The organism is Burkholderia crassaminum (assembly GCF_964265005.1).
Lineage (GTDB): Bacteria > Pseudomonadota > Gammaproteobacteria > Burkholderiales > Burkholderiaceae > Burkholderia.
In genome coordinates this window covers 1036141-1149645 of the sequence record NZ_OZ183799.1, presented here as the reverse complement: position 1 = coordinate 1149645, position 113505 = coordinate 1036141, and the positions used below count along the sequence as shown (strand labels likewise).

The window sequence follows — 113505 nt, the reverse complement described above, 5'->3', positions numbered from 1 at the left end:
GCCTCGACGCCGCTCGACTCGCGACCGGCAATCGGATGCCCCGGCACGAACTGCGCGATGCGCGCGCCGAGCGCTTCGTGCGCGGCCGCGACGACATCGGACTTGGTGCTGCCGGCATCGGTGACGATCGTCGCCTCTTCAAGCCACGGCGCGATGCGCGCGAGCAACGGGCCCGTCTGCGCGACGGGTGCCGCCAGCAGCACGAGATCGGCACCGGCCAGCGCGTCGCGCAATTGTGCGTCATCGTCGAGCGCCGCCGCGCGATCGATCACACCGAGCGCGAGCGCGCGCTCGACCGACGCACGCGAACGGCCCACGCCGACGACCTCGCCCGCGCCGCCCGGCGCGCGCTCGCGCAGCGCGCGGGCCAGCGATCCGCCGATCAGGCCGACGCCGAAGATGACCAGTTTGTTGAATGCAAAGCCTGACACGACAAGAGCCAAGTTACGCGCGCGGGACGACGCCCCGCACGCGGAATTCCAGATTCCGGGCAACGGGCCCGCATCCGGCACAACCTGCGCCGGATACCGCCCGAACCCGCCTTCGGCAGTGCCGACCGGCCTGCCCTGCCCGCCTGGCCGCAATGCCTGCTCGAACAAGCGATGGGCCGCCGCGCATCAGCGCGCGCGCGGATACGAACCGAGTATCTTCAGGAACGCAGCCTTCTGGCCGAGTTCCGCGAGCGCGGCCGCAACCGCCGCATCGTCCCGGTGCCCTTCGATGTCGATGTAGAAGTAATACTCCCACGTACCGACACGCGCCGGGCGCGACTCGAAACGCGTCATCGACACGCCGTGCCGCGCGAGCGGCTCGAGCAGCTTGAACACTGCGCCCGGCTCGTTCTTCACCGACACGATCAGTGACGTCTGGTCGTGACCGCTTTGCCCGGCCGGATGCTTGCCGACGATGACGAAGCGCGTGCGGTTGTGCGGATCGTCCTGGATCAGCGAGAACGCGATCTGCAATCCGTAGTGCGCGGCCGCACGGTCGCCCGCGATCGCCGCAACGGTCGGATCGGCCGCCGCGAGACGCGCCGCCTCCGCGTTGCTTGCCACGGCCTGCCGTTCGAGCTGCGGCGCATTCGCCGCGAGCCACTGCTGGCATTGTGCAAGCGCCTGAGCATGCGCGCAGACGCGCTTCACGCCATCGAGCGTGCCGCTCTGCGTGAGCAGATTGTGATGGATCGGCAGCGCGAGCTCACCGCTGATCAGCAGTTGCGTCTGCAGCAGCAGGTCGAGCGTGCGCGACACAGCGCCTTCGGTCGAATTCTCGACCGGCGCGATGCCGAATGCGGACGCGCCGGCCTCGACCGAGCGGAACACCTCGTCGATCGACGGGCATGGCAGCCCTTCGATCGACTGGCCGAAATACTCGAGCATCGCCTGTTCACTGTACGTGCCGACCGGCCCGAGGAACGCGACGTGGATCGTCTGCTCGAGCGCACGGCTCGCAGCCATGATCTCGCGCCAGATGGCACTGATGTGCTCGCTCGCGAGCGGCCCCGCGCTCATGTCCTGCAGCCGCGCGATCACCTGCAGCTCGCGCTCGGGCCGGAACACCGGCGCGTTGAAATGCTTCTTGACCTCGCCCACCTCCAGCGCCACCGCGGCGCGCTGGTTCAGGAGCGCGATCAGCTGCGCGTCGATCGCGTCGATGCGATCGCGCAACGGTTTCAGGCGGGAATTCAGTTCGTCGTCCATGCGTTTTGCCGTGCTGTTTGAACAGCGCCGCCGTCAGGCGCCGCGCTGCTCGAAGTCCTTCATGTACTCGACGAGCGCTTTCACGCCCTCGAGCGGCACCGCGTTGTAGATCGACGCCCGCATGCCGCCGACGGACTTGTGGCCCTTCAGCTGCAGCAGCCCGCGCGCCTTTGCGCCGGCAAGGAAGTCTTCGTTGCGCGTTTCGTCGGCCAGGAAAAACGGCACGTTCATCCGCGAACGTGCTGCCGGCTCGACCTTGTTCAGATAGAAACTGCTCGCATCGATTGTGTCGTAGAGCAGCTTCGCCTTTTCGATATTGCGGGCCTCGATCGCTTCGAGACCGCCCTGCCGCTTCAGCCACTGGAATACCAGACCCGCGATGTAGATCGCGTAGGTGGGCGGCGTGTTGTACAGAGAGTTGTTCGCGGCGATGGTCTTCCATTCGAACGCGGACGGGCAGATCGACAGCGCACGGTCGAGCAGATCCTCGCGCACGATCACGAGCGTCACGCCGGCCATCCCGATGTTCTTCTGCGCGCCGCCGAACAGCACACCGTACTTCGCGACGTCCATCGGACGCGACAGAATGTGCGACGAGACATCCGCAACCAGCGGCACGTTACCGAGATCGGGAATCTCGAACGTCTCGACGCCGTCGATCGTCTCGTTGGTGCACAGATGCACGTAGGCCGGATCGTCCGACAGTTGCCATTCGGCGCGCGTGGGCGCACGCGTGAAGCCGTCTTCCGTCTTGCCGGTTGCGGCGAGATGCGGCGTACCGTATTTCTTCGCTTCGCTGAACGATTTCTGCGACCACGAGCCCGTCACGACGAAGTCGGCCGTCTTGCGCGACCCGAGCAGGTTCATCGGCACGATCGCGTTTTCCGCGATGCCGCCGCCCTGCAGGAACAGGATCCGGTGACTGGCCGGCACGCCGAGCAGGTCGCGCAGGTCGGTTAGCGCGGCCTCGTGGATCGACATGAATTCCTTGCCGCGATGGCTCATCTCCATCACGCTCATGCCGCTGCCGTGCCAGTCGAGCATTTCGTCGGCGGCCTGCCGCAGCACTTCCTCGGGCATCGCCGCAGGGCCGGCGGAGAAATTAAACACGCGCATCGTGAAAACCTCGGGAGGGACGCGACCGGCTTGCCGCCGGCAGAACGCGCCAGAAAGGAAAAAGGCCGCTTGCGCTCGCGCGCAAACGGCCATTATCGCACTGTCGTCAGGCTCCCGCCAAACCCGGCCGAACGGCCGGGGGCGTGCCTGACCGGCTTACTTGCCCGGCTTGACTGCTGCGACTTCCTTGTCAGCCTGCGTGCGCGTTGCCTGGATCGCTTGCGGCATGTACTTCTGCATCAGGCCGTTGACCACGTCGCGACCGACCTGATCCTGAACCTGGATGAACTTGCGGCCCGTCGGGCTCTTGTAGAACGTCGTCAGATCCTTGATCTCCGACGTGCTGTAGTACTTCGCATAGGCGTCGTACTGAGCCGACATCGCGTCGTTCTGGAATTGCTGCGTGCCGAACACCTTGCCCGCGCCGTCGACCAGCTTCGGCACCGCGTTCTTCTGCAGCGTCGGAACGGCAGCTTGCTTCTGCTTGTCGTTCAGCGTCTTGTTTTCCGACAGCGCATCCGACAGGATCGCCGGCACGAGTTGCTTGGCCTGCATTTCGGCGCTGTTGCCGATAGCCGACACGAGCTTCGGCGCGTCGATCGCGTCGAGCAGATCCTTGATCGCAGCCTTCTTGTCGGCGTCGATCGGCGCAGCTGCCGCGGCAGGCGCCGGTGCGGAATTCGACAGCGCTTGCGCCATCGCGAACGTCGGCACCAGTGCAGCCAGCAGGACCAGTTGCTTGAATTGCTTTTGCATCATCACTCCCTTTTGGAAATATGAATGGTTGCTCGCCGGCCGCGGCGCTTCGCGCCCGCGGCGGCTAGAGTCTCATCCGTTCTTCAGGCTTCGCCGTCCGACGCCTCGTCGGCCTCGCCTTCGCCCTCTTCGGCCTCCGCGACCTGCTGCAGACCGGAGAGCTTGGTACCCTCATCGAGACTGATGAGTGTAACACCTTGCGTGGCACGCCCCATCTCGCGAATCTCGGATACACGGGTGCGAATCAACACGCCGGCCGTCGTGATCAGCATGATCTGATCTTCGGCGTCGACGAGCGTTGCAGCCACGACCTTGCCGTTGCGCTCGGACGTCTGGATCGCGATCATACCCTTCGTGCCGCGGCCGTGACGCGTGTACTCGGTGATCGGCGTGCGCTTGCCGTAGCCGTTCTCGGTCGCGGTGAGCACCGTCTGCTCCTCGCTGCCGGCGACCAGCAGCGCGATGACCTGCTGCCCGTCCTCGAGCTGCATGCCGCGCACGCCTCGCGCCTCGCGCCCCATCGGACGCACGTCGTTCTCGTCGAACCGCACGGCCTTGCCGGAATCGGAGAACAGCATCACGTCGTGTGCGCCGTCGGTGATCGATGCGCCGATCAGGTAGTCGCCCTCATCAAGGCCGACCGCGATGATGCCCTTCTTCATCGGACGGCTGAATGCCTCGAGCGGGGTCTTCTTCACGGTGCCGAGCGACGTCGCCATGAAGACGAACTTGTCGGCCGAGAATTCCTTGACCGGCAGCACGACGTTGATCTTCTCGCCATCCTGCAGCGGGAACATGTTGACGATCGGACGGCCGCGCGAGTTGCGCGAACCCTGCGGCACTTCATAGACCTTGACCCAGTACACGCGGCCGCGGTTCGAGAAGCACAGGATGTAATCGTGCGTGTTCGCAATGAACAGCGTCTCGATCCAGTCGTCTTCCTTCATCTGCGTCGCCTGCTTGCCGCGACCGCCGCGCTTCTGCGCACGGTACTCGGACAGCGGCTGCGACTTCACGTAGCCCGCATGCGACATCGTGACGACCATGTCCTGCGGCGTGATCAGATCTTCGGTGTTCAGCTCGGTCGCGTTCAGCTCGATCTTCGAGCGGCGCGCGTCGCCGAACTCGGCCTTCACCGAGGTCAGCTCCTCGCCGATCATCGTCGTGATCCGCTCGGGGCGTGCGAGGATGTCCAGCAAATCGGCGATCTGAGCCATCACTTCGCGGTACTCGCCGATGATCTTGTCCTGCTCGAGGCCGGTCAGGCGCTGCAGACGCATCTGCAGGATTTCCTGGGCCTGCGTGTCGGACAGGCGGTACAGCCCGTCGACCTGCATGCCGAACGCCGGGTTCAGGCCTTCCGGGCGGTACGCGGAACGGCCGCCGGCCGCCGCGTTCTCGCTTTCGGCGCGCGTCAGCATCTCGCGCACGAGCGACGAATCCCACGGCTTCGCCATCAACTCCGCTTTCGCGATCGGCGGCGTCGGCGCTGCCTTGATGATCGCGATGAAATCGTCGATGTTGGCAAGCGCGACCGCGAGACCTTCGAGCACATGGCCGCGTTCGCGGGCCTTGCGCAGTTCGTAGATCGTGCGGCGCGTCAGCACTTCGCGTCGATGCGACAGGAAGCACTGCAGGATTTCCTTCAGGTTCAGCAGCTTCGGCTGGCCGTCGACGAGCGCGACCATGTTCATGCCGAACGTGTCTTGCAGCTGCGTCGCCTTGTACAGGTTGTTCAGCACCACTTCCGGCACTTCACCGCGCTTGAGTTCGATCACGACACGCATGCCGCTCTTGTCGGACTCGTCGCGGATGTCGGAGATGCCTTCGAGCTTCTTTTCGTTGACGAGCTCGGCGATCCGCTCGAGCAGCGAGCGCTTGTTCACCTGGTACGGCAGCTCGTCGACGATGATCGCCATCCGCTGGCCGCGATCGATCTCCTCGAAGTGCGTGGCCGCACGCATCACGACGCGACCGCGCCCGGTGCGGTAGCCGTCGCGCACGCCGGCGACGCCGTAGATGATGCCGGCCGTCGGGAAATCCGGCGCCGGGATGATCTCGATCAGCTCGTCGATCGTCGCTTCCGGGTTACCCAGCAGGTGCTGGCACGCGTCGACGACTTCGTTCAGGTTGTGCGGCGGGATGTTGGTCGCCATGCCGACCGCAATGCCCGACGAGCCGTTGATCAGCAGGTTCGGGATGCGCGACGGCAGGACCGACGGCTGCGTTTCGTTACCGTCGTAGTTCGGCTCGAAATCGACCGTTTCCTTGTCGATGTCGGCGAGCAGCTCGTGACCGATCTTCGCCATGCGAATTTCGGTGTAACGCATCGCCGCGGCATTGTCGCCGTCGATCGAGCCGAAGTTGCCCTGTCCGTCGATCAGCATGTAGCGCAGCGAGAAGTCCTGCGCCATCCGCACGATCGTGTCGTAGACCGCCGTGTCGCCGTGAGGGTGGTACTTACCGATCACGTCACCGACGATACGCGCCGATTTCTTGTACGCGCGGTTCCAGTCGTTGTTCAGTTCGTGCATCGCGAACAACACGCGCCGGTGCACGGGCTTCAGGCCATCGCGGACATCCGGGAGGGCACGTCCGACGATCACGCTCATCGCGTAATCGAGATACGAACGGCGCATTTCCTCCTCTAGGGAGGTGGGCAGGGTCTCTTTGGCGAATTGATCCATGTATCCGTATCGTTTCGGAGCGAAGACGGCGAACGCCTTTCGCGTGGGCGCTGCATGCGCAACGCAACGCGAGATTCTAACATGCGGCCATCAGCCGCCAATTCGCCTCCCCCTCTATATATAAATAGCGAAAATCGCAGCAGCAGCGAACCGGCCGGAATTGCATGCCGCAATTGCACTCGACTCGGCACCACAGGCGATCGCGTCGCACTTGTTTTCCGCGCACGAGTAAACAAATGCCTCCACCGGCGCAATTTCGCCGACACACTCTTGACAATCTCTGAAAGTTACGGCAGGTCGGTGTTGCGCATGCACCACAAACGTTGAGGCGATCTTAGGGTGGGGAGGATTTTTTTTCGTAGGAAGGGAACGATATGGCAAAATGCCAACGCACTGAAGGTTAGACGCTGCTCGAAGTCTAAAGTCTACACAGAGCGGTGCCGCGTTTTTTGTACCGCACCAATGTTATACTTCGAGCAATGTATGACTTGTCACCGTCAACAGGCTCGCAGTAAACCTGCGGTAATCTCAATTTCGAGAGGAGAAATATGAATAAACTTTCAAAGCTCGCGTTCATTGCAGCTACCGCAGTTATGGCTGCATCCGCTTCGGCACAGTCGGTGCCGGCGTCGCGTCAAGCCGTCAATGACAACTGGGTGAACGGCACGGGCGAATGGGTGTGGATGAACGGTACGAACGAGCTCTGCTGGCGCGATGCCTTCTGGACGCCGGCCACCGCCAACGCGAAGTGCGATGGCGCACTGGTCGCCCAGGCACCGCAGCCGCCGGTCGCTCCGGTCGCTCCGGCTATCTCGAGCCAGAAGATCACGTATCAAGCTGACGCACTGTTCGACTTCGACAAGGCAACGCTCAAGCCGCTGGGCAAGCAAAAGCTGGACGAACTGGCTTCGAAGATCGAAGGCATGAACACGGAAGTGGTCGTCGCAACGGGCTACACGGACCGCATCGGTTCGGACAAGTACAACGACCGTCTGTCGCTGCGCCGTGCGCAAGCCGTGAAGTCGTACCTGGTCAGCAAGGGTGTGCCGGCCAACAAGATCTACACGGAAGGCAAGGGCAAGCGCAACCCGGTTACGACTGGCTGCAACCAGAAGAACCGCAAGCAACTCATCGCCTGCCTCGCACCGGACCGCCGCGTGGAAGTCGAAGTGGTTGGTACGCAAGAAGTCCAGAAGACGACCGTTCCGGCAAACTAAGCCGCGGTTTTCGACTGCTTCAAAGCCCCGCTCCGGCGGGGCTTTTTCTTTGACGCCCGTCCATGCGGCCGCCGCTTCGCCGCTCGTCCGCTTCTTATATACTCGGGGCTGACGAATCGCAGTACCGCCCTCCTCCCGTAGCCCGTTTGCCGACATGACCAACGCCGATCCGCACGAACTCCAGAAATTCAGCGACCTCGCCCATCGGTGGTGGGATCCGAATGCCGAATTCAAGCCGCTGCACGACCTGAACCCGGTCCGGCTCGGCTGGATCGATGCGCATGCGCACCTCGCCGGCAAGCGCGCACTCGACGTCGGCTGCGGCGGCGGCATCTTGTCCGAATCGATGGCCGGACTCGGCGCCCAGGTGAAGGGCATCGACCTGTCGACCGAGGCACTTGGCGTCGCCGACCTGCACAGCCTCGAAAGCGGCATCACGGTCGACTACGAGGCCATCGCCGCCGAAGCGATCGCCGCGCGCGAACCGGGCACCTACGACGTCGTCACGTGCATGGAGATGCTCGAGCACGTGCCGTCGCCCGGCGATGTCGTCGCCGCATGCGCGACGCTCGTAAAACCAGGCGGCTGGGTGTTCTTCTCGACGCTGAATCGCAACCTGAAGTCCTACCTGTTCGCGGTGATCGGCGCGGAGTACATCGCGCAGATGCTGCCGAAGGGCACGCACGACTACGCGCGCTTCATCCGCCCGTCGGAACTGGCCGGCTTCGTGCGCGCAACGGATCTGCACATCGTTGAGATCAAGGGCATCACGTACCACCCGATCGGCAAGCGCTTCGCGCTGTCGAACGACACCGACATCAACTACCTCATCGCGTGCCGCCGCGCCGCGTGACCTTCCGACCGGCATGACGACTCCCCTTTCGACCGCGCGGGCTGCAGACGAACCGCGCCTGCTGCACTGCGATGCCGTGCTGTTCGATCTCGACGGCACGCTTGCCGATACGGCGCCCGATCTCGCGGCGGCCGTCAACAAGATGCAGCGCGAGCGCGGCCTGCCCGAAACGTCGCTCGACGTGTTGCGGCCGCTGGCCTCGGCCGGCGCGCGCGGCCTGCTCGGCGGCGCGTTCGGCATCGATCCGCACACACCCGGCTACGAAGCGATGCGCGACGAGTTCTTGGCCAACTACGCAACGGATCTCTGCGTACATACGGCGCTGTTCCCCGGCATCGGCGATGTACTCGACGAACTCGATGCGCGCGGCGTGCGCTGGGGCATCGTCACGAACAAGGCGATGCGGCTCACGGCACCGCTCGTCGACCAGCTCGGTCTCGCACCGCGCGCCGCCTGCGTCGTCGGGGGCGACACCACGCCGCACCCGAAGCCGCACCCGGCCCCGCTGCTGCATGCGGCCGACCAGTTGACGCTCGCGCCCGCACGCATCGTCTACGTCGGCGACGACCTGCGCGACATTCAGGCCGGCAGCGCCGCCGGCATGGCGACGATCGCGGCCGCGTACGGCTACTGCGGCGACGGCGCCGCACCGGCCGACTGGCAAGCGCAGCATCTCGTCGACACGACGCAGCAACTGCGCGAACTGCTGCGCGATGTTGGGCTATAATGCTTGATCTTATCCGCGGGGGCGACCTGGTTTCGACAGGGGTTGTGAAGCGGCTAGGGCATGTCGAGGACCCGTCACCTCGTTAATCAATGGGAAAATCGTAACTGCAAACGACGATACGTTCGCACTGGCAGCCTAACGGCCGCCGTCCTCTGCCTAGTTCACTGACGGGCTAGTGTCGCAAGACCGGTAGCAATACCGCCAGAGGTCATTTACGTCAGTTAAGCCCTGTCGGCGTCGCGACGCCAGGGTCGAAAATCTAGCGAATCGCCGTAGTGCAGCGTGTTCGTCCGCGTCGCTGCGGTTAAATCAAATGACTGAACTAAACATGTAGAACTAGTCGTAGAGCGCTTCTGGACGCGGGTTCGATTCCCGCCGCCTCCACCAAATTCCGCGCTCGTCGCACGAACCCCGCATGACGCAAGTCTGCGGGGGTTTTTGTTGCCGACGAAACGCATGCCCCGCTCCTCTCCCGAAAAAGCGCCCAGCCACGGGTGGGCCGGGCGGAATGCCACCGGTATTCCGGCGGCAGGAGGTGACGGATGTCCTGCCGCGCCCGCACAATCATCGATCGCGCCAGGCAGCGGCCGGCCCGGGTGCCACGGTGCCGGGCGCGACGCGTCGTCGCACCCGGCACTCACGCACACCGGGCAATGCGCGGCTTAGCTGCCGCGATACAGCGACTTCATTTCTTCGGCGGAGGCCGGACGCACGCCCATTGCACGCGAACCCGATGCCGACGCACCCTGCGCCTGTGCGCCGTAACCGCTGGTATCGGCGCCTTGCGCTTGCGCCAGCGCGCTGCGCTGCTGCTCTGCAACACGCGCCGTTGCAGCCTGGATCGCTTCCGGATAGTGCGGATCTTCGCCGCGAGCGGAGTTGTAACCTGCCTGCTGCAACCGGACCAGTTCGGCGCGAACCTGCGCGCGGGTGATCGTCGAACCCGACTGGGCAAACGACACGACCGGGGCGACGAGAGCGGCAGCAACGACAACAGCTTGAACGAGCGACTTCATGATGACCTACCTCCAGATTTGTCTGTGTTTGCGGTGAACACCTTGTTCATCGCCGACAACCCGAAGTTTATGTAGGCGGATGCTTAAGAATAAGGCAGGTTTCTGGAAGTCATCCTTCCTGATTTGCGGGTTAACCCTAAATCATTGACCAGACCGGTGATGCGCACACGCGGGCATTGCCCGGCATCCAATCGCGTGAAGATTCGCCAGAAAGCAAAAGCCCCGCGAAGCGGCAACGCTTCGCGGGGCTCGGACCTAATCGGAATCGCACGGGACTCCGGCAGTTGCCGGTCAGCCGGCTAGGCCGGTGCGCGGACGCAACGCGCGCCAAACAACCCAGCGCCGCATGACCTCGTGCGGACGCACCCGTCCACCCGGTTACTGGCTATCCTGCGGACACTTCAGGTTGCAGCCGTTCGGATCGCCCATGTCGCCCTTGCGACGCAAGGCCGACTTCTTGCCGCTCTGGTATTTCTGCGACGGCGTCGACGCTGCGAACGGCATCTGCGGATGCTCGTTCAGGCGAAACTGTTCGCTCAGGATACCGCCGGGCACACCCGGGGAATTCTGCGCGAACGCAAACGGCGAAACTGCGGCCAGCAGCCCCGCGGTCAACGCTGCCGCGGCGAGGGGAACGGAAAATTTCATGGCGGGATGACGCTTGAACGGCGTGCTTGTTGGAACGTTGGTCAAGCGGCAAGCGTAGCGCAAATCCCTCGCTGCTGCATCGCGGTGCGATCGCGCCCGCGTTACCGGGAATTGCCTTCCGGCACGCTCGCGCCGTCGCCGCCGGCCAGCCCCGTCGCAATGCTCGTCAGCGTTCCGCACGCGGCCGGATCGTAGCCGTCGAGATGCGCGACGCGCTCGACGAAGCGCGCGTCGCGCAGCAGCGTCAGCACGCCGGCAAGCGGCCGCGCGTCGAGCCGCGCGCGTTCGCACGCGAAGTAATAGTCTTCGTCGACGACCGGGATGAAATCGAGCCCGAAATGATGGGCGGCAGGCTCGACGCCGAAGCCGAGATCGGCCATACCGCTCGCGACGAACGCCGCGATCGCCGAATGCGTGAGCTCCGCCGACGCGTAGCCGTCGATGCGCTCGGGATCGATGCCGATCGCGCGCAGCGCAAGATCCAGCAGCATGCGCGTGCCCGACCCCGGCTGGCGGTTGACGAAGCGGATGTCATTGCGTGCGAGATCCGCGAGCCCACGAACCTGCTTCGGGTTGCCGCGCGGGACGAACAGCCCCTGCTGGCGCCGTGTCAGGTGAATCAGCACATGGCGCGTATCGTCGAGCCACGGCCGGTAGATCTGTGCGCACTGCGCGCGAAACGCACCGCGCGGCAGATGGAAGCCGGCCAGGTCGCATTCGCCGCGGGCAAGCGCCTGCACGGCCTCGACGCTCTCGCGATACTTGATGTCGACAGCCGCCTGCGCATCGACGAGCGCCGATACGAGCGTCGCGACCGCGTAGCCGTGCGACGCGTGGATGCGCACAGCGCCGTCGCGCTGCGCGAGCCGCCGGTTCAGGTCGCTCGCCACTTCAGCCGCCAGCGTTCGCAAGTTCCCGTCGAGCCGGCTGCGCGCGAGGCGCTGCGCGTCGACGACCGCCTGCCCAAGTGCGGACAGCGTCGAGCCCTTGCCTCGCGCCGTTTCGATCAGTTCCCCGCCGATGCACGCCTCCAGCGCGCGCAGCATGCCCCACGCGTGCCGGTAGGACAGCCCTTTCGCTTGGGCAGCCTGCGCAATGCTGCCCGTGTCGGCCACGAGTTCCAGCAAGGGCGCGACATCCGACAGGCTGGCCGCACGGCCTTCCGTGTCGCGTACGGTCAGATACGCGTCGCATTCGATTCGAATCAATTATGCACTCCGATTTCCTATTGCGACGGCCAGATCTTCCGCTTATCGTTGGTCGAAATCAATCAGAACGAAGTCGCGATGCGCACTATATGAATTGCGAGCGCATATGAGACTTTGGAGGAGCACAAGCGATGTCCCCGAATTCCCAAGCGCCCGACGCGCTCGTCGAGCGCCATGCACGCGCCGGCCAGTCGCTCGTGGCGATCCTGCACGCGATCCAGGACGACGCGGGTTACGTACCGCCGGGCTGCGTCGCGCCGCTCGCCAGGGCGCTCAACCTGTCGCGCGCGGAAGTGCACGGCGTACTGACTTACTACCACCACTTCCGCACCGCGCCGCCCGCGCGCGTGACGATCCAGATGTGCCGTGCCGAAGCGTGCCGCAGCATGGGCTGCGAAGCGCTGGCCGCGCATGCGGAAGCCCGCACGGGTTGCCGGTTCGACGCGGCGCACGGCGATGTCGCGAATGCGCATGCGCCCGGTGACGTCGCGCTCGAATCGGTCTACTGCCTCGGACTGTGTGCGCAGTCGCCGTCGCTGACGGTCAACGGCGTGCTGCACGCCAGGGTCACGCCGGAGAAATTCGACGCGCTGCTCGCCGAGGCGGTCGCCCACACTCCGGAGGCCGCATGACGACCCGCATCTACGTTCCGCGCGATTCGTCCGCGCTCGCACTCGGCGCCGACGTGCTCGCCGCCGCGATCGCGGCGGAAGCCCAGCGGCGCGGCGTCGCCGTCGAGCTGGTCCGCAACGGTTCGCGCGGGCTGCTGTGGCTCGAGCCGCTCGTCGAGGTCGGCACGGCCACCGGCCGCGTCGGCTATGCGAACCTGTCGGCCGCCGACGTGCCGGCCCTGTTCGACGCAAACTGGCTAGAAGGCGGCACGCATCCGAGCGGTGTCGGCCTCGTCGACGCATTGCCCTATCTCGCGCGCCAGCAGCGCCTCACCTTCGCGCGCATCGGCCTGACCGATCCGCTGTCGATCGACGACTACCTGCAATACGAAGGCCTCGCCGGCCTGAAGAACGCACTGGCGCTCGACGGCGATACCGCGTGCGAGACGCTGCTCGAATCGGGGTTGCGCGGCCGCGGTGGTGCTGCGTTCCCGGCAGGCATCAAGTGGCGTACGGTCCGGCATGCAAGCGCCACGCAGAAATACATCGTCTGCAATGCAGACGAAGGTGATTCGGGCACCTTCTCCGACCGCCTGATCATGGAGTGCGATCCGTACTGCCTGATCGAAGGGATGATCATTGCGGGCGTCGCTACCGGCGCGACGGTCGGCTACATCTACGTGCGCAGCGAATACCCGCACGCGATCGCCACGCTCGAAGCCGCGATCGTCCGCGCACGTGAAGCCGGCTGGCTCGGCGAGCACGTGCTCGGTTCCGCGCATGCGTTCGAGCTGCACGTCGCGAAAGGCGCGGGCTCGTACGTGTGCGGCGAGGAAACGGCGCTGCTCGAATCGCTCGAAGGCAAGCGCGGCGTCGTGCGGGCGAAACCGCCGCTGCCCGCGCTCGCCGGCCTGCACGGTCAGCCGACCGTCATCAACAACGTGATCACGCTCGCAACGGCACCCGTGATCTTCGCGCGCGGCGCCGCGTTCTATCGCGACTACGGGATGGGCCGCTCACGCGGGACGCTGCCGTTCCAGCTCGCGGGCAACATCCGCCACGGCGGCCTCGTCGAGCTCGCGTTCGGCGTCACGCTGCGCGAGTTGCTGTTCGATTTCGGCGGCGGCACGGCAAGCGGCCGGCCCGCACGCGCCGCACAGGTCGGCGGCCCGCTCGGCACCTACCTGCCCGACCACCAGTGGGACGTGCCGCTCGACTACGAAGCGTATACGGCGATCGGCGCGGTAGTCGGCCACGGCGGCATCGTGCTCCACGACGATACGTCGAACCTCGCCGAGCTGGCCGAATACGCGATGAAGTTCTGCGCGATCGAGTCGTGCGGCAAGTGCACGCCGTGCCGGATCGGTTCGACACGCGGCGTCGAGACAATCGCGCGCATCCGCCACGGCGATACGTCGGAGCGGCAGGTCACGCTGCTGCGCGACCTGTGCGACACGATGCTGGCCGGTTCGCTGTGCGCGATGGGCGGCATGACACCCTACCCGGTGCTGTCCGCGCTCGACCATTTCCCCGAAGATTTCGGGCTCGCTGCCGGCAAGAATGCCACGTCGGGCCCGGTCAAGGCTGCGGCCTGACCCAGAAGGAGCCCTGCATGTCCCTCGACACGAACAACGTCCGCCAAGGTGGCTGCGGCTCGGGCCAATGCGCGTGCAAGAGCGCCGCACAGGCGCGTGCCCGCGACCCGTTCGACGATACCGACTACGGCACGCCGCAACGGCATGCCGATACCGACGTCACGCTCGAAATCGACGGCCAGCCCGTCACGGTGCCGGCCGGCACGTCGGTGATGCGCGCGGCGATCGAAGCCGGCGTCAACGTCCCGAAGCTCTGTGCGACCGACTCGCTCGAACCGTTCGGCTCATGCCGGCTGTGCCTCGTCGAGATCGAAGGCCGGCGCGGTTATCCCGCCTCGTGCACGACGCCTGCCGAAGCGGGCATGAAGGTGCGCACGCAGTCGGACCGGCTGCAGTCGCTGCGTCGCAACGTGATGGAACTGTACATCTCCGACCATCCGCTCGACTGCCTCACCTGCCCCGCCAACGGCGACTGCGAGCTGCAGGACATGGCGGGTGTCGTCGGGCTGCGCGAAGTGCGCTACGGCGTCGACGGCGCGAATCACCTGAAAGACCGCAAGGACGAATCGAATCCGTACTTCACGTACGACCCGTCGAAGTGCATCGTCTGCAACCGCTGCGTGCGCGCCTGCGAGGAAACGCAGGGCACGTTCGCGCTGACGATCGCCGCACGCGGCTTCGAATCGCGCGTCGCCGCGGGCGAAAGCGAATCGTTCATGGCGTCGGAATGTGTATCGTGCGGCGCGTGCGTCGCCGCATGCCCGACCGCTACGCTGCAGGAAAAGTCGGTCGTGCAACTCGGGCAGGCTGAACACTCCGTCGTCACGACCTGCGCGTACTGCGGCGTCGGCTGCTCGTTCAAGGCCGAGATGAAGGGCACGCAGGTCGTGCGCATGACGCCGCACAAGAACGGCCTCGCGAACGAAGGCCACGCGTGCGTGAAGGGACGCTTCGCCTGGGGTTATGCCACGCACAAGGATCGCATCACGAAGCCGATGATCCGCGAGAAGATCACCGACCCGTGGCGCGAAGTCAGCTGGGACGAAGCGCTCACCTACGCGGCAACGCAATTCCGCAAGCTGCAGCAGAAGTACGGCCGCGACTCGATCGGCGGCATCACGTCGTCGCGCTGCACGAACGAGGAAACCTACCTCGTGCAGAAACTGGTGCGCGCCGCGTTCGGCAACAACAACGTCGACACCTGCGCACGCGTATGCCACTCGCCGACGGGCTATGGCCTCAAGACGACGCTCGGCGAATCGGCCGGCACGCAGACGTTCGCGTCGGTCGGCCAGGCCGACGTGATCGTCGTGATGGGCGCGAACCCGACCGACGGCCACCCGGTGTTCGGCTCGCGGATGAAGCGGCGCGTGCGCGAGGGTGCGAAACTGATCGTGATCGACCCGCGCCGCATCGACGTCGTAGACGGCCCGCACGTGAAGGCCACCCACCATCTGCAGCTGCGCCCCGGCACCAACGTCGCGATCGTCAATGCGCTCGCGCACGTGATCGTCACCGAAGGGCTCGTCGCCGACGCGTTCGTCGCCGAACGCTGCGAGACGCGCGCATTCGAGCAGTGGCGCGACTTCGTATCGCGTGCCGACAATTCGCCCGAGGCGACCGCCGACGTGACGGGCGTGCCGGCCGAGCTTGTCCGTGAAGCCGCGCGCCTCTATGCGACGGGCGGCAATGCCGCGATCTACTACGGGCTGGGCGTGACCGAGCACGCGCAGGGCTCGACGACGGTGATGGGCATCGCCAACCTCGCGATGGCGACCGGCAACGTCGGCCGCGAAGGTGTCGGCGTCAATCCGCTGCGCGGCCAGAACAACGTGCAAGGCTCGTGCGACATGGGCTCGTTCCCGCACGAGCTGCCCGGCTACCGGCACATCAGCGACACGATCGTGCGCACGCAATTCGAACAGGCGTGGTCGGCCACGCTGCAACCGGAACCGGGGCTGCGCATCCCGAACATGTTCGACGCGGCGCTCGACGGCAGCTTCAAGGGGCTCTACTGCCAGGGCGAGGACATCGTCCAGTCGGACCCGAATACGCAGCACGTCGCGGCCGCGCTGTCGGCCATGGAATGCATCGTCGTGCAGGACATCTTCCTGAACGAGACCGCGAAATACGCGCACGTGCTGCTGCCCGGCTCGTCGTTCCTCGAGAAGGACGGCACGTTCACGAACGCGGAACGCCGCATCTCGCGCGTGCGCAAGGTGATGCCGCCGCTCGCGGGCTACGCGGACTGGGAAGTCACGTTGATGCTGTCACGCGCGCTCGGCTACGAGATGGACTATGCGCATCCGTCGGAAATCATGGACGAGATCGCACGACTCACGCCGACCTTCTCGGGCGTGTCGTACGCGAAGCTCGACGCGCTCGGCAGCATCCAGTGGCCGTGCAACGAGCACGCCCCGGAAGGCACGCCGACGATGCATATCGACGCATTCGTGCGCGGCAAGGGCAAGTTCGTGATCACGCAGTTCATTGCGTCGCCGGAGAAGGTCACACAACGTTATCCGCTGATCCTGACGACGGGTCGCATCCTGTCGCAATACAACGTCGGCGCGCAGACACGCCGCACCGAGAACGTCCGCTGGCATGAAGAGGATCGCCTCGAAATCCATCCGCACGACGCTCAGGATCGCGGTATCCGCAGCGGCGACTGGGTCGGCATCGAGTCGCGTGCGGGGCAGACGGTGCTGCGCGCGCTCGTGACCGAACGCATGCAGCCAGGCGTCGTCTATACGACGTTCCACTTCCCCGAATCGGGTGCGAACGTGATCACGACGGACAGCTCGGACTGGGCGACGAACTGCCCCGAGTACAAGGTGACGGCCGTGCAGGTGCTACCCGTCGCGCAGCCGTCCGACTGGCAGCAAGCCTACGCGCGCTTCAACGCAGAGCAGCTCGATCTGCTCGAGCGCCGTGCAGCCGCGACCGCCGGCGTGACGACAGGCAAGTGAGGAAGCGATGGACAACGGACACCTGATCGACATGGCCAACCAGATCGGCGCATTCTTCGAATCGATGCCCGATCGCGACGAAGCGCTGGCCGGCATTGCCGACCATATCCGGCGCTTCTGGGAGCCGCGGATGCGCCGCGCGTTTCTCGCGGCGTTCGACGATCCGTCGGGCGAGGCCGCGCAACGCGCGGCGCCGATCGTGCGCGACGCGATCGCCGTGCATCGAGCGTCGCTCGTGCCCGCTGCGGCGAGCGCCTGACCGCGCCGCTACGCGGGCCGCGACATGCCCGCGAACCAGCTTTCGCAGTGGCGCAGCAACGCGTTCACGTCGGTCGCCGTGCGCCCGCGCGCGGCCACATAACCGTCGGGCCGCAGCAGGTAAAACGACGGCCGCGAGCGGCCATACTCCTGTGCCAGCCCGGCATCGCCGCCTTCGGCATCGGTGACGCGCCAGGCGCGCACCGCATCCGGCATGATCCGTTCGAGCCCCTGAACGAGCGCCTGCGCGTCGGCCGGCATCGGCAGCACCGCGCCGGCGTCGGCATTCGCCGGCTCTTCGAGCAGCAGCAGCGTGAAGCTCGCCGGATCGTGCAGGTCGTATAGCCGCGCCGATCCGGGGGCCTGACCGAGCGGCCCGTCGAGCACGCGCACGTGCGCATCGGGTGCCCGCTCGCCAGCGCGCGGCCCACCATCGAGCAAGCGCTCCAGCGTGAGCGGACTCTTCCGGTACTGCACGCCGAGCTCGCTCACCGTACGCCGCACCGCGTCGCGCATCGGCCCGAACGACGCCAGCAGCGGTACGACATGATCGCGCAGCAGCTTCATCGCGCCGCGCTCGGCTTCGACGATCTGCGTGACGAAACCGGTCTGCCGCAACACGTCGCGTTCGATCGGATGGCGTTCCGCGTGATACGTGTCGAGTAGCCGCTCGGGCGTGCCCGCGCCGAGCACGCGCGCGAGCTTCCAGCCAAGATTGAACGCCTCCTGGATGCCGGTGTTCATGCCCTGCGCACCGGCCGGGCTGTGGACGTGCGCGGCGTCGCCCGCGAAGAATACGCGGCCGTGACGGAGCCGGTCGACCATCCGGCTGTGCAAGTGGAAATAGGACGACCACGCGAGATCGCTCGGCGAGATCGACGCACCGGCGCGGGCACGCACGATCGCGTCGCAATCCGCGAGCGACGGGGTCGGCGCATCGGGCGACGCGTCGCTGCCGGGCGGCCGGTCGGCCACGAGCCGGTAACGGCCGCCGCCCATCGGAAACAGGCCGGCGATGCCTTCAGGCGTCGTGAACAGGTGAATCTCTTCGTCCGGCCAGTCGGGTATTGCCGCGAAATCGGCAAGCAGGAAAGTCTGCTCGAACGCCTGCCCGGTGAAGCCCAGGCCGAGCAGATGCCTGACCGTGCTGTGCGCGCCGTCGGCAGCGATCAGGTATGACGGCGCGAACGATTCGTCACGACCGTCGGCGCAGCGGATCGACACGTCGAGCGACGCACCACCCGCATCGCATGCGGTCAGCGTCGCGCCGCGCTCGACCGTCACGCCGAGCCGGGCCAAATGCTCGGCGAGCAGGCGCTCGGTGACGGTCTGGTCGAGAAACAGCAGGTACGGATAGCGCGTGTGCAACGGATCGAAATCGAGCCGCGCGATCACGCGGCCGTCGGCGTGCAGCTCAGCTGCATGCGCACGATGGCCGAGCGCGAGAAACGGTTCGACCGCGCGATGCTGCTCCAGTAATTCGAGCGTGCGCGCCTGGATGCCGATCGCGCGCGAATGTGGGGCGGGCGCCGCGAGCCGATCGATGATGCGCACCGGCACGCGGGCCCGCGCGAGGCTCATCGCCGCGGCAAGGCCGGTCGGCCCCGCACCGACGATCAGCACGGGCCGGATATCGGACAGTGTGTCAGCCATGAGAACCTCGATGGCACGCGATCCTGCAAGTCTACGCCGCTCCACGTGACGGGGCCATATGCCGATCGGCCGACGCGCGGTACCGCCGCGCGGTGTGGGAAAATACGTGCTTTCCGTCAGTTATCGCGTTATGGATTCCGCATTCGACCGAGCGTATGCCGCACACCGCGCGGGCCGCCTCGCCGAGGCCGAGCACGGCTATCGCAACGCGCTCGCCTCCAACCCCGCCAACGCCGACGCGCTTCACCTGTTCGGCGTGCTGCGGCACCAGCAGGGCCAGCACGCCGAGGCGGCCGACCTCGTCGGCCGCGCCGTCGCGCTGCGTCCGGACGATGCCGCGCTGCAGCTCAATCTCGGCAACGCGCTGAAGGCGCTCGGCCGGCTCGACGAAGCCGTCGACCGCTTTCGCAACGCGCTGACGCTCGCGCCCGAATTTCCGCTCGCCCACTACAACCTCGGCAACGCGTATGCGGCGCTGCAGCGCCACGACGATGCGATCGACGCATTCGCCCGCGCGCTCCGGCTCACGCCCGACGACGCATCGATCCACAACAATCTCGGCAACGCGCTGAACGCGCTCGGCCGCCACGACGACGCGCTCGCCGCGTTCCATCGCGCGCTCGAATTGCGGCCCGGGCATGCAGGGGCGCACAACAATCTCGCGATGGCGCTGAACGCGACGGGCCGCGCCGACGACGCGATCGCGCACTTCCAGGCCGCGATCGCCGCGCAGCCGCGCTTCGTCGCCGCGCATTTCAATCTCGGCAACACGTTCGACGCGGTCGGGCGGCATGCCGAGGCGGCCGCCGCGTTCGAAGCCGCGCTCGCGCTGCATCCGCCGTTTCCGCTTGCGCTGTTCGGGCTCGCGAACGCACTGAGCGCACAGGCGCGCCACCGCGACGCGCTGCCCTACTACGAGCGTGCCGTCGGCCTCGATCCATCGTTCAGCCTGGCCTGGCTGAACCTCGGCAACGCACATCACGCGCTCGGTGCGCACGAGATGGCGCTGCGCGCATTCGACCAGGCACTGCGCGTCGCCCCCGAACTCACGCTGGCACGGCTGCACCGCGCTGTCACGCTGCTGACGCTCGGCGACTTCACGCGCGGCCTGCCCGCCTATGAAGCGCGTCACGACACGCCGGGCGCGACGCCGCTCGGCACGCTGCCGCGCTGGCAAGGCGAGCCGATTGCGTCGCGCACGCTGCTGATCCGCGCGGAACAGGGCTTCGGCGACACGCTGCAGTTCGTCCGCTTCGTGCCGCTCGCCCGCGCACGCTGCGCGCGCGTCGTGCTCGAAGTCCAGCCGGAACTCGTTACGCTGCTGGCACGGGCGGCAGCGCGCTGGCGCGTGACGCTCGTCGCGCAGGGCACCGCGAAGCCGCCTGCCGCGGATCTCGCCTGCACACTGATGAGCTTGCCGTTCCTGCTCGGGCTTCAGACGGAGGACATCGTTGCCGGCTCGCGCTACCTCGACGCCCCCGACGGCGCCGGCCGGCGCTTTCGCGGCTCGCTCGGCGGACAGTCGAAGCGCAAGTTCGGCCTCGCGTGGTCGGGGCGCCGGCAGGCGCAGGAAAACCGCTCGATGCCGTTCGACGCGCTCGCGCCACTGCTCGCGCTGCCGGATATCGACTGGATCGTGCTGCAACCCGCACTCGACGACGACGAACGTGCGCGTGTCGACGCGCATCCGCGCGTGCACCGGCTCGACGGCCGGCTGAGCGCCTTTGCGGACACGGCCGCGCTGATCGAGCGGCTCGACGGCGTCGTCACGATCGATACGGCGGTCGCACACCTCGCCGGCGCGCTTGGCAAGCCGCTGTGGGTCATGCTGCCGTTCGCGCCCGACTGGCGCTGGTTCACCGGCGACGACTGCCCGTGGTATCCGCAGGCCAGGCTCGCCCGCCAGCCCGCGCCAGGGCAATGGCTCGAGGTGGCGGCCGCGGTCGCCGGCATGCTGCGCGAAGCCTGAGCGCAGACGAAAAAAGGGAGCGCGGCGCGCTCCCTTTTTCAATGCGATGCGTGCGGCCGGCGCCGCGCGACATGCGCTTGCCTGTCAGGCCGCCTTGTACTGGTTGCGAGCCTCGGGCGTGCGATACAGCACGAGTGTCGCGATCAACCCGCAAATCGCGGCAACGCTCAGCCACAGCCCCGGCGCCGCCTTGTTTCCGGTCTGATGAATCATCAGCGTCGAGATCGCAGGCGTGAAGCCGCCGATTGTCGTCGCCAGGCTGTATGCAAGCGAGAAACCAGCCGTGCGCACGTCGGCCGGCATCACTTCGGTCAGCGCAACGACCATCGCACCGTTATACGACGCATACAGGAATGACAGCCACAGCTCGACCGCGAGCAGCCGCAGGAACGACGGATCGCCGACGAGCCACAGCACGGCCGGGTAAGCCGACAGCAGCGTCAGCACGGTGAACGCAATCAGCACCGGGCGGCGACCGATGCGGTCGGACAACGCACCGGACAGCGGCAGCCACACGAGATTGGAAATCCCCACGCAGACGGTCACGACGAGCGCGTCGAGCGACGACAGGTGCAGCACTTCCTTGCCGAACGTCGGCGTATAGGCGGTGATCATGTAGAACGACACCGTCGTCATGATCACCATCCCCATGCCCGCCACCACGACGCCCCAGTTGTCGAGCATCGAACGCATGATCTCGCCCATCGTCGGACGATGACGCTTCGCGAGGAACTCGTCGGTCTCCTTCAGCGAGCGACGGATCAGGAACAGGAACGGCACGATCAGGCAGCCGATCAGGAACGGAATGCGCCACCCCCACGCGGTCATCTCCTCGGCCGGCAGCGCACGGTTGAGCAGCACGCCGACGAACGCGGCGAACACGACGGCCACCTGCTGGCTGCCCGACTGCCACGACGTATAGAACCCCTTGTGACCCTTCGTCGCGATCTCCGACAGATAGACCGATACGCCGCCGAGTTCGACGCCCGCCGAAAAGCCCTGCAGCAACCGGCCGAGCAGCACGAGCGCCGGTGCGAGCACGCCGATCGTCGCATAACCGGGCACCGCGGCCACCGTGAGCGTGCCGAGCGCCATCAGCCCGAGTGTCAGGATCAGCCCCTTGCGCCGGCCGTGATGGTCGATGTACGCACCGAGCACGATCGCACCGACCGGCCGCATCAGGAAGCCCGCACCGAACACCGACAGCGACAGCATCAGCGACGCGAATGCGTTGCCGCTCGGAAAGTAGGTTTTCGCGATGGCCGACGCGTAATAGCCGTAGACCATGAAGTCGTACATTTCCAGGAAGTTGCCGCTGACGACCCGGAACACGGTGCGGAATTTCGATTCCTGCGCGATGGCGTGTGACGCTGTGGACATGTTTTTCTCGCTCAGCTCGGATGGCGCGAATCCGCGCCGCATGGATCCGACGACGCACGCGGCACCGGGCCGGCGCGCACGGGCATCGCTGCCCGCCGGCGGCGCACCGCGCGACGACGCGCGCACCGGCATGGTTCGCGCATCATGCCACGCCAACCCGACATTTGCCTTGTGTCGCCGCTGCCGGTGCCGTCGCGGCGTTCTCCTCGTACGAGTCGCCCCGAAACGGAAGCAAAAATCAGATTGGTCTGATCGACCTGCTCTCGCCATCTGACCACAATGTCACGATTTGCGACGACATTTCCGCGCCGCGGCCGCCACGGTTGCCTGTGTCGCGCGGCGTACCGCCCTCATGACCCCATCGCCCCTCGTCCCCGTCGAAGGCGCACTCGCCCGCCCTCGCGTCGCCCCGCTCGATAACGTCCCGTCGTTCGGTCGCGAATGGACCTTTCGCGGCGCACCCGGTGCACGGCCCGACAGGCACTGCCTCGCCACGCTGACGACGTCCTGCATCGACGTCGACCGGCCACACCGCACGTGCCGCTGGCCGCCACGGCCCGTGGCGGTATCGATGCCGATTTCGGCAGGCGCACCGGTCGTGCCGGCTGCCGTTGCCGGCGCGCGCGTCCTACGTACCGTCCGCCGCTCTCGCGACCGGCGTGCAACGTACGCGATCTGCTGGAGCATCGGCGCGCTCGGCATCATCGGCTGGCTGATCGCCGCGCACGAACCGCCTGCGGGATTCGGGCCCACATACGCGATTCACGCGGCCGGTAGCGTGCCGGATCACGCTACGTCGTCCGGCACCGTGCAGGTCGCCACGGTACGGCCGCGTACGTCGACGAGCGCTCCACCGCGGCGCACGATGGCCGCGCCTGTCGCGACAATGGCCGAATCGCCGCAGGCCACGCACCACGTCACGCATCGTCCGACACCGCTTCGCCTGAAGACAACGTCCAACGTGCCGCACACGGCCGCTGCATCGCTCCCCCGTTCGAACGACCGGCGCAGCAAGACGGCGGCACCGGCCCGGCCCGCGAACGTGTCGCGGCTGGCCGCGCGCCCACCGATCCGGAGCAGCACGCTCGACGCCCGCACACGTGATCAGCTCGCCCCCGCGTCGCGCGCAATCGCCGACACGCGCGACACGCTCGACGATCCGCTCACGCTGATCGCGATGGCAAGCGCGCTGCGCGCTACCGAGCCGGCCCGTGCAACGCACGCGCCGGCCGCCGGTTTCGACTGGTCGGCGCAACTGTCCCACCGCCGCCTGACCGACACGCCGGACGCGTTCGCGCGCTGACGGCCGTGCCATGAAAAAACCCGGCGAAGCTCGCTTCGCCGGGTTTTGCTCGTTTCTCTCCGTCCGTCTGACGAATCGTTACTTGTGCGCAGGCAGCCCCGTCTCGGTCTGCTTCTCGAGTTGCCGCACCTGCTCCTGCAAATCACGCAGTTGCATCTGCGCGGCCCGCTTCTCGACCTGCAGCGCCTGTGCCTGCTCCTGCGCCGAACGCTGCCGCTGCGCGACTTCGGCCTGCTGGCTGCGCGCAACGCTCAGGTCGGCCTGCAACTGCTGCGCACGATTCGCCTGCAGCGCGATCACGCGCTCGAGAAACGCCTTCTGCGCCTCCAGCTCGGTACGGCGGATCTCGATATCGGCGAGTTGTACGGTCTGCTGAACGAAGTTCGCGTACACCATCTCCGCGCGGCTCTTCTCCTGCGACCGGATCACACGCCACAGGTGCTTGTCCTGGAACAGCGCGACGTAGTACGTCATCTCGCGCGGATCGAACATCAGGCTCGCACCGTAGCTGCCGTTGTACGTCGTGCGCATCTCGACGATCCGGCCATCGTGCAGCATCTGCGTCAGCTCGGCGACGTTGCCTTGCGCGGATGCATCCGTCGCCGCCGCGGTGGATGCGGCCGCGTCGCCGCGCAGGCTCGTGACCGCCGGGCGCGTACCCGCGGCGGGCGCGGTCGCGTCGGCGGACCAGGCCGTGCCCGCTTGCGTGCAGGCAGCCAGCGCAACGATCCACGTCGCGCATCGTGCAGAGGAAAAATTTCGGAAAGCCAACGTTGGACTCCGGCGAACGAATCGGAACTCGCGATTATCGTTCATAACGAAACGGCCGCATCTCGAATTTATCGGGATGCGGCCGGCCTTCGTATGACGCGAAGAAAGTGGCTTGCTACAGGCGGGTTTCGCGCGCCGCGCGCAGGAACGCATCGAGCAGCGGCGTGCAGTCGAGCAGCTCCGAGCCGCCGGCGCGATGGAACTCAGGGTGCCACTGCACGCCGACGACGAACGGCGAACGCCGGTGGCGAATGCCTTCGATGATCCCGTCGCCCGCCGACACGGCCTCGATGTTCAGATCGCGGCCGAGATCGCGGATCGCCTGATGGTGAATCGAGTTGACGATCGCTTCGCTGCGCCCGGGGAACATGCTCGCGAGCGTCGACGAATCGGGAAAGCGGATCGCGTGGCGATGCTGGTCGTAATGCTCGCTCACGTGCGCATTCGCGGTCGGCACATCGGTGGCGATGTCCTGGTACAGCGAGCCGCCGAACGCGACGTTGATCAGCTGGCAGCCGCGGCACACGCCGAGGACGGGTTTGCCGGATTCGACGAACTCGTGCAGCAGCTCGAGTTCGTACATGTCGCGCACGCGATCGCCCGGCCATTCGGGGCGCACGTCGGACGCGGCGTAGGTTTGCGGCGATACGTCGGCGCCCCCCTGCAGCAGCAGGCCGTCGAGATGCTTCGCGTAGTCGCGCAGGCGGATATTGCTCGGGTGAATCATGCCCTGGTGGCCGACGGTCGGAATCATGAACACGAGCACGTCGCGCGACATCACCCAGTGTGCGATCGATTCCTCGAGATACTGCAGCGTCTTGCCCCGCAGCCCCTTCGCACCCGGTTCCGGATGGAAGATCCGCGCCGACACGCCGATGCGCAGCGTGCGCTGCGTGATGCGCTGGCCGGCGCGGTCGAACAACCGGCGCGCGCGCGCGGCCACGATCCGGCCGAATACCGACCACGGCGTGTCGCTCTGCTTCAGGTAGGCCGGCGGCGCATTCTGCGCGCTCGCGGGCGGCGGGCGCGGCGTGTCGAAGTCGGGCTGCGCGCCGAATCCCGGCGGCGGCGCGCCGGGCTTCGGCGGCGCGGCAGCGGCAGCGGCAGCGCCATTGACGGCGGCACCCGCTGCACCGGGCGCGCCCGGCTCGGAGCCCGCCGTGACCGGCGACGCGCCGTCCGCGGCGACGTTCTGCGCGGCAACCTGGGCTGCCGGCGCATCCGGCGCTTTCGCCGGATCGGTTCGGGGGGAATCGGAAGAAACGGAGACGGTGCCGGGCAGACCGGCCGGGGAAGGCGTGTTTTCGCTCATGACGATGGTCTGGTACGTCGCTCACGCGTATGGATAAACGAGGATTCATTATGCTTCAGCGCACGATCAAGCGGCAAACCTGCAACATCCTGTCGATATTGTTGCAAGTCGACGGCAAACTGCGCCGGGAAACGGCCCCGCCGGTGCGCCGGCAAACCGATGCGACACCGCCAATACTGGACACCAGTGATATATCACAATAATATCCAGGCATCGTCCACGCTTTCCGATCGCCCCTGCCATGATCGCGCCCCGTCCGGCCGCCGCGTCGCACCCCGCATGAATGCCCTGACCGACGTCACCCGCGACCGCCCCGTCGCGCCGGCAGCCAGCCTCGCCGACCGCGCGTACGCGCTGATCCAGCGCGACATCATCACGATGCGCCTGAAGCCCGGCGCCGCGCTCAACGAAGCCGACCTCGTCGCACGCACCGGGATTGGCCGCACGCCGGTGCATCAGGCCGTGCATCGGCTCGTGCTCGAAGGGCTGCTGTCCGTGATGCCGCGCAAGGGATTGATGGTGCAGCCGCTGTCGCTCGATGACATCGTCGCGGTGATCGACGTGCGGCGCATCAACGAAGCGCACTGCGCGGAACTCGCCGCGCGCCACGCAACGCCCGACGATCTCGCGCGCCTGGCCGCGCTGCTCGCCGAAGGACAGGCATGTGTCGACACGCACGACGTCGAGGGCATGATGGAACTCGACCGCGCGTTCCACCAGGCGATCGCCGCGGCCGCGCGCAACGCGGTCCTCGCCGAGATCCTGCGCGCGCTGCACGAGCGCTCGCTGCGTTTCTGGTTCGTCACGCTGTCCGAACCGCACCATCTCGCCGACGTCCAGCACGAGCATCGCGAGCTGTTCGACCGGCTGTCCGCGCACGATGCTGCCGGCGCGCGCATAGCCGTCGAAAGCCATATCGATTCGTTCCGCTCCACGCTCCTTCAACATCTTCGCCCCTGAGCCGCCATGACCACTTTCACGCCCTTCCCCCCGCTCGCCCGGCTCGCCGCCGACCTCGCCGCCGGCCGGACCACGAGCCGCGCGCTCGTCGATACCGCGCTCGACCGGATCGCCGATCCGTCGGGCCAGGGCGCAGTCGTCTTCACCGAAGTCGATGCCGACAACGCGCGCGCGGCCGCCGACGCGCACGACCGGCTGCGCGCCGCGGGCACCGTGCTGTCGCCGCTCGCGGGCATTCCCGTGTCGGTCAAGGACCTGTTCGACGTCGCGGGCCAGGTGACGCGCGCGGGTTCACGCGTGCTCGACGGCGCGCCGGCAGCGCGCACCGATGCGGTCGCCGTCGCGCGGCTCAAGCGGGCGGGCGCGGTGCTGGTCGGCCGTACCAACATGAGCGAGTTCGCATTCTCGGGGCTCGGGCTGAATCCGCACTTCGGCCACCCGCGCTCGCCGTACCACCGCGACGTGCCGGGCGACGCGCGGATTTCCGGCGGCTCGTCGTCCGGCGCGGCGGCGTCCGTTGCCGACGGGATGGCCGCCGTCGCGCTCGGCACCGACACGGGTGGCTCGATCCGCATTCCGGCCGCCCTGTGCGGGCTGACGGGCTTCAAGCCGACCGCGAGCCGGATCCCGACGCAAGGCGGCGTGCCGCTGTCGACGACGCTCGACTCGTTCGGCCCGATCGGCCTGACCGTCGCCTGCTGTGCGCTCGTCGACCGGATGCTCGCGGGCCTCGAACCGCACGTGCCGGCCGCCCGGCCGCTCGAGGGCGTACGGCTCGGCGTGCTGACGAACTACGTGACGGACGGTGTCGATGCCGATGTCGCGGCCGCGCTCGACGCCGCGCTCAAGCATCTCGAAGCCGCCGGCGCGATCGTCACGGAAGTGCGCTTCCCGGCGCTCGACCGGCTGCCGGACATCAACCGCTTCGGCTTCTCGCCGATCGAGGCCTACGCGTGGCATCGCCCGCTGCTCGCCCAGCACCGCGACCGGTACGACCCGCGCGTGCTCACGCGGATCCTGAAGGGCGAACCCGCAAGCGCGGCCGACTATCTCGACCTGCTCGCCGCGCGCACGGCGATGCTCGACGAAGCCGCGCACACGGTCTGGTCGCGCTTCGATGCGCTCGTCGCGCCGACGGTGCCGGTCGTGCCGCCGCGTATCGCCGAACTCGAAGCGGACGACGCCGCGTTCACGCGCACCAACGCGCTGATCCTGCGCAACCCGAGCGCGTTCAACTTCCTCGACGCGTGCGCGCTGTCGCTGCCCTGCCATCCGCGCGACGCGGCGCCGGTCGGTCTGATGCTCGCGGCCGCACCGCATCGCGACGACGCGCTGCTTGCGATCGGCCAGGCGGTCGAGGCCGTGCTGAACACGATCCGCTGAGCGCGGCCAACCGAGCGCCGTCGGACAGGACGCGTGGTGCGGCAGGTCGCCGCACCCGCGCTGTCAGTTTCGTGCCAGACCGTTCGCGCTAAAATCGCGCGATTGTTTTCCGGACCGACCCACGAGGAACCCTGCCGACATGAACGACTACACGCTCGCCATCCGCCGCGAACGCCGCCTGCTGATGCTGCTCGGATGGGTGTGCATCGCCCTGCTGGCCGGTGCGCTCTACCTGCAGTACGTGAAGAACGAAGACCCCTGCCCGCTGTGCATCATCCAGCGCTACTTCTTCTGCGCGATCGGGATCTTCGCGTTCCTGGCTGCCGGGATCCGCAACTGGCGCGGCGTCTGGGTGCTCGAGCTGCTGATCGCGATCGCCGCGGCCGGCGGCGTCGGCACGGCCGCCCGGCATCTGACGATCCAGATGAATCCGGGCTTCAGCTGCGGCTTCGACACGCTGCAACCGATCGTCGACAGCCTGCCGCCCGCGCAGTGGTTCCCCGGCATGTTCAAGGTCGCCGGGCTGTGCGAGACCGTCTACCCGCCGATCTTCGGCATCCTGCTGCCCGGCTGGTCGCTGATCGGCTTCGCCGCGATCCTGATCGCCGTCGTCGCGAGCCTCTGGCGTCATCGTCGCAAGCTCGCGGCCTGACCGGCCGGTTTCATACCGGCCTGCGCGCGGCCCGCTCGCCCGGGCCGCACACCGCCCGCCCACGGAGCGCTCGCCGGCCCAGCCCGGCCGGTCGCCCCTGACTGGCCGCCCTGGGCGGCCCCGCGTAAACACCTACGCTGCCGCCGCCCGGATATCCGGGCGAACGCGCATCGCGCGACTTCCGCGCCCGGCCCCGCCACGCCTGCGTTTCGGCCCGACGTGCACGCATCGACGCCCCGATCCCGAGCGGCGGGCCTATGATCGACATGATCGCCTCCTGATAGCCCGGATCACCGCCCCGCGATGTTCCCTTCGCCTTGCGGTGCTATCTTCGTGACTGGATGGCGATCTACGTGCGCGAGGCCAGGCGGTCTCACCACCCCTGCGTAACGCGCGCCCGATCCGCAATGTCGACTGGATTCATCATGACAACGCAAACCATCCGCATCCGTCACCCTCATGGCGTCCGCTCATCCGGCGGTGCCGTCCGCACGCGCCGTCCGCGCGCTGCCGCCGCACCGCATCGGCCGTGCGGCCGGCCCGCCCCGCTCCCGTCCGTCCTCGTTGCCGCCACGCTCGCCAGCCCGCGCCGCGTGTCGCGCCGCGTCGTCCCGAACGGAGTGTGCTGATGGAAGCCTGGCTCGGCGATCTGCAGCAACTGCTCGCGCACGGCGAAGCGGCCGTGCTCGTGACGGTCGCGCATACCGACGGCTCCGCGCCGCGCGAAGCCGGCACCAAGATGCTCGTCACGCGCGACACGGCCCGCCATACAATCGGCGGCGGTCATCTGGAATGGAAGGCGATCGAGATCGCACGGCATCTGCTGAAGGATGGCGCGCACGTGCCGCACGCGCGCCGGCTCGAACGGCTCGCACTCGGCCCGAGCCTCGGCCAGTGCTGCGGCGGCGCCGTGGTGCTCGCGTTCGAGCGGCTCGACGTCGGCGATCTCGGCTGGATCATGTCGCTCGCGAAGCGTGTCGCGGCCGGCGCCGCGACCGTGCGTAGCGTATCATTCGGCCCCTCGCCGGGCGCGCCGCTGTTGAGCGAGCCCGAATCGGAAGCCGCGCGTGCCGACTGCCTGCTGTGGGAAACCGGTGGCGTGTCGCTGATGACCGAAACGATCGCGCCGTATGCGTTCCCCGTCGTGCTCTTCGGCGCCGGGCACATCGGCACCGCGCTCGTGAAGGTACTGGCGACGCTGCCGTGCCAGGTACGCTGGATCGACGGGCCCGATGCGGTGTTCCCGCCGGCCGACGCGCTCGCCGGCATCGGCAACCTCGCGATCGAAGCCGCCGCTGCCCCGGCGGACGCGGTCGACACGGCGGCGCCGCAGTCCTACTTCGTCGTGATGACGCACGACCACGCACTCGATTTCGTGCTGGCCGAGCGCATCCTGCGGCGCGGCGACTACGCGTACTTCGGGATGACCGGCTCGCACGCCAAACGCGTGCAGTTCGATCATCGCCTCGCGGCGATCGGCATCGACCCGGCCCAGGTCGCGCGGATGCGCTGCCCGATCGGTGTCGAAGGCATCATCGACAAGGCGCCCGAAGTGATCGCGATCTCGGTGGCTGCGCAATTGCTGCAGGCCGTCGAAGCGAACGCGTCCGCACAGGCTTCCCCTACCTACTGACCGACCAAGAACGACGCCATGACCCCGACATTCAAGGACAAGATTGCCCGCGCGCCGAAAGCGGAGCTGCACATCCATATCGAAGGCTCGCTCGAGCCCGAACTGATTTTTGCGCTCGCGCAGCGCAACGGCGTGAAGCTCGCGTACGACTCGATCGACGCGCTGCGCGCCGCGTACGCGTTCACCGACCTGCAGTCGTTCCTCGACATCTATTACGCCGGCGCGAGCGTGCTGCTGACCGAGCAGGATTTCTACGACATGACGGCCGCGTACTGCGAACGCGCGCTCGCCGACAACGTCGTCCATGCCGAACTGTTCTTCGATCCGCAGACGCACACCGAGCGTGGCGTGCCGATCGAGACGGTCGTTGCGGGCATCGAGCGTGCACTCGCCGATGCCGAACAGCGCGGGCTGTCGAGCAAGCTGATCCTGTGCTTCCTGCGCCACCTGTCCGAAGAGGACGCGCTCGCGACGTTCGAATCCGCGCTGCCGCTGTTCGAGCGCTATCGCCATCGCCTGATCGGCGTGGGCCTCGACTCGTCCGAGCTCGGCCATCCGCCCACCAAGTTCGCGCGCGTGTTCGAGAAGGCGCGCGCGCTCGGGCTGAAGCTCGTCGCGCACGCGGGCGAGGAAGGCCCGCCGGCCTATATCTACGAAGCGCTCGATGTCCTGAAGGTCGACCGGATCGACCACGGCGTGCGCAGCATCGAAGACGCGGCGCTGGTCGAACGCCTCGCCAAAACGCGCACCGCGCTGACCGTCTGCCCGCTGTCGAACCTGAAGCTGTGCGTGTTCGACGACATGGCGAAGCACACGCTGAAGGCGCTGCTCGATCGCGGCGTCGCGGTGACGATCAACTCCGACGATCCGGCCTATTTCGGCGGCTACGTCAATGAAAACTACTTCGCGACGGCCGAAGGGCTGCAGCTCACGGATGCCGAAGTCCATGCGGTGATCCGCAACGGCTTCGAGGCGTCGTTCATCGAACCGAAGCAGCGCGACGCACTGTACGCGCGCCTCGACGCGTACTGGCAGGCCGCGTGACGACCCGCATCGAGGAACGCTAGACAGATGAGACACGGCAACGGCATCCGCTTCGCGACCACCGGTTCGGCCTTGCGCCGCGGCGATCGCGTGCGTGCACGCATGGCGACGGCACTGTCCGTTGTCGCTCGCCTATGCCTGCCGTCGCGGTATGCCGTTCCGTTCGCCGCCGCATCGGTCGCGAGCGCAACGGCTGCGAGGTTAGCCGGCAACCACTGGCTGGCGGCTTCGGCCGCCACGTTCGCCCGCGCAATCGCCTTCGGTCGTGCCGCACGCAGCGTGCCGCAACTGCTCGCGAAGCACCGTCCCGCCCCCGTGCGGCGTCGATCGCTTTCTTCTGTTCGCCTTACCTTGATGCAGGACCATTCGTCATGACGCAAACCGCTTTCCGTTCCCAGCTGCTGACCTTCAACGGCGACCCGGCGCAATCGAGCCAGGCCGCGAACTACGAGGCCGACGGCCTCCTGATCGTCGCCGACGGCAAGGTCGTCGCGGCCGGCCCGTACGCGCAGCTCGCCGCGACGCTCGCGCGCGACGCGGTCGTCCACGACCTGAGCGACAAGCTGATCGTGCCCGGCTTCATCGACACGCACATCCACTACCCGCAGACGGACATGATCGCGTCGCCGGCGCCGGGCCTGCTGCCGTGGCTCGACAAGTACACGTTCCCGACCGAACGCCAGTTCGGCGACCCCGAGCATGCGCGCGAAGTCGCCGATTTCTTCGTCGACGAACTGCTCGCCTGCGGCACGACGAGCGCGCTCGTCTACTGCACGGTGCACAAGCAGTCGGCCGATGCGTTGTTCGCGGCAAGCGACGCGCGCGACCTGCGGATGATCGCGGGCAAGGTGCTGATGGACCGCAACTGCCCCGAGTTCCTGCGCGACACCGCGCAATCCGGTTACGACGACAGCGCCGAGCTGATCGACCGCTGGCACGGCAAGGGCCGCCAGATGTACGCGCTCACGCCGCGCTTTGCACCAACGTCGACCGAGGCCCAGCTCGAAGCGTGCGGCGAACTCGCGCGCCGCCATCCGGACGTATTCGTGCAGAGCCACGTCGCGGAGAACGTCGACGAGGTGAAATGGGTGGCCGAGCTGTTCCCCGGCCATCGCAGCTATCTCGACATCTACGACCGCTACGGGCTGCTGCGTCCGCGCGCGGTGTACGGCCACTGCATCCACCTCGACGACGAGGACCGCCGCCGGATGGCCGAGACGCGCACCGTCGTCGCGCACTGCCCGACGTCGAACTTCTTCCTCGGCAGCGGGCTGTTCGATTTCGACAAGGCCGGTGAATACGACGTGCCCGTCACGCTAGCGACCGACGTCGGCGGCGGCACGTCGTTCTCGATGCTGCAGACGATGAACGAGGCGCACAAGGTCGCGCGGCTGTCGGGGCATCACCTGACTGCAACGCGGATGTTCTGGCTCGCGACGGCCGGCGCCGCGCAGGCGCTCGACCTCGCCGATACGGTCGGCACGCTCGCGCCGCGCACCGAGGCCGACTTCGTCGTGCTCGATCCGCAGGCCACGCCGCTGCTCGCGCGCCGGACGAAGCGTGCGGATTCGCTCGAGGAGTTGCTGTTCGCGTTCGCGCTGCTCGGCGACGACCGCGCGGTGTACCGCACCTATGCGGCCGGCAAGCTCGTCCACGAGCGCGGCGCCGCGCGCCGCCCGGCTGCGTAACGGCGTTCCCGGGGACTCGTCCCGGCAGGCACGGGCATCCGCTGCCGTGTCTGCCGTGTCTGCCGTGTCTGCCGTGTCTGCCGTGTCTGCCGTGTCTGCCGTGTCTGCCGTGTCTGCCGTGTCTGCCGTGTCTGCCGTGTCTGCCGTGTCTGCCGGGTCTGCCGGGTCTGCCGGGTCTGCCGGGTCTGCCGGGTCTGCCGGGTCTGCCGGGTCTGCCGGGTCTGCCGGGTCTGCCGAGTCTGCCGAGTCTGCCGAGTCCGCCGAGTCCGCCGTACGGCCGGAGACTGCCGAACGCCGATCCCGCCCCGCCCCCAGGCGCCGCGCCGCCCGGCCGCTTTCCCGCACGCGACGCGCCGTGCTAGAATTCGCCGCTCATTGGGGAGTAGCCGCTCCGCTCGATGTCCCGCGCTCCCGGCGCGCATCGTGACGGAGGCGTCCGTCAACAGACTTGGCCGTACGGCCATGGCGGGCGCAGCCACCTAGGCCTGGCGAGACCGATGGTTCACAGTGCGCCGCATCAGGGCCCGGCGCACCGTGGATCGTCGCTCGCACGCACAACACCGGCCCGTGGAACCCCATCCGTGTCTCAAGCCTTCCTGATCTCCACCGGCGCCGTCGCCCTCGCTGAAATCGGCGACAAGACCCAATTGCTTTCCCTCGTACTGGCCGCGCGCTATCGCAAGCCGGTGCCGATCATTCTCGGCGTGCTCGTCGCGACGCTCGTGAATCACGGTTTCGCCGGCGCGCTCGGCGAATGGCTCGGTGCGCTCGTCACGCCGTCGATCATGCGCTGGGCGCTCGCGTTCTCGTTCATCGCGATGGGGTTGTGGATTCTCGTGCCGGACAAGCTCGATGCCGACGAAGCCAATGCCAACCGTTCGCGGCTCGGCGTGTTCGGTGCAACCCTCGTCGCGTTCTTCCTCGCGGAAATGGGCGACAAGACGCAGATCGCGACCGTCGCGCTGGCCGCGCGCTTCCAGGATTACATCGGCGTGGTGGCAGGCACGACGTTCGGGATGATGCTCGCGAACGTGCCGGCGATCCTGCTCGGCGACCGCTTCGCGCACCGCCTGCCGACCAGGCTCGTGCACGGGATCGCGGCCGTGCTGTTCGTCGTGCTCGGCGCGCTGGCGCTGCTGGGCGTCGGGGTCTGACGGGGAGGAAGATGGCGGGCGCGGCCGGACGGCCGCGCCGAGACTGACGCCGCGTTACTTCGCGGCGGCTGCACCCGAAGCGGGAGCCGCCGGCACCACGCGTTCGTTGGCGGCCGGTGCCGCCGGGCCCCCGCGCTTGTCGACCGGCAGCCGGACCGAGCGGACCGCGCCGTTCGACAGCGGGAAATCGGCGAGCGCGCTACGCGCGAGGAACGGCATCGCGTACAGCAGCGTGCCGTTGTCGCCGGTCGTGCGCGCGGACACGTTGTAGACCTCCTTGCCCGTCGCACGCTCGGTGATGCGGATGCCGAGCGTGTAGTCGAACACCTGGTACGTCTGCGCGACATAGCCGGCCGGCATCGGCCCCCAGGGCCCCCACGGGCCCCACGGCCCGCGCCCCCAGTACGGCCCGGGCGCGAACCACGGATCGTAATAGACCGGCTGCGGCACCGTCACCAGATCGCTGCCGACCGCATAGGTCAGCCCGACGAGATACCGCGCCTGCGCCTGCGGCACCTGCCGGAACGCATACGTGGACAGCTCGTTCGCGACGATCGGCTCGTAGGTCGACTGCTCGATGCTGTTCTTCTGCGCATCGGTGCGCGTGAACGCATAGGTGCGTGTCGCGTCGCTGCCGCTCCAGTCGGAGAAGGCCGTGACCTGGGTCGTCACGTAGCTGGTGCAGCCGGTCAGCAGCGCCACGCACAGCACTACCGCCCAGCCCGTACCGCGTTGAATCCATTCGCGTTTCATGTTGATCCTCTTCGATCCGTCACCCGTTCGTCGCACCGCGCGAACCGTAACGGGATGCCGATAATACGCGGACTCCCGGAACCGGTAAAAAGTTCGCCCGGCACGCAGCCGCAAGCCTTTGTACAATGGCCCGGTTCGCCCGGCCCGTGCCACGGGCCCGTCCCCCACTCCACCGATCTCGACGACCATGTCCGACAACGCCTCCTCCACCGTGATCCGCCGCGCCGACTACACGCCGCCGGCCTTCCTCATCGATGCCGTTGCGCTCGAATTCGATCTCGCGCCGGCCCGCACGATCGTCAGGAATACGATGCGCGTGCGCCGCAATCCGGACGCCGCGCCCGCGCCGCACCTGGAGCTGATGGGCGAAGCGCTCGAATTCCTCGGCGCTTGGGTCGATGGTGCGCCGCATGGCGCCGTGCGTGCGCACGAGCACGGACTGACCGTCGAGAACGTCCCCGATTCATTCGAGCTGACGCTCGAAAGCGCATGCGCGCCCGACCAGAATACGACGCTCTCGGGTCTCTATGTATCGAGCGGCAACTTCTTCACGCAGTGCGAAGCCGAAGGCTTTCGCCGCATCACCTACTTCCTCGATCGCCCGGACGTGATGGCGTCGTACATGGTGACGCTGCGCGCCGACAAGGCCGCCTACCCGGTGCTGCTGTCGAACGGCAACCTCGTCGATTCCGGCGACCTGCCCGACGGCCGCCACTTCGCGAAATGGGAAGACCCGTTCCGCAAGCCGAGCTACCTGTTCGCGCTCGTCGCGGGCAAGCTCGTCGCGATCGAGGAAAAGATCACGACCGGCTCGGGCAAGGAAAAGCTGCTGCAGGTGTGGGTCGAGCCGGCCGACCTCGACAAGACGCGTCACGCGATGGATTCGCTGATCCACTCGATCCGCTGGGACGAGAAGCGCTTCGGCCTCGAGCTCGATCTCGACCGCTTCATGATCGTCGCGGTCGGCGACTTCAACATGGGCGCGATGGAAAACAAGGGGCTCAACATCTTCAACACGAAGTACGTGCTGGCGAACCCCGAGACCGCAACCGATACCGACTTCGCGAACATCGAATCGGTGGTCGGCCACGAGTACTTCCACAACTGGACCGGCAACCGCGTGACCTGCCGCGACTGGTTCCAACTGAGCCTGAAGGAAGGCCTGACCGTGTTCCGCGACCAGGAATTCTCGGCCGACATGGCCGCGGGCGACGAAATCGACTCGGCGGCCCGCGCGGTCAAGCGCATCGAGGATGTGCGCGTGCTGCGCCAGTTGCAGTTCGCCGAGGACGCGGGCCCGATGGCGCACCCGGTGCGCCCGGAGAGCTACGTCGAGATCAACAACTTCTACACGATGACCGTCTACGAGAAAGGCTCGGAAGTCGTGCGGATGTACCAGACGCTGTTCGGCCGCGACGGCTTCCGCAAGGGGATGGACCTGTACTTCAAGCGTCATGACGGCCACGCGGTGACGTGCGACGACTTCCGTCACGCGATGGCCGACGCGAACGGGCGCGACCTCGCGCAGTTCGAGCGCTGGTACAGCCAGGCCGGCACGCCGCGCGTGTCGGTGCGCACCGCGTACGACGCGGCCGCGCGTCGTTATACGGTCACGCTCGCACAGGGCTACGGCGACGCGTCGCCGGCCGCGCGCGAAACGCAGCAGGGGCCGTTGCTGATTCCGTTCGCGATCGGCCTGATTGGCCGCGACGGCCGCGACCTGCCGCTGCGTCTGGACGGCGAAGCCGCCGCTGCAGGCACGACGCGCGTGCTCGATTTCACCGACACCGAGCAGACCTTCACGTTCGTCGACGTGCCGGAACAACCGCTGCCGTCGCTGCTGCGCAACTTCTCGTCGCCAGTGATCGTCGAGTACGACTACAGCGACGACGACCTCGCGTTCCTGCTCGCGCACGACAGCGATCCGTTCAACCGCTGGGAAGCCGGCCAGCGCCTCGCGACGCGCGCGCTGCTGACGCTCGCCGCACGTGCCACCACGAACGAGCCACTCACGCTCGGCGAGAACTTCGTCGCCGCATTCCGCCGCGTGCTGACCGACGCGACGCTGTCGCCTGCGTTCCGCGAACTCGCGCTGACGCTGCCGTCGGAAACCTACCTCGCCGACCAGATGGCGGAAGCCGATCCGGCCGCCGTGCATCGCGCACGCCAGTTCGTGCGCCGCCGGCTCGCCACCGCACTGCGCGCCGACTGGCTCGCTGCATACGAGCAGCACCAGACGCCCGGCGCCTATGAACCGACGCCCGAGGCGTCCGGCCGTCGCGCGCTGAAGAACCTCGCACTCGCGTATCTCGCCGAGCTCGAGGATCCGGCCGATGCCGTGCGCCTCGCGACCGCGCAATACGACTCGGCGAACAACATGACCGATCGCGCGGCTGCACTCGGCGCGCTGCTGTCCGCCGCGGCTGCCGGCGCGAACGAACCGGCCGCGCACGCGCTCGACGATTTCTACCGCCGCTTCGAGAAAGAAGCGCTCGTGATCGACAAGTGGTTCGCGATGCAAGCCGCGCAACGCGGTACGCCCGCGCAGCCGACGCTCGCGAAGGTTCGCAAGCTGCTCGCGCACCCCGCGTTCAACCTGAAGAATCCGAACCGCGCACGTTCGCTGATCTTCAGCTTCTGCGCGGCCAACCCCGCGCAATTCCACGCGGCGGACGGCTCGGGTTATGCGTTCTGGGCCGAACAGGTGCTCGCGCTCGACGCGATCAATCCGCAGGTCGCGGCACGTCTCGCCCGCTCGCTCGAACTGTGGCGCCGCTTCACGCCGGCGCTGCGCGACCGGATGCGCGAAGCGCTCGAGCAGGTCGCCGCCGGGGCGAAATCGCGCGACGTGCGCGAGATCGTCGAGAAGGCGCTCGCGTAACGCAATCGCCCGCATCACGCACGTGCGATACAGCCGGTGCCGCCAGTGGCGGCGCCGGCTTTTTATTGCGTGAGCATTGCCGGCCCCAGGCGCAGTCGCGGGGTCCGACCGCACCGCTTGCCGCCGCTGCGAAGCGCGTCCCGCCCGTCTCCGCCACCGGAAACCGGGCCGGCTCGGCCGCCCGGCCATGTAACCGGACGAAAAAAGCCGGCGGCACGGAAAGCACGGCGGGTAAAATTACGGCCATTCAAGGATTCTTTGGCCTTTCGGAGTCTGTCATGTCCATTGCCCGCCGCACCACGCTGTCGAAATTCCTGATCGAACAGCAACGTGAGACCAACAACCTCCCCGCCGACCTGCGCCTGCTGATCGAAGTCGTCGCACGCGCGTGCAAGGCGATCAGCTACAACGTGTCGAAGGGCGCGCTCGGCGAGGCGCTCGGCACCGCCGGCACCGAGAACGTCCAGGGCGAAGTGCAGAAGAAGCTCGACATCCTGTCGAACGAGATCCTGCTCGATGCGAACGAATGGGGCGGCAACCTCGCCGCGATGGCATCGGAAGAAATGGAAACCTTCTTCCCGATCCCGGCGAACTACCCGCGCGGCGAATACCTGCTCGTGTTCGATCCGCTCGACGGCTCGTCGAACATCGACGTGAACGTGTCGATCGGCACGATCTTCTCGGTGCTGCGCTGCCCGGACGGCAAGCAGGCCACCGAGGAATCGTTCCTGCAGCCCGGCACGCAGCAGGTCGCGGCCGGCTACGCCGTGTACGGCCCGCAGACGGTGTTCGTGCTGACGACCGGCAACGGCGTGAACTGCTTCACGCTCGACCGCGAAGTCGGCTCGTGGGTGCTCACGCAGAGCAACATGCAGATCCCGGCCGACACGCGCGAATACGCGATCAACGCCTCGAACGCCCGCCACTGGTACGACCCGGTCAAGCGCTACGTCGACGAACTGAACGCCGGCAAGGACGGCCCGCGCGGCGACAACTTCAACATGCGCTGGATCGCATCGATGGTCGCCGACGTGCACCGGATCCTGAACCGCGGCGGCATCTTCATGTACCCGGCCGACAAGCGGACGCCCGATCGTCCGGGCAAGCTTCGCCTGATGTACGAAGCGAATCCGATGTCGTTCATCGTCGAACAGGCAGGCGGCGCCGCGACGACCGGCACGCAGCGCATCATGGAAGTGCAGCCGACGGGCCTGCACCAGCGCGTGCCCGTGTTCCTTGGCTCGAAGAACGAAGTCGAGCGCGTCACCGGCTATCACGACGAAGCAAAATAATCGCACTGCAGCACTAGACGGAGGTGCGATGCGCAAGTACAATCGCGCCTCTTGATGTGGCCCTGACCGGTCGCATCACAGTGAAGTGAAAGCGGGAAGTCCGCCGGATCGAGGGTTTCGCGAAGCAGCAGCAACAAGCTGAAAAAAGTTCGCAAAAACCTATTGCCAAGATCTCGGATTTCACCATATAATTTCATTTCTCTGCTGCCGGTGTAGCTCAGTTGGTAGAGCAGCGCATTCGTAATGCGAAGGTCGTAGGTTCGACTCCTATCTCCGGCACCAAGACATAAAGGTCTGACAAGCATCGCTTGTCAGACCTTTTCTCTTTTCCGGCGCCGAAATCGTGCGCCCGCCCCCTCCCCGCACCCGTGCTGCTTGCGGGCATCCCCCGACTCACGCACCACGCGCCGACGACTACAATCGTCAAACACTCCCCCTCGCCCATTCATCATGCGCACCTGGCGTCTCGAACGAGCGCATCTCGCCGCGCAGCTGGACGTGTCCCGCGCAACACGCCTCGTCGCCGCGATCGGCGGCAACGAGCCGAACGCGTTCGCGACCGAAGTCCTGAAGCTGTTCGACGACGCGCTGTCCATCACGCAGTGCACGATCTTCGCGTACGAGTTCGGCAATCGCCCCCGCACGATGTCGGTCGCCGATCGTCGCGGCGGCCACTACCTGCGCGACCTCGCCGACACCTACGCACGACACTTCTACGCACTCGACGGCAACCAGCAAATCGTATCGACCGCTCATCGCGGCGCGCACCGGCACGACCTGCTGCTGCACCAGCAGGCAGGCGACGAGATCGATCACGAAGCGTATCGCGCCGCATGCTATCGCGGCCCCGACGTATCCGATCGGCTGGCGCTGCTGATGCAGCCCGACGATGCGACGTGGCTGTCGATCAACCTGTATCGCGCACATCGCAGCGGCGCGTTCCAACCGCGCGAGATCGCGGCGATCGAAACGCTCGCGCCACTGATCGCGCAGGCCGCGAAACATCACTACGCACTCGCCGGCGCGACGCAGATCGGCATCCCGCAACGGATGCTCGCGCGGTTACGCCATGCGTGCCCCGAATTGTCCAAGCGCGAACTCGACGTGCTGCGCGGCGTGCTCGAAGGCCAGACCGCGCACGAGATCGGCGAGACGATCGGCGTGAAGGCATCGAGCGTCGTCACCTATCAGAAGCGCGCGTACCGGCGCCTCGGCATTGCGAGCCAGCGCGAGCTGTTTGCGCTGTGCATGCAGCCCTGATGCGTCCCGGTTCGCGCCGAACGTAGCGCCGCCGCGCCTGCCGTACCCCGCTGTACCCGAAATGGGGACAACGGCGGCACGACCAGCTTCCATACTGCATCGACCCGTTGCACCCATCGCATCGCCGATGTGCGCACGTCGAACCAGACCACAGTGGAAGCCAACGATGACCATCGCGTTCAAACCCTATCCGTTCGTCGCCGAACACTATCCCGCACATCTGCCGGACCGCGTCGCCGGCATCGATGCGCACCAGCATCGCGTCGCGATCGTCGGCGGCGGCCCCGTGGGCCTGGCCGTCGCGCTCGGCCTCGCGAATCACGGCATCCGCAGCGTGCTGATCGAGGCCGACGACGCGGTCTGCCACGGCAGCCGCGCCATCTGCATCTCGCGGCGCAGCCTCGAGATCATCGAGCGGCTCGGTGCGCTCGACGATTTCCTGCGCACGGGGCTGCCGTGGACTGGGGGACGCAGCTTCTACCGTCGCGACGAAGTGCTGCATTTCACGATGCCGCAGGACGAAAACCAGAAGCTGCCGCCGATGGTGAATCTCGCGCAGTATCACATCGAGCAGTTCCTGCTCGACGCCGCGCTGCGCCGTCGCGAACTCATCGAGATCCGCTGGCAGACAAAACTCACCGGGCTGACCCGGCAACCGAACGGTGTGCGCCTCGACGTCGACACGCCACTCGGTGGCTACGCGCTCGACGCCGACTGGGTCGTCGCGTGCGACGGCGGACGCAGCACGATGCGCGACGCGCTCGGCCTGTCGCTCCGGGGCACGAGCTACGAGGGCCGCTACGTGATCGTCGACATCGCACTCGACAGCGACCGGCCGGCCGAACGACTCGCGTACTTCGATCCGTCGTCGAACCCGGGCTCGACGGTGCTCGTTCACAAGCAGCCCGACAACGTGTGGCGGATCGACTACCAGCTGCGCGACGATGAGGATGCCGAAGCGGCCGTGAAGCCGGAGAACGTGATCCCGCGCGTACAGAACCTGCTCGACATGATGGGCGAGCGTGGCGACTGGTCGCCGATCTGGATCACGATCTACAAGGCGAACGCGCTGACGCTCGAACGCTATCGACACGGCCGCGTGCTGTTCTGCGGCGACGCTGCGCATCTCGTGCCGATCTTCGGCGTGCGCGGCGCGAATTCGGGCATCGACGATGCCGACAACCTTGCATGGAAACTCGCGTACGTGACGCGCGGGCTCGCTTCGGACACGTTGCTCGACAGCTACTCGAACGAACGCGTGTTCGCGACGCACGAGAACCTCCGCTACGGCACGAAGAGCACCGAGTTCATGGCGCCGCCGTCATTTGCCTTCGAACTGATGCGCAAGGCCGTGCTGTCGCTCGCGGTCCGGCATCCGGCACTGCGCTCGCTGATCAATCCGCGCCAGACGACGGCCATCGCGTATGCGACGTCGTCGCTCAATGCAGCCGAACGCGACACGTTTGCAGCCGGCCCCGCGCCCGGCACGGTGCTCGCCGAATGCCCGCTGATGCGGTACGCGGCGCACGGCAGCGACATGCGCCTCGGCCACCTGACCGACCTCGTCGCCCCGCGCTTCACCGCGTTCTGCTTCACCTCCGACGGCGTGCCCGATGCGGCGCTGGCGGATCTCGAACAGCGCCTGCAGGCTGCCGGGATACCGTTCGCGCTCGTCACGCTCGCACGGCATGCGGCGCCGCGGCAACCGGCTTGCGGCGGCCATGACGTCGACGGCCGGCTGTTCGACCTGTACGGCGCGCGCGACGGCACCGTCTATCTCGTGCGTCCGGACGGTCACGTACTCGGCCGCTGGCACGACGCACGCGCCGGCGACGTGGCCGCCGCGCTCGAACGCGCACTCCATCCGCGCGCATCCACCGATCTCCAGGAAACCGCATGATGACCGACACCGAACGCGATACGCTCTACACCGACCTGTGCCGCACGATGACGCGGATCGGTGAAGCCGATGCGTCGCTCTTTCTCGCCCGCTTCGCACTGCTGTCGATCGAGGCGATCGGCGATACCGCGACCGTCGCACGACTGATCGCCGACGCAGGCGACGGACTGCCCGATGCGGGCATGCAAGCATCGACGCACGACAGCCAAGGTTCCTGACTGACTGGCTTCAACGACGACCATTTATTACAAACTCATTTCACCACGCATCGCCCGCGCACAAGTCGCGCCGTATGCAGACGAATTCCCTGGAAAATCCGGTTAAGGGTGCATAACATTACTTAACGATTCCGACCCGTCTATCGCGTTACATTGCGTGGGCGGCGCGGCGGGTCGCAATGCCGCCTTCATTCAGCTTGCGGCGACACAGCCGGCGTCCGGTCATTCGACACAACACAAGGAGAGGACAACCATGACTCATGGCTTGATTATGTGGCTCATCATCGGCGCGATCGCCGGCTGGCTTGCCGGCTTGCTCGTCAAAGGCGGCGGCTTCGGGCTGATCGTCGACATCATCGTCGGGATCGTCGGCGCGGTGATCGGCGGTTGGCTCGCCGGCTTGCTCGGCATCAGCATCGGCAGCGGCTTCATCGGATCGGTGATTGTCGCGGTCGTCGGCGCGGTGATCCTGCTGTTCGTGATCCGGCTATTCAAGCGAGCGGCCTGACGCTTCTCTCCACGCGCCTTCGGGCGCGTTTTCGCATCAGGCCGGCGCGCGGCCCGTTCGCCGCGCGCCGTCACCCCGCTCAGCGCTTCACGCGCTGCAGCCAGCCGTCGAGCACGTCGGCCGTCAGCAATCCGCTTCGCGTGCGCCATCGCGTCCGATCCACACGGTGCGCGGTATGTCCCCTCTCCATCCCGCATCGAGCGCCGCCTTCAGACGTTCGGGCATCGGTTCGTCGTTTGCATGCTGCGCGACCTGCGGCGGAAAGTTCATCTGCGCGAGCGGTTGCTTCTGCTGCGCGGGCGCGGCCTGCATGCTCATGTGCGTGGCGTGCGAATCGGCGGCGTTCGGCACGTCGAGGGTGTCGTGCGCACCGGCAGCGCCAGCAACGCGAACCACGGCGCGCCGCCTGCCGCGAGTGATCTCACAGCGCCCATTTCAGTTCCCCATAGAAAGTGCGGCCCGGATACGGGTGGAACACGTAGTAGCGGCGATCCGTCAGGTTGTCGATGCCGACCGACGCCGTCCAATGACGGTCGAAGCGGTAGCGCGCCTTCAGGTCGACGATCGTGAACGAGCTCGTGCCGCCGTAGACATCCGGGTTCACGTCGCTGTTGTCGAGCGTGTTGAACTGGCGGCCCGAATAGCGCAAGCCGACGCTCGCGAGCCAGTGCTCGTCGAAGCGATACGATGCGAGCAGGTTCGCCCGCATGCGCGGAATACGCGGAAAGCGCGAGCCGACGTACGCGGGATTCGCGGCATCGGCGAGGATCTGCGCGTTACTCGCCGACACGTTCGCGTCGAGACCGAGCCCGCGCATCCCGACGTTCTCGCCGCTGAACGCGAGTTCGACACCGCGCACGCGCACGTGATCGACGTTCGAGATGTTGGTCACCGTCGTCGCGCCCGACACCGTCGTCTGGCTGTAGATCGAATCGCGCAGATCGCTCTGGAACACACTGGCTCGCACGACGCCGACACCCACGTCGCGTTCGGCCGTGAAGTCCCAGTCGATCGCCTTTTCCGGCCGCAGGTTCGGGTTGTTGCTGACGATCGCGTTGTTCGAGATCGTGCCCTGGAACAGTTCGCCGACCGTCGGAAACCGCGTGCCGGTCGCGAACGACAGCCGGAAGCGCCAGACGTCGGTTGCATCCCATTGCAACGCAACTTTCGGCGACAGCGCATTCGCGCTGCGGTCTGCATAACCAAGCGTGCCGCTCGCGTTACCGAGCGCGCCGCCGTACGCATCCCAGCGCTCGTAGCGCAGCCCCAGCGTCGCGAGCCAGCCCGGCGCGAAACGCCACGCATCCTGCCCGAACAGCGCCTGTGTGCGCGTGTCGCCACGATAGACGCTCGACAGCGACGTGGTCGGCCCGGCCAGCCAGTCGGCCGTGTTGTACGTGACGTTGCGCAGGAAGTAGTTGTCGTAGTGATAGCCGAACGTGAACGTGTGGCCCTTCACTTCCGGCGCCTCGGCCTTCAGGTCGAGCGTGCGCCAGCCGGTGCCGTCGCCCTGGAACAGCGTGCCCGCGCCGCCCTGCACGGTCGACGCCGCGCGCAGCACGTCGCGCGACACGTCGTACGCGGATACGACGCCCGACAGCCGCCAGCCCGAATCGAGCCGACCGTTCAGGCCGAGCGCGTACAGCCAGTTTTCCTGGTCGCCGCGCTGCGGCGCGAATGCGTTCGGCGCAACGGTCATGTTCTGGCCGCCGATCGACACGTTGCCGCCGTAGACCGGATTGCCGGCCGCATCGCGCAAAAAGGTTTCGCCGTGCTGCCGGTAATGGTTCTCCCAATGCCCGAGCGTGAGCGTCGCATCGACGTGGTCGGTGAACGCATAGCCCATCCGGACCGTCTCGTTGAGCTGTTCGGTCCGCTCGATCGTCTGCGCGCCGACGATCGTCCGCGGCTTGCCGTTGGGCCCGATGTCGGCCGCGGCGCCCGTCACGGGCACGGCGGCGCCCAACTTCGGGTTGTAGGCTGAATTGGGGCTCGCATACTGCATCGGCTGACCGTTGTTCTCGAGCCGGTCGAGCGACAGCGCGAACCAGAACCGGCCGACACGGTTGGCGATCCGCGCGGTCTGGTGATTGCCGCCGAAGCTGTCCGCGAATCCGTAGCCATCGTGGTAGCGCTGCGTAAAGAACTGCGTCGACAGCGAAGCCTCCAGCTTTTCCGGGCGGCGCGTCGTGAGCAGCACGGTCGAGCCGATCGAGTTGCCCGGATACAGCGCGGAAAAGGGGCCATAGAGCACGTCGACGCGCGCGATATCGTCTGGCGGAATCAGCGACCAGCGCGGCGGGTACGCGTAGCTCGAGCCGAGCAGGTTCGACAGCAGCACACCGTCCGCGTAGACGAGCCCGCGCGCGCTCTGCAGTTCGTTGAAGTCGCGACCGGCGAACACGCTGTTGCGGTCGCCGATATAGCGCTTGCGGACCATCAGGTTCGGCGCGTACTTCAGCGCGTCCTCGGTGGTGACATTGGTGTGTGATTCGATCTGCTCGCGCGTGATCGATGTGACGACGGCCGGCGTATCCGGATCGACCGGTTGCCGCTGCGCGGTCACGCTGACGGCGGTCAGCGTATCGCCAGCAGGCGCCGGCGACAGGGTTGCGACAGTGGATGCCGGCGCGGCGGCATCGGCGCGACGCTCGATACCACGGCGGGCGGTTTCGACACGCGTATCGTCCGTTGAGGCCGCATGGGCGGCAGGCCACGCGAAAGCGGCCACGCATGCGAGCGCGAGCCGGCCGCCCGATGGCCGCGCGGCGAAGGGAGAGGACATGAGTGGATTCCTGAAAACGTGATCAGACGCCGCCGGGCACGAGCGTGCGCACCGCGCACGGACGGCGCGGCACGCGGCCCGGCCGCGAGCGGCACGCGCGCCACCGGGGCGCGCGGACGACATCAATCAGATCGGAGTGTTTTCAGGCGGGGCGCGAGGCTGCGCGAGACGGATGCCCTTGCGGGGACAATCGGGAATGACGGGGGCGGCCGCGCGATAGCCAAACGTCCGCACGAAGCCCGGCAGCGCGGGCAGGCTCGTACCGAGCGCCACGTTCGCCGCGAAGCCGGGGCAGTACACGCAGTGCGGTACACCGGCATGATCGAACGACGCATCGTGATCGCCGCCCGCCTGCGCGAGCACGACCTGACGGACACCCGCTGCACTGCACAACTCGAGCGTGAGCTCGCCGGAGCCGCTCGGTGCGAGACGCGCATAGCCGATGACGGGCGACAGTACGTTCAGTACCAGCGCCAGCCATACGAGGCCGATCCATCGCGTCGTTCGTTGCATCGCGGTCCAGGAAAAAGTGCGCGCAAGTATAACAAGCGGCCCGATTGTTGCTAATTCCGCACGAGGCAATAGTCGGCATCACAGCGCACGTCAGAGTGCATGTGCCGTTAATACAACAGAGACAAAATCTAACGATTCGCCACTGGCATAAATCCAAGCGCGAGGTTGATAATCATCGAACCTGCTGGAGAAATGACCATGGACGAAAGACCAACTCGCATGCCACCGCCCGAGCAAGTGATGAGCCCGGATCCGGAACCCGTCGGCGTGGAATTCCTCGCCGAATTGCCCGATCACGTGCGGGCATTCTTCGACGAGCAGCACAAGCTGTACTCGCCGAAGTGAACGCCTGTTCGGTTCTGTAACCGCCACGTGTCGATCATCGCTATCGTGCGGTTCATCATTGCGCATCGCGCGCAACTCGCCTCGCACCCGGGCCGCAACAGCCTGACGGTGCCGGATCAGCTCGCCTGCTGATTCTCCTGTCGCGTCGCTACGCCGCGCGACTGTCTTCGTCTATCCTTCTGGTTTTCCACGTCCGGCCCGCCCGGCTCTCCCGATCGTTCCGATGAAGCAAGCCATTCGTGCCAGCCTCGCTGTCGCCGCGCTCGGCGTCGCCCTCTTTTCGTCCCCGCGCATCGCCGTTGCAGACGGCGACGACACCGCCCTCACCAACATCGTCGCGCTCGCGTCGCAGCGACTCGCGCTCGCCGAACCGGTTGCTCGATGGAAATGGGCGAATCACAAGGCAATCGAGGACCGGCCGCGCGAAGCGGCGCTGCTCGAATCGGTCGAGAAGCGCGCGGCAACGGCCGGCGTCGATCCCGCGTTCGCACGGACGTTCTTCGAGGATCAGATCGCCGCTAGCAAGGATGTGCAGAACGCCCTGTTCGCAACCTGGCGCGCGACGCGGCCGCCAGAAGGCGCGCCGCCCGATCTCGCGACCAGCACCCGCCCGGCGCTCGACCGGCTGACGCAGAAAATGCTCGCGGGGCTCGCGCAGGTTGCACCGCTGCGCGATGCGCCTGATTGTCAGGCGCGGCTCGCACGCAGCATCGCGAACTGGAAGACGCTCACGCGCTACGACTCCACGCAGACGCAGGCGCTCGACGCCGCGCTGTCGCATGTGTGCTCGGCCGGCGGCGCAAGCGCGATCGGCTGACGCAGCGGGCGCGGATCGCGCGGCCTCGCCGGACTAATCCGCTTGACCCGCAGGCGTGAGCGCGGCGAGCGGAATCAGTTGCAGGCCGCGCGCGAGATGCGTCTGCAGCAGGCGGTGGGTGAAGGGTTCGAACGCGCCGGCCATCCCGTCGGCCGCGAGGCGCGCGGCCGCGTCGAGCGATTCCACCACGCCGAGATAGCGCCAGCCATCGATCACATGAAACAGGCGGCGCTCGCCGCTCGCCTCGAACGCAACGGCACCTTCGAACGGCCAGGGGGCATTGCCGGCACGCGCGGTGTCGGCCGCAGGGCGCCGGTTGTACGACGGGCGCAGCCGGGCGATCCATTGCGCTTCGGCGAGCATCGCCCCCAGCTCGTTACCTGTCTCGCGCCATTCAACGCGCCGTACCTGCTGCGCAAGCCGCATCTCCTTCGACGACCGGCGCTCGCCCGTCAGCAGCGCGCGCAGCCGCTGCCGCACCCGTACGCTGCGGCCGACATACAGCGGCGCGTCGTCCTCCCCGAACATTGCGTACACACCGCACCCGGCCGGCGCGGTATCGAGCCAGGCTTCGGTCAGGTCGCCACCTAGACGGAAGTGGCGCGTCGTGCGTGCGATCTGGTCGCGCAGCCGCTCGAGCGGCACGATGTCGTGCAACTGGCGCCAGAACTGCCACAGGAGATCGGCATCCGCCAGCGCCCGGTGACGCGCAGCCGGCACGAGGCCGTGGCGTTCGATCAACGCGTCGAGCCCGTGCCGCGATTCACGCGGGAACAGCGCACGCGACAGCCGCACCGTACACAGCACGTCGGGATTGAATGCGAAGCCGGCGCGCTCGAATTCGGCCCGCAGGAATCCCCGGTCGAAGCTCGCGTTGTGCGCGACGAAAAGCTTGCCGTCGAGCCGCTCGAACAATGCCGGCGCCAGCGATGCAAACGACGGCGCGTCGCGCACCATCTCGTCCGAAATACCTGTCAGTTGCTGGATGAACGGCGGAATCGACTGCCCCGGATTGACGAGCGTCGTCCACGTCGACACGCCGAGCGGGCCGATTTCGACCACGCCGATTTCGGTGATGCGGTGTTCGGCGGGCGAGCCGCCTGTGGTTTCAAGGTCGACGAAAACGAGCGGCTGTTCGCTGGCGGGATCGGACGGACGGGGGAATTCAGACATGAAAAGACTGGGAAACGATGCTTTCGTGAGTATGCACCGGCATCCGTGTTCCCGGCCAGCCCGAACCGGAATGTTCCGTCCCCGGAAAGCAAAAAGCCCCCGCAATGCGGGGGCCGGACGTGATCGGCAATGCGTGGCGCGTCAGACCGCCTGGATATTCGCTGCCTGCTTGCCTTTCGGCCCGACTTTCACGTCGAACGAAACACGCTGGTTTTCCTTCAGCGTCTTGAAGCCGTCCATCTTGATTTCGGAAAAGTGCGCAAACAAATCTTCACCGCCATTGTCCGACGTAATAAAGCCAAAACCTTTAGCATCGTTAAACCATTTCACGATACCGGTATCCATGTCTTCGTTCCCCACTCGATTAGATCAAAAAAGCTATTTTTATAGCCGTTTCCCGAAATCCCGAAACATTGCGCCAGCACCCGCACCAGCACGCCGCCCGAGGACGGAGTGCTGACTTTATAAATTGGACAATCCAGGTGCGTCAAGAAAATTTTTAGCGATTCTTTTATCAAAAAAGCGCTAATGCCATTGGAATCGGTACACCATCACCTTTGATTAATTGATTTGCACCAAAAACCTGTCAACATTACCGGGGTGAGAGTTTCGATTATTTCAACCATGGAAATTCTACCGGGGACAAATCGCCTCGGTAAAATCCTCGGGTTTTTTCCGGGTTGCAGAAATGCGGGGACGTTGCGATGCTCACTCAACGCCGGAAGGAAGGAGAAGGTCATGTGGCTGGACGGAATCAAGCGCTTCGCGAGCCGGCTCGGGCGCGTACGCCGCAAGTCCCGCGCCCTGGCCGAGTCCGCGCGCGAAGCGCCGTGCGACACCGAATTCGATACGACCTGGCACGGCGATCACTGGCAGAACCTGCTCGCATCGCCCCTCGATGCCCGTCACTACGTGATGGAAGACTGGACCTACACGCCGCCCCCCAACGAAGCCAAGGAGGCCGCGCCTGCGGCCAAGCGCAAGCGGCGCTCGTACGCGCAGTAGCACGCGCAGAGGCGGGGCAAAAAAAAAGCGCGACTGGGAAGTCGCGCCGACAAAGGTTTGGAGATCTTTTCCGTCAACGAAAAAGTCTGCTTCGGAAAGCAGAGATCGCAGTATAACGAGAGAACAACCTTTCATTATCCATGCTCCACACAAACCTCTATTGCCGATGTGTCAATAATCGCGCTATCACCGCCATCGCCTGCTGCTGATTACCTGTCGCGATCACGCAACGCCCATTACGTAGTCCTGATCTCCACTTTCTTTCGCTGCACCGCCGCAAACCCTTGATGGGCAATCGTTTGCGCTGCTTCGACGATTTTTGCGGATTCCAAAATATATTATTGCTTAAAGCGTGACCCTTCCCCGCTTCACGCACTCCGTACACTGCAGATGGCTTTTTGATAAGCGCACCGCCGCTCTGCCGGACCGGCCGCAGCGTCAAGCAAAACATGCCAGTCCGCAGCAGGTTCGATCGACATCATCCTGTTTGGAGACAGATCCATGAAAAAAAACCTGATCGTCACCGCGTTGTCGGGTGTATTCGTTACGGCAGCCCATGCCCAAAGCAGCGTGACGCTCTATGGCCTGATCGACGCAGGCATCACCTACACGAACAATCAGGGCGGCCACAGCGCCTGGCAGGAAACGAGCGGTTCGGTCAACGGCAGCCGCTGGGGCTTGCGCGGCACCGAAGATCTCGGCGGCGGCCTGAAAGCGATCTTCACGCTGGAAAATGGTTTCGGCATCAACAACGGCGCGCTGAAGCAGAGCGGCCGGGAATTCGGCCGACAGGCCTTTGTCGGCCTCGCAAATGACACCTACGGCTCGCTGACGCTCGGCCGGCAGTACGACAGCGTCGTCGACTATCTCGGGCCGCTGTCGCTGACCGGTACGCAATACGGCGGCACGCAGTTCGCTCACCCGTTCGACAACGACAACCTGAACAACTCGTTCCGGATCAACAACGCGGTCAAGTACCAGAGCGCGAACTACGGCGGGCTCAAGTTCGGTGCGTTGTACGGGTTCTCGAATTCGACGTCGTTCGCGAACAACCGTGCCTATAGCGGCGGCGTGTCGTACAGCTACATGGGCTTCAACTTCGCTGCGGCCTATTTGCAGTTGAACAGCGACGTGAATGCGCTCGCGCAGGCAGCGACCGATCCGGGCGCAGTGACCGGCGAGTGGACTTTCGCATCGCGCGTGCAGCGTACCTGGGGCGGCGGCCTGAATTACGGGTTCGGCCCTGCCACGGTCGGCTTCGTGTTCACGCAGACGCGCCTCACCGGCATCCGCGCGATCAGCGCGGGCCAGTCCGGTGTGTCCGGCGGCATCACGGGCCTCGGCGGAACCGCGCGTTTCAGCAACTATGAACTCAACGGCCGCTACGCGCTGACGCCGGCACTGTCGCTCGCCGGCTCCTACACGTACACGCAAGGCCGCCTGGCCGGCGACAAGCCGACCTGGCACCAGTTCAACCTGCAAGCCGACTACGCGCTGTCGAAGCGCACCGACGTCTACCTGCAGGGCGAATTCCAGAAGGTCAACAATGACGGTCTCGACCTCGGCGCCAACATCAACGGACTGGGCGCCGCGTCATCGACCAACAAGCAGATCGCGGTCACGGCCGGCCTGCGTCATCGCTTCTGAGCGACCGGCACATCCGCTGCACGCCGGATGACGAAGCGCCCCATAGGGGCGCTTTTTCTTTGCCGGACTGCGCCGGGCGTCGCTCAGGCGTTGCCCGGCGCCGGGTAACGGACGTCGAGCACGTCGATCGGCTGCGGGCCGACCGGCGTCATCAGCATGACGGTATCGCCGATCTTCGCCTTGATCAGCGCACGCGCGACCGGCGAAATCCAGCTGACGCAGCCGTGGTCGAGATCGACCTCGTCGATCCCGACGATCGTAATCGTGTGATCCTCTCCGTCCGGCGTCTCGTAATCGACCGTTGCGCCGAAAAACACCTGGTCGACATTCTCCTGCCGGCTCGCATCGACGACTTCGGCAAGATCGAGCCGCTTCGTCAGGAAGCGGATGCGGCGATCGATCTCGCGAAGCCGCCGCTTGCCGTAGATGTAATCGCCGTTCTCCGACCGGTCGCCGTTCGACGCGGCCCAGGACACGAGCCGCACGACCTCGGGACGCTCGACGTCGATCAGGTTCAACAGTTCGTCCCTCAGCCGCTTGTGGCCGGCCGGCGTGATGTAGTTCTTCGCGCCGGCCGGAATCGCGGGCTGGGCCTGGTCCAGATCGTCGTCGTCGCCGTCCGACTCTTTGACAAACGCCTTGTTCATGATGCGGATTCAACATGGATGACTGATGCTCCAAGGGTACACGAAGGGCGCCCCGGCAAGGCCGTGCAGAACAATTCACGAATAAGGCTTCCCTTTTTATACAACCCTGCTATAATTTCGCTTCTGCGTGCGGCTGTAGCTCAGTTGGATAGAGTACTTGGCTACGAACCAAGGGGTCGTGGGTTCGAATCCTGCCAGCCGCGCCACTTTTTTCGAGGGCCTTCCGAACCGAAGGCCCTTTCAGTTCGAAGCAGTAGAAGTTTTGTTTTGCGTGCGGCTGTAGCTCAGTTGGATAGAGTACTTGGCTACGAACCAAGGGGTCGTGGGTTCGAATCCTGCCAGCCGCGCCATTTTTTTGGGGGCCTTCCCATCGCAGAAGGTTCCGACAGTCAAGCAGTACCGTTTTGCGTGCGGCTGTAGCTCAGTTGGATAGAGTACTTGGCTACGAACCAAGGGGTCGTGGGTTCGAATCCTGCCAGCCGCGCCACCTTAAAAGGGCTTTCCTCCGGGAAAGCCCTTTTTTCTGCCCCCACCTTCCCTCGCTCACAGCACGGCCACGGTTGCGCGGCACCCCTTTCCGGAAGAACGCAGGCCACGCCGAACGTTCGCCACGCCGGCCGCGCAAATGAAAACGGCGGCCAATGGCCGCCGTCGATCAATCATCCACCCGTGCGGGCAAGCGTCAATAGTCCTGACGCTCGCGCTCGATGCGCATGCCGCCGTCGTGGCGCGCATGCGCGCCGTCGTCGGTCGAACGCTCGCGCATGATCCGCATCACGTCCGGATTGGTTCGCACGCGCCGCATCACGTTCGCGAGATGCACGCGGTCGCTGACCTGGATCACGAAGCGCAGCACCGTCGACTCGTGCGTCAGATCCTCGTCCATCGCGATATGCACGATGTTTGCGTCGGCCGACGTGATGTCCGCCGCCACGCGCGCAAAGATGCCCTTGGTGTTCTTCACGAGCGCCTTCACCGCGACATCGAACAGGCGGCCCGGCTGCGGCGCCCATTCGACGTCGATCCAGCGGCCCGGATCGCGGCGATGAATACGCTGCGCGACGCGGCAATCGGTCGTATGAATCGCCATCCCCAGGCCGATGCCGATGTAGCCCATGATCGCATCGCCCGGAATCGGCCGGCAGCACGCCGACAACTGCACGGACATCCCTTCGGTGCCGGTAATCACGACCGGCGGCGCATGGTGTGCGGGATGCCGCTCGGACTTCGGCAGATCGTCGTCCGCGTCGCGGCCGCTCATCAGCACCTCGATGCGCTTGGCCATCACCGCGGCAACGCGACGGCCGAGGCCGATGTCCGCGAAGATTTCCTGACGGCTCTTGTTGCCCGTCCACTGCACGAGCTTCTCCCACACTTCCGGTTCGACATCCGCCAGCGCGAGACCATAGCCTTTCAGGCTCTGGTCGACCAGCCGTTCGCCAAGCTGCACCGACTCGTTCAGGCGCATCGTCTTCAGGTAGTGACGGATCGCCGAGCGCGCCTTGCCGGTACGCACGAAGCCGAGCCACGCGGGGTTCGGCTTCGAATACGGCGCGGTGATCACCTCGACGATGTCGCCGCTCTTCAGCTCGGTGCGCAGCGGCAGCAGCTCGTTGTTGATCTTCACGGCCACGCACTGGTTGCCGAGATCGCTGTGGATCGAATACGCGAAATCGAGCGCCGTCGCGCCGCGCGGCAGCGCCATGATCTTCGACTTCGGCGTGAACACGTAGACCGCGTCGGGGAACAGGTCGATCTTCACGTGCTCGAGGAATTCGCTCGAATCGCCGGCTTCGCTCTGGATGTCGAGCAGCGACTTCAGCCACTGATGCGCGCGCTTCTGCACGTCGCTGAGATCCGCGCTGCCGTTCTTGTACAGCCAGTGCGCGGCGACCCCCGCCTCGGCGATCTCGTGCATCTTGCGCGTGCGCACCTGGAACTCGATCGGCGCGCCGAACGGGCCGACGAGCGTCGTGTGCAGCGACTGATAGCCGTTGATCTTCGGGATCGCGATGTAGTCCTTGAACTTGCCGGGCACGGGCTTGTACAGCGCGTGCAGCGCGCCGATGCAGGTGTAGCAGTCGAGCGCGCTCTCGACGACGACGCGAAAACCGTACACGTCGAGCACCTGCGAGAACGACAGCTGCTTGTCGCGCATCTTGCGGTACACGCTGTAGATGGTCTTTTCGCGGCCGGTGATCTCGGCGTCGATCTTCGCGTCGGCCATCGCGCGCTGCGCGGCCTCGAGGATCTTGCTGATCACTTCGCGGCGGTTGCCGCGCGCAGCCCTCACGGCCTTCTCGAGCGTCGCGTAGCGATGCGGGTTGAAGTTCGCGAAGCTCATGTCCTGCAGCTCGCGATACGTGTTGTTCAACCCGAGGCGGTGCGCGATCGGCGCGTAGATGTCGAGCGTTTCCCGTGCGACGCGGCGGCGCTTTTCCATCGGCACCGCGCCGAGCGTGCGCATGTTGTGCAGGCGGTCGGCGAGCTTGACGAGAATGACGCGCACGTCGCGCGCCATCGCGAGCAACATCTTGCGGAAATTTTCCGCCTGCGCTTCCTCGCGGCTGCGGAACTCCATCTTGTCGAGCTTCGACAGGCCGTCGACGAGTTCGGCGACCTTCGGGCCGAACCGTTCGGCCAGCTCGCTCTTGGTCACGCCCTGGTCTTCCATCACGTCGTGCAGGAGCGCTGCCATGACGGCCTGCGCGTCGAGCTTCCAGCCGGCGCAGATTTCCGCGACGGCGACGGGATGGGTGATGTAGGGTTCGCCGCTCTGGCGATATTGACCGAGGTGGGCTTCGTCGCTGAAATGGAACGCCGCCTTGACCTCTTTGATTTCTTCCGGAGGAAGATACTCTGCAAGCACGGACGTCAGTTTCGCGATCGAAACGACGCCGTGCTTGCGCGGCTGCTCCGGTGTGGCGGTCGGCCCGAACAGATGCCGGAAGGACTGTTCGAGAACCGCGTCGATGTACTGGCGCGCAGGCGACTGGGCCGTGGCTTCGGTGGTCGAATCCGCGGAGGCGGACGATGGGGTGGTGCTCATATTCGCCTCCAGGTCGAGTCGTTGCGCGCGTGGATTACATGGCTGGAACGGGCCGGATGCGCGTTACACCGGCACCTTCTTCAGCATCTCGACGCCGACCTGGCCGGCAGCGATTTCGCGCAGCGCGACGACGGTCGGCTTGTCGCGGCTTTCGATCTTCGGCGTATGGCCTTGCGCGAGCTGCCGCGCGCGATAGGTGGCGGCGAGCGCCAGTTCGAAGCGGTTCGGGATTTGCTTCAGGCAGTCTTCGACAGTAATGCGAGCCATGGTGGTAATTCCTTCTGAATATAGTCCTTATTCTACCTTATGTCCCTCGTCCCCCGCGTCATTCCGCGTGGGGCAGATGGATGCCGAGCTCGATGAACAGCTCCGTGTGTCGCGCGTACTGCGAAGCAAAGCGCAGGCGCGTGGCCGCGACGATGCATTCGAGTTCCGCGAGCGCACGGTCGAAATTCTCGTTGATCACCACGTATTCCGCTTCGGACGCGTGTGCGATCTCGCTGCCGGCAGCCAGCAGGCGGCGCGTGATCACGTTCGGCTCGTCCTGGCCGCGCTTCTTCAGGCGCTCCTCGAGCGCGTCGAGCGACGGCGGCAGGATGAAGATGCCGACTGCGTTGCGGAACTGCTTCTTCACCTGCAGCGCGCCCTGCCAGTCGATTTCGAGCAGCACGTCGTGGCCGTTCTTCATCTGCTCTTCGATCCACACGCGCGACGTGCCGTAGTAGTTGCCGTGCACTTCCGCGCTCTCGAGGAATTCATGCGCCGTGTGGCGCGTGCGGAAATCCTCGACCGTCGTGAAGTGATAGTGCTGGCCGTCCTGCTCGCCCGGGCGCGGCTTGCGCGTCGTGTACGAGATCGACAGGCAGATGTCGCTGTCCTTCGACAGCAGCGCATTCACGAGCGTCGACTTGCCGGCGCCAGACGGCGCAATGACCATGAACAGGTTGCCGGGATAGACGCCCGCGTGAAGCGTATGCGCGTCGTGAGTGGGGTGGATCATCTTGCGTTACTCCAGGTTTTGCACTTGCTCGCGCATCTGCTCGATCAGCAGCTTGAGCGCCATCGACGCGTCGGCAAGTTCCTTCGCCGCCGCCTTCGAGCCGAGCGTGTTCGCTTCGCGATTCAATTCCTGCATCATGAAGTCGAGACGCTTGCCGACGCGGCCGCCCTTCTCGATCACATGGCGCGTTTCGTTCAGGTGCGCGGTGAGCCGCGACAGCTCTTCCGCGATGTCGATCCGGATCCCGTACATCGTCACTTCCTGACGAATGCGCTCAGCGGCTTCCTCGCGCGTGACAATCGTCGAGCTGCCTTCGGGCGCCGCGATGCCGAGTGCCTCCTGCAGCCGTTCGACGATCTTCTGCTGGTGCTTCGCGATCAGCTCCGGCACGAGCGGCGTGATGCGCGCGACGATCGCTTCCATCTCGGTGACGTTCGTCAGCAGCATCGTTGCCAGTTGCGCGCCTTCGCGCGAACGCACGACGACGAGCTCGCCGATTGCTTCCTTGCCGCACGCGAGCACGGCATCGCGGATCGCTTCCGCCGACACGCCGCTCTCGGCGATCACGCCGGGCCAGCGCAGGATCTCGCCCGCGCGCAGGCGGCCGACGCCCGGGAACGTGTCGAGCACCGAACGTTCGAGCTCGGCGAGCTGGCCGAGCGCCGACTGGTTCAGCGCGCCCGCGCCGATGCTCTGCTCGCCGCGCTGCAGGTTGATGCGGATGTCGACCTTGCCGCGCGACAGCTTGTTCATCAGCATTTCGCGCAGCGCGGGTTCGCACGCGCGCACGTCGTCCGGCATCCGGAAATTGAGGTCGAGGAAGCGCGAGTTCACGGTGCGCAGTTCGACCGACACGCTGGTGCCGCCGTTGCCGGTGGCCGTCGCGAGTTCGCGCGTCGCGCTCGCGTAGCCCGTCATGCTGTAGATCATGGTTCGTCTCGCCGTCTGGGTGCCCTCGCGGGCAGGGATATGTCGAGGCGCCCGGCGCATCGGAAAGCGCGGGGCGGGAAGCGCGCATTATCCCATTTTTGCGGACCACCTCGCCGGGCAAGCCCGCCGTTCAGCGCTAAAATCGGGGTTTCCTCTCGTTCCGCGATTCCCACATGACGTCCTCCGTTTCCCGCCCGAGCGGCCGCCGCGCCGACGAACTGCGCAAGGTCGCCCTCACGCGCCACTACACGAAACACGCCGAAGGTTCGGTGCTGGTCGAATTCGGCGACACCAAGGTGCTCTGCACCGCGAGCGTCTCCGAGCGCGTGCCCGACTTCCTGCGCGACCGCGGGCAAGGCTGGCTGACCGCCGAATACGGCATGCTGCCGCGCGCGACGCACACGCGCAGCGACCGCGAAGCCGCGCGCGGCAAGCAGACCGGCCGCACGCAGGAAATTCAGCGCCTGATCGGCCGTGCGCTGCGCGCCGTGTTCGACCTCGAAGCGCTCGGCCCGCGCACGATCCACATCGACTGCGACGTGATCCAGGCCGACGGCGGCACGCGCACGGCGAGCATCACCGGCGCATTCGTCGCCGCGCACGACGCCGTGTCGACGCTGATCGCGGCCGGCAAGCTCACGCGCTCGCCGATCACCGACCACGTCGCCGCGATCTCGGTCGGCGTGTACGAAGGCGCGCCCGTGCTCGACCTCGATTACGCGGAAGATTCGCGCTGCGACACCGACATGAATGTCGTGATGACGGGCGCCGGCGGCTTCGTCGAAGTCCAGGGCACGGCCGAAGGCGTGCCGTTCTCGCGCGCCGAGATGAACGCATTGCTCGACCTCGCGCAAGGCGGGATCGCCGAACTCGTGCAGCTTCAGAAAGACGTGCTGGGCGCCTGACATGCCGGACGATCACACCATCGCGCCGCTGTCGCGCATCGTTCTCGCGTCGAACAACGCCGGCAAGCTGCGTGAATTCACCGCGCTGTTCTCGACGGTCGGCATCGAGATCGTCCCGCAGGGCGACCTCGCGGTGCCCGAGGCGGAAGAACCGTTCGGCACCTTCATCGAGAACGCGCTGACGAAGGCGCGCCACGCGTCGCGGCTCACCGGGCTGCCGGCAATCGCCGACGATTCGGGCCTGTGCGTGCGCGTGCTGCGCGGCGCGCCGGGCGTCTACTCGGCGCGTTACGCGCAGCGCGCCGGACGCGACAAGGGCGATGCGGCGAACAACGCGTATCTGGTCGAGCAGCTGCACGGCGTCGACGACCGGCGCGCATACTACTGCTGCGTGCTCGCGCTCGTGCGCCATGCGGACGATCCCGAGCCGCTGTTCGCCGAAGGGCGCTGGGCCGGCGAGATCGTCGATACGCCGCGCGGCGAGCACGGATTCGGCTACGACCCGTATTTCTACCTGCCGTCGCTCGGCGCGACGGCCGCCGAACTCGAGCCGGCCGTGAAGAACACGCACAGCCACCGCGCGCTGGCGCTGAAGGCGCTGCTGGCGCGGCTCGCGGAGGAAGCATGAGCGCGCCCGATACCCGTTCGCTGCAGGAGGTTGCATGAGCCAGGCCGCGGAAACCGGCGCGCGCGTCGTCGCGACCTTCACGTCGCCCGGCCAGGTGCGGCTTACGTCGCTGCCGCCGCTCGCGCTGTACGTGCATTTCCCGTGGTGCGTGCGCAAGTGCCCGTACTGCGATTTCAACTCGCACGAGTGGAAAGGCGAACGGTTTCCGGAAACCGAGTATCTCGACGCGCTGCGCGCCGATCTCGAGCAGGCGCTGCCGCTCGTGTGGGGCCGGCAGGTGCATACCGTGTTCATCGGCGGCGGCACGCCGAGCCTGCTGTCGGCGGCCGGACTCGATCGGCTGCTGTCCGACGTGCGCGCACTGCTGCCGCTCGACGCCGATGCCGAGATCACGCTCGAGGCGAATCCGGGCACGTTCGAGGCCGCGAAGTTCGCGCAGTTCCGCGCGAGCGGCGTGAATCGACTGTCGGTCGGCATCCAGAGCTTCAACGAAACGCACCTGAAGGCGCTCGGCCGGATTCACGACACCGCGCAGGCGCGCGGGGCCGTCGAGATCGCCGCGAAGAACTTCGACAACTTCAACCTCGACCTGATGTTCGCGCTGCCGAACCAGACGCTCGACGAATGCCGTACCGACATCGAGACCGCGCTGTCGTACGCGCCGCCGCATCTGTCGCTGTATCACCTGACGCTCGAGCCGAATACGCTGTTCGCGAAGTTCCCGCCGGTCGTCCCCGACGACGACGCGTCGGCCGACATGCAGGAGTGGATTCACGCACGCACGGCCGAGGCCGGTTACGGGCGCTACGAAGTGTCCGCGTACGCAAAGCCGAATCATCAGTGCAAGCACAACCTGAACTACTGGCGCTTCGGCGACTATCTCGGGATCGGTGCGGGCGCGCACACGAAGCTGTCTTTCCCGAACCGGATCCTGCGGCAGGCACGCTACAAGCATCCGGCGACCTTCATCGAGCAGGCGATGGCCGGCACGGCCGTACAGGAAGAGCGTGAAGTCGGCGCGCGCGACCTGCCGTTCGAGTTCATGCTGAACACGCTGCGGCTCGTCGAGGGCTTCCCCGTACACAGCTTCGCCGAACGCACCGGCCTGCCGATGAGCACGATCGAGCCGGCACTGCAGGAAGCGGAACGGCGCGGGCTGATCGCACGCGATTTCGCGCAGATCGCGCCGACGCCGCTCGGCCAGCGTTTCCTCAACGACCTGCAGGAATTGTTCCTGCGCGACGATTGAAGGAATGAACGAGGCGGCATTTCGGTTACAATGCCGCCTCGTGTGGAAGCGTGGCCGAGCGGTTTAAGGCACCGGTCTTGAAAACCGGCGACGGGAAACCGTCCGTGAGTTCGAATCTCACCGCTTCCGCCAGGAAGTTCGCCAAACCCCGTCCATTCGCCGAATGACGGGGTTTTTTGTTGGTCCGCGCATGCCCCTCCTCCACGTTCCGACGCGTCCTGCCGGATGCCGTTACAATCCGGCGCTCCGATTCGCGAAACGGGAAACCCACGTCATGAAGCCCTTCATCGTCTCGTCGCTCGTCGCGATGCTCGCTGCCGTCAGCACGCACGCGGCGGCCGACACCGCGTCCGGCAGCGACGCGCAAGCGTCGTGCGCGATCGCATACGTGACCGGCGTCGGCGGCTCGCCGCGCGGCCTGAGCGAATACCTCGCGAGCCCGTCGCCCTACAACTACCTGAAGGACAACGACCTCCAGTGCAAGGTAGGGGACGACGGACGCACGTCGAACTGCACCGGCGTGACCTACCTCCGGAACGACCAGGTCAGCGTGTACGACGACTCCGATCCGGCAACGCTCACCGTCGTGGCACGCGTGGAGCTCGACCACGGCCAGAAATACCCGGTAATCATCGTCGTGCAGCGCAAGGACGCACGCTGCAAGCAATAATGCAGCGCCGCGCGCGAACCCGTCCGTCGAAACGGCACGTGCGTTCGCACTAGGTCCCGCGCGGCACCGGAGCCACGGGCACGGGCAGCGGCCCGTCGTCGCGCCGCACCACGCCGGAAGCCTCCCGGCCGGCCGCTCGATCACCTAGAATTCGATCAACACGGCGACACAACCGCCGCCGCGTACTCGATACCGTGCGCGCCACCCCTGCGTGCGGTACACGGAGATCACCATGACCGAACTGCCGATACCGACAGAACACGTCGATTACGAAGGCTTCGAGGTCCATGTCGTGCCGGCTGCCGTGCCCGGCAGCGACACGCGCTACACCTACACCGGCTACGTGTGCCATCCGGGCGCGAATCCCGCCTTGCCCGGCCACGCGGTGCCATTCCACGCGGACGGCGAGGAAAGCTTCGCGAGCCTCGATGAAGCCGTCCACGAAGCCGTGCACATCGGCAAGAGCATCATCGACGGCACGCACCCCGACCTGTCGATCCTGTCACTCGTCACGCACGGCTTCTGAGCCAAGCGGCACGCATCACTGACGATTGCGCGGGCGTCCGCCGCGGTACCGCCTGCGGCAACCGCCGCGCCCTCACGTTGCGCAACGCGCAACGGCCGAACCATCGCCACGTGCCTGCGTGCCACTCGCGTGCCTGGCCTTTCTTTCAGCCTTGCAACACGCACGCCGGGATGCGCACGTGCGGCGGCCGCGCGAGCGTGCTGTCACATGTCACGTCACATCGCGATGCGCGGGCGAGCGCCGCCCCGTCATCAGCGATCGCAACGCCCGGCATCGCCCGTTATGCGTTTCTCCCGATATCGGCTTGCGTCCGTGCGCCTATCATTTTTCTATAGTCACTTCTGGCTAGCCTCCCATGCGCCCCCTTCCCCGTTCGTGCGTCGACCGGCTGCGTGCCGTTGCACTGGCCGTCGTCGCCCTGCTCGCGGCGTGCACGATCACACCGCCTCCGTCGCTACACTCGATCCTGACGATTCCGTCGATCACCCGCAGCGGCAGCCTCGACCAATACCGCGTCGAAGTCGCGCGGCGAGTTGCCGAACGCAATCCGTCCGGCATGCTGCGCGGCACGCCGCAGGCCATGCTCCGTTCGCTCGTCGTCGTGGCCTTCACCGTCGATGGCAGCGGCCGGCTCGTCAACGCGTCCGTCTATCGCAGCAACGGCGACAGCGAAGCGGAGGCGCTCGCGCTCGCGTCGCTGCGCCGCTCGGCGCCGCTGCCGCCGCCGCCGTCGCGACTGCTTGACGGAAACGGCCGGCTCGAAATGATGGAAGGCTGGCTCTTCAACGACGACGGCCACTTCCAGTTGCAAAGCACCGCGTCGGCGCAGGCGCAATCGATCGACTGACCGGCCGCCGCACCGCGATTGCCGGTGCGCGGCAGCGCTGGCTATAATTTTCCGCAATCGCGCGGCCATCACGCCGCGCGCGCGTTCGCGCGCCCCACCCGGCATGCGAGCCGACCACGCCGGCACCGGGCGGCGGCGACGTACCCGTCTCCATCGTCGACCGGCGGGTGACGTCCGCGCCACGGCGCGCGTCCACGCCGCCACCGCGTCATCCGCATCATTCGCTCGGCTGCACCCGGCAGGCATCCGCCTGCCCGACCGCACGCTCAGCCGACCGCCCCAACGACAAAACGGAGACATCCATGTCCGCATCCCCCCCGACCGTTGCTCACGCAACCGGTTCGGCCGGCGCCGTCAGCCACCGGCGCATCGTGTTCGCGAGCTTCATCGGCACCGCGATCGAGTTCTACGATTTCTATGTGTATGCGACGGCCGCCGCGCTCGTCATCGGCCCCGTGTTCTTCCCGCACGGTTCCGCGACCGCACAGGCGCTGTCGGCGTTCGTCACGTTCGGTATCGCGTTCATCGCACGCCCGATCGGCTCGTTCCTGTTCGGGCACTTCGGCGACCGCATCGGCCGCAAGTCGACGCTCGTCGCGTCGCTGCTCGTGATGGGCGTGTCGACCACCGCAATCGGCTTCGTGCCCGGCTACGACGCGATCGGCGCGCTCGCGCCGGTTCTGCTGTGCGTACTGCGCTTCGGCCAGGGGATCGGCCTCGGCGGCGAATGGGGCGGCGCCGCGCTGCTCGCGACCGAGCATGCGCCGCAGGGCAAGCGCGGCTGGTTCGGGATGTTTCCGCAGCTCGGGCCGTCGGTCGGCTTCCTGATGTCAAACGGCCTGTTCTTCGCGCTTGCGCTGTCGCTGTCCGACGAGCAGTTCCGCAGCTGGGGCTGGCGCATCCCGTTCCTGGTCAGTGCGGTGCTCGTCGCGCTCGGCCTGTACGTGCGGCTCAAGATCACCGAAACGCCCGCGTTCCAGGCCGCGCTCGACCGCAACGAGCGCGTGCGCGTACCGGTCGCGACACTCGTCACGCAACACTGGCAGCCGACGCTGCTCGGTGCGCTCGCGATGGTCGTCTGCTACACGCTGTTCTACATCTCGACGGTGTTCTCGCTGTCGTACGGCGTGTCGGCGCTGCATATTCCGCGCCAGAGCTTCCTCGGCCTGCTGTGTTTCGCGGTCGTGTTCATGGGACTCGCGACACCGCTTTCCGCGTGGGCATCCGACCGCTTCGGTCGCAAACCGGTGCTCGTCGTGGGTGCGATCGCCGCGCTGCTGTCGGGTTTCGCGATGGAGCCGCTGCTCGGCAGCGGCTCGATGCCGCTCGTCGCGCTGTTCCTGACGATCGAGCTGTTCCTGATGGGCGTGACGTTCGCGCCGATGGGCGCGCTGCTGCCGGAACTGTTCCCGACCAACGTCCGCTATACGGGCGCGGGCGTCGCGTACAACCTCGGCGGGATCCTCGGCGCGTCGATCGCGCCGTATATCGCGCAACTGCTGGCGGCGCGCGGCGGGCTGTCGTGGGTCGGCGGTTATGTATCGGTCGCAGCGGCAATCAGCCTGATCGGCGTGCTGCTGATGCGCGAAACGCGCGACGCATCGCTCGTCTGAGACTCCGGGGCGACCCGGGTTGTGCGGTGGCCGGCGCTGCCTATACTCGATCCTGGGTGCGCCACTGCGCGCCCCCGGGATCCCGCCTCCGAAGGAGCCGCCGCCATGAACATCCGCCTCGGCAATGCCGATCTCGTCCTGATCCTCGCGCTTGCGCTGGGTGGCGCGCTACTGCTCGCGCTGCGCTTCCGGCCGAAGACGTGGCGCGGCCTCGTGTTCGAGGCGCTGCTGGCGAATCTGGCGGCGATCGCCGCCGTCGTCGCGGTCGAGGCGCTGCTCGCCTGAACCGGCCCGCCCCGCTTCGTCAGGCGGTCAGCCGCGTGCGCAACGTGCCGTAGGCGGGACCGACGGCGTCGATCGCGTCGAGCGCCTCCTCGACGGACGGCATCGCGCCCGGCTCGCCGATCGACAGTGCGTTCGGTGCGCCACCGATACCGCAATGGTGGCGCGACGTCGCGACGAAAATCATCACGGTCGGCCGCTGCAGCGCATGCGCCATGTGCACGAACCCCGTATCGACGCCTACCACGAGCGCGGCCCGGCCCAGCGCCGCGCCGAGTTCGCGCACGCTCATCGCAGGCAACACGACCGCGCCCCGCGCGCGTGCGGCGATGTCCTGCGCGTCGTCATGCTCGGCGGCCGATCCCCACGGCAACAGCACGCGCACGCCGCGCGCCATCATCTGCGTGGCGAGCGCGGCCCAGCGGTCGGCCGGCCATTTCTTGTCGGGGTTGGACGTCGCATGGAACAACAGCATGAACGGCGCGCCGTCGGTCACGGCCGCCGGCAGGTTCACGTCCTGCGGCGGGACGATGCCGTACGTGGCGACGCCCTCGGGCTCGTAGCCGAGCGCCTCGCCCGCGCTCACGCGCATCCCGTGCCAGGCGTCGCAGTCCGGCCGCGGGCCGAAACGGTCTGAATACGCGAAACGGGCGCCCGTTTCGCCGAGATCCTGCGTCTGGTAGCCAACGCGGCGCGCAGCGCGCGCCAGCACCGAAATGATCGCGCTCTTGTAGACACCGTGCAGGTCGATCACCGCATCGTAGCGGTGCGCACGCAACGCGCCGATCGACGTCGAGATCGCCTTCAGGTCGCCGCGATTGCGCAGCTTCTTGAAGCGGCGCAGCGGCGCGCAAAGGACATGGCTGACGCCCGGATGCCACCGCACGACTTCCGCGCACGATTCGTCCACCGCCCAGTCGACCGTTACGCCGGGAAAGGCGCGATGCAGATCTGCGACGACGGGCAGCGTCTGGACGACGTCGCCGAGCGACGTCACTTTCACGATGAGAATACGTTTCACGTTTGCGGGGAAGAGCCAGCCATCTTGGGATGCTAACGACGGATGTCCGCTTCGAGCATTACCCCTGAATTACATTTGTAACAAAATGCTACAAGCTTGCGAAACGCTGTCGCCCGTTGCGCGGCCCCGGTTTTTTTTATAATCGATCCTTTGCCTGATGGCCCGCGCCGATGCCCCGCCCCGCCCTTCCCGCCCTGTTTCCCGCGCTCACCCGCCGCTCGCTGCGAATCTGGCGCCAGTACGGTGTCTTCTGGCTGGGCGCGATCGTCGTCGGCCTCGCGGCGGTGCTCTACGCTCGACTGATCGACTGGGGCTACGAAACCTTCCGCACGATGCGCGATCACGCCGCGTGGCTGCCGCTGCTGCTGACGCCGGCAATCGCCGCGGTGTCGGTATGGATCACGCGCCGCTTCTTCCGCGGCGCCGAGGGCAGCGGCATCCCGCAGGTGATCGCGACACTGCATGCGCGCCCGAGCGCGTTCGGCTCGCGGCTGCTGACGCTGCGCATCCTGTTCGGCAAGGTGCTGGTGTCGTTCCTCGGCATCCTGGGCGGCTTCACGATCGGCCGCGAAGGGCCGACCGTGCAGGTCGGCGCGGCGCTGATGTTCAACCTGCGGCGCTTCTACCCGCGCTCGAACGCGCAGATCGAACGCCAACTGGTGCTCGCCGGCGCGGCGGCCGGGCTGTCGGCTGCTTTCAATACGCCGCTCGCCGGGATCGTGTTCGCGATCGAGGAACTGACGCGCAGTTTCTCCGCGCGCGCCAGCGGCGTGCTGATCACCGCGATCATCCTCGCCGGCGTCGTCGCGCTCGGCCTGAACGGCAACTACACGTATTTCGGTACGATCGATGCCGGCCCCCATTTCCCGAAACTGCTGGCGCTCGCCGTGCTGGTGACTGCGATCGTGACGGGGATCGCGGGCGGCCTGTTCTGCTGGCTGCTGCTCAACACGGGGCGCTGGCTGCCCGCGCAACTGCTGGGCCTGTATCGCGAGCGGCCGATCGCGTTCGCCGCGCTGTGCGGCTTCACGATCGCCGTCGTCGGCCTCGTATCGGGCGGCACGACCTTCGGCAGCGGCTATGCCGAAGCACGCGGCCTGCTTGACGGCAGCCAGCATCTGTCGGTGTTCTACCCGTTCCTGAAAATGGTGTCGATGGTCGCGTCGTACCTGCCGGGCATCCCGGGCGGGATCTTCGCACCGTCGCTGTCGATCGGCGCCGGGTTCGGCAACCTGCTGCACGTCGTGTTCAGCAACATGAGCCTGCCGATGCTGATCGCACTCGCGATGGTCGGCTATATGGCGGCCGTCACGCAGTCGCCGATCACGTCGTTCGTGATCGTGATGGAGATGATCAACGGTCACGCGCTCGTGATTTCGCTGATGGCCACCGCGTTGGTATCGAGTCGCGTATCGCGCTTCTTCGCGCCGCCGCTCTACGAAACGCTGGCGCTGCGCTATCTCGCGCCGCCCGTCGCGGCCGCGGAACCGGCTGCGGCTGCCGCGGCGAGCGCGACGGTGGCAACCGGCGTCACCGAGCCGCAGGATGCGGCCGCCGCGCCCGCCGATCCGCTCGACACGCTGCGCGACGAACGCGGTGCAACGCCGCCCGCCGCCGCGCCGGTCGAAGACGCAGCGCATACGCCGGCGCCGCGCGACGACGAGCCGGCTGCGGCCGGGACGAACGGCCCGGCGCAGCCGGGCCCGCGCGACGCTCAGTAGATCACGACGGGTGCCGGCCGGTAGTACACGGGCCGCGCCGGCACGACGATGCACCCGGCCAGCGTGATCGCGACAAGCGCGATGGCGATTGCGGTTCGTTTCATCGCCCGCCTCCATCACGCCCAGTGGCCACGGGTCCAGAACCAGTTCGGACCACGCTGGTCCCAATGGCCCGGCACCCATTGCATGCCGACGCGCTCGGCCTCCCAGTGGCCGCCGATCCACACATAGCGGCCATGATCCCAGTGCCAGTGCCCGCGGTCCCACACGTAGCCCACGCGCGTGGCCGGCACGACCTCGTAGCGCACCGGCGGCGGCGCATTCGGCGCGACGACGACGATTTCCTCGGTACGCACGGCGACCGGCTCGGCGACGACCACGCGGCCCTGCGGCGCGATCACGGGCGCGCCGACGAGAATCTCGTCCGCATGCGCGGCAAGCGGCGCGACGACGGCTGACAGGCTCGCGGCAAGCAGGGCGAGCGAAACGATACGACGTTGAACAGTAGAGACAGCCATCACAACCTCCTGGTTGAACAAATTACGCGAGCGTATTCGTTCAATGCGGGAGGACCGACAACGGCCGACAGACGTCGTGTTACGGCGTGCCCGAAAGTGCAACAGGGCGTAAGACGCGCACGGCGGCGAGTGCCGCCGTGCGGTGGGAAACCGGCAAGCGTCAGGCTTGCGGGATCTCGATCTTCACTTCGAGGACTTCGAGATCGTCCTGGCGCTCGAGGCTCACGCGGATGTCATCGTTCGAAATTTGGACGTACTTCGAGATGACCGCGACCAGCTCCTTCTGCAGCGCCGGCAGGTAATCGGCCGGCGGCCGGCCGCCAACGCGCTCGTGCGCGATGATGAGCTGCAGCCGCTCCTTCGCGACCGATGCGGACTTTTTCTTCTCGCCGAGGAGAAACGAAAGGATGGACATGGGCGGCCTCCGTTACTTGCTGCCGAAGAGGCGCTGCAGCAGGCCCGGCTTCTGGTAATCGGTGAAGCGCAGCGGCTTGTCTTCGCCGAGGAAGCGTGCGACGACGTCCTTGTACGCTTCCGCGACATCGGTGCCGTCGATATGCACGGCCGGCAGACCCTGGTTCGATGCATGCAGCACGGCTTCCGACTCGGGCACCACGCCGATCAGCTTGATGCGCAGGATCTCGCTGATGTCCTCGAGCGACAGCATCTCGCCTTCGCTGACGCGCTTCGGGCTGTAGCGCGTGATCAGCAGGTGTTCCTTGATCGGATCCTTGCCTTCGGTCGCGCGCTTCGTCTTCGACGACAGGATGCCGAGAATGCGGTCGGAGTCGCGTACCGACGACACTTCCGGGTTCGTGACGATCAGCGCTTCATCCGCGAAGTACATCGCGTGCAGCGCGCCCGCTTCGATACCGGCCGGCGAATCGCAGACGATGTACGCGAAATCCATTGCGGCGAGATCGTTCAGCACCTTCTCGACGCCTTCGCGCGTGAGCGCATCCTTGTCGCGCGTCTGCGACGCCGGCAGGATGAACAGGTTCTCGCACTTCTTGTCCTTGATCAGCGCCTGGTTCAGGTTCGCTTCGCCCTGGATCACGTTCACGAGGTCGTACACCACGCGGCGTTCGCAGCCCATGATGAGATCGAGGTTGCGCAGGCCGACGTCGAAGTCGATCACGGCCGTCTTGTGGCCGCGCAGCGCGAGACCGGACGCAAAGCTTGCGCTCGTCGTCGTCTTGCCCACGCCGCCCTTGCCCGAGGTCACCACGATGATTTTTGCCATTTACCCAATACCCTGTGTTCGTCAATGAGAGCCGATCGATCCGGAGCGCACCGCGTGTGTTACGTCAGGCGCAGCGGTTCGATCATCAGTTTTTCCCCTTCGAGCCGGATCTGCACCGCTTTGCCCAGTACTTCGGCGGGCAACGGGTTCTCGGTTGTTCGATAGATACCCGCGATCGAAATCAGTTCCGGCTCGAGACACGTGCAGAAAATGCGCGCGTCGTGATTGCCGTGCACGCCCGCGAGTGCGCGGCCGCGCAACGGCGCGTAGATGTGGATATTGCCTTCCGCGATGATCTCCGCGCCGTGACTGACCGGCGCGAGCACCACGAGGTCTCCTTTCGCGTAAATCTGCTGCCCCGAACGCAACGGCCGGTCGATCACGAGCGTCTGGCCCCCCGTCTGGTTCGACGCCGACGGCACCGGCTCGGACGCCTGCTCGGGCGCCGCCGCGGCTGCTGCAGCGACGACCGCCTCGGCGACCGCCGACGCTTCCGCGCCCTCGGCCGGCTTCACGGCCGGCGCGCGGCGATCGCGTGCCTCGAGCAACGGCAGGCCGGCTTCCCCCGCCCAGCCTTGCGTTGCCAGCGCGACGACACCCACCGGACGCATCCGCACGTCGTTCAGCATCTGGCGGATGTCCGCCAGCGCGACACGCTCGCCGTCAGCCAGACGGCGGACGTCGATCGCAACGACATCGTCGGCGAAAAACTCGGGAGTCGCTTCGAAGCGCTTGACCAGTTCGGTACGCAACGCATCGAGATCGGTCGTCTTCACGGTGAACAGCAACGTATCGACCGATCCGCTGCGCAGCTCGAAGAATGGCGATTTTTTAAGCGACATGGACACTCTGCAAAAATTTTTTGCGTATTTTACAGGCGTCCACGCGCGCGGCCATTATTTTTGGGGAACCGGGTTGCGGCGGCCCGGGCGGGCGTGCAACCGGGAGGCGGGCTGGCAAGCGGGCGACCGGACCTTCATCGCGCCGCGCGAGCCGCGTTCTGACGTCGCGTCAGTGCTTCACCTGCGACACGTACAGCGATTTCATCGCGCCGGGCATCCGCGCGATCGGTGCGTGCTCGCCGGTGTTGCCGAAACCCGCACGCTCGTAGAAACGGATCGCGTTGCGGTTCGCATCGGCAATCCATGCATAGACGTCCTGGGCACCGCGCTCGGCGAGCCAGGCGGTGGCCGTCTCCAGCAGCAGCACGCCGCCGCGCAGGTGACGCACCGCGTGCGCGACCCACAGCTCGCTGACGAACGCGCGCCGGTCGGGCGTATTGTCGAAATACGCGCCGATCATGCCGGCCGGATGGCCTTCGGTATACAGCAGGAATGTCGTCGACTCGTCGGACACGGCGCGCTGCGCGGCAATCGCCGACGCTGCGTCCGTTTCGACGTTCAGCAATTCGGCCTCCGGCGCTTCGCCGGGTGCGTAGGGCTCGCGCAGCGATGCGGCGCGGAGTTCGCGATACACGCCACCCTGGTCGGCAACGATACGACGAACGGTCAAGGTCGAACTCATGCAGGCACAGCCCCCTTCGGACAGCAAGCTACTAGCTTCAACCGAAAGCGGGGCATGAGTCAAATCGTTATTTTCAAATGGCGGCGCGAATCGAAAGGCGGCAGGCAGCGCCGGCGGCCATACGGGATGCCGGTGTGCAGGTGCAGCATTTTCACGTCGATGCGAGCAGCTGGACGACAGCCGCGGCGGCTTCGTTCGACGCATGGCGCCAGTCGCCTTGCGACATGGGGCAATCGTCCGTCGAACCCTGCGCCTTTCGTCGCGAAAGCCGTAATGATCAGTAATATTGGTAACCGCAAAGGCGCGCGTTACGGGTATCCATCGCCCTGCACATATTGCGACGCAACATTTGTTGCGAACCTGCGGCACCGACGCCCGCACACATCACGGCGCGCCATCCGTCTGACAAACCTGCCGCCCGTGCGGGCCGATTCGGCCTTCCCCGCATGTTTCAATCAGCATGCGCGAGCCCTTCCCTGCCAGCGCCGCACGCGCCCCTCCGTTTGGAGCCACGCACCTAGTGCCGGAGTTTGGCAAGCGTGCGCATGGGTCGTATAACAGGCAGAACCGGATGACGATCCGGCTCGACCGCGTGTGCGTCGCGGACCAACGAGAATTCGAACAACCGTACAGGCGGCCGCCCTCGGGCCGGCAGGCAGGAGGGAGACAATGGCAATGACCGACGGATCGGCTTCGGGCTGGTCGGATGGCAAGCGTTACCTGTGGCTGCTCGGCGCGCTGACGATCACGCTGCCGATCCTCGCCGCCCAGCTCGCGCTGTCGACGGGCCTGCACGTGTTCTGGTGGTTCGGCCCGCTGTTCGCGTTCGGCGTGATCCCGATCCTCGACACGCTGATCGGCGACGATCGCGACAATCCGCCCGAGGCCGTCGTGCCGCACCTCGAACGGGAGCGCTACTACCGGTTGATCGTCTATCTCGCGACCTTCGTCGAATACGTCGCGTTCTTCGTGTGCGTATGGATCGTCGGTACGCACGCGCTCGCGTGGTACGACTACGTCGGCTTCGCGCTGTCGCTCGGTGCGGCGACGGGCATCTCGATCAACACCGCGCACGAACTCGGGCACAAGACCGACCGCTTCGAGCGCTGGCTCGCGAAGATCACGCTCGCACCGGTCGCATACGGCCACTTCTACGTCGAGCACAACCGCGGCCACCACGTGCGTGTCGCGACGGCCGAGGATCCGGCGAGCGCGCGCTACGGCGAATCGTTCTGGGCGTTCTTGCCGCGCACCGTGACCGGCAGCATCCGCTCGGCGTGGCGGCTCGAAAAGGCCCGCCTCGAACGGCTCGGGCATTCGCCGTGGACCTGGCGCAACGAGGTGCTGCACGCATGGGCGATGACCGTCGTCGTGTGGGGCGTCGCGATCATGATGGCCGGCAAGGTCGTGATCCCGTTCCTCGTGATCCAGGCCATCTACGGAGCGTCGCTGCTCGAAGTCGTGAACTACGTCGAGCACTACGGGCTCGGCCGCCGCAAGCTGCCGAACGGCCGCTACGAGCGCTGCACGCCGCAGCATTCATGGAACAGCAATCACGTCGTCACCAATCTGTTCCTGTACCAGTTGCAGCGGCACGCCGACCATCACGCGAATCCGACGCGCTCGTACCAGGCACTGCGCCACTTCGACGATTCGCCGCAACTGCCGGCCGGCTACGCGACGATGATCCTGTTCGCGTACGTGCCGCCGCTCTGGTTTCGCGTGATGAATCCACGTGTCGTCGCACACTACGGCGGCGACATGGCGCAATCGAACATCAAGCCGTCGATCCGCGCCCGGGTGCTCGCGCAGTATCCGGCCGCAGCTTGATCGCGGGAGGCGGGCCGGTGGAGGCTGGCGCCGGCGCGCCGCCGAAAGCCGACGCCGCGCCGGCCGCCGGTTCCGTTCAAGCCGGGCGCGACGGCGCCGCCGTCACGCCATTTCCGGCAACCTGAACACGGCTACCGCATGCCGCAGCGCGCTCGCCTGCTCGGCCAGCGCCTGCGTCGCGGCCGATGCCTGTTCGACGAGCGCGGCGTTGCGCTGCGTCGCTTCGTCCATCTGCGTGACCGCGATGTTCACCTGCTGGATACCGCCGCTCTGCTCCTGCGACGCGGACGAGATCTCGCCGACGATCGTCGTGACGCGCTGCACCGCGCCGACGATCTCGTGAATCGATTCGCCCGCACGGCCGATCAGCACGGCCCCCTCGTCGACCCGCTTCGTCGACTGCTCGATGAGCCCCTTGATCTCCTTCGCGGCCGCGGCGCTGCGCTGTGCGAGCGTACGCACCTCCGCCGCGACGACCGCGAAGCCGCGCCCCTGTTCGCCCGCGCGCGCCGCCTCGACCGCTGCGTTCAGCGCGAGGATGTTGGTCTGGAAGGCGATGCCGTCGATCACCGCGATGATCTCGCCGACCTTCGCCGAGCTGTCGGCGATGCCGTTCATCGTACCGACGGCATCCGTCATCACGCCGCCGCCCGCCGCCGCGATGTTCGATGCATCGTGCGCCAGTTGCGCCGCGTGCTGCGCATGCTCGGCCGACTGGCGGACGATGCCCGTGAGTTCGGTCATGCTGGCGGCCGTCTCCTCGAGCGACGCGGCCTGCGCCTCGGTACGCGCCGACAGGTCATGATTGCCCGACGCGATCTGTGCGCTCGCGGTCGCGACGGCTTCGGCGTGCGTACGCACTTCGAGCACGACGCCCGACAGGCTCGTCTGCATCGTCTGCAACGCGCGCAGGAGATCGGCGATCTCGTCGCGGCCGGCCGCGTCCACATCGCGCGTCAGGTCGCCTTCGGCGACGGCCTGCGCGCACGCCACCGCACGGTCGAGCGGACGCAGGATCGCGCGGCTGAACAGGAACGCACCGACCATCGCGACACCGAGCACGACCAGCATCAGCACGAGGCTCGCGGCAGTGGCGTGCTGCGCGTCGCGGCTCGCCTGCGCGGACACGGCGGCACTCTCGTCGGCAATCGACTTCGCGGCCCGCTCCAGCAGCGCCGCGGGTTCACGGTCGACACCCGCCACGGCGGCATCGCCGGCCGACGGCTCGAAGCCCGCAGCCTTGAACGCGTCGAACCCGCGCCGGTAACCGTCACCCATCGCCGTATGTGCGCGCATGAACTGCTCGACGAGCGAGCGGCTCTCGCCGGGCGGCAACTGATGAACGAGCTGCGCGGCGAGCGTATCGACCGTCCGCTCGCGCGTCTGAAACGCCTGCCAGTACTGGTCGAGCTTCTCGGGCTGCTTGCCGCGCAACAGCGTGTCCTTCCATTCCTGCACTTGCAGCTTGAACTGCACGAGCGTGGCCGACACGAGCCGTTCATCGCCGACGTTCGTCTGCACGTCTTCGGCAAACGTATCGATCGACCGATTGAGAATGTGGATACCGTACAGCGCGCCACAGAACATCAGCAGCAGCGCGACGGCGAATGCGAGGGGAATCTTGTAGCTCAGCTTCATGGGACCTTGAATCGACGGGGAACGAAGCGGTCCGGCACGGGCGCCGACCGCCGCCACGTGTTAACGGCGCCGGAAGCGCGGGCTTAAAGCTGAAGAAAGCGGCAAGGACCGGACGTGCACGACAAGGGCGGGCCGGTTCGATCAGGCCGGATGCGCCGCGCACGGTCCGGCTGTGGCAGCCCTGCGCGGGCCCGCCGTCCGGCGGCGCACGACGGCGATCGACAGCACGCCGAATACGATTCCGGCGATCACGTCGGCCAGGTAATGACCGCCCTGCGTCGGCGTCGATACGATCATCACGACATGCAGTACGACCGACGCGAGAAACACGTGACGGACATGTCGCACCACATACGCGAGCAGCAGCGCGAGCATCACGTGGAACGACGGCAGCGACACGAGCCCCTGCGATTCCGGCAGGCAGAACTGCCGAAGCTGCCCGCTGTGCAGCAAGTCGTAGCGAGCACGGTCGCTATCGCATCGGCACGATCCGATGCACCTAAGGTCGAGCTGTTGCCACCGCAACGGCTTGCGACACATCGAACCGCAAACCCAAAACGAAAAGCCCCTTGATCCTTCCGGATCAAGGGGCTTCGTATTCTGGCGGAGAGGGTGGGATTCGAACCCACGGTACGGGGAAACCGTACGCCTGATTTCGAGTCAGGTACATTCGACCACTCTGCCACCTCTCCTTCCTTGCTGCTTTACTGCATTTCGCGGTTGGTCGTTTCCGCGAAAGAAAAGATTATAGAACGATCTCTTTTAAAGTGGCAAGCCCTTTTTGCAAATTTTCTTGCGAGGACTTCAAGAGATCGCCGGCGCGCGATGTTACGACGCCTGTGCCGGCGCGTCGATGCGCTCGATGCCGCCCATGTACGGACGCAGCACTTCCGGCACCGTGACCGAGCCGTCCGCGTTCTGGTAATTCTCCAGCACCGCGACGAGCGTGCGGCCGACCGCAAGGCCCGAACCGTTGAGCGTATGCACGAGTTCCGGCTTGCCCTGTGCGTTGCGGAAACGCGCCTGCATCCGGCGCGCCTGGAACGACTCGGTGTTCGAGCAGCTCGAGATCTCGCGATAGGTGTTCTGTGCAGGCAGCCACACCTCGAGGTCGAACGTCTTCGCGGCCGAGAAGCCCATGTCGCCCGTGCACAGCGTGATCACGCGGTACGGCAGGCCGAGCTTCTGCAGGATCGCTTCCGCATGGCCGACCATCTCGTCGAGCGCCGCGTACGACGCATCCGGCGCAACGACCTGCACCATCTCGACCTTGTCGAACTGGTGCTGGCGGATCATCCCGCGCGTGTCACGGCCGTACGAACCGGCTTCCGAACGGAAGCACGGCGAATGCGCGGTGAGCTTGATCGGCAGCGCGGACCCTTCGACGATCGACTCGCGCACGGTGTTCGTCAGCGAGATTTCCGACGTGGAGATCAGGTATTGCGTGACCTTGTTCTCCTCGCCACCCTTCTCGACACGGAACATGTCGTCCGCGAACTTCGGCAGCTGGCCCGTGCCGTACAGAATTTCCGGGTTCACGATGTACGGCGTATATGCCTCGGTGTAGCCGTGCTGCTGCGTGTGCGTATCGATCATGAACTGCGCGAGCGCGCGGTGCAGGCGCGCGATCGAGCCGCGCAGCATCGTGAAGCGCGCGCCGGCGAGCTTCGCGCCGGTCTCGAAATCGAGGCCGAGCGGCGTGCCGACGTCGACGTGATCCTTCACCGCGAAATCGAACTGGCGCGGCGTGCCCCAGCGGCGCGCCTCGACGTTGTCGGCTTCGTCCTTGCCGACCGGCACGCTTTCATGCGCGACGTTCGGCATGCCCAGCATCAGGTCGGACAGGCGCGCCTGGATGTCGCCGAGCTTGGCTTCCCCCGCCTTCATTTCGTCGCCGATCCCGCCGACCTCGGCCATCACGGCCGACGTGTCCTCGCCCTTCCCCTTCATCGCGCCGATCTGCTTCGACAGGCTGTTGCGGCGCGCCTGGAGCTCTTCGGTACGGGTCTGGATCGCGCGGCGTTCCGCTTCGAGCGCGGAGAACGCGGCGATGTCGAGGGTGTAGCCGCGATCGGCGAGGCGCTTCGCGACGCCGTCGAGGTCTTTGCGCAGCAACTGGATGTCGAGCATGGGAGGACTTGGAAAATCGTTGTGTAAGACGGGAATTCTAACGCACCGCGGGGCTGCCACGGCACCGGCCGGACGGACAATGCTGCAAACGGGCGATGACCGCGTTGCGACGGCCATGGCAGTATCGCATTGTAGGTTCGCCCGCCGGCACGCGCGAAATCGCGCGGCATCGAAGCGCCGCGGATCGCGAAACGCCCGTGCGGGCGCGCAGCAGCGCATCGAACGAGGCGCCCGCCACACGTCACCGCTAACCAAGGAACCCGATGGCCATCGAACTGGACAAGGACGTACGCGACCGCGCGATCGCGTCACTGCAACGCTATTTCACAGAAAACATGGACGAGCCGATCGGCAACATCCAGGCCGGCGCGCTGCTGCACTTCTTCGTCGAGGAGATCGGCCCCGCGATCTACAACCTCGCGATCGCCGATGCGCAGTCGAGCATGCACACGCGCGTCGCCGAACTCGACATCGAATGCCATCAGGAGCCGTTCGACTACTGGAAGAAGCAGCCGGCACGCAAGCGCTGACGCGCGGAAAACGCGCCGGCCGAGCCGCGCTACGCCATCAGTCCTTCTTGCCGGCCTCGCGGTCGAGTTCGCTCAGCCATGCGAGCTTGTCGGCGATCTTCGATTCGAGCCCGCGCCGCACCGGCTTGTACCAATGCGGCTCGCGCATCCCGTCCGGCAGGTAAGTCTCGCCGGCCGCATACGCATTCGGCTCGTCGTGCGCGTAGCGATACGCGTGGCCGTAGCCGAGTTCCTTCATCAGCTTGGTCGGCGCGTTGCGCAGATGCACGGGCACCTCGCGCGACTTGTCCTGCTTCACGAACGCCATCGCCTGGTTGAACGCGTTGTAGCCCGCGTTGCTTTTCGCCGCGCACGCGAGATAGATCACCGCCTGCCCGAGCGCGAGCTCGCCTTCCGGCGAGCCGAGCCGCTCGTAGGTTGCGGCCGCGTCGTTCGCCATCTGCAGCGCGCGCGGATCGGCCAGGCCGATGTCTTCCCACGCCATCCGCACGATCCGCCGCGCGAGATACTTCGGATCCGCGCCGCCGTCGATCATCCGGCAGAACCAGTACAGCGCACCGTCCGGGCTCGAGCCGCGCACCGACTTGTGCAGCGCCGAGATCTGGTCGTAGAAGTTGTCGCCGCCCTTGTCGAAGCGCCGTGCGTTCAGCGTCATCGCGTTGCTGACGAAGTCGGCATCGATCGTCGCGACACCAGCCGACGTGGCCGCCGTCTGCGCCTGCTCGAGCAGGTTCAGGAAGCGCCGCGCGTCGCCGTCCGCATAGCCGACCAGCGTATCGATCGCCTTGTCGTCGAACGCGAGGCCGTCGAGCGCGATTTCCTGCGCGCGCGTCAGCAGCTGACGCATCTCGTCGTCGTCCAGCGACTTCAGCACGTACACCTGCGCACGCGACAGCAACGCCGAATTGACCTCGAAGCTCGGGTTCTCGGTCGTCGCGCCGATGAAGGTCACGAGCCCCGACTCGACGAACGGCAGCAACGCATCCTGCTGCCCCTTGTTGAAGCGGTGAATTTCGTCCACGAACAGGATCGTGTGGCGACCGGTGCGGTTCAGCGTGTCCTTCGCCTGCTCCATCGACTCGCGGATATCCTTCACGCCGCCGAGCACGGCGGACAGCGCAATGAACTCGCAGTCGAATGCGAGCGCTGTGAGCCGCGCGAGCGTCGTCTTGCCGACGCCGGGCGGCCCCCACAGGATCATCGAATGCGGCTTGCCCGATTCGAACGCGAGCCGCAGCGGCTTGCCTTCGCCCAGCAAATGCGTCTGGCCGATCACCTCGGCGAGCGTCTTCGGCCGCAGCGCCTCGGCGAGCGGCCGGCGCGGCTCGACTTGAAACAGATCGGACATGAACCCTCGCTCCACATCAAACGGTCGCGGCCGAACCGGCCGCCGGACCCGACATTATGACAGCCGCGCGACGGCATCGCCGTACCCGGTGCCCGCCTGGTGCCCGCGCCAGGTGCCCTGCGCCCACAAACAACACGGGCCTGCCGTCGCCGGCAGGCCCGTTGTGCAAGAGCGGCGTGCTGTGCCGGTCAGCCGGTAATCACGTCCGCGCCCTTCGGCACGACGAACTTGAACGTGTCGCCCTTCAGCGGCGGATTCGTCTGGATGTTCGTAAACGTCAGCAGCGTGACGTTGCCGAACACGTCGTGCAGCTCCATCGCGGCGAGCGTGCCGTTCTTGAAGCCGATGCCGATCCGCTGGAACTGCGTGTCCTGCGCCTTCGGCAGCATCTCGAGCCACTCGATGCCGCCCTTCTCGCCGGCATCGCGCAGCGTGTAGTTCTTGTCGAGATCGTTGCTGCCGAACAGGATCGCGGCCGGGCTCGCGCCCAGCGCGCCGTTCAGCTTGCGCTCGGTGACCTGGTTCAGGTCGCGGTCGTACACGTAGAGCTTCTCGCCGTCGGCCTGCAGCACCTGCTGGTACGGCTTCTGGTACGTCCAGATGAACTTGCCCGGGCGCGCGAACACGAACGTGCCGCTTGAATTGTCGGTGGGCTTCGGCACGGCCTGCACGGCGCTCGCGCCCTTCGCCGGTGCCTTGACGATCTGCTGCGTGAAGTCGCCCTTCGCCGAACGCACCTGCGACACGAACGCCTTCAGTTGCTCGGTGCCGCCCGCGAACGCGTGCGTCGCCGCGAGCATCAGCGATGCGCCGGCGAGCGCCGCGCCGAGCCAGCGCCGCGTCGAACGAAGGGACATTGCGAACGAATGTTGCTGCATATTGCGGTTTTCTCCCTGGGTGGCCGGCGCTGCGAACGCCGCGGACTCATTCCGCGTCGCGCGCCGGCACAAGAATTTCGCGGTTGCCGCTCGACGACATCGCCGACACGAGCCCCGACTGCTCCATCTGCTCGAGCAGTCGCGCCGCGCGGTTATAGCCGATCCGCAGGTGACGCTGCACGAGCGAGATCGATGCGCGGCGGTTCTTGATGACGATCTCGACCGCCTGGTCGTACAGCGGATCAGACTCGCCGCCGCCTTCACCGGTTCCCGCGCCGGCCGAGCCCTCGTCGCCATCGGCCGTGCCGCCTTCGAGCAGGCCCTCGACGTAGTTCGGCTCGCCCTGCTCCTTGAGCTTCTCGACGACGCGATGCACTTCGTCGTCCGCGACGAACGCGCCGTGCACGCGCACGGGCAGCCCGCTACCGGGCGGCAGGTACAGCATGTCGCCCATCCCGAGCAGCGATTCGGCGCCCATCTGGTCGAGAATCGTGCGCGAGTCGATCTTCGACGACACCTGGAACGCGATCCGGGTGGGCACGTTCGCCTTGATGAGGCCCGTGATCACGTCGACCGACGGACGCTGCGTCGCGAGGATCAGGTGGATGCCGGCTGCGCGCGCCTTCTGCGCGATCCGTGCGATCAATTCCTCGACCTTCTTGCCGACGACCATCATCAGGTCGGCCAGCTCGTCGATCACCACGACGATGTTCGGCAGGCGGCCGAGCGGCTCGGGATCTTCCGGCGTCAGGCTGAACGGATTCGGCAGCTTCTCCTCGCGCTTCGCGGCCTCGTCGATCTTGTTGTTGTAGCCCGCGAGGTTGCGCACGCCGAGCTTGCTCATCAGCTTGTAGCGGCGCTCCATCTCCGCGACCGTCCAGTTCAGCGCGTGGCCGGCCTGGCGCATGTCGGTGACGACCGGGCACAGCAGGTGCGGAATGCCTTCGTAGACGCTCATTTCGAGCATCTTCGGATCGATCAGGATCAGGCGCACTTGCTCGGCGGTCGCCTTGTACAGCAGCGACAGGATCATCGCGTTGATCCCGACCGACTTGCCCGAGCCGGTCGTGCCGGCGACGAGCAGGTGCGGCATCTTCGCGAGATCCGCGCACACGGGCTTCCCGCCGATGTCCTTGCCGAGGCTCAGCGTCAGCGCCGACGATGCGGCCGCATACACCTCGGAGCCGATGATCTCCGACAGATGCACGGTCTGGCGGCGCTGGTTCGGCAGTTCGAGCGCCATGTAGTTCTTGCCGGGAATCGTCTCGACGACGCGGATCGACACGAGCGACAGCGAGCGCGCGAGATCCTTCGCGAGGTTGACGATCTGGCTGCCCTTCACGCCGATGGCCGGCTCGATCTCGTAGCGCGTGACGACCGGGCCCGGATACGCGGCGACGACGCTCGCCTCGACGCCGAAATCCTTCAGCTTCTTCTCGATCAGGCGCGACGTGAATTCGAGGGTGTCGGCCGAAATCGACTCCTGCGCCTTCGGCGCGGGATCGAGCAGCGACACGGGCGGCAGCGTCGAATCGCCCGGCAGGTCGGTAAAGAGCGGCACCTGGCGCTCGCGCTCGACGCGCTCGGACTTCGCCGGCGTGACGACCGGCGGCACGATCGTCACGGGCTCGTGATCCTCGATGCGCACGCGCTCCTCTTCGACCTTGCCTTCGCGGCGCACGGCCGCGGCCTCGCCGAGCTTGCGGTCACGCTCGGCCTCGCGGCGCAGCTTCGCGACGTTGACGGCCGACAGGATCGCGCCGCCGACACGCTCGGCGACCGACAGCCACGAGAAGCGGAAATACAGCGACAGGCCGATCGCCAGCGCGATCAGCAGCAGCAGCGTGCCGCCCGTGAAGCCGAACGCGTGCGACATCGCGCCCGCGACGGCCTCGCCGACGACGCCGCCCGGCGCACGCGGCAACTGCACCTTCAGCGACCACATGCGCAGCGCCTCGATGCCGTCGCACGCCAGCACGACGAGCACGAACGCGAAGATTTCGGTGAGCCAGCCGATCGGCCGCTCGGGTTCGTCCGCGACCGCCTCGTGGCGCGTGATGCGGCGATAGTTGACGGCGATGCGCCGCCCGAGCGGCACGATCAGCCAGTAGGCCGACAGGCCGAACAGCAGCAGGATGATGTCGGCCGTCCAGGCGCCGACGCGGCCGGCCCAGTTCGAGATGTGGTCCACCTGGGCGGCGTGCGTCCAGCTCGGATCGCGCCGGCTGTAGCTCAGCAGGGCCATCACCAGAAATGCGCAGAGCGCGACCTGGAGAATCCAGCGGATCTCCGTGAGGAGCTTCGACATCCGGTGCGGCAACGCCTGTGCCTGGGCGGAATAAGGAGCTTTTGCCATGAATCCGTATAAAGAGGACGGGCTGCGCGCCCGCCTGTCGTTCGATCCCGCATATTGTAAGCGCTGCACCGGGCCGCCAAGTGTAAATGACGGTTACATAACAGGGCCGGGGTACGGCCGGCGCGGCGCACGCGCGCCGCAGCGGCCCTTTCTTCCCGGTCCGGCCGGCCATCGGGCGCCGCTGCCGCGCCGCCCCGCACCGGCGCCACGCCCCGCCCGCCCGCGCGCGCGGCCGTTGCGCCGCGCGACACTATCGCCGCGATTGAAACTCTCGTTCGGCAACGCAGCATCGGGGCCTTTATAATGCGCGTCTGATACCCATCTATGACGGCATCCCGGTCACCCCGGATCGTACGGCGAGCCTTACCCCGCCCGCCGCGGCCGCCTTTTACGGATTCGCACATGTCCACGCCCAAACACGCCAAAGTCCTGATTCTCGGTTCCGGCCCCGCCGGCTACACGGCTGCCGTCTACGCGGCACGTGCCAACCTGTCCCCGGTGCTGATCACCGGTATCGCGCAGGGTGGCCAGCTGATGACCACGACCGACGTCGAAAACTGGCCGGCAGACGCGAAAGGCGTGCAGGGTCCGGAGCTGATGGCACGCTTCCTCGAGCACGCCGAGCGCTTCAACACCGAAATCGTGTTCGACCACATCCACACCGCGAAGCTGCACGAGCAGCCGATCCGCCTGATCGGCGACTCGGGCGAATACACGTGCGACTCGCTGATCATCGCAACCGGCGCGTCCGCGCAGTACCTCGGCCTGCCGTCCGAAGAACACTTCATGGGCAAGGGCGTGTCGGCCTGCGCGACCTGCGACGGCTTCTTCTATCGCGGCCAGGAAGTCGCGGTGATCGGCGGCGGCAACACGGCCGTCGAGGAAGCGCTCTACCTGACGGGCATCGCGAAGAAGGTCACGGTGATCCACCGCCGCGACAAGTTCCGCGCGGAGCCGATCCTGATCGACCGCCTGCTGGAGAAGGAAAAGGAAGGCGCCGTCGTGATCAAGTGGGATCACGTGCTCGACGAAGTGACCGGCGAGGATTCGGGCGTCACGGGCCTGCGCATCAAGAACGTGAAGACCGGCGCGACGGAAGACCTCGCCGTGCAGGGCGTGTTCGTCGCGATCGGCCACAAGCCGAACACCGACCTGTTCCAGGGTCAGCTCGAGATGAAGGACGGCTACATCCTGACGAAGAGCGGCCTGCACGGCAACGCGACGTCGACGAGCGTCGCGGGCGTGTTCGCCGCGGGCGACGTGCAGGACAACGTGTACCGCCAGGCAATCACCAGCGCGGGCACGGGCTGCATGGCCGCGCTCGACGCGCAGCGCTACCTCGAAAGCCTGCACGACAAGAAGTAAGCCGCGAGACCGCTCGCGCCGGGCGCTACAATGGCGTCCGCTGCCGCGAAGCGGGCTCGACCGGAAAGCCGCTGCCGCCGTGCAGCGGCTTTTTTTTGCCCGCGCGCCCGAACGCGCCTGCCCTGCGTACCGAATCATGGCGAAGAACCAGCCCCATCCGAGCGATCCCGCGAAGCGGAAGATCGCCGCCCGTCCCGCGAACCCCGCGCCGGCAGCCCCGCCGCCCGCGCCCGATCCCGCCGCCTTGCGCGGCCAGGGGCTCGCGGGCCTCGGCGCGTTGCGCAAGTCGCTGCAAGGCGAAGCCGATCGCCGCGACCGCGAGCGCGTCGAAACGGCCAAGGCCGAGCGCAAGGCGGAAGCCGACGCGAACCTGTTCCGCAACGAGATCGGCGCGATCCGGCCGCTCAACGCACCGCCGCGCGCAGCGGCCGGCCGCACGCCGCCCGACCCGGTGCCGAAGCAGACGCAGCGCGACGAGGAAGCCGTGCTGAACGCGACGCTGTCCGACGAATTCGATCCCGAGACGCTGCTCGACAGCGACGACTCGCTGTACTACCACCGCCCCGGCATCAGCCGCGACGTCGTGCGCAAGCTGAGGAGCGGCGCGTGGATCGTGCAGGCGCAGATCGACCTGCACGGGATGCGGCGCGACGAGGCGCGCGACGCGCTCGCCGAATTCATCCGCGACGCCGGCAAGAAGGGGCTGCGCTGCCTGCGCGTGATCCACGGCAAGGGGCTCGGCTCGATCGGCAAGGAACCCGTGCTGAAAGGCAAGGTGCGCGCGTGGCTCGTGCAGAAGGAAGAAGTGATCGCGTTCTGCGAGGCACGCGGCAACGACGGCGGTGCAGGCGCGGTGCTGGTGCTGCTGCAGCCGCTCGCGGGCCCCGCCGACCGGGGGCCGCGTGCCGCATCCTAGGCTGACGCTCGCGATCGCGGTACTGGAGGCGATCGCCACGCTGGCCTTTGCGATCTCGGGCTTCATCGAGGCACGCAAGAACCGTCTCGATTCGGTCGGCACGTTCGTCGTGGCGCTCGCCACCGCGTTCGGCGGCGGCACGCTGCGCGACATCCTGCTCGAGCGCCGGCCGTTCTACTGGGTCGTGCACGACGACTATGTGATCGTGATCTTCGTGCTCGCGCTGTTCGCGCCGTTCGTGCTGCGCATGCTGTCGCGGCTGTCGGCCGAGCGGTTGCTGCTCGTCGCCGATGCGGTCGGGCTCGGGATCTTCAGCATTTCGGGCACGGCGATCGCGCTCGACGCCGAGATGCCGCGCTTCATCGCGGTGATGATGGGCGTGATCACGGGCGTGGTCGGCGGGATCATCCGCGACGTGCTGTGCAACGACATCCCGCTGATCCTGCGCGATTCGCGGCCGTACGCGACCTGCGCGTTCGTCGGATGCTGGTTCTACCTGCTGCTCGTGTGGCTGCAGTTCGATTCCGTGTACAGCGTGCTCCTCTCGACCGGCTTCATCCTCGTCGCGCGACTCGCGACGTTCAAGTTCGACGTGCGGCTGCCGCACTGAGCGCCGCGGCTGCCCCGACTTCGGCACCAAAAACAAAAGGGGCCGTTCGTCGAAACGGCCCCTTCTCCTTCATTCAGCGCAACAGCGCCGCCTCACGCGATCCGCTCTTCCGATGCCGGATCGAACAGCACCGCCTTCGACACGTCGAACAGCAGCGACTGCGTCTGCCCCGGCTGCGGGTTCGCGGCCGGATGCACGCGGCTCACGATGCGCTTGCCGTTCACCTGCGCGAACACATGCGTGTCCGGCCCGGTCGGCTCGGTCACGTCGACGCGCACGTCGATTGGCTGCAGCTTCGACGCCTCGCCGTGGTGCGCGTTGCGCGCGTCGGTGATGCGCTCCGGGCGCAGGCCGAGGATCACCTCGCGGCCGACGTGGCCGTTCATCCGCTTCGCGTCGAACGGCAGGTGCAGCGCGCTGCGCGCGAGGCCCGTGTCGATCTCGAGCGCGATCCCGCTGCCCTGCTCGACCAGCTTGCCGTTGATGAAGTTCATCGGCGGCGCGCCGATGAAGCCCGCGACGAACAGGTTCGACGGCGAATCGTAGATCTCCTGCGGCGCGCCGAACTGCTGGACCACGCCGTCCTTCATCACCGCGATCCGGTCGCCGAGCGTCATCGCCTCGATCTGGTCGTGCGTCACGTAGACGATCGTCGTGCCGAGGCGCTGGTGCAGCAGCTTGATTTCCGCGCGCATCTCGATGCGCAGTTTCGCGTCGAGGTTCGACAGCGGCTCGTCGAACAGGAACAGCGACGGATCGCGTGCGAGCGCGCGGCCCATCGCGACACGCTGGCGCTGGCCGCCGGACAGCTGGCCCGGCTTGCGGTCGAGCAGGTGCTGGATCTGCAGCATCTGCGACACGCGGTCGACGATCTGCTGCTGCTCCTGCTTCGGCACCTTGCGGATGTTCAGGCCGAACGAGATGTTCTCGCGCACCGTCATCGACGGATACAGCGCGTACGACTGGAACACCATCGCGATGTCGCGATCCTTCGGCGACAGGTCGTTGACGACCTTGCCGTCGATGCAGATCTCGCCGCTCGTGACCGTCTCGAGCCCGGCGATCATGTTGAGCAGCGTCGATTTCCCGCAGCCCGAGCCGCCGACCAGGATCAGGAACTGTCCGTCCTCGATCTCGATGTCGACACCCTTCAGGACCGGCACCCCGTTCGGGTAGGTCTTGTACACGTCACGGATGGAAAGGCTTGCCATGCTGTGAATCCTCTGTCTCGTCTCGCGCGGCGCACTCGGGCGCCGCGTCGGGTTCGTTTCGATGCGCCGCGCGCGATGCGCGGCCGGTTCGTCGTATCGGATGAAGCCGCGCCTACCCCTTCACCGCGCCCGCCGTCAGCCCGCGCACGAAGTAGCGGCCGGCGACGATGTAGACGAGCAGCGTCGGCAGCGCGGCGATGATCGCGCCGGCCATGTCGACGTTGTACTCCTTCACGCCCGTCGACGTGTTGACGAGGTTGTTCAGCGCCACCGTGATCGGCATCGAATCGACGCCGGAGAACACGATCCCGAACAGGAAGTCGTTCCAGATCTGCGTGAATTGCCAGATCAGGCACACCATGAAGATCGGCAGCGACACCGGCAGCAGGATCTTCGTGAAGATCGTGAAGAAACCGGCGCCGTCGATGCGCGCGGCCTTCACCAGCTCGGCCGGCACGCTCACGTAGAAGTTGCGGAAGAACATCGTCGTGAACGCGATCCCGTACACGACGTGCACGAACACGAGGCCCGGAATCGTGTTGGCGAGGCCGAGCATGCCCTGCAGGCGCGCCATCGGCAGCAGGATCACCTGGAACGGGATGAAGCAGCCGACCAGCATCATCGTGAACAGCGCGTCCGCGCCGCGAAAGCGCCAGTGCGTGAGCACGTAGCCGTTGAACGCGCCGATCAGCGACGAGATCAGCACGGCCGGGATCACCATCTGCAGCGAGTTCAGGAAGAACGGCTTCATGCCGTCGCAGCGCACGCCGGTACAGGCACCGCTCCACGCCTTCAGCCACGGGTCGATGGTCCAGGTGGTGGGCGGCGTCAGCAGGTTGCCGGTGCGCAGCTGGTCGAGATCCTTGAACGACGTCGACAGCATCACGTAGATCGGGAACAGGAAATACAGCGCGAACAGGATCAGTGCCGCATAGATCACTGCCCGGCTGATCGTCATCTTAGGCTGCATTGCGGGTGCTCCTCGACTCCATATACATCAGCGGCACCAGCACCGCGACCACGGTCGCGAGCATCATCACCGAGGACGCCGCGCCGAGCCCGAGCTGGCCGCGGTTGAACGAAAACGTGTACATGAACATGGCCGGCAGCGACGACGACGTGCCCGGGCCGCCCGCCGTCAGCGCGACGACGAGGTCGAAGGTCTTGATCGTGATGTGGCACAGGATCAGCAGCACCGAGAAGAACACCGGGCGCATGCTCGGGATCACGATCTTGCGGTAGATGGTCGGCAGCGTTGCGCCGTCCACCTGCGCGGCCTTGAAGATCTCGGCGTCGACGCCGCGCAGCCCCGCGAGGAACAGCGCCATCACGAAACCGGTCGACTGCCACACGGCCGCGATCACCACGCAGAAGATCGCCTTGTCCGGATCGCCGAGCCAGTCGAACGAGAAGCTCGCCCAGCCCCAGTCGTGCATCACCTTCTCGAGGCCGAGGCCCGGGTTCAGGATCCACTGCCACGCGGTGCCGGTGACGATGAACGACAGCGCCATCGGGTACAGGAAGATCGCGCGCAGCGCGCCTTCGTTGCGGATCCGCTGGTCGAGCAGGATCGCGAGGAACAAGCCGAGCGCGACGCAGACCGCGATGAACGGAATCCCGAACCAGCCGAGGTTCGCGGCGGAGGTCCACCACACGTCGTTCTGGAACAGGTCCGTGTAACGGCCGAAGCCGTCGAATTCGTAGTTCGGCAACAGCCGCGAATTGGTCAGCGACAGATAGCCGGTAATCAGGATGAAGCCGTAGATGAACACCACGGCGATCGCGACGCTCGGCGCGAGCACGAGCTTCGGGATCCAGCGATCGGCGAAGGCCGACATCGGCGACGTACGCCGCGCGGCGGCAGCGCCGGATCCGTTTCCGTTAAGAGGGGCAGCCACTTGATTCGACTCCTGGAACGAGGGCGACGCAGGCCGGGCCGGCGCCAGGTACGGCACGGGCCCGCGGGCGAGCCCGTTTGCTGCACATGCAAAAACGCCCGGCCGAGGTTGCGCTTCCGGCCGGGCGCCTGTCGCGCGTTACTTGACCTTCGCGGCCTTCGCGAGCGCGGCGACCGCGCTCTTCGAATCCTGCTGCGAGTTCATGAACTTCGTCACGACGTCCGTGATCGCGCCGGCGGTCGCATCGCTCTGCGCCATGCCGTGCGCGAGCGACGGCACGAAGCCGCCCGACTTGATCGCGGTCTGCTCGTCGGCGTACGACTTCTTCGCGCAGTCGTCGAACTTGTCCATCTTCACGCCGAGGCGCACCGGCACCGAGCCCTTCAGCAGGCTGAACTGCTCCTGGAAGTCCGGCGTCATGATCGTCTTGGCGAGCGCGAGCTGGCCCGGCGTCGCGGCCTTCTCGCCCTTCTGCTGGAAGAACACGAACGAGTCGACGTTGAACGTGTACGAGTTCGCGGTGCCCGGCACCGCTGCGCAGATGTAGTCCTTGCCCGCCTTCTTGCCGGCGTTCTCGAATTCGCCCTTCGCCCAGTCGCCCATGAACTGCATGCCGGCCTTGCCGTTGATGACCATCGCGGTCGCGAGGTTCCAGTCGCGGCCGTTACGGCCGGTATCGAAGTAGCCCTGGATCTTGCGCACCGTGTCGAACACGGACAGCATCTGCGGCGACGTCAGCGTGGCCTGGTCGAGGTCGACCAGCGCCTTCTTGTAGAAGGCCGGGCCCTGCGACAGCACGACGTCTTCCCACAGCGTCAGGTCCTGCCACGGCTGGCCGCCCATCGCGACCGGCTGGATGCCCGCGGCCTTCAGCTTGTCGGCCACCGCGAAGAATTCGGGCCAGGTGGTCGGGACCTTCGCGCCGACCTTGTCGAGCGCAGCCTTGTTGATGTACATCCAGTTCACGCGGTGCACCGAGAACGGCGCCGCGACGGTGTGGCCCTTGTACTTGATGATCTTGTCGATTTCCGGCGGCAGGTTCTGCTTCCAGTCGCCGGCAGCGGAATCGATGTTGACGAGCACGCCCTGGTCGGCCCAGTCCTGGATCAGCGGGCCCTTGATCTGCGCGGCCGACGGTGCGTCGCCGCTGATCACCTTGGTCTTCAGCGCGGTCATCGCCGCTGCGCCCGCGCCGCCCGCGACCGCGAAGTCCTTCCACACGTAGCCCTGCTTCTGCACGTCGTCCTTCAGCACGCCGACGGCCTTCGACTCGCCGCCCGAGGTCCACCAGTGCAGCACCGTCACATTCTCGGCTGCCTGCGCCGCGACGGCGCCAGCCATCAGACCTGCCGCGCAGAGCGCGCCCATGATCGAGCGAACTTTCATTACTTATCTCCTCCAGACTGAATCAACTCGTGAGGTTCCCTGACCGGGAACCGGCTTCTTGATAACGACGGGGAAATCGAGCCGCGGGACGCATGCAGCGTACGGGCCGATGACCGGCCGGGCTCTTACAGAAAGCGTGAATCGAGATTCAACGGCGTGTCTCCTCTTTGTGTTTCTGGCCCACCGCGATGATGCGGCGCGAGCCCGGGGCCGACGGTGCGCGAACGATGCGCATCATCAATGTCCGATAACATTCGGCACAAGGCGCTCCCGAAGGCGAAGCTCGCGCAGCTCATCGACCGCACTTCTTTTTTTCTTCACCCAGGTGCTACCCCTTGCGGCGGATTGTAGTTAAACTACAATTCAGTGTCAAAAATATTTTTATCGCACTACGGATCGCTTCCCAGCACCCCCAACACGGCGGAGACACATGCATACCGATTCCAGCTTTACCTTCGTACTTTTCGGCGGCACCGGCGATCTGTCGATGCGCAAGATCCTGCCCGCGCTGTTCGAAGCGCACCGCGCGAACATGCTGGCGGAGAGCGGCCGGATCGTCGCCGTGGCGCGACATGAATCGGATCGGGCGGGTTATCTCGAGTGGGTCGACACGCACGTGAAGCAGCATGCGGAGAAAGCCGCCGGCAAGGCGTTCGACGAAGCCGCGTGGAAGTCCTTCCTCGATCGCATCGAGTACGTGAAGCTCGACCTCGGCCGCGCGGAAGACTACGTCGTGCTGCGCGACGCGATCGCATCGCTGCCCGGTATCCGCGTGTTCTATCTGGCGACGGGCCCGTCGCTGTTCGTGCCGATCTGCAAGGCGCTCGCGTCGGTCGGCCTGAACGAAGGCTCGCGCATCGTGCTCGAGAAGCCGCTCGGCTACGACCTGAAATCGTCGAACGCGATCAACGACGCGGTCGGCGAGATCTTCGCGGAAGGCCAGATCTACCGGATCGACCACTACCTCGGCAAGGAACCGGTGCAGAACCTGCTCGCGCTGCGCTTCGGCAATGCGCTGTTCGAGCCGCTGTGGCGCCGCGAATGGGTCGAGAGCATCCAGATCACGATTGCCGAGGAACTCGGCGTCGAGGCGCGCGGCGATTTCTACGACAATACGGGCGCGCTGCGCGACATGGTGCAGAACCACCTGCTGCAGCTGCTGTCGATCGTCGCGATGGAGCCGCCGCACTCGATGGATTCGGATTCGGTGCGCGACGAGAAGCTGCGCGTGCTGCGTGCGCTGAAACCGGTCGATCCGCGCGACATCGGCAAGGTGGCCGTACGCGGCCAGTATCATGCGGGCGTGATCAAGGGCGCGCAGGTGCCGGCGTACGCGACCGAGCCGGGCGTGAAGCCCGACAGCCAGACCGAAACCTTCGTCGCGCTGAAGGTCGAGATCGAGAACTGGCGCTGGGCCGGCGTGCCGTTCTTCCTGCGCACCGGCAAGCGTCTCGCCGACCGCGTCGCGGAGATCGTCGTCAATTTCCGCCCGGTGCCGCACTCGGCGCTGGGGCCCACGGCGTTGCGCCCCGGCTCGAACCGCCTCGTGATCCGGCTGCAACCGAACGAGACGATCCGCCTGTACTGCCTCGCCAAGCAGCCGGGCGAAGGGATGAACCTCGCGAGCGTGCACCTCGACCTCGCGTTCGACCAGTTCTTCAAGGAAGGGCAGATGGAGGCGTACCAGCGCCTGCTGCTCGACGTGATCAACGGCCGCCTCGCCCTCTTCGTGCGTCGCGACGAACAGGAAGCCGCATGGCGCTGGGTCGAGCCTATCCTGAACGAATGGGCACGCACGCTGAAGCCGCCGAAGCCGTACGCGGCGGGCACGTGGGGGCCGGCCGCGGCGAGCGCGATGCTCGCTCAGCACGACACCTGCTGGCTCGAAGAAGAGAACTGATGTAAACGTAGCCGCGCCCGCCATCGTGCACCGCTACGTGCCCCACGATTCGTACGATTTGAACAGACAAAGCAGTCCGGAGGAGATGTGATCGAGATCCACGCTTTCGACACCCAGGAAGCGCAAAGCGAAGCGCTCGCGCGCGCCGTCGGCGACGCGCTGCGCGCCGCGCTCGCCGACCCCGCGCGCCCGACGCTCGCGGTGTCCGGCGGCACGAGCCCGCGCCCGTTCCTGCACACGCTGTCGCACGCGGCGCTCGACTGGGCCGGCGTCGACGTGACGCTGGTCGACGACCGCTGGGTGCCGGAGGCCGACGCAGCCAGCAACGCCACCCTCGTGCGCGACACGCTGCTGCAGCATGCGGCGGCCCCTGCCCGTTTCCTGCCGCTCGTCGACACGCACGCCACGCTCGACGCACACGTCGCCGCGCTGAACGCGAACGCCGACTACCGCGTGCCGACCGTCGCCGTGCTCGGCATGGGCGAGGACGGCCATACCGCGTCGATCTTCGCCGATGCACCCGAATGGGATCACGCGATCACGACGCCCGAGCGTTTCGTCGCCGTGCATCCCGGCGCCGCGCCGCATGCGCGCGTGAGCTTCTCGCTCGATGCGCTCAAGCGCGTCGACCGGCTGTTCCTGCTGATCGCGGGCCCCGCCAAGCGCGCGGTGCTCGACGCCGCAGCGGCCACGCTGCAGAAGAACGCGATTTCCCAACTGGCCAACGACAAGGGGACCCAGCTCGATGTCTACTGGTGCGCAAAGTAAGGCGGTCGTCGCGAGCCAGCATGCCGACGGCCCGCGCCTGCTCGCGGACGTCGGCGGCACCAACGCGCGCTTCGCGCTGGAAACCGGCCCGGGCGACATCACGCAGATCCGCGTGTATCCCGGCGCCGACTATCCGACGCTCACCGACGCGATCCGCAAATACCTGAAGGACGTGAAGATCACCCGCGTGAACCACGCGGCGATCGCGATCGCCAATCCGGTCGACGGCGATCAGGTCACGATGACCAACCACGACTGGAGCTTCTCGATCGAGGCGACGCGCCGCGCGCTCGGTTTCGACACGCTGCTCGTCGTCAACGATTTCACCGCGCTGGCGATGGCGCTGCCGGGCCTGACCGACGCGCAACGTGTGCAGGTCGGCGGCGGCACGCGCCGCCAGAACAGCGTGATCGGGCTGCTCGGGCCCGGCACCGGGCTCGGCGTGTCGGGGCTGATTCCGGCCGACGACCGCTGGATCGCGCTCGGCAGCGAGGGCGGCCACGCGTCGTTCGCGCCGCAGGACGAGCGCGAGGATCTGGTGCTGCAGTACGCGCGCAAGAAGTTTCCGCACGTGTCGTTCGAACGCGTGTGCGCGGGCCCCGGCATGGAGATCATCTATCGTGCGCTCGCCGCGCGCGACAAGAAGCGCGTCGCCACGACCGTCGACACGGTCGAGATCGTCGAGCGCGCGCATGCGGGCGACGCACTCGCGCTCGAGACGGTCGAATGCTTCTGCGGGATTCTCGGCGCGTTCGCGGGCAGCGTCGCGCTGACGCTCGGCGCGCTCGGCGGTGTGTACATCGGCGGCGGTGTCGCGCTGAAGCTCGGCGAGCTGTTCACGCGCTCGTCGTTCCGTGCGCGCTTCGAGGCGAAGGGCCGCTTCACGCACTACCTCGAGAACATCCCGACCTACCTGATCACCGCCGAATACCCGGCGTTCCTCGGCGTGTCGGCGATCCTCGCGGAGCAACTGTCGAACCGCTCGGGCGGGGCGTCGTCGGCCGTGTTCGAGCGGATCCGCCAGATGCGCGACGCACTGACGCCGGCCGAGCGCCGCGTGGCCGATCTCGCGCTGAACCATCCGCGCTCGATCATCAACGACCCGATCGTCGACATCGCGCGCAAGGCCGACGTGAGCCAGCCGACCGTGATCCGCTTCTGCCGCTCGCTCGGCTGCCAGGGGCTGTCGGACTTCAAGCTGAAGCTCGCCACCGGCCTCACCGGCACGATCCCGATGAGCCACAGCCAGGTGCATCTCGGCGACACGGCCACCGACTTCGGCGCGAAGGTGCTCGACAACACGGTATCCGCGATCCTGCAATTGCGCGAGCACCTGAATTTCGAGCACGTCGAGAACGCGATCGAGATCCTGAACGGCGCGCGGCGCATCGAGTTCTACGGGCTCGGCAACTCGAACATCGTCGCGCAGGACGCGCATTACAAGTTCTTCCGCTTCGGGATCCCGACGATCGCGTACGGCGACCTGTACATGCAGGCCGCGTCGGCCGCGCTGCTCGGCAAGGGCGACGTGATCGTCGCGGTGTCGAAGTCGGGGCGCGCGCCCGAGCTGCTGCGCGTGCTCGATGTCGCGATGCAGGCCGGCGCGAAGGTAATCGCGATCACGTCGAGCAACACGCCGCTCGCGAAGCGCGCGACCGTCGCGCTCGAAACCGATCACATCGAGATGCGCGAATCGCAGCTGTCGATGATCTCGCGGATCCTGCATCTGCTGATGATCGACATCCTCGCGGTCGGCGTCGCGATCCGCCGTGCGTCGACGAACGGCGAGGTGCCCGATGCCGTCGCCCAGGCGAAGGCACGCGCGAACGACGACGAAACGGCCGACGTGCTCGACTGGCTGAGCCACGGCGCGTCGCCGGGGGCGAAGGACGTCGCGCGGGATTGATGCGCGGCGCGGCGGCAGCCGCTTCCCGCGTCCCCAAGAAAAACGCCACCGCGCGCGATGCGCCGGTGGCGTTTTTCATTTTGCGGTGCGGCTGCCGTGTCAGGCGCCCGCTTTCACCGGCCGCCCGTGCCAGCGCAGCACGAGGTAGCGCCCGGCGAAACACAGCACGCCCGACACGCCGATCGTCACGCCCATCGCGAACGGTGTGCCGTCGGCGAGTGCACCGATCGCCACGCTCGCGAACGCGCCGAGCGCCAGCTGCATCGCGCCGAACACGGCCGCCGACGCGCCCGCGTTGTGCGGATAGCGGTGCATGAGGTCGGTCGTGCAGTTCGCGGACAGGATCCCGACCACGCCGACGACGAAGAACAGGCACACGACGATCGACCACAATCCGCCCCACCCCGTCAACGCGACAAGCGCAACCGCGAGCGACGCGATGGCGCTCACGAGCGACGCCGCCGCGATGATGCGCAGCGAGCCGATGCGGCCGACGAGGCGCGTGTTCGCGAAGTTGCCGATCATGATGCCGACCACGTTCAGGCCGAACAGCAGCCCGTAGTGCTGCGGCGACACGTGGAAATACTCGATGTACACGAACGGTGTCGCGGTGATGTACGAGAACATCGACGCGAATGCCATCCCGCCGCACAGCATGTGCCCCCATGCGACGGGGTCCGAAAGGATGCGCCCGTACGATGCAAAAGACGCGAGCACGGCCGCGCTCTTGCGCCGCTCCTTCGGCCAGGTTTCGGGCACGCGCAGGTACGCGGTTGCCGCGCACACCGCGCCGAACACGGCCAGCACGACGAACACGCCGCGCCAGCCCGAGAAACGCAGGATCTGGCCGCCGATCAGCGGCGCGAGCAGCGGCCCGACCGCGGTGACGATCGCGACCATCGACAGCACCTTCGCCGCGTCGGTCGGCTCGTGCGCGTCGCGCGCAATCGCACGCGACAGCACCGACGCCGCGCCGGCGCCGAGCGCCTGCAGGAAGCGCACGAGTATCAGCATGTCGATCGAGGTCGACACGAAGCAGCCGATGCTCGCGAGCGTGAACAGCGCGATGCCGCCGAGCAGCACGGGCCGGCGGCCCCACGTGTCGGACAGCGGGCCGTACAGCAGCATGCCGACCGAGAAGCCGGCCATGAAGCTCGTCAGCGTGCGCTGCGCGGCGCCGGGGCTGACGGAGAAGCCGTCGGCAATCGACGGCAGGCTCGGCAGGTACATGTCGGTAGCGATCGGCCCGCAGGCGGCAAGCGCGCCGAGCAACAGGATCAGCCGGGCATCGGGCCGGCGCCGGACGACGTGAGACATGGGTATCCGGAATGGAGCCCGCGCGCATCGAGGCGCGCGTGGCGGTGAAGACGGGTGGCCACGCCGCGAAACGGCGTGTTCAGGCCCATGATTGTACGCGCAACTTTTTTTCGTGCTGCGGGCCGAGTGCGGCAGCAGACCGGGAAACACCGACGCGGCTCTGTTGCCGCGCGAGATCGCAGGCGGATTCGATTAAGCTTGCAGCGCCTCATCCCCTCTTGTCTGACCAATTCGACGCACGACCGAACCGATGACCGCTTTCCTGTTGATCTGGAGCCCCAAGAAATGGCCGTGGCCCGAACTGCCCGACGTCGCCGCGCGCGTGAAGGCCGGCGAGGCCGTGCATGACGTGTGGGGCTGCGGCTTCGCGCGCGGCATCCTGCCGGGCGACCGCGTGTTCCTGCACCGCGTCGCGAAGGAGCCCAAGGGCGTATTCGGCTCCGGCTACGTGACGCGCGCGCCGTACGAAGTGCCCGATCCGGCGACGAAGCGCGGTTACCGGCTGTGCATCGACTTCGTGTACGACTGGCTGGTCGACGCGCACCAGGACGTCGTGATCGCGCGCGACGCGCTGCGGGTGCATCCCTACTCGGTACAGACCTGGGATGCACAAAGCTCCGGCACCGTGATCAAGCCGATGGTCGAAGGCCCGCTCGAGAAGCGCTGGGCCGAGCTGACCGGCAAGCGCAAGCCGCCGCGATAACCGGATCGGCAGCCGCGACGCATCCGGCCCTCCTTTCCGGCCGCGCCTCGTGAAATCCCGCACGCGCCGAAGGGCCGCAGACCGCGCCGCGGGCCCGCCGCGCGCGTCTCCGGTACAATCAGACGATCGTTCCGCCCAGGCGCCGCGGCCCGTGCACAGGCCCCCGCGCCCCTCTCTCGCAGGTTTCGCCCATGTCCAACAATCAGATCCTCTTCGAACGCGCCCAGAAGACCATTCCCGGCGGCGTCAACTCGCCGGTGCGCGCATTCCGTTCGGTCGGCGGCACGCCGCGCTTCGTCGCGCGTGCACAAGGCCCGTACTTCTGGGATGCCGACGGCAAGCAGTACATCGACTACATCGGCTCGTGGGGCCCGATGATCGTCGGCCACGTCCATCCCGAAGTGCTGTCGGCCGTGCAGAACGTGCTCGCCGACGGCTTCTCGTTCGGCGCGCCGACCGAAGCCGAGATCGAGATCGCCGAGGAAATCTGCAAGCTCGTGCCGTCGATCGAGCAGGTGCGGATGGTGTCGAGCGGCACCGAGGCCACGATGAGCGCGCTGCGTCTCGCGCGCGGCTTCACGGGCCGCAGCCGCATCGTCAAGTTCGAGGGCTGCTACCACGGCCATGCGGACAGCCTGCTGGTCAAGGCCGGCTCGGGCCTGCTGACGTTCGGCAACCCGACGTCGGCAGGCGTGCCCGCCGACATCGCGAAGCACACGACCGTCCTCGAATACAACAACGTCGCCGCGCTCGAAGAAGCGTTCGGTGCGTTCGGCGACGAAATCGCCGCAGTGATCGTCGAGCCCGTCGCGGGCAATATGAACCTCGTGCGCGGCACGCCGGAATTCCTGAACGCGCTGCGCGCGCTGTGCACGAAGCACGGCGCCGTGCTGATCTTCGACGAGGTGATGTGCGGGTTCCGCGTCGCGCTCGGCGGCGCGCAGGCGTACTACGGGATCACGGCCGACCTCACCTGCCTCGGCAAAGTGATCGGCGGCGGGATGCCGGCTGCCGCGTTCGGCGGCCGCCGCGACATCATGGCCCACCTCGCACCGCTCGGCGGTGTCTACCAGGCCGGCACGCTGTCGGGCAACCCGATCGCGGTCGCGGCAGGGCTGAAGACGCTGCAACTGATCCAGGCGCCGGGCTTCTACGACGCGCTCACCGCGCAGACGAAGCGTCTCGCCGACGGCCTCGCGGCCGAAGCGCGCGCGGCCGGCGTGCCGTTCGCGGCCGACTCGATCGGCGCGATGTTCGGCCTGTACTTCGCCGAACGCGTGCCGACCAGCTTCGCGGAAGTCACGAAGAGCGACACCGAGCGCTTCAACCGCTTCTTCCACCTGATGCTCGACGAAGGCGTGTACTTCGCGCCGTCCGCGTACGAGGCCGGCTTCGTGTCGAGCACGCACGACGACGCGGTGATCGACGCGACGCTCGCGGCCGCGCGCCGCGCATTCGCGGCACTCGCTGCCTGACCCGGGGCCGCGCGCATGTTCTCGGATATCGATTTCGCCCACATGCAGCGCGCGCTCGCGCTCGCCGCGCGCGGGATGTATACGACGGCACCGAACCCGCGTGTCGGCTGCGTGATCGTCAAGGACGGCGACGTGATCGGCGAGGGCTTCACGCAGCCGGCCGGCCAGGATCACGCGGAGGTGCAGGCGCTGAAGGACGCGCGCTCGCGCGGCTACGACGTCGCGGGCTCGACCGTCTACGTCACGCTCGAACCGTGCAGCCATTTCGGCCGCACGCCGCCGTGCGCGAACGCGCTGATCGAAGCGCGCGTCGCGAAGGTCGTCGCCGCGATGGAAGACCCGAACCCGCAGGTATCGGGGCGCGGCCTCGGGATGCTGCGCGACGCCGGCATCGACGTGCGCTGCGGGCTGCTCGCGCATGAAGCCGGCGAACTGAACATCGGCTTCGTGTCGCGGATGACACGCGGCCGCCCGTGGGTGCGGATGAAGACCGCCGCGTCGCTCGACGGCCGCACCGCGCTGCCGTCCGGCGAAAGCCAGTGGATCACCGGCGAGGCCGCGCGCCTCGACGGGCACGCGTGGCGGGCGCGCGCCTGCGCGATCCTGACCGGCATCGGCACCGTGCGCGAAGACAATCCCCTGCTGACCGTGCGTGGCATCGACACCCCGCGCCAGCCTCAGCGCATCCTGGTCGACAGCCGCCTCGACCTGCCGCTCGACGCGCGGCTGCTCGAAGGCGCCCCGCTGCTGATCTTCTGCGGCCGGCTCGACGCCGGCGGTGAAATGCGTGCGAACGTGCTGAAGTCGCGCGGCGCGGAAATCGTGCCGCTCGCGAATGCGCACGGCAAGGTCGACCTGCCCGCGATGCTGGCGGCGCTCGGCGCGCGCGGTGTCAACGAGTTGCATGTCGAGGCCGGCCACAAGCTGAACGGCTCGCTGCTGCGCGAGCAGTGCGTCGACGAATTGCTCGTCTATCTCGCGCCGAGCCTGCTGGGCGCCGATGCGGCCGGCATGTTCGACCTCGCCGCGCCGGCGAGCCTCGATGCGCGCACGCGGCTGTCGTTCCACGGGTTCGAGCGGGTCGGCGACGATCTGCGGATCCTCGCGCGCTTCACGCCGGCCGACACCACGCACTGAACGGGGTTGTCACGGGGTTCGCCGGAAATCCGGTCGCTTGCAGCGGCCCGATGGCGGGCCCCGGCCGCTTTTTCGCGCCCTGGTTGCGATCGCCTGCACGCGTGTCGCGACCGCTCACACATCGTCCCCCTCGCCCGCGCACGCCGGTGCGCAGTACGCCCGCTCAGTCGCCGGCGCCGGTGGCCAGACCCGGCCCCAGCCCGTCGAACAGCGGCCGCAACGTATCCGCGTCGGGACGCCACGGACGCAGCGCATCGCGGTAGAGCGGCCGGCGCACCTGGGCCGCGCTTGCCGTCGTGACCTGTCGCCGGGTTTCGTGAAACACCGTGCACCGGTCGCTCCAGTCCAGCCCGCAATGCGTGAGCATGCGTCGCACCTGTGTGTCGAAATCCTCGACCAGATGCTCGTACCGGACCTCCAGCAGCACCCCCGGCGGCAGCGCCGCGCGCCAGTGCGCGACCAGCGCATCGTAGGCCCGATAGAAGCGGCCAAGTTCGCCGAGGTCATAGCTGAACGGCACGTCGTGGAAGCAACGCGCGAAGATCGACAGGCAGGTGTCGACCGGGTCGCGTCGCACATGAATGAGGCGCGCGTTCGGCAACGCGAGATGAATGAAGCCGGCGTTGATGAAGTTGTACAGATACTTGTCGACGATCCGCGCATACGGGCCGCCCGGCACCTTGCGCGCGACCCGCTGCAGATACGCGGCGCCGAGCGCGCGCAGCGATTCCGGCGCGGCGGCGTCGAGCGCATCGAGCGCCAGCCCGCCCGCGCCCGGCGCGACCGCCTGCACGAGGCATTGCACGAACGCGTCGCTTTCGCCCGCGCCGAACACGCGCGGATGGCTCGCGAGAATCTGCTCGACCAGCGTCGTGCCTGAACGCGGCATGCCGAACACGAAGACCGGCGACGCCGACGCATCGCCCAGACCGCTTTTCGCCCGTAGCAGATCCGCGCTGAACGCGCCGGTCATCTGCCCGAGCAGGTCGAGCATCGCGGCTTCGTCGTAGCGGGTCAGCGACCGGTAGAGCGTGTTCGCGCGCGACAGGTACTCGAAGCCGCGCCCCGGCTCGCCGATGCCCGTGAGCGACTGGCCGTAGGCGAAATACAGGTCGGCCTGCCGATCGGCCGGCCAGTCCGCCGACTGCTCGACCTGCTGCTCGAGCGACACGAAACAGGGATCGTCGGCCGTGAGCGTCGTGAACTGGACCAGGTTGCGGTAGTACGACGCGCTGTGCGGTTCCAGTTCGATCGCGGTGCGCCACGCGGCCTGCGCGTCGTCGAGCCGGCCGAGCACGTTCAGGCAGTTGCCGAGATTGTTGTACGAGCCGTCGGCGTGCGGATCGAGTTCGGTCGCACGCCGATAGCAGTCCACGGCCGCCTCGTACGCGTGATCTTCCTCCCACACCATGCCGAGCCGATGCCATGCCTGCGCGTTGTCCGGCGCCTGCGCGAGCGCCGCTTGCGCGCTCGCGAGCGCGGCGTCGTGCGGATCGGCGGGCGCACTCATGCGCGGCTACGCCGGCGCATTGCGGCCGCGCACCGGCCATCGTGCATGCCGGCGCTCCCGACTGTATTGGCGCTCATGTGGGTCCCCTTTCGATCCGGTAGGCAGCCGCGTCGTCATGCGCTGCGACGACGGCCAGCCGTCAAAGGGCCGCAGTATCGGGAAAATCACCGCACGCTGCGTAACGAACCGATACGGCCGTATTACCGACGTAACACGGCCGGTCGGCGCGCACGTCCCGCGCCCGCGCTGCGCGCGCCCGACCGCGCACCCGTGCATCGAGGCCGCGTTGCCAGGCCCGGTGGGCGAGACCGCTGTTCACGCGCGCCACGTCGACGGTCGTCATGCACCGTCACGCCGCATGCGCAAGCGGCCCCGGCCGCACGCATCGTGTCATCGCCGGTAATACGTGTAATCCAGGCAGAAAGCTGATTCAAAGCCGCGCGACCTATAGTCCGACGCCATCCGCTGCAACGCGGCAGCGGCACCCGTGCGCAACATGACGGGCGGGTGCGACATTCAAGGCCAACGGGGAAATCGGGGCATGCCCATTCAGACACCGACGGCGGCGCACAACGCCGCCACGCCACACCTGCGCGCCGACGGCGCCGATACCGCCGCGGCACTGGTGTGGCGCGCGCTGCAAGTCGAACCGGTCTCGCTCGTGCCGCAGTGGCTCACGCAAAGCGGCAACACGATCCATCGCGTCGCGCTCGCCGACGGTCGAACGGTGGTGTTGCGCGTCAGCCCGCAGCCTGCCGCGTTCGCGCACACCGCGCCCAACCTCGCCGCGTTGCGCGCGCTCGGCCTGCCGGTCCAGCAGGTGCTGGCGGCCGGTCCGGCCGCACCGGGCCAATCGTTCGTGATCCTGAACTGGCTGGACGGATTCGACCTGAAGTTCGCACTGCCGTCCATGCGCGCGGACCAGATGGCCGCCGTCGCCGAACGCGTGACCGACTGCCAGCGCCGCGTCGCCAGCCTGCCTGCGAGCCGCGGCTTCGGCTGGGCGCCGATCGGCCGGGACGCCGCGCATGCACGCTGGACCGACCTGTTCGGCGCGCCGGACGATGCGCCGGCCGCCGTCTCGGCCACCCCGCTGAATCACCTGCGTATGCGGTTGCGCGCCGTGCGGGCAACCCTCGAACCCTACTTCGCGGCCTGCACGCCGGTGTGTTTCCTCGACGACCTCACGACCCGCAACGTGATCGTCGACAACGGCGCGCTGAGCGGCTTCATCGACCTCGATTTCGTCTGCTACGGCGATCCGTTGCTGCAGGTCGGCACGACGCTCGCGTATCTGGCCGCCGATGTCGGCGACGCGGGCCATGCGTACGGGGACGCGCTGGTCGACTGCTGGTCGCCGTCCGGCGACGCGCGCCGTGCGATGTACTTTTACGCGGGCCTGTGGGCAACCGGCTTCCTCGCCTCGGCCGAAACCGCCGGCGACGCATGGCGGATCAGCAAGCTCGAACCGGCAGCGCAGGCGCTGCTGGATGCCGCCGAAGCCAACTGACCGCGGGACGACATCGATGACATCCAATGCCCTGAACTTCTCGGGCGGCCCGGGCGCATTGCCCGAGGCCGTGCTGCGCGAGACGCACGAAGCCATCATTGCGCTGCCGGAAACCGGCGTGTCGATCCTCGGCATGAGCCATCGCTCCGACTGGTTCCATGCGCTGCTCGACGAGGCCGAGCGCAACCTGCGCACGTTGCTCGGCGTGTCGGACCGCCATGCGCTGATCTTCCTGCAAGGCGGCAGCAGCCTGCTGTTCGCGACCATCCCGATGAACTTCGCGACGCACCGGCATGCACCGCCCGCGTATGTGAATTCCGGTTACTGGAGCAGCCGCGCGAGCGCCGAGGCCGCGCGCGTCGGCACCGCGCACGTGGCATGGAGCGGGCGGGACACGGGCTTTCGCCAACTGCCCGCGCTGGAGCAGCTCGCGCTCGCGCCCGATGCCGCCTACCTGCACTACGTGTCGAACGAAACCGTCGAGGGGCTGCAGTTCGACCCGCCGGCGGCCACGCCGCACGGCGTGCCGCTCGTCGTCGACATGTCGTCCGATTTCCTGTCGCGGCCGCTCGACGCCAGCCGCTTCGCGATGATCTACGCGCATGCGCAGAAGAACCTCGGGCCGGCCGGCGTCACGGTCGCGCTGATCGACCGCGCGCTGCTCGAGCGGACCCCGGACAACCTGCCCGGCATCCTCGATTTCCGCACGCACGTCGCGCATGGCTCGAACTACAACACGCCGCCGGTGTTCGCGATCTACGTGTTGACGCTGGTCACGCGCTGGCTGCGCGACGAGATCGGCGGACTCGCGGCCATGGAGCGCATCAACGACCGCAAGGCGCAGCGCTTGTACGACACGCTCGATGCGCTGGGCGGCGCGGTCGCCGTGCACGCGCAGCGGCCGTGGCGCTCGCGGATGAACGCTGCGTTCACGTTCGGCGATGCGCGCCTCGATCGCGCGTTCGCCGCCGCGGCCGCCGAGCGCGGCATCGTCGGGCTCGACGGCCATCGCTCGCTCGGCGGGCTGCGCGCGTCGCTGTACAACGCGGTCACACCTGGCGCCGTGAACACGCTGTGTGAAGCGCTGACCGAATTCGCCGCCACGCACGCGTGAGCCGCGCCGCCATATTGGCCTGAACCTCGATGACCCCGCCTCTTCCCGACACGTCGGCGCCGCCGGAGCGACTGGCTCGCGCGCTCGACATGGCACCGCTCGACGTCGCGCTGCACGCGCGCATGCGCGACGCGCTCCAGGCCGCCGGCGACCGCGACGGCTTCGCCGCCCATCAGCTCGCGGTCGCCGCGTTCGATGCGCTCGCCGACGCGCCGCCCGCCACGCAGGCGCTCGCGCTGTACAACCTCGCGACCGTCTATGCGATGAAGGGCCGCACCGACGAGGCGGTGCGCTGGTACCGCCACACGCTCGCCGTGAACCCGGCACTCGCGCACGCACACCAGAACCTCGCCGCGCTCTACGCGGCCAGCGGACGTCACGCCGAGGCGCACGCGCATCGCGTGCACGCGTACCGGCTGCAGCGCGTGTTCGTCGAACCGGCGCTCGACGGCGATGCGCGGCGATTGCTGATCGTCGGCGTGGGCAGCGGCACGGGCAACGTTCCGCTCGATGCGCTGCTGTCGTTCCGCACGACGACCCGCATCAAGTACGCGATCGACTATGCGGACGACGCCGAGGATGCGCAGCTGCCGCCCCACGATCTCGTGTTCAACGCGATCGGCGATCCGGACGTCGCCGCGCCGCTCGCCGCCCGACTCGCCCGCTTCGCCAGTCGCAGCGCAGTGCCCGTGCTGAATCCGCCCGACACGATCGCGCACACGCATCGCGATCGCATCGCCGCGCGCCTCGCGGCAGTGCCGGACGCACGGGTGCCGCCCTGCTTGCGCATCGCGAACCCGCGCGCACCGTTCGATGCGCTGCTGCGCCGCCTCTCGCTGGCCGGCGTCACATTTCCGTTGTTGCTGCGGCCGGCCGGCTCGCACGGGGGCGACGGCGTGACGCGCCACGCGAGCGCCGACACGCTCGGCGCGGCGCTCGCGAAAATCGACGGTCCCGCGTATGCGACCGCCTACCACGACACCCGCGGCGCGGACGGCTGCTTTCGCAAATACCGGGTGATCTTCGTCGATCGCGTGCCGTACCCGTACCACCTCGCGATCTCGACGCACTGGCTCGTCCACTACTTCTCGGCCGACATGACATCCGCACCGTGGAAGCTCGACGAGGAGCGCCGCTTCCTCGACGATCCACGCGCGGCGCTCGGCGATACGGCGCTGCGCGCGCTCGCCGCGATCGGCCGGCAACTGGATCTCGACTACGGCGGCGTCGACTTCGCGCTGACCGACGACGGCCGGGTGGTCGTGTTCGAGGCAAACGCGACGATGCTCGTCCACCGCGAAGCAGCCGACGGGCCGCTTGCGCACAAGAACCCGCACATCGAGCGGATCGCGCACGCCTTCGCGCGCATGCTCGACGCACGCGGCGGCCTCGCCTCCGCCCGCCTGACGCCTGCCCTGCCATGACCTCCGGTCCGACGCTCGCCGATGCCAGCGCGCTGCATCTCGCCGGCGACCTTCCCGGCGCCCGCACGCTCTATGAAGTCATGCTCGCCGACGATCCCGGCAACGCCGAACTCCGATTGCGGCTCGGCATCCTCGAACTGCAGTGCGGCGACGGTGCCGGCGCGCTCGCGCAACTCGACCGCGCGGTCGCACTCGCGCCGCACGACGCCCGCCACCACGCAGCGCGCGGCCACATACTTCACACGCTCGGCCGGCACGCCGACGCGGCGGACGCGCTGCGCACCGCGCTTGCGCTCGCCCCCGACAACGCCGACACGCACGCCGCGCTCGGCAACGCGCTACTGGCGCTCGGCTGCCATGCCGGCGCGATCGACGCATACCGCGCCGCGCTCGCGCTCGATCCGTCCAGCGCCGACGTCGCGAACAACCTAGGCAACAGCTACCGGCATCTCGGCGCATCCGACGCGGCCGAACACGCGTACCGCGCCGCGCTCGCCGCGCAACCGGCCCACGCGCTCGCGCTGACCAACCTCGGCACGCTGCTCGACGCGCGCGGTCGGCACGACGACGCACTCGCGCTGCTGCGCGACGCCGTGCGCGCCGCGCCGGACGCGCCCGCCGGCCTGATCAACCTCGGCGCGGCGCTGTGCGCCCGGCGCGCATTCACCGCGGCCGCCACGCATCTCTCACGCGCGGCGGCGCTCGCGCCGCACGACGCCGACGCGGCCTACAACTTCGGCAACGCGCTGCTGGGGCTCGGCCACCACGCGCAGGCAGCCGACCAGTACCGGCGCGCGGTCGCCCTGCAGCCCGGTCACGCGGACGCGCTGAACAATCTCGGCACCGTGTGCGAGCACCTCGGCGATACCGCGGCGGCGGCCCACGCGTTCGACGCCGCGCTGCACGCGCGGCCCGGCTTCGTCGCCGCGCACAACAACGCCGCGAACCTGCTGCGGCGGCTCGGCCTGCACGACGGCGCGATCGCGCATCTGCGCGCCGCGCTGGCCAGCGCCCCCGACCACTCGGCGACCCACAACCACCTCGGCAACGTGCTGAAGGACGACGGCGCGCTCGACGCCGCCATCGACAGCTACCGGCGCGCGCTCGCGTGCGATCCGGGCAACGCGGTCGCGCACAGCAACCTCGTCTACGCACTGAACTTCCAGTCGGAGTATCCGGAGGCAGTGCTCGCTGAAGCGCTGAACTGGTCCGCGCGGCACGAGACGCCCGCCGCCGCGGCCGCAGCGGCGCCGACCGTCCCGGCGCACGGGCGCGCGCCGGATGCGCGGCTGCGGATCGGCTACGTCGGCGCGGATTTCCGCGAGCACTGCCAGGCACTGTTCCTCGTGCCGCTGCTGTCGCATCACGACCGCCGCGCCTTCGAGATCGTCTGTTACGCGAGCGTCGCGCGGCCGGACGCGCTCACCGCGCGACTCGCCGGTTACGCGGATCGCTGGCACGACATGTACGGGCTCGACGACGACGCGCTCGCGCAACGCATCCGCGACGATGGCATCGACATCCTCGTCGACCTGACGATGCACATGGCCGACGGCCGGCCGGGCCTGTTCGCGCACCGGCCCGCGCCGATCCAGGCGACCTGGCTCGCCTATCCCGGCACCAGCGGCCTGGCGTCGGTCGACTTCCGGCTGACCGACCCGCATCTCGATCCCCCCGGGCACGACGGTTTTTATCGCGAACGCTCGATCCGGCTCGCGGATACCTTCTGGTGCTACGACCCGCTGACCGACACGCCGGCGGTCGGGCCGCTACCCGCGCTCGACGCCGGCCACGTGACGTTCGGCTGCCTGAACAATCCGTGCAAGCTGACCGACCGCACGCTGCGGCTGTGGGCCGGGCTGTTCGCGCGCGTGCCTGACGCGCGGCTGGTCGTGACGGCGCCGCAAGGCACGGGGCGAGACCGGCTGGTCGAGCGGCTACGCGCGCACGACATCCCGCCGGCGCGCGTCGACTGCGTGCCGTACCGTCCGCGCGCCGACTATCTCGCGACCTATCTCGGCATCGACATCGCGCTCGACACGTTCCCCTACAACGGCCACACGACGACGCTCGATGCGCTGTGGATGGGCGTGCCGGTCGTCACGCGCGTCGGGCGCACCGCCGTCGGCCGGGGCGGGCTGTCGCAGCTCGCGAACCTCGGCCTGCACGCACTTGCCGCCGACAGCGACGCCGCGTTCGTCGACAGCGCGGCCGCCCTCGCCCGCGACCTGCCCGCGCTCGCCGCGCTGCGCCGCGAACTGCGCGCGCGCGTCGAACGCTCGCCGCTGATGGACGGCGCGCGCTTCGCACGCGAAATCGAGGCGGCATACCGGCGCATGAGGCGCGATACCTGACCCGCACGCGCCCGGCCGGGTGTGGGCCGGCCGGGCCGGAACTCGTCTCCGGCGTATCCTGTCTATCCGCTTCCATCGATCCGACGAGGAGCTTGCGTGACGGCCGTCCCTTCCGATCCTGCGCAACACCGCCGCTTCACCGTCGACGACCTGCTGTCGCTCGACAGCTTCCAGCGCGACTACGGCCGCACCTGCGCGCTGTCGCCCGACGGCGGCTCCATCTGCTTCGCCGTCGTCCGCCCGCTGGCCGATGGCCTCCGTTTCGACCGCGCGTATCTCGGCGGGCTCGACCGGGCCGAACTGCACCTGTACGAATTCGCCGGCCGCACGCTGCGCCGGCTGGCCGGCGACGCACGGGCCGGCCGTGCGTGCGGCTCACCGTCATGGTCGCCGGACGGAAGATGGATCGCGGCGGTCACGCTGTCGGCCGACGACGATGCGGTGCATGCCGTCCTGATCGACCCGGCGACCGGGGCCGCGACGCCGATCACGACCGCGCGCAGCGTCGACCTGTCCCCGCTCGACCGCGACGGGCCGTTCACGTGGCTGCCCGATGGCCGCGTCGCGCTGCCGCTGCTTGCCGAACGGGCGACGCCGGTCATGTCGCATCTGCATCGCAGGCTGTTCGGGAACGCGCACGACGCATGGGCGACCAACGCCCTCGGCCGCCAACCGACGGCCGACGTGCTCGACAGTGCCGCGTTCGGCGATACGCCCGTCGCATCCGCACCCGACTGGTGGGCGTTCGATCCCGCGTCGGGCGCGTTGTCCGCGCTGTCGCCGCAAGCGTGCGCGCAGGCCGGGCTGACACGTGCGGCAGTCACGGACACCCCGCCGGACACGCGTGGCTCGAACGACGCCGACGAACCGACGGATCTCGATGGCGCACGCCGCGAACGCGTATCGGCGGAACCGGAGCGCCCGTACGCGGCCTTCATCGAACACGGCCGCGACGCCACCCGGCTGACAATCCGGCCGGCCGGCGCGCGCGACGCGACGGTGGTGTTCGAGACGAATCGCCAGTTGGCCGGTATCGCGACCGGCACGACGCACCGGCTTGCCTGCCGCGGCGCGGAGCCGGGCCGACAGCGCTTCGTCGACGTCCTGCTGCCGCCGAATTACGCGGGTGCACCGGTGCCCGCCGTCGTCTGGGTGTACCCGTACGAAAAAGTCTCGCCCCATCCGCACCTGTTTCACGAACCGGACTGCGCGCTGCCGTTCAATTTCCAGCTGTTCGCCGCGCACGGCTTTGCGGTCGTCGACGTCAACATGCGGGACGTGCTGGGCGAAGCGCCGGCGACGATGGCAGACAGGATGCTCGACGACGTCTGCGCAGCGGTCGACGCCGCGGTCGATGCCGGGTACGTCGATCGCGGCCGGCTTCATCTGTACGGCCAGAGCCTGGGCGGCTGGGCCACGATGATGCTGCTCGCCCATACGCCGATGTTCCGCTCGGGCATGTCGAGCGCCGGCATCAGCGATGCGGCCGCGCTCTACGCGTCGCTCGACGCGCGCCTGCGTTACGAAACGGGCAACGACGCCCGCCCCGAGCGTTTCGAGCTGCTCGGCAAGGTGCTGGCCGACAATAGCTGGAACATCGACGCGCCGCCGTCGCTCCGCCCGGACGCGTATCACGCGATCAGCCCGGTTCTGCACGCGGCGCGGATCACGACCCCGCTGCTGCTGATCCATGGCGACGCCGACTACGTGCCGCTCGAACAAAGCGAACGGATGTTCGCGGCGCTGACGCAGCTCAAGCGCGACGTGCGGCTGATCCGTTACTGGGGCGACGATCACGTGCCGCAATCGCCTGCCAATATCGCGGACCGGTACCGGCGGATGATCGACTGGATGCGGCGCGCGTGACCGGACGACGCCGCGCGTGCACCGGCCCGCCGGCCGACAGCATCGGCCGAACGGCCAACGACGCGCACGGGTCATGCGGTCGCGCTAAGATGCGTCGACAGCGGTTTCGATGCCGCAACGCACGGCGCGCCGCCCAGCGGCCGCCCACTTCTTCCAGGAGTCGCCCCCATGTCCATCTCGATGTACCAGGCTTCGCTGCCCGTGCTGATCCGTGGCCTGAGCAATCTGCAGCACATCCTCGGCAAGGCGCAGGCGCATGCGGCCGAAAAGCAGATCGATCCGTCGGTGTTCACCGGCGCCCGCCTGTACCCGGACATGCTGCCGCTCGTCCGCCAGGTCTATATTGCGACCGACACGGCCAAGGGCTGCGCCGCGCGCCTCGCCGGCGCCGAGATCCCGAGCTACCCGGACGTCGAGCAGTCCTTCGACGAGCTGCACGCACGCATCCAGAAGACGATCGACTACCTGAAAAGCTTCAACGCCGCGCAGATCGACGGCAGCGAGGCGCGCCAGATCGTGCTGAAGATGCGCGTCGGCCCGATCGAATTCACCGGCCAGTCGTACCTGCTGAATTTCGTGCTGCCCAATTTCTTCTTCCACGTGACGACCGCATACGACATCCTGCGCCACAGCGGTGTCGAGCTCGGCAAGCTCGACTACCTGGGCGGGCGCGACCAGCACGCCTGACGCGCGGCCGGGCGAAGCCCGGCCCGCAACCGTCCGCGCCGCGCGTGCGGCCAACCCGCGGCGGCCCGGCCAGGCCTGCCGCGCAGGCCGGCCGCGGCGCTTTCCGGAGCGCTTGCCGGCGGCGCGCGGCCCATGCCAGCCGAAACGTCGTCCGGCTGGCGTAAAATACGCACTTTCCTCTTTCTCGCCCCCTTATGACGCTCGCCTCCACGCTCGACATCATCGCCGAGCTGAAAGCCGGCCGGATGGTGATCCTGGTCGACGAAGAAGACCGTGAAAACGAGGGCGACCTCGTGATCGCCGCCGAATTCGTCACGCCGGAAGCGATCAACTTCATGGCCAAGTACGGCCGCGGCCTGGTTTGTCTGACGTTGACGCAGGAGCGCTGCAAGCAGCTGCACCTGCCGCTGATGACCTACCGCAACGGCACGCAGTACGGCACCGCGTTCACGGTCAGCATCGAAGCGGCCGAAGGCGTGACGACCGGCATCTCGGCCGCCGACCGTGCGCACACGATCGCCACGGCGGTCGCGCACGACGTGCGCCCCGAGCACATCGTGCAGCCGGGCCACGTGTTCCCGATCATGGCGCAGCCGGGCGGCGTGCTCGTGCGCGCGGGCCACACCGAGGCCGGTTGCGACTTCACCGCGCTCGCGGGCCTCACGCCGGCCGCGGTGATCTGCGAGATCATCAAGGACGACGGCACGATGGCGCGCCTGCCCGACCTGATCGAATTCGCGCAGGAACACAACCTGAAGATCGGCACGATCGCCGACCTGATCCAGTACCGCAGCCGCACCGAATCGATCATCGAGCGGATCGCCGAGCGCACGATGCAGACCGCGCACGGCACGTTCCGCGCGGTGCTGTATCGCGACCAGCCGAGCGGCTCGCCGCACATCGCGCTGGTGCGCGGTGCGCCGTCGCCCGACGTCGATACGCCGGTGCGCGTGCACGAGCCGCTGTCGGTGCTCGACCTGCTCGAAACGGGCGTGTCGACGCACTCGTGGACGCTCGACGCCGCGATGCGCGAGATCGCGGAGCGCGACCTCGGCGTGATCGTGCTGCTCAACTGCGGCGACACGAAGGAACACCTGATCGACGTCTTCAAGGCGTTCGACGAGGAAGAAAAGGCCGCTGCGCTCAAGCGCCGGCCGGTCGATTTCAAGACGTTCGGCATCGGCGCGCAGATCCTGCGCGATGTCCGCGTCGGCAAGATGCAGGTGCTGTCGAATCCGCGCAAGCTGGGCAGCATGTCCGGCTACGGCCTGGAAGTCACGGGCTTCATCCCGATGCCCGGCGGCGAAGCCAAGTCCTGCCCGGCGTCCAACGCGTAACCCGCAACGGCGCTTTCGCCCTATAACCGTTCATCCACACCACGGACAAGATCATGGAAATCGGACAATACCAACCGAATCTCGAAGGCGACGGCCTGCGTATCGGCATCGTGCAATCGCGCTTCAACGAGCCCGTGTGCAACGGCCTCGCCGATGCGTGCGTCGAGGAACTGGAACGCCTCGGCGTCACCGGTGAAGACGTGCTGCTCGTGTCGGTGCCCGGCGCGCTGGAAATCCCGCTCGCGCTGCAAAAGCTCGCGGAAAGCGGCCAGTTCGACGCGCTGATCGCGCTCGGCGCGGTGATTCGCGGCGAGACCTACCACTTCGAACTCGTGTCGAACGAGAGCGGCGCGGGCATCACCCGCATCGGCCTCGACTTCAACCTGCCGATCGCAAACGCGGTCCTGACGACCGAAAACGACGAGCAGGCCGTCGCGCGCATGACCGAAAAGGGTCGTGACGCCGCACGCGTCGCCGTCGAGATGGCCAACCTGACGATGGCGCTCGACCAGCTCGGCGATGACGACGAGGACGAAGAAGAAGACGAAGACGACGAAGAGGAGCGCGCATGAAGAAGAGCGCCCGCCGACAATCGCGCGAGCTGGCGACGCAGGGGCTGTATCAGTGGCTGCTGTCGAACGCGTCCTCCGGCGAGATCGACGCGCAACTGCGCGGCGCGCTCGGTTACGACAAGGCTGACAAGGCGCTGCTCGACGCGATCCTGCACGGCGTGATCCGCGAGCACGTCACGCTCGTCGAAGCACTGACGCCGTCGCTCGACCGCCCGATCGAGCAGTTGTCGCCGGTCGAACGCGCCGTGCTGCTCATCGCGACGTTCGAGCTCACGCACCACGTCGAAACGCCGTACCGCGTGATCATCAACGAAGCTGTCGAACTCGCGAAGACGTTCGGCGGCTCCGACGGCTACAAGTACGTGAACGGCGTGCTCGACAAGCTCGCCGCGAAGCTGCGCCCCGCCGAAACGCAGGCGCGCCGCAACGGCTGATACCGTTGGTCCGGAACGGGCGCGCATGCGCCCGTTTTTTCTTTCGTCCCGCCCCCTCGCCCTGCCCGCCCGATGAATACCGCCACCGATTCGCTCGTCAAACTCGCCGCACGCGTCGACGCGATCCAGCCCTTCTACGTGATGGAACTGATGAAGGAGGCACAGCGTCTCGAGTCCTCCGGGCGCGATGTTATCCACATGGGCATCGGCGAGCCGGATTTCACCGCGCCGGAGCCGGTCGTCGAAGCGGCCGCGGCCGCGCTGCGCCGCGGCGTCACGCAATATACGAGCGCGCTCGGCATTGCGCCGCTGCGCGAGGCGATCGCCGCGCACTATGCGCGCGCGTACGGCCTCACGATCAGCCCCGAGCGGATCGTCGTGACTGCCGGCGCGTCGGCCGCGCTGCTGCTCGCGTGCCTCGCGCTCGTCGGTCGTGACGACGAGGTGCTGATGCCCGACCCGTCGTATCCGTGCAACCGGCACTTCGTCGCGGCGGCCGAAGGCCGCGCGGTGCTCGTGCCGAGCGGCCCGGACGCGCGCTTCCAGCTCACCGAGGACGACGTCCGCACGCGCTGGGGCGACCGCACGCGCGGCGTGCTGCTCGCCTCGCCGTCGAACCCGACCGGCACGTCGCTCGAACCGGACGAGCTGAAACGGATCGTCGAAGCCGTGCGCGCACGCGGCGGTTTCACGATCGTCGACGAGATCTACCAGGGGCTCAGCTACGACGCGGCGCCCGTGTCGGCCCTTTCATTCGGCGACGACGTTGTCACCGTGAACAGCTTCTCCAAGTATTTCAGCATGACGGGCTGGCGGCTCGGCTGGCTGGTCGTGCCGCCCACGCTGGTCGGCACGTTCGAGAAGCTGGCGCAGAACCTGTTCATCTGCCCGTCCGCGCTCGCGCAGCATGCGGCGCTCGCGTGCTTCGAGCCGGCCGCGCTCGACATCTACGAAGCGCGCCGGCTCGAATTCAAGCGCCGCCGCGATTTCATCGCACCGGCGCTCGAACGGCTCGGCTTCACGGTACCCGTGATGCCGGACGGCGCGTTCTACGTGTATGCGCACTGCGGCGGCGTCGCCCACCCGGCGGCCGGCGACAGCGCCGCACTCACGAAGGCGATGCTGCACGACGCGGGGGTCGTGCTGGTGCCCGGCATGGACTTCGGTGTCCATGCGCCGCGCGACTATATCCGCCTGTCCTATGCAACGGCCTACTCGCGGCTCGAGGAAGCGGTCGAAAGGCTCGCGACGCTGTTCGGGCAGCACTGAGCCACGGCCGGCACGCCGGCGGTTTCTCGCGCCGCACAAAGAAAAAGGCACCCTGATCGGGTGCCTTTTTCATGCCCTGCCGGCCGGAGCCGTGCGGGTCGCTACCACCGCACTACCGCCACACGTTACGCGCCAAGCTCCGAACCGCCATGTGACTGCTTCGCGGTATCGACGCTCGCGTCGTCCTGCGGCGCGGCTTCCTTCGATGCCGCCGACTTCGCCGACGTCGTGGTTTCCAGCGTCGCATGCACGCGCTTCGCACCGCCCGCTGCTGCCGTCACGGCGGCGGCCGTGACGATCGGCTTCGCCGGCGCCTGCGGCGCATTGACCGGCACGCTGCGGCCATGCGACACGTCGCGCAGGCGGCCGCGCTCGGCCATCACCTTCGCGCCGTATGCGGTGTCGTCCGGGTTCGTCGAGCCGTTGTACAGGCGCAGGCCGTTCGCGAGCGAGCCGCCACGTGCGATGCAGTCCTTCAGCACGAGCGCGCCGACCTGGAGGTTCGCGATCGGCTGCAGTGCGGTATCGGTGCCGCCGAAATACTCGAACTTGTCGGAATGGACCTTCGACATGACCTGCATCAGGCCCTTCGCGCCCACGCCGCTTTCGGCGTACGGATTGAAGCCCGACTCGATCGCCATCACGGACAGCAGCAGCAGCGGATCGAGGCCGACGTCACGGCCGGTCTGGAACGCAGCCTTGACGAGCTGGCCGAGCGGCTCCTGCGCGACACGGTAACGGCGCGACAGGTAAGTCGCGACCAGCGCCTGTTCGCGATTCGATGCGAGCGCACGGTCGTCACGCGCATCGGCCGCCACGCGCTGGGTCGGGATCAGCTTCGCCAGCGCGACGGGCGACGGGCCGTTGCGGGCCGGATCGGACGCATCGCCCTGCGCGGTGGCTTCCGATGCGACGTCGAGGCCGACCGCAAGCGCGTCCGTTTCGGGGCTGTCTTCCTGCTGCGGCTGCGCGCCGGCGGGCGCGAAGTTCGGCAGCGGATGGCCGGTCAGCAGACGGGCCGGCCCGGCTTGCACGGCCGCGGATACGACCGGCATCAGCTTCGCGGCGAGCGTGCCGCGGACGGTTGGCAGCAGCCACAGTGCGAGCGCAACTGCGACAGCGAAACAGCCGACAACGCTGAATAGATGGTGACTGACACGCGTCCCGCGACGCAGCATGCTGCGCACGAATTGCGCATGCTGCTCACTAGGACGCCACGATAACCAAGCGTTCATTCAGATCATCTCCCATGAACATGACTCGTGCGGCTCGCTCAGCTCGATGGCGAGACAGGTAACGCGCCGCGGAATCACGACGCTGCACGCTTTGGTTGGGGCGTGCAGGCATCGGGGAAACGGTATAAGTACCGTTCGAGGCCACGGTGTAAGAGGGCCGGCACCTTCGCACACTGGGCGAGGCGGGCATACGCGGTGGCACCCACGCAAAAAACCAGCGTCTGGTAGCGCTGGCTGGGACTACGACTAAAGCCGTCGGATACGCCGTGCAGGATTCGGCGGACGGTGACGCGCTGCGTCAAAGATCGGTGATTGGCGGCTCGAAGCCTTTTACCCTGCAGCCAATGTGAGCGGATTCTAGCAGGGTTTTATAGATCGTCAACACTATAAAACCTCCAAATCATAACAAAAAGTAATTTAAAGACGCTCTTCAGATCGCGAGCCCCGTGCCGTAGGGGGTTTGCGCGCGACCGACTTTTTTCTCCGCCGGGCGGGCATGCGGCGGCGCGGGTAAAATCGTCGGTCGATTCGGGGCCGCAGCCGGCCGCTGCGCCCACCCATCGCTGCCCGCCCTGCGGGTGGCCCGGACCATCTTCATGAAATACAAAGACTTACGCGATTTCATCCAGCGCCTCGAGGCGCTCGGCGAACTGCGGCGCGTCACGCAACCCGTGTCGCCCGTGCTCGAAATGACCGAGCTGTGCGACCGCGTGCTGCGCGCCAGCGGCCCTGCGCTGCTGTTCAACGCACCGACCGGCTACGACTTCCCGGTGCTCGGCAACCTGTTCGGCACGCCGCGCCGCGTCGCGCTCGGGATGGGCGTCGATGCGGGCGACGACGCCGCGCTCGATTCGCTGCGCGATCTCGGGCGCCTGCTGTCCGCGCTGAAGGAACCCGATCCGCCGAAGAGCCTGAAGGATGCCGGCAAGCTGCTGTCGCTCGCGAAGGCCGTGTGGGACATGGCGCCGAAGTCGGTGTCGTCGCCGCCGTGCCAGGAGATCGTCTGGGAAGGCAACGACGTCGACCTGAACAAGCTGCCGATCCAGACCTGCTGGCCCGGCGACGCGGGGCCGCTCGTCACGTGGGGCCTGACGGTCACGCGCGGGCCGAACAAGTCGCGGCAGAACCTCGGGATCTACCGCCAGCAGCTGATCGGCC

The 113505-nt window shown here is 67.2% G+C and carries 99 protein-coding genes, 6 tRNA genes, 1 other RNA gene, 2 pseudogenes and 1 riboswitch (2 of these 109 cut by a window edge); of the genes and pseudogenes, 64 read left to right on the top strand and 44 right to left on the bottom strand.

Annotated features, from left to right (window positions below):
• The 5 genes from ACPTTF_RS05275 to gyrA all read right to left on the bottom strand — a co-directional run.
• Window positions 1-431, bottom strand: partial view of a prephenate dehydrogenase/arogenate dehydrogenase family protein gene (locus ACPTTF_RS05275; protein ID WP_423370483.1) — the 5' end (the start) only. The gene continues 496 nt to the left of window position 1, outside the view; only the first 431 of its 927 coding nucleotides appear in the window; its start codon is at window positions 429-431; its stop codon lies off the left edge, out of view.
• 186 nt (window positions 432-617) lie between these two features.
• Window positions 618-1700, bottom strand: coding sequence for a prephenate dehydratase (gene pheA / locus ACPTTF_RS05270; RefSeq protein WP_423370482.1), 1083 nt, complete (start codon window positions 1698-1700; stop codon window positions 618-620).
• Between the two features lie 33 nt (window positions 1701-1733).
• The gene (gene serC, locus ACPTTF_RS05265; protein ID WP_423370481.1) at window positions 1734-2816 is read right to left on the bottom strand and encodes a 3-phosphoserine/phosphohydroxythreonine transaminase; all 1083 of its coding nucleotides are present in this window, start codon (window positions 2814-2816) and stop codon (window positions 1734-1736) included.
• Between the two features lie 156 nt (window positions 2817-2972).
• A complete protein-coding gene (locus tag ACPTTF_RS05260) occupies window positions 2973-3572 on the bottom strand; it encodes a DUF2059 domain-containing protein (RefSeq protein ID WP_021157463.1) in 600 nt (199 codons plus the stop codon).
• Window positions 3573-3655: 83 nt separating this feature from the next.
• A complete protein-coding gene (gene gyrA, locus ACPTTF_RS05255) occupies window positions 3656-6259 on the bottom strand; it encodes a DNA gyrase subunit A (protein ID WP_166957483.1) in 2604 nt (867 codons plus the stop codon).
• Between the two features lie 548 nt (window positions 6260-6807).
• Between gyrA and ompA the strand changes: the two genes are divergently transcribed.
• From ompA to ssrA, 4 genes are all read left to right on the top strand, one after another.
• Window positions 6808-7476, top strand: a complete 669-nt coding sequence (gene ompA / locus ACPTTF_RS05250; RefSeq protein ID WP_021157465.1) for an outer membrane protein OmpA — start codon at window positions 6808-6810, stop codon at window positions 7474-7476.
• A 154-nt stretch (window positions 7477-7630) separates the two neighbouring features.
• Entirely contained in the window at window positions 7631-8329 is a 699-nt protein-coding gene (gene ubiG / locus ACPTTF_RS05245; protein WP_166957481.1) for a bifunctional 2-polyprenyl-6-hydroxyphenol methylase/3-demethylubiquinol 3-O-methyltransferase UbiG, read from the top strand.
• A gap of 13 nt (window positions 8330-8342) precedes the next feature.
• The gene (gene gph, locus ACPTTF_RS05240; protein WP_166957479.1) at window positions 8343-9056 is read left to right on the top strand and encodes a phosphoglycolate phosphatase; all 714 of its coding nucleotides are present in this window, start codon (window positions 8343-8345) and stop codon (window positions 9054-9056) included.
• Between the two features lie 17 nt (window positions 9057-9073).
• Window positions 9074-9443, top strand: a transfer-messenger RNA (tmRNA) gene (gene ssrA, locus ACPTTF_RS05235).
• Between the two features lie 275 nt (window positions 9444-9718).
• Here the strand turns inward: ssrA and ACPTTF_RS05230 are convergent.
• The 3 genes from ACPTTF_RS05230 to ACPTTF_RS05220 form a co-directional block, all read right to left on the bottom strand.
• Entirely contained in the window at window positions 9719-10072 is a 354-nt protein-coding gene (locus ACPTTF_RS05230) for a DUF4148 domain-containing protein (RefSeq protein WP_423370480.1), read from the bottom strand.
• A gap of 378 nt (window positions 10073-10450) precedes the next feature.
• Window positions 10451-10720 (bottom strand): hypothetical protein, encoded by a 270-nt coding sequence (locus tag ACPTTF_RS05225; protein ID WP_423371846.1) that lies wholly within the window; start codon window positions 10718-10720, stop codon window positions 10451-10453.
• Window positions 10721-10821: 101 nt separating this feature from the next.
• Complete coding sequence (locus ACPTTF_RS05220) at window positions 10822-11928, bottom strand: substrate-binding domain-containing protein (protein ID WP_423370479.1); 1107 nt, start codon at window positions 11926-11928, stop codon at window positions 10822-10824.
• A gap of 131 nt (window positions 11929-12059) precedes the next feature.
• Between ACPTTF_RS05220 and ACPTTF_RS05215 the strand changes: the two genes are divergently transcribed.
• From ACPTTF_RS05215 to ACPTTF_RS05200, 4 genes are read left to right on the top strand one after another with little or no spacing between them, the layout of a single operon-like run.
• Window positions 12060-12560, top strand: coding sequence for an NAD(P)H-dependent oxidoreductase subunit E (locus tag ACPTTF_RS05215; RefSeq protein WP_423370478.1), 501 nt, complete (start codon window positions 12060-12062; stop codon window positions 12558-12560).
• The gene (locus ACPTTF_RS05210; RefSeq protein WP_423370477.1) at window positions 12557-14134 is read left to right on the top strand and encodes a formate dehydrogenase beta subunit; all 1578 of its coding nucleotides are present in this window, start codon (window positions 12557-12559) and stop codon (window positions 14132-14134) included. Before ACPTTF_RS05215 ends, ACPTTF_RS05210 begins: the two co-directional genes overlap by 4 nt.
• Before the next feature lie 17 nt (window positions 14135-14151).
• A complete protein-coding gene (gene fdhF, locus ACPTTF_RS05205) occupies window positions 14152-17103 on the top strand; it encodes a formate dehydrogenase subunit alpha (RefSeq protein WP_423370476.1) in 2952 nt (983 codons plus the stop codon).
• Between the two features lie 7 nt (window positions 17104-17110).
• Window positions 17111-17362, top strand: a complete 252-nt coding sequence (locus tag ACPTTF_RS05200; protein WP_166957441.1) for a formate dehydrogenase subunit delta — start codon at window positions 17111-17113, stop codon at window positions 17360-17362.
• A gap of 8 nt (window positions 17363-17370) precedes the next feature.
• On the opposite strand, the gene ACPTTF_RS05195 is transcribed toward ACPTTF_RS05200, so the two are convergent.
• Window positions 17371-19014: an FAD-dependent monooxygenase gene (locus ACPTTF_RS05195; RefSeq protein WP_423370475.1), complete on the bottom strand. Its 1644-nt coding sequence runs from the start codon at window positions 19012-19014 to the stop codon at window positions 17371-17373.
• A gap of 130 nt (window positions 19015-19144) precedes the next feature.
• On the opposite strand from ACPTTF_RS05195, the gene ACPTTF_RS05190 reads away from it, so the two are divergent.
• A complete protein-coding gene (locus tag ACPTTF_RS05190) occupies window positions 19145-20983 on the top strand; it encodes a tetratricopeptide repeat protein (protein ID WP_423370474.1) in 1839 nt (612 codons plus the stop codon).
• Window positions 20984-21067: 84 nt separating this feature from the next.
• Here ACPTTF_RS05190 and ACPTTF_RS05185 read toward each other — a convergent pair whose 3' ends face one another.
• Window positions 21068-22363, bottom strand: coding sequence for an MFS transporter (locus ACPTTF_RS05185; RefSeq protein ID WP_166957435.1), 1296 nt, complete (start codon window positions 22361-22363; stop codon window positions 21068-21070).
• A 352-nt stretch (window positions 22364-22715) separates the two neighbouring features.
• Here ACPTTF_RS05185 and ACPTTF_RS05180 point away from each other — a divergent pair, with 352 nt between their 5' ends.
• The gene (locus ACPTTF_RS05180) at window positions 22716-23666 is read left to right on the top strand and encodes a hypothetical protein (RefSeq protein ID WP_423370473.1); all 951 of its coding nucleotides are present in this window, start codon (window positions 22716-22718) and stop codon (window positions 23664-23666) included.
• Between the two features lie 78 nt (window positions 23667-23744).
• Here the strand turns inward: ACPTTF_RS05180 and ACPTTF_RS05175 are convergent, their stop codons facing one another.
• Window positions 23745-24437, bottom strand: a complete 693-nt coding sequence (locus tag ACPTTF_RS05175; protein ID WP_166957431.1) for a DUF2968 domain-containing protein — start codon at window positions 24435-24437, stop codon at window positions 23745-23747.
• Between the two features lie 115 nt (window positions 24438-24552).
• A complete protein-coding gene (locus tag ACPTTF_RS05170; RefSeq protein ID WP_423370472.1) occupies window positions 24553-25749 on the bottom strand; it encodes a gamma-glutamyl-gamma-aminobutyrate hydrolase family protein in 1197 nt (398 codons plus the stop codon).
• Between the two features lie 279 nt (window positions 25750-26028).
• On the opposite strand from ACPTTF_RS05170, the gene ACPTTF_RS05165 reads away from it, so the two are divergent.
• The 8 genes from ACPTTF_RS05165 to ACPTTF_RS05130 all read left to right on the top strand — a co-directional run bounded on the left by ACPTTF_RS05165 (window position 26029) and on the right by ACPTTF_RS05130 (window position 34263).
• Window positions 26029-26709: a GntR family transcriptional regulator gene (locus tag ACPTTF_RS05165; protein WP_423370471.1), complete on the top strand. Its 681-nt coding sequence runs from the start codon at window positions 26029-26031 to the stop codon at window positions 26707-26709.
• Window positions 26710-26715: 6 nt separating this feature from the next.
• Entirely contained in the window at window positions 26716-28092 is a 1377-nt protein-coding gene (locus tag ACPTTF_RS05160) for an amidase (protein WP_166957425.1), read from the top strand.
• Between the two features lie 139 nt (window positions 28093-28231).
• Complete coding sequence (locus ACPTTF_RS05155) at window positions 28232-28744, top strand: disulfide bond formation protein B (protein ID WP_166957423.1); 513 nt, start codon at window positions 28232-28234, stop codon at window positions 28742-28744.
• A gap of 628 nt (window positions 28745-29372) precedes the next feature.
• Window positions 29373-30377, top strand: coding sequence for a xanthine dehydrogenase accessory protein XdhC (gene xdhC, locus ACPTTF_RS05150; RefSeq protein ID WP_423370470.1), 1005 nt, complete (start codon window positions 29373-29375; stop codon window positions 30375-30377).
• Between the two features lie 18 nt (window positions 30378-30395).
• A complete protein-coding gene (locus ACPTTF_RS05145; protein WP_423370469.1) occupies window positions 30396-31421 on the top strand; it encodes an adenosine deaminase in 1026 nt (341 codons plus the stop codon).
• Window positions 31422-31448: 27 nt separating this feature from the next.
• Window positions 31449-31796, top strand: a complete 348-nt coding sequence (locus ACPTTF_RS05140) for a hypothetical protein (protein ID WP_423370468.1) — start codon at window positions 31449-31451, stop codon at window positions 31794-31796.
• Window positions 31793-33109 carry a guanine deaminase gene (guaD, locus tag ACPTTF_RS05135; protein WP_166957417.1) on the top strand — a complete coding sequence of 439 codons (1317 nt, stop codon included), beginning with the start codon at window positions 31793-31795 and terminating at the stop codon, window positions 33107-33109. Before ACPTTF_RS05140 ends, guaD begins: the two co-directional genes overlap by 4 nt.
• Window positions 33110-33474: 365 nt before the next feature.
• Window positions 33475-33612, top strand: a riboswitch (yybP-ykoY riboswitch).
• Between the two features lie 78 nt (window positions 33613-33690).
• On the top strand, window positions 33691-34263 hold the full coding sequence (locus tag ACPTTF_RS05130) for a TMEM165/GDT1 family protein (RefSeq protein WP_059529589.1): 573 nt from the start codon (window positions 33691-33693) through the stop codon (window positions 34261-34263).
• 54 nt (window positions 34264-34317) lie between these two features.
• On the opposite strand, the gene ACPTTF_RS05125 is transcribed toward ACPTTF_RS05130, so the two are convergent.
• Entirely contained in the window at window positions 34318-35016 is a 699-nt protein-coding gene (locus ACPTTF_RS05125; protein ID WP_423370467.1) for a DUF4136 domain-containing protein, read from the bottom strand.
• A gap of 187 nt (window positions 35017-35203) precedes the next feature.
• Here ACPTTF_RS05125 and pepN point away from each other — a divergent pair, with 187 nt between their 5' ends.
• The 7 genes from pepN to ACPTTF_RS05090 all read left to right on the top strand — a co-directional run bounded on the left by pepN (window position 35204) and on the right by ACPTTF_RS05090 (window position 43075).
• Window positions 35204-37897 carry an aminopeptidase N gene (gene pepN, locus ACPTTF_RS05120; protein ID WP_423370466.1) on the top strand — a complete coding sequence of 898 codons (2694 nt, stop codon included), beginning with the start codon at window positions 35204-35206 and terminating at the stop codon, window positions 37895-37897.
• 278 nt (window positions 37898-38175) lie between these two features.
• Window positions 38176-39189: a class 1 fructose-bisphosphatase gene (locus ACPTTF_RS05115; protein WP_166957411.1), complete on the top strand. Its 1014-nt coding sequence runs from the start codon at window positions 38176-38178 to the stop codon at window positions 39187-39189.
• Window positions 39190-39395: 206 nt separating this feature from the next.
• Window positions 39396-39471: transfer RNA gene (locus ACPTTF_RS05110), tRNA-Thr, on the top strand.
• 168 nt (window positions 39472-39639) lie between these two features.
• Window positions 39640-40449, top strand: coding sequence for a helix-turn-helix transcriptional regulator (locus ACPTTF_RS05105; protein WP_423370465.1), 810 nt, complete (start codon window positions 39640-39642; stop codon window positions 40447-40449).
• Window positions 40450-40615: 166 nt separating this feature from the next.
• Window positions 40616-42349, top strand: a complete 1734-nt coding sequence (locus ACPTTF_RS05100) for an FAD-dependent oxidoreductase (protein WP_423370464.1) — start codon at window positions 40616-40618, stop codon at window positions 42347-42349.
• Complete coding sequence (locus ACPTTF_RS05095; protein WP_423370463.1) at window positions 42346-42567, top strand: hypothetical protein; 222 nt, start codon at window positions 42346-42348, stop codon at window positions 42565-42567. Before ACPTTF_RS05100 ends, ACPTTF_RS05095 begins: the two co-directional genes overlap by 4 nt.
• A 253-nt stretch (window positions 42568-42820) precedes the next feature.
• Complete coding sequence (locus tag ACPTTF_RS05090) at window positions 42821-43075, top strand: GlsB/YeaQ/YmgE family stress response membrane protein (protein WP_027788093.1); 255 nt, start codon at window positions 42821-42823, stop codon at window positions 43073-43075.
• Window positions 43076-43154: 79 nt separating this feature from the next.
• Here the strand turns inward: ACPTTF_RS05090 and ACPTTF_RS05085 are convergent.
• From ACPTTF_RS05085 to ACPTTF_RS05070, 4 genes and pseudogenes are all read right to left on the bottom strand, one after another.
• Window positions 43155-43360 (bottom strand): annotated as a pseudogene (locus ACPTTF_RS05085) (TlpA family protein disulfide reductase); the annotation flags it as partial.
• A pseudogene (locus ACPTTF_RS05080) lies at window positions 43349-43509 on the bottom strand (exo-alpha-sialidase); the annotation flags it as partial. The pseudogenes ACPTTF_RS05080 and ACPTTF_RS05085, both read right to left, overlap by 12 nt.
• Complete coding sequence (locus tag ACPTTF_RS05075; RefSeq protein ID WP_423370462.1) at window positions 43497-45860, bottom strand: TonB-dependent receptor; 2364 nt, start codon at window positions 45858-45860, stop codon at window positions 43497-43499. The pseudogene ACPTTF_RS05080 and the gene ACPTTF_RS05075, both read right to left, overlap by 13 nt.
• A gap of 126 nt (window positions 45861-45986) precedes the next feature.
• On the bottom strand, window positions 45987-46373 hold the full coding sequence (locus ACPTTF_RS05070) for a DUF2946 domain-containing protein (protein WP_423370461.1): 387 nt from the start codon (window positions 46371-46373) through the stop codon (window positions 45987-45989).
• Between the two features lie 198 nt (window positions 46374-46571).
• Here ACPTTF_RS05070 and ACPTTF_RS05065 point away from each other — a divergent pair, with 198 nt between their 5' ends.
• Together ACPTTF_RS05065 and ACPTTF_RS05060 are read left to right on the top strand one after the other, a co-directional pair.
• Window positions 46572-46718 carry a hypothetical protein gene (locus ACPTTF_RS05065; RefSeq protein WP_006756195.1) on the top strand — a complete coding sequence of 49 codons (147 nt, stop codon included), beginning with the start codon at window positions 46572-46574 and terminating at the stop codon, window positions 46716-46718.
• 223 nt (window positions 46719-46941) lie between these two features.
• Window positions 46942-47535, top strand: a complete 594-nt coding sequence (locus tag ACPTTF_RS05060) for a chorismate mutase (protein ID WP_166957399.1) — start codon at window positions 46942-46944, stop codon at window positions 47533-47535.
• A gap of 33 nt (window positions 47536-47568) precedes the next feature.
• On the opposite strand, the gene ACPTTF_RS05055 is transcribed toward ACPTTF_RS05060, so the two are convergent.
• Together ACPTTF_RS05055 and ACPTTF_RS05050 are read right to left on the bottom strand one after the other, a co-directional pair.
• Window positions 47569-48708 carry an exonuclease domain-containing protein gene (locus ACPTTF_RS05055; RefSeq protein WP_166957397.1) on the bottom strand — a complete coding sequence of 380 codons (1140 nt, stop codon included), beginning with the start codon at window positions 48706-48708 and terminating at the stop codon, window positions 47569-47571.
• Between the two features lie 141 nt (window positions 48709-48849).
• On the bottom strand, window positions 48850-49053 hold the full coding sequence (locus ACPTTF_RS05050; protein WP_011351289.1) for a cold-shock protein: 204 nt from the start codon (window positions 49051-49053) through the stop codon (window positions 48850-48852).
• Window positions 49054-49446: 393 nt separating this feature from the next.
• Here ACPTTF_RS05050 and ACPTTF_RS05045 point away from each other — a divergent pair, with 393 nt between their 5' ends.
• Together ACPTTF_RS05045 and ACPTTF_RS05040 are read left to right on the top strand one after the other, a co-directional pair.
• Window positions 49447-49713: a hypothetical protein gene (locus tag ACPTTF_RS05045; RefSeq protein ID WP_043181783.1), complete on the top strand. Its 267-nt coding sequence runs from the start codon at window positions 49447-49449 to the stop codon at window positions 49711-49713.
• A gap of 501 nt (window positions 49714-50214) precedes the next feature.
• Window positions 50215-51360: a porin gene (locus ACPTTF_RS05040; RefSeq protein WP_423370460.1), complete on the top strand. Its 1146-nt coding sequence runs from the start codon at window positions 50215-50217 to the stop codon at window positions 51358-51360.
• An 83-nt stretch (window positions 51361-51443) separates the two neighbouring features.
• Here the strand turns inward: ACPTTF_RS05040 and greB are convergent, their stop codons facing one another.
• Window positions 51444-52007, bottom strand: coding sequence for a transcription elongation factor GreB (gene greB / locus ACPTTF_RS05035; protein WP_423370459.1), 564 nt, complete (start codon window positions 52005-52007; stop codon window positions 51444-51446).
• Window positions 52008-52136: 129 nt separating this feature from the next.
• Between greB and ACPTTF_RS05030 the strand changes: the two genes are divergently transcribed.
• From ACPTTF_RS05030 to ACPTTF_RS05020, 3 genes are all read left to right on the top strand, one after another.
• Window positions 52137-52213, top strand: a tRNA-Arg gene (locus ACPTTF_RS05030).
• Window positions 52214-52280: 67 nt separating this feature from the next.
• Window positions 52281-52357 (top strand) — tRNA-Arg (locus ACPTTF_RS05025).
• 60 nt (window positions 52358-52417) lie between these two features.
• A tRNA-Arg gene (locus ACPTTF_RS05020) sits at window positions 52418-52494 on the top strand.
• A gap of 195 nt (window positions 52495-52689) precedes the next feature.
• On the opposite strand, the gene ACPTTF_RS05015 is transcribed toward ACPTTF_RS05020, so the two are convergent.
• The 4 genes from ACPTTF_RS05015 to ACPTTF_RS05000 form a co-directional block, all read right to left on the bottom strand.
• The gene (locus ACPTTF_RS05015) at window positions 52690-55056 is read right to left on the bottom strand and encodes a RelA/SpoT family protein (protein ID WP_166957389.1); all 2367 of its coding nucleotides are present in this window, start codon (window positions 55054-55056) and stop codon (window positions 52690-52692) included.
• Between the two features lie 63 nt (window positions 55057-55119).
• Window positions 55120-55323, bottom strand: coding sequence for a DNA-directed RNA polymerase subunit omega (rpoZ, locus tag ACPTTF_RS05010; protein ID WP_006025620.1), 204 nt, complete (start codon window positions 55321-55323; stop codon window positions 55120-55122).
• A 58-nt stretch (window positions 55324-55381) separates the two neighbouring features.
• Window positions 55382-56056, bottom strand: coding sequence for a guanylate kinase (gene gmk, locus ACPTTF_RS05005; protein WP_166957387.1), 675 nt, complete (start codon window positions 56054-56056; stop codon window positions 55382-55384).
• A gap of 6 nt (window positions 56057-56062) precedes the next feature.
• Window positions 56063-56986, bottom strand: a complete 924-nt coding sequence (locus ACPTTF_RS05000) for a YicC/YloC family endoribonuclease (protein WP_175951626.1) — start codon at window positions 56984-56986, stop codon at window positions 56063-56065.
• 173 nt (window positions 56987-57159) lie between these two features.
• On the opposite strand from ACPTTF_RS05000, the gene rph reads away from it, so the two are divergent.
• From rph to ACPTTF_RS04955, 9 genes are all read left to right on the top strand, one after another.
• Window positions 57160-57891 (top strand): ribonuclease PH, encoded by a 732-nt coding sequence (gene rph / locus ACPTTF_RS04995; protein ID WP_059695881.1) that lies wholly within the window; start codon window positions 57160-57162, stop codon window positions 57889-57891.
• Between the two features lies 1 nt (window position 57892).
• A complete protein-coding gene (rdgB, locus tag ACPTTF_RS04990) occupies window positions 57893-58519 on the top strand; it encodes an RdgB/HAM1 family non-canonical purine NTP pyrophosphatase (protein WP_174951033.1) in 627 nt (208 codons plus the stop codon).
• Window positions 58520-58553: 34 nt separating this feature from the next.
• Window positions 58554-59768, top strand: coding sequence for a radical SAM family heme chaperone HemW (gene hemW / locus ACPTTF_RS04985; RefSeq protein WP_423370457.1), 1215 nt, complete (start codon window positions 58554-58556; stop codon window positions 59766-59768).
• A gap of 44 nt (window positions 59769-59812) precedes the next feature.
• Window positions 59813-59900: transfer RNA gene (locus tag ACPTTF_RS04980), tRNA-Ser, on the top strand.
• A 142-nt stretch (window positions 59901-60042) separates the two neighbouring features.
• Complete coding sequence (locus ACPTTF_RS04975; RefSeq protein ID WP_166957339.1) at window positions 60043-60438, top strand: hypothetical protein; 396 nt, start codon at window positions 60043-60045, stop codon at window positions 60436-60438.
• Between the two features lie 232 nt (window positions 60439-60670).
• Window positions 60671-60964 (top strand): hypothetical protein, encoded by a 294-nt coding sequence (locus ACPTTF_RS04970; RefSeq protein WP_166957337.1) that lies wholly within the window; start codon window positions 60671-60673, stop codon window positions 60962-60964.
• Between the two features lie 355 nt (window positions 60965-61319).
• On the top strand, window positions 61320-61811 hold the full coding sequence (locus tag ACPTTF_RS04965; protein WP_423370456.1) for an energy transducer TonB family protein: 492 nt from the start codon (window positions 61320-61322) through the stop codon (window positions 61809-61811).
• 302 nt (window positions 61812-62113) lie between these two features.
• A complete protein-coding gene (locus tag ACPTTF_RS04960) occupies window positions 62114-63424 on the top strand; it encodes an MFS transporter (protein WP_423370454.1) in 1311 nt (436 codons plus the stop codon).
• Between the two features lie 105 nt (window positions 63425-63529).
• Window positions 63530-63709 (top strand): hypothetical protein, encoded by a 180-nt coding sequence (locus tag ACPTTF_RS04955; protein ID WP_060051962.1) that lies wholly within the window; start codon window positions 63530-63532, stop codon window positions 63707-63709.
• 19 nt (window positions 63710-63728) lie between these two features.
• On the opposite strand, the gene waaC is transcribed toward ACPTTF_RS04955, so the two are convergent.
• The gene (waaC, locus tag ACPTTF_RS04950; protein WP_423370453.1) at window positions 63729-64727 is read right to left on the bottom strand and encodes a lipopolysaccharide heptosyltransferase I; all 999 of its coding nucleotides are present in this window, start codon (window positions 64725-64727) and stop codon (window positions 63729-63731) included.
• Between the two features lie 170 nt (window positions 64728-64897).
• Between waaC and ACPTTF_RS04945 the strand changes: the two genes are divergently transcribed.
• Window positions 64898-66448, top strand: coding sequence for a chloride channel protein (locus ACPTTF_RS04945; RefSeq protein ID WP_423370452.1), 1551 nt, complete (start codon window positions 64898-64900; stop codon window positions 66446-66448).
• A 116-nt stretch (window positions 66449-66564) separates the two neighbouring features.
• Here ACPTTF_RS04945 and ACPTTF_RS04940 read toward each other — a convergent pair whose 3' ends face one another.
• The 5 genes from ACPTTF_RS04940 to ACPTTF_RS04920 all read right to left on the bottom strand — a co-directional run bounded on the left by ACPTTF_RS04940 (window position 66565) and on the right by ACPTTF_RS04920 (window position 69733).
• A complete protein-coding gene (locus ACPTTF_RS04940; protein WP_166957325.1) occupies window positions 66565-66966 on the bottom strand; it encodes a YXWGXW repeat-containing protein in 402 nt (133 codons plus the stop codon).
• Window positions 66967-67126: 160 nt separating this feature from the next.
• The gene (gene minE / locus ACPTTF_RS04935) at window positions 67127-67381 is read right to left on the bottom strand and encodes a cell division topological specificity factor MinE (protein ID WP_006400798.1); all 255 of its coding nucleotides are present in this window, start codon (window positions 67379-67381) and stop codon (window positions 67127-67129) included.
• A 12-nt stretch (window positions 67382-67393) separates the two neighbouring features.
• Window positions 67394-68209 carry a septum site-determining protein MinD gene (gene minD, locus ACPTTF_RS04930; RefSeq protein ID WP_423370451.1) on the bottom strand — a complete coding sequence of 272 codons (816 nt, stop codon included), beginning with the start codon at window positions 68207-68209 and terminating at the stop codon, window positions 67394-67396.
• A 59-nt stretch (window positions 68210-68268) separates the two neighbouring features.
• Window positions 68269-69051 carry a septum site-determining protein MinC gene (gene minC / locus ACPTTF_RS04925; RefSeq protein ID WP_423370450.1) on the bottom strand — a complete coding sequence of 261 codons (783 nt, stop codon included), beginning with the start codon at window positions 69049-69051 and terminating at the stop codon, window positions 68269-68271.
• 169 nt (window positions 69052-69220) lie between these two features.
• Entirely contained in the window at window positions 69221-69733 is a 513-nt protein-coding gene (locus tag ACPTTF_RS04920; protein WP_027788116.1) for a GNAT family N-acetyltransferase, read from the bottom strand.
• Between the two features lie 669 nt (window positions 69734-70402).
• Between ACPTTF_RS04920 and ACPTTF_RS04915 the strand changes: the two genes are divergently transcribed.
• Complete coding sequence (locus ACPTTF_RS04915) at window positions 70403-71563, top strand: alkane 1-monooxygenase (protein ID WP_423370449.1); 1161 nt, start codon at window positions 70403-70405, stop codon at window positions 71561-71563.
• 102 nt (window positions 71564-71665) lie between these two features.
• Here the strand turns inward: ACPTTF_RS04915 and ACPTTF_RS04910 are convergent, their stop codons facing one another.
• From ACPTTF_RS04910 to serS, 4 genes are all read right to left on the bottom strand, one after another.
• A complete protein-coding gene (locus ACPTTF_RS04910; protein ID WP_423370448.1) occupies window positions 71666-73201 on the bottom strand; it encodes a methyl-accepting chemotaxis protein in 1536 nt (511 codons plus the stop codon).
• Between the two features lie 141 nt (window positions 73202-73342).
• A complete protein-coding gene (locus tag ACPTTF_RS04905) occupies window positions 73343-73654 on the bottom strand; it encodes a phosphatase PAP2 family protein (RefSeq protein ID WP_243771676.1) in 312 nt (103 codons plus the stop codon).
• A 148-nt stretch (window positions 73655-73802) separates the two neighbouring features.
• Window positions 73803-73893: transfer RNA gene (locus tag ACPTTF_RS04900), tRNA-Ser, on the bottom strand.
• 136 nt (window positions 73894-74029) lie between these two features.
• A complete protein-coding gene (serS, locus tag ACPTTF_RS04895; protein WP_166957313.1) occupies window positions 74030-75331 on the bottom strand; it encodes a serine--tRNA ligase in 1302 nt (433 codons plus the stop codon).
• Window positions 75332-75594: 263 nt separating this feature from the next.
• Here serS and ACPTTF_RS04890 point away from each other — a divergent pair, with 263 nt between their 5' ends.
• Complete coding sequence (locus ACPTTF_RS04890) at window positions 75595-75861, top strand: DUF2164 domain-containing protein (protein WP_166957311.1); 267 nt, start codon at window positions 75595-75597, stop codon at window positions 75859-75861.
• 37 nt (window positions 75862-75898) lie between these two features.
• Here the strand turns inward: ACPTTF_RS04890 and ACPTTF_RS04885 are convergent, their stop codons facing one another.
• The 3 genes from ACPTTF_RS04885 to ACPTTF_RS04875 all read right to left on the bottom strand — a co-directional run bounded on the left by ACPTTF_RS04885 (window position 75899) and on the right by ACPTTF_RS04875 (window position 80443).
• Entirely contained in the window at window positions 75899-77209 is a 1311-nt protein-coding gene (locus tag ACPTTF_RS04885) for a replication-associated recombination protein A (protein WP_423370447.1), read from the bottom strand.
• A gap of 188 nt (window positions 77210-77397) precedes the next feature.
• Window positions 77398-78087: an outer membrane lipoprotein chaperone LolA gene (gene lolA, locus ACPTTF_RS04880; RefSeq protein ID WP_011351257.1), complete on the bottom strand. Its 690-nt coding sequence runs from the start codon at window positions 78085-78087 to the stop codon at window positions 77398-77400.
• 46 nt (window positions 78088-78133) lie between these two features.
• A complete protein-coding gene (locus tag ACPTTF_RS04875; RefSeq protein ID WP_423370446.1) occupies window positions 78134-80443 on the bottom strand; it encodes a DNA translocase FtsK in 2310 nt (769 codons plus the stop codon).
• Window positions 80444-80845: 402 nt separating this feature from the next.
• Here ACPTTF_RS04875 and trxB point away from each other — a divergent pair, with 402 nt between their 5' ends.
• From trxB to ACPTTF_RS04860, 3 genes are all read left to right on the top strand, one after another.
• Window positions 80846-81808 (top strand): thioredoxin-disulfide reductase, encoded by a 963-nt coding sequence (gene trxB / locus ACPTTF_RS04870; RefSeq protein ID WP_166957305.1) that lies wholly within the window; start codon window positions 80846-80848, stop codon window positions 81806-81808.
• A gap of 136 nt (window positions 81809-81944) precedes the next feature.
• Window positions 81945-82724: a Smr/MutS family protein gene (locus tag ACPTTF_RS04865; RefSeq protein WP_166957899.1), complete on the top strand. Its 780-nt coding sequence runs from the start codon at window positions 81945-81947 to the stop codon at window positions 82722-82724.
• Window positions 82711-83334 (top strand): trimeric intracellular cation channel family protein, encoded by a 624-nt coding sequence (locus tag ACPTTF_RS04860; RefSeq protein WP_423370445.1) that lies wholly within the window; start codon window positions 82711-82713, stop codon window positions 83332-83334. Before ACPTTF_RS04865 ends, ACPTTF_RS04860 begins: the two co-directional genes overlap by 14 nt.
• 92 nt (window positions 83335-83426) lie before the next feature.
• On the opposite strand, the gene ACPTTF_RS04855 is transcribed toward ACPTTF_RS04860, so the two are convergent.
• The 4 genes from ACPTTF_RS04855 to ACPTTF_RS04840 all read right to left on the bottom strand — a co-directional run bounded on the left by ACPTTF_RS04855 (window position 83427) and on the right by ACPTTF_RS04840 (window position 87829).
• Complete coding sequence (locus ACPTTF_RS04855; protein ID WP_423370444.1) at window positions 83427-84545, bottom strand: ABC transporter ATP-binding protein; 1119 nt, start codon at window positions 84543-84545, stop codon at window positions 83427-83429.
• Window positions 84546-84657: 112 nt separating this feature from the next.
• On the bottom strand, window positions 84658-85515 hold the full coding sequence (locus ACPTTF_RS04850) for a carbohydrate ABC transporter permease (RefSeq protein ID WP_166957299.1): 858 nt from the start codon (window positions 85513-85515) through the stop codon (window positions 84658-84660).
• Window positions 85505-86443 (bottom strand): ABC transporter permease subunit, encoded by a 939-nt coding sequence (locus ACPTTF_RS04845; protein ID WP_166957297.1) that lies wholly within the window; start codon window positions 86441-86443, stop codon window positions 85505-85507. Before ACPTTF_RS04845 ends, ACPTTF_RS04850 begins: the two co-directional genes overlap by 11 nt.
• A 138-nt stretch (window positions 86444-86581) precedes the next feature.
• Entirely contained in the window at window positions 86582-87829 is a 1248-nt protein-coding gene (locus tag ACPTTF_RS04840; RefSeq protein ID WP_166957295.1) for an ABC transporter substrate-binding protein, read from the bottom strand.
• Between the two features lie 430 nt (window positions 87830-88259).
• On the opposite strand from ACPTTF_RS04840, the gene zwf reads away from it, so the two are divergent.
• The 3 genes from zwf (at window position 88260) to ACPTTF_RS04825 (ending at window position 92403) form a co-directional block, all read left to right on the top strand.
• Window positions 88260-89729: a glucose-6-phosphate dehydrogenase gene (zwf, locus tag ACPTTF_RS04835; protein WP_423370443.1), complete on the top strand. Its 1470-nt coding sequence runs from the start codon at window positions 88260-88262 to the stop codon at window positions 89727-89729.
• A gap of 87 nt (window positions 89730-89816) precedes the next feature.
• A complete protein-coding gene (gene pgl, locus ACPTTF_RS04830; protein ID WP_423370442.1) occupies window positions 89817-90497 on the top strand; it encodes a 6-phosphogluconolactonase in 681 nt (226 codons plus the stop codon).
• Complete coding sequence (locus ACPTTF_RS04825) at window positions 90475-92403, top strand: bifunctional transcriptional regulator/glucokinase (RefSeq protein ID WP_166957289.1); 1929 nt, start codon at window positions 90475-90477, stop codon at window positions 92401-92403. Before pgl ends, ACPTTF_RS04825 begins: the two co-directional genes overlap by 23 nt.
• Before the next feature lie 99 nt (window positions 92404-92502).
• Here ACPTTF_RS04825 and ACPTTF_RS04820 read toward each other — a convergent pair whose 3' ends face one another.
• Window positions 92503-93720, bottom strand: coding sequence for a Bcr/CflA family multidrug efflux MFS transporter (locus tag ACPTTF_RS04820; RefSeq protein WP_166957287.1), 1218 nt, complete (start codon window positions 93718-93720; stop codon window positions 92503-92505).
• 250 nt (window positions 93721-93970) lie between these two features.
• On the opposite strand from ACPTTF_RS04820, the gene ACPTTF_RS04815 reads away from it, so the two are divergent.
• The 3 genes from ACPTTF_RS04815 (at window position 93971) to ribD (ending at window position 97035) form a co-directional block, all read left to right on the top strand.
• The gene (locus ACPTTF_RS04815) at window positions 93971-94423 is read left to right on the top strand and encodes a hypothetical protein (protein ID WP_107310933.1); all 453 of its coding nucleotides are present in this window, start codon (window positions 93971-93973) and stop codon (window positions 94421-94423) included.
• A gap of 191 nt (window positions 94424-94614) precedes the next feature.
• On the top strand, window positions 94615-95898 hold the full coding sequence (hemL, locus tag ACPTTF_RS04810; protein ID WP_014897811.1) for a glutamate-1-semialdehyde 2,1-aminomutase: 1284 nt from the start codon (window positions 94615-94617) through the stop codon (window positions 95896-95898).
• Window positions 95899-95913: 15 nt separating this feature from the next.
• Entirely contained in the window at window positions 95914-97035 is a 1122-nt protein-coding gene (ribD, locus tag ACPTTF_RS04805; RefSeq protein ID WP_166957285.1) for a bifunctional diaminohydroxyphosphoribosylaminopyrimidine deaminase/5-amino-6-(5-phosphoribosylamino)uracil reductase RibD, read from the top strand.
• A 163-nt stretch (window positions 97036-97198) separates the two neighbouring features.
• Here the strand turns inward: ribD and ACPTTF_RS04800 are convergent, their stop codons facing one another.
• Window positions 97199-98545: a sulfotransferase gene (locus ACPTTF_RS04800; protein ID WP_423370441.1), complete on the bottom strand. Its 1347-nt coding sequence runs from the start codon at window positions 98543-98545 to the stop codon at window positions 97199-97201.
• 541 nt (window positions 98546-99086) lie between these two features.
• Here ACPTTF_RS04800 and ACPTTF_RS04795 point away from each other — a divergent pair.
• From ACPTTF_RS04795 to ACPTTF_RS04750, 10 genes are all read left to right on the top strand, one after another.
• Window positions 99087-100055: a phosphotransferase family protein gene (locus ACPTTF_RS04795; RefSeq protein WP_423370440.1), complete on the top strand. Its 969-nt coding sequence runs from the start codon at window positions 99087-99089 to the stop codon at window positions 100053-100055.
• A 16-nt stretch (window positions 100056-100071) separates the two neighbouring features.
• Complete coding sequence (serC, locus tag ACPTTF_RS04790; protein ID WP_423370439.1) at window positions 100072-101169, top strand: 3-phosphoserine/phosphohydroxythreonine transaminase; 1098 nt, start codon at window positions 100072-100074, stop codon at window positions 101167-101169.
• A 29-nt stretch (window positions 101170-101198) separates the two neighbouring features.
• The gene (locus ACPTTF_RS04785) at window positions 101199-102593 is read left to right on the top strand and encodes a hypothetical protein (protein WP_423370438.1); all 1395 of its coding nucleotides are present in this window, start codon (window positions 101199-101201) and stop codon (window positions 102591-102593) included.
• Window positions 102590-104947: a tetratricopeptide repeat protein gene (locus ACPTTF_RS04780; protein WP_423370437.1), complete on the top strand. Its 2358-nt coding sequence runs from the start codon at window positions 102590-102592 to the stop codon at window positions 104945-104947. The genes ACPTTF_RS04785 and ACPTTF_RS04780 overlap by 4 nt, the downstream gene beginning before the upstream one ends.
• Before the next feature lie 96 nt (window positions 104948-105043).
• A complete protein-coding gene (locus tag ACPTTF_RS04775) occupies window positions 105044-106813 on the top strand; it encodes a prolyl oligopeptidase family serine peptidase (RefSeq protein WP_423370436.1) in 1770 nt (589 codons plus the stop codon).
• Between the two features lie 168 nt (window positions 106814-106981).
• Window positions 106982-107500, top strand: a complete 519-nt coding sequence (locus ACPTTF_RS04770; RefSeq protein WP_423370435.1) for a DUF1993 domain-containing protein — start codon at window positions 106982-106984, stop codon at window positions 107498-107500.
• Window positions 107501-107694: 194 nt separating this feature from the next.
• Window positions 107695-108837, top strand: coding sequence for a bifunctional 3,4-dihydroxy-2-butanone-4-phosphate synthase/GTP cyclohydrolase II (ribBA, locus tag ACPTTF_RS04765; protein WP_423370434.1), 1143 nt, complete (start codon window positions 107695-107697; stop codon window positions 108835-108837).
• A gap of 53 nt (window positions 108838-108890) precedes the next feature.
• Window positions 108891-109409 (top strand): 6,7-dimethyl-8-ribityllumazine synthase, encoded by a 519-nt coding sequence (ribH, locus tag ACPTTF_RS04760; protein ID WP_011351235.1) that lies wholly within the window; start codon window positions 108891-108893, stop codon window positions 109407-109409.
• Window positions 109406-109843 (top strand): transcription antitermination factor NusB, encoded by a 438-nt coding sequence (nusB, locus tag ACPTTF_RS04755; RefSeq protein WP_166957268.1) that lies wholly within the window; start codon window positions 109406-109408, stop codon window positions 109841-109843. Before ribH ends, nusB begins: the two co-directional genes overlap by 4 nt.
• Before the next feature lie 72 nt (window positions 109844-109915).
• Window positions 109916-111112, top strand: coding sequence for a pyridoxal phosphate-dependent aminotransferase (locus ACPTTF_RS04750; RefSeq protein WP_166957266.1), 1197 nt, complete (start codon window positions 109916-109918; stop codon window positions 111110-111112).
• A 125-nt stretch (window positions 111113-111237) separates the two neighbouring features.
• On the opposite strand, the gene ACPTTF_RS04745 is transcribed toward ACPTTF_RS04750, so the two are convergent.
• Window positions 111238-112347, bottom strand: coding sequence for a transglycosylase SLT domain-containing protein (locus ACPTTF_RS04745; RefSeq protein WP_423370433.1), 1110 nt, complete (start codon window positions 112345-112347; stop codon window positions 111238-111240).
• Window positions 112348-112943: 596 nt separating this feature from the next.
• On the opposite strand from ACPTTF_RS04745, the gene ACPTTF_RS04740 reads away from it, so the two are divergent.
• Window positions 112944-113505, top strand: partial view of a UbiD family decarboxylase gene (locus ACPTTF_RS04740; protein WP_423370432.1) — the 5' portion only. Its footprint extends 995 nt past the window's final position; 562 of the gene's 1557 nt are visible here — the first part of the coding sequence; the start codon lies at window positions 112944-112946; its stop codon lies beyond the right edge, outside the window.

Bases quoted from the DNA above. Each gene is read 5' to 3' on its own strand.
- gmk (WP_166957387.1), bottom strand. From the start codon at position 56,056: ATGATCCACCCCACTCACGACGCGCATACGCTTCACGCGGGCGTCTAT.
- hemL (WP_014897811.1), top strand. From the start codon at position 94,615: ATGTCCAACAATCAGATCCTCTTCGAACGCGCCCAGAAGACCATTCCC.
- ACPTTF_RS05185 (WP_166957435.1), bottom strand. From the start codon at position 22,363: ATGTCCACAGCGTCACACGCCATCGCGCAGGAATCGAAATTCCGCACC.
- ACPTTF_RS04745 (WP_423370433.1), bottom strand. From the start codon at position 112,347: ATGAACGCTTGGTTATCGTGGCGTCCTAGTGAGCAGCATGCGCAATTC.
- pheA (WP_423370482.1), bottom strand. From the start codon at position 1,700: ATGGACGACGAACTGAATTCCCGCCTGAAACCGTTGCGCGATCGCATC.
- ACPTTF_RS04795 (WP_423370440.1), top strand. From the start codon at position 99,087: ATGCCCATTCAGACACCGACGGCGGCGCACAACGCCGCCACGCCACAC.
- ACPTTF_RS05050 (WP_011351289.1), bottom strand. From the start codon at position 49,053: ATGGATACCGGTATCGTGAAATGGTTTAACGATGCTAAAGGTTTTGGC.
- ACPTTF_RS05145 (WP_423370469.1), top strand. From the start codon at position 30,396: ATGACCCCGACATTCAAGGACAAGATTGCCCGCGCGCCGAAAGCGGAG.
- ACPTTF_RS05160 (WP_166957425.1), top strand. From the start codon at position 26,716: ATGACCACTTTCACGCCCTTCCCCCCGCTCGCCCGGCTCGCCGCCGAC.
- ACPTTF_RS04770 (WP_423370435.1), top strand. From the start codon at position 106,982: ATGTCCATCTCGATGTACCAGGCTTCGCTGCCCGTGCTGATCCGTGGC.
- ACPTTF_RS04785 (WP_423370438.1), top strand. From the start codon at position 101,199: ATGACCCCGCCTCTTCCCGACACGTCGGCGCCGCCGGAGCGACTGGCT.
- ACPTTF_RS04965 (WP_423370456.1), top strand. From the start codon at position 61,320: ATGCGCCCCCTTCCCCGTTCGTGCGTCGACCGGCTGCGTGCCGTTGCA.
- pepN (WP_423370466.1), top strand. From the start codon at position 35,204: ATGTCCGACAACGCCTCCTCCACCGTGATCCGCCGCGCCGACTACACG.
- xdhC (WP_423370470.1), top strand. From the start codon at position 29,373: ATGGAAGCCTGGCTCGGCGATCTGCAGCAACTGCTCGCGCACGGCGAA.
- ACPTTF_RS04815 (WP_107310933.1), top strand. From the start codon at position 93,971: ATGACCGCTTTCCTGTTGATCTGGAGCCCCAAGAAATGGCCGTGGCCC.
- ACPTTF_RS04840 (WP_166957295.1), bottom strand. From the start codon at position 87,829: ATGAAAGTTCGCTCGATCATGGGCGCGCTCTGCGCGGCAGGTCTGATG.
- ACPTTF_RS04955 (WP_060051962.1), top strand. From the start codon at position 63,530: ATGAACATCCGCCTCGGCAATGCCGATCTCGTCCTGATCCTCGCGCTT.
- ACPTTF_RS04820 (WP_166957287.1), bottom strand. From the start codon at position 93,720: ATGTCTCACGTCGTCCGGCGCCGGCCCGATGCCCGGCTGATCCTGTTG.
- gph (WP_166957479.1), top strand. From the start codon at position 8,343: ATGACGACTCCCCTTTCGACCGCGCGGGCTGCAGACGAACCGCGCCTG.
- minE (WP_006400798.1), bottom strand. From the start codon at position 67,381: ATGTCCATCCTTTCGTTTCTCCTCGGCGAGAAGAAAAAGTCCGCATCG.
- ribBA (WP_423370434.1), top strand. From the start codon at position 107,695: ATGACGCTCGCCTCCACGCTCGACATCATCGCCGAGCTGAAAGCCGGC.
- ACPTTF_RS04865 (WP_166957899.1), top strand. From the start codon at position 81,945: ATGGCGAAGAACCAGCCCCATCCGAGCGATCCCGCGAAGCGGAAGATC.
- ACPTTF_RS05075 (WP_423370462.1), bottom strand. From the start codon at position 45,860: ATGTCCTCTCCCTTCGCCGCGCGGCCATCGGGCGGCCGGCTCGCGCTC.
- lolA (WP_011351257.1), bottom strand. From the start codon at position 78,087: ATGCAGCAACATTCGTTCGCAATGTCCCTTCGTTCGACGCGGCGCTGG.
- ACPTTF_RS05230 (WP_423370480.1), bottom strand. From the start codon at position 10,072: ATGAAGTCGCTCGTTCAAGCTGTTGTCGTTGCTGCCGCTCTCGTCGCC.
- ACPTTF_RS05090 (WP_027788093.1), top strand. From the start codon at position 42,821: ATGACTCATGGCTTGATTATGTGGCTCATCATCGGCGCGATCGCCGGC.
- ACPTTF_RS05115 (WP_166957411.1), top strand. From the start codon at position 38,176: ATGTCCATTGCCCGCCGCACCACGCTGTCGAAATTCCTGATCGAACAG.
- ACPTTF_RS05095 (WP_423370463.1), top strand. From the start codon at position 42,346: ATGATGACCGACACCGAACGCGATACGCTCTACACCGACCTGTGCCGC.
- ACPTTF_RS05060 (WP_166957399.1), top strand. From the start codon at position 46,942: ATGAAGCAAGCCATTCGTGCCAGCCTCGCTGTCGCCGCGCTCGGCGTC.
- ACPTTF_RS05055 (WP_166957397.1), bottom strand. From the start codon at position 48,708: ATGTCTGAATTCCCCCGTCCGTCCGATCCCGCCAGCGAACAGCCGCTC.
- ACPTTF_RS04850 (WP_166957299.1), bottom strand. From the start codon at position 85,515: ATGCAGCCTAAGATGACGATCAGCCGGGCAGTGATCTATGCGGCACTG.
- rpoZ (WP_006025620.1), bottom strand. From the start codon at position 55,323: ATGGCTCGCATTACTGTCGAAGACTGCCTGAAGCAAATCCCGAACCGC.
- ACPTTF_RS04890 (WP_166957311.1), top strand. From the start codon at position 75,595: ATGGCCATCGAACTGGACAAGGACGTACGCGACCGCGCGATCGCGTCA.
- ACPTTF_RS04855 (WP_423370444.1), bottom strand. From the start codon at position 84,545: ATGGCAAGCCTTTCCATCCGTGACGTGTACAAGACCTACCCGAACGGG.
- ACPTTF_RS05000 (WP_175951626.1), bottom strand. From the start codon at position 56,986: ATGATCTACAGCATGACGGGCTACGCGAGCGCGACGCGCGAACTCGCG.
- rdgB (WP_174951033.1), top strand. From the start codon at position 57,893: ATGCCGGACGATCACACCATCGCGCCGCTGTCGCGCATCGTTCTCGCG.
- ACPTTF_RS04910 (WP_423370448.1), bottom strand. From the start codon at position 73,201: ATGAAGCTGAGCTACAAGATTCCCCTCGCATTCGCCGTCGCGCTGCTG.
- nusB (WP_166957268.1), top strand. From the start codon at position 109,406: ATGAAGAAGAGCGCCCGCCGACAATCGCGCGAGCTGGCGACGCAGGGG.
- trxB (WP_166957305.1), top strand. From the start codon at position 80,846: ATGTCCACGCCCAAACACGCCAAAGTCCTGATTCTCGGTTCCGGCCCC.
- ACPTTF_RS05045 (WP_043181783.1), top strand. From the start codon at position 49,447: ATGTGGCTGGACGGAATCAAGCGCTTCGCGAGCCGGCTCGGGCGCGTA.
- ACPTTF_RS04825 (WP_166957289.1), top strand. From the start codon at position 90,475: ATGTCTACTGGTGCGCAAAGTAAGGCGGTCGTCGCGAGCCAGCATGCC.
- ACPTTF_RS04780 (WP_423370437.1), top strand. From the start codon at position 102,590: ATGACCTCCGGTCCGACGCTCGCCGATGCCAGCGCGCTGCATCTCGCC.
- ompA (WP_021157465.1), top strand. From the start codon at position 6,808: ATGAATAAACTTTCAAAGCTCGCGTTCATTGCAGCTACCGCAGTTATG.
- ribD (WP_166957285.1), top strand. From the start codon at position 95,914: ATGTTCTCGGATATCGATTTCGCCCACATGCAGCGCGCGCTCGCGCTC.
- gyrA (WP_166957483.1), bottom strand. From the start codon at position 6,259: ATGGATCAATTCGCCAAAGAGACCCTGCCCACCTCCCTAGAGGAGGAA.
- rph (WP_059695881.1), top strand. From the start codon at position 57,160: ATGACGTCCTCCGTTTCCCGCCCGAGCGGCCGCCGCGCCGACGAACTG.
- ubiG (WP_166957481.1), top strand. From the start codon at position 7,631: ATGACCAACGCCGATCCGCACGAACTCCAGAAATTCAGCGACCTCGCC.
- greB (WP_423370459.1), bottom strand. From the start codon at position 52,007: ATGAACAAGGCGTTTGTCAAAGAGTCGGACGGCGACGACGACGATCTG.
- serS (WP_166957313.1), bottom strand. From the start codon at position 75,331: ATGCTCGACATCCAGTTGCTGCGCAAAGACCTCGACGGCGTCGCGAAG.
- ACPTTF_RS04885 (WP_423370447.1), bottom strand. From the start codon at position 77,209: ATGTCCGATCTGTTTCAAGTCGAGCCGCGCCGGCCGCTCGCCGAGGCG.
- ACPTTF_RS04875 (WP_423370446.1), bottom strand. From the start codon at position 80,443: ATGGCAAAAGCTCCTTATTCCGCCCAGGCACAGGCGTTGCCGCACCGG.
- ACPTTF_RS05210 (WP_423370477.1), top strand. From the start codon at position 12,557: ATGACGACCCGCATCTACGTTCCGCGCGATTCGTCCGCGCTCGCACTC.
- ACPTTF_RS05190 (WP_423370474.1), top strand. From the start codon at position 19,145: ATGGATTCCGCATTCGACCGAGCGTATGCCGCACACCGCGCGGGCCGC.
- ACPTTF_RS04970 (WP_166957337.1), top strand. From the start codon at position 60,671: ATGACCGAACTGCCGATACCGACAGAACACGTCGATTACGAAGGCTTC.
- ACPTTF_RS05065 (WP_006756195.1), top strand. From the start codon at position 46,572: ATGGACGAAAGACCAACTCGCATGCCACCGCCCGAGCAAGTGATGAGC.
- minC (WP_423370450.1), bottom strand. From the start codon at position 69,051: ATGTCGCTTAAAAAATCGCCATTCTTCGAGCTGCGCAGCGGATCGGTC.
- ACPTTF_RS04800 (WP_423370441.1), bottom strand. From the start codon at position 98,545: ATGAGTGCGCCCGCCGATCCGCACGACGCCGCGCTCGCGAGCGCGCAA.
- ACPTTF_RS05215 (WP_423370478.1), top strand. From the start codon at position 12,060: ATGTCCCCGAATTCCCAAGCGCCCGACGCGCTCGTCGAGCGCCATGCA.
- ACPTTF_RS04945 (WP_423370452.1), top strand. From the start codon at position 64,898: ATGCCCCGCCCCGCCCTTCCCGCCCTGTTTCCCGCGCTCACCCGCCGC.
- ACPTTF_RS05040 (WP_423370460.1), top strand. From the start codon at position 50,215: ATGAAAAAAAACCTGATCGTCACCGCGTTGTCGGGTGTATTCGTTACG.
- ACPTTF_RS05105 (WP_423370465.1), top strand. From the start codon at position 39,640: ATGCGCACCTGGCGTCTCGAACGAGCGCATCTCGCCGCGCAGCTGGAC.
- guaD (WP_166957417.1), top strand. From the start codon at position 31,793: ATGACGCAAACCGCTTTCCGTTCCCAGCTGCTGACCTTCAACGGCGAC.
- ACPTTF_RS04920 (WP_027788116.1), bottom strand. From the start codon at position 69,733: ATGAGTTCGACCTTGACCGTTCGTCGTATCGTTGCCGACCAGGGTGGC.
- minD (WP_423370451.1), bottom strand. From the start codon at position 68,209: ATGGCAAAAATCATCGTGGTGACCTCGGGCAAGGGCGGCGTGGGCAAG.
- ACPTTF_RS04940 (WP_166957325.1), bottom strand. From the start codon at position 66,966: ATGGCTGTCTCTACTGTTCAACGTCGTATCGTTTCGCTCGCCCTGCTT.
- ACPTTF_RS05125 (WP_423370467.1), bottom strand. From the start codon at position 35,016: ATGAAACGCGAATGGATTCAACGCGGTACGGGCTGGGCGGTAGTGCTG.
- ACPTTF_RS05225 (WP_423371846.1), bottom strand. From the start codon at position 10,720: ATGAAATTTTCCGTTCCCCTCGCCGCGGCAGCGTTGACCGCGGGGCTG.
- ACPTTF_RS04750 (WP_166957266.1), top strand. From the start codon at position 109,916: ATGAATACCGCCACCGATTCGCTCGTCAAACTCGCCGCACGCGTCGAC.
- serC (WP_423370439.1), top strand. From the start codon at position 100,072: ATGACATCCAATGCCCTGAACTTCTCGGGCGGCCCGGGCGCATTGCCC.
- ACPTTF_RS05140 (WP_423370468.1), top strand. From the start codon at position 31,449: ATGAGACACGGCAACGGCATCCGCTTCGCGACCACCGGTTCGGCCTTG.
- ACPTTF_RS04975 (WP_166957339.1), top strand. From the start codon at position 60,043: ATGAAGCCCTTCATCGTCTCGTCGCTCGTCGCGATGCTCGCTGCCGTC.
- hemW (WP_423370457.1), top strand. From the start codon at position 58,554: ATGAGCCAGGCCGCGGAAACCGGCGCGCGCGTCGTCGCGACCTTCACG.
- ACPTTF_RS05200 (WP_166957441.1), top strand. From the start codon at position 17,111: ATGGACAACGGACACCTGATCGACATGGCCAACCAGATCGGCGCATTC.
- serC (WP_423370481.1), bottom strand. From the start codon at position 2,816: ATGCGCGTGTTTAATTTCTCCGCCGGCCCTGCGGCGATGCCCGAGGAA.
- ACPTTF_RS05260 (WP_021157463.1), bottom strand. From the start codon at position 3,572: ATGCAAAAGCAATTCAAGCAACTGGTCCTGCTGGCTGCACTGGTGCCG.
- ACPTTF_RS05155 (WP_166957423.1), top strand. From the start codon at position 28,232: ATGAACGACTACACGCTCGCCATCCGCCGCGAACGCCGCCTGCTGATG.
- zwf (WP_423370443.1), top strand. From the start codon at position 88,260: ATGCATACCGATTCCAGCTTTACCTTCGTACTTTTCGGCGGCACCGGC.
- fdhF (WP_423370476.1), top strand. From the start codon at position 14,152: ATGTCCCTCGACACGAACAACGTCCGCCAAGGTGGCTGCGGCTCGGGC.
- ACPTTF_RS04915 (WP_423370449.1), top strand. From the start codon at position 70,403: ATGGCAATGACCGACGGATCGGCTTCGGGCTGGTCGGATGGCAAGCGT.
- ACPTTF_RS05015 (WP_166957389.1), bottom strand. From the start codon at position 55,056: ATGAGCACCACCCCATCGTCCGCCTCCGCGGATTCGACCACCGAAGCC.
- ACPTTF_RS05170 (WP_423370472.1), bottom strand. From the start codon at position 25,749: ATGAGCGAAAACACGCCTTCCCCGGCCGGTCTGCCCGGCACCGTCTCC.
- ribH (WP_011351235.1), top strand. From the start codon at position 108,891: ATGGAAATCGGACAATACCAACCGAATCTCGAAGGCGACGGCCTGCGT.
- ACPTTF_RS05100 (WP_423370464.1), top strand. From the start codon at position 40,616: ATGACCATCGCGTTCAAACCCTATCCGTTCGTCGCCGAACACTATCCC.
- ACPTTF_RS05165 (WP_423370471.1), top strand. From the start codon at position 26,029: ATGAATGCCCTGACCGACGTCACCCGCGACCGCCCCGTCGCGCCGGCA.
- ACPTTF_RS05180 (WP_423370473.1), top strand. From the start codon at position 22,716: ATGACCCCATCGCCCCTCGTCCCCGTCGAAGGCGCACTCGCCCGCCCT.
- ACPTTF_RS05195 (WP_423370475.1), bottom strand. From the start codon at position 19,014: ATGGCTGACACACTGTCCGATATCCGGCCCGTGCTGATCGTCGGTGCG.
- ACPTTF_RS05070 (WP_423370461.1), bottom strand. From the start codon at position 46,373: ATGCAACGAACGACGCGATGGATCGGCCTCGTATGGCTGGCGCTGGTA.
- ACPTTF_RS04960 (WP_423370454.1), top strand. From the start codon at position 62,114: ATGTCCGCATCCCCCCCGACCGTTGCTCACGCAACCGGTTCGGCCGGC.